This window comes from Streptomyces sp. NPDC043176 (assembly GCF_056436715.1).
Window position 1 is genome coordinate 36,153 of the sequence record NZ_JBWKCA010000001.1, and the last position, 114,258, is coordinate 150,410.

The 114,258-nt window shown below is 72.4% G+C and carries 98 protein-coding genes and 3 pseudogenes (1 of these 101 cut by a window edge); 60 read left to right on the top strand and 41 right to left on the bottom strand.

Going from position 1 to position 114,258, the window contains the following annotated elements; all coding sequences use genetic code 11:
* The 3 genes and pseudogenes from AC067A_RS00180 to AC067A_RS00190 form a co-directional block, all read left to right on the top strand.
* Positions 1–531 (top strand): annotated as a pseudogene (locus AC067A_RS00180) (hypothetical protein); the annotation flags it as partial.
* 174 nt (positions 532–705) lie between these two features.
* A complete protein-coding gene (locus tag AC067A_RS00185) occupies positions 706–1,218 on the top strand; it encodes a hypothetical protein (protein WP_478612331.1) in 513 nt (170 codons plus the stop codon).
* 279 nt (positions 1,219–1,497) lie between these two features.
* The gene (locus AC067A_RS00190; RefSeq protein ID WP_056643544.1) at positions 1,498–1,776 is read left to right on the top strand and encodes a chaplin; all 279 of its coding nucleotides are present in this window, start codon (positions 1,498–1,500) and stop codon (positions 1,774–1,776) included.
* Positions 1,777–1,839: 63 nt separating this feature from the next.
* Here AC067A_RS00190 and AC067A_RS00195 read toward each other — a convergent pair whose 3' ends face one another.
* Both AC067A_RS00195 and AC067A_RS00200 read right to left on the bottom strand, forming a co-directional pair.
* Entirely contained in the window at positions 1,840–2,706 is an 867-nt protein-coding gene (locus AC067A_RS00195; protein WP_478612333.1) for a tyrosinase family protein, read from the bottom strand.
* A complete protein-coding gene (locus tag AC067A_RS00200; protein WP_478612336.1) occupies positions 2,690–3,091 on the bottom strand; it encodes a tyrosinase family oxidase copper chaperone in 402 nt (133 codons plus the stop codon). The genes AC067A_RS00195 and AC067A_RS00200 overlap by 17 nt, the downstream gene beginning before the upstream one ends.
* A 150-nt stretch (positions 3,092–3,241) precedes the next feature.
* On the opposite strand from AC067A_RS00200, the gene AC067A_RS00205 reads away from it, so the two are divergent.
* The 3 genes from AC067A_RS00205 to AC067A_RS00215 are packed head-to-tail and all read left to right on the top strand — an operon-like array spanning position 3,242 to position 5,442.
* Entirely contained in the window at positions 3,242–3,745 is a 504-nt protein-coding gene (locus AC067A_RS00205; protein ID WP_478612338.1) for a DUF5949 family protein, read from the top strand.
* Between the two features lie 19 nt (positions 3,746–3,764).
* Positions 3,765–4,415 carry a vitamin K epoxide reductase family protein gene (locus AC067A_RS00210; RefSeq protein WP_478612339.1) on the top strand — a complete coding sequence of 217 codons (651 nt, stop codon included), beginning with the start codon at positions 3,765–3,767 and terminating at the stop codon, positions 4,413–4,415.
* A 1-nt stretch (position 4,416) separates the two neighbouring features.
* Positions 4,417–5,442 carry a glycoside hydrolase family 26 protein gene (locus AC067A_RS00215; RefSeq protein ID WP_478612342.1) on the top strand — a complete coding sequence of 342 codons (1,026 nt, stop codon included), beginning with the start codon at positions 4,417–4,419 and terminating at the stop codon, positions 5,440–5,442.
* On the opposite strand, the gene AC067A_RS00220 is transcribed toward AC067A_RS00215, so the two are convergent.
* Together AC067A_RS00220 and trhA are read right to left on the bottom strand one after the other, a co-directional pair.
* Positions 5,405–6,022: an acyl-CoA-like ligand-binding transcription factor gene (locus tag AC067A_RS00220; protein WP_478612344.1), complete on the bottom strand. Its 618-nt coding sequence runs from the start codon at positions 6,020–6,022 to the stop codon at positions 5,405–5,407. The genes AC067A_RS00215 and AC067A_RS00220 overlap by 38 nt on opposite strands.
* Positions 6,023–6,063: 41 nt before the next feature.
* Entirely contained in the window at positions 6,064–6,750 is a 687-nt protein-coding gene (trhA, locus tag AC067A_RS00225; RefSeq protein WP_478612347.1) for a PAQR family membrane homeostasis protein TrhA, read from the bottom strand.
* A 197-nt stretch (positions 6,751–6,947) separates the two neighbouring features.
* Between trhA and AC067A_RS00230 the strand changes: the two genes are divergently transcribed.
* Positions 6,948–8,771 carry a phosphoenolpyruvate carboxykinase (GTP) gene (locus tag AC067A_RS00230; protein WP_478612349.1) on the top strand — a complete coding sequence of 608 codons (1,824 nt, stop codon included), beginning with the start codon at positions 6,948–6,950 and terminating at the stop codon, positions 8,769–8,771.
* 125 nt (positions 8,772–8,896) lie between these two features.
* Here AC067A_RS00230 and AC067A_RS00235 read toward each other — a convergent pair whose 3' ends face one another.
* From AC067A_RS00235 to AC067A_RS00265, 7 genes are all read right to left on the bottom strand, one after another.
* Complete coding sequence (locus AC067A_RS00235) at positions 8,897–9,808, bottom strand: poly-gamma-glutamate hydrolase family protein (protein WP_478612352.1); 912 nt, start codon at positions 9,806–9,808, stop codon at positions 8,897–8,899.
* Between the two features lie 33 nt (positions 9,809–9,841).
* Positions 9,842–10,432 (bottom strand): hypothetical protein, encoded by a 591-nt coding sequence (locus AC067A_RS00240; protein WP_478612355.1) that lies wholly within the window; start codon positions 10,430–10,432, stop codon positions 9,842–9,844.
* Positions 10,419–12,266 carry a substrate-binding and vWA domain-containing protein gene (locus AC067A_RS00245; RefSeq protein WP_478612356.1) on the bottom strand — a complete coding sequence of 616 codons (1,848 nt, stop codon included), beginning with the start codon at positions 12,264–12,266 and terminating at the stop codon, positions 10,419–10,421. Before AC067A_RS00245 ends, AC067A_RS00240 begins: the two co-directional genes overlap by 14 nt.
* A complete protein-coding gene (locus tag AC067A_RS00250; protein WP_478612359.1) occupies positions 12,263–13,474 on the bottom strand; it encodes a toxic anion resistance protein in 1,212 nt (403 codons plus the stop codon). Before AC067A_RS00250 ends, AC067A_RS00245 begins: the two co-directional genes overlap by 4 nt.
* Complete coding sequence (locus tag AC067A_RS00255; RefSeq protein WP_478612361.1) at positions 13,471–14,607, bottom strand: hypothetical protein; 1,137 nt, start codon at positions 14,605–14,607, stop codon at positions 13,471–13,473. The genes AC067A_RS00250 and AC067A_RS00255 overlap by 4 nt, the downstream gene beginning before the upstream one ends.
* Positions 14,608–14,803: 196 nt before the next feature.
* Positions 14,804–15,196 carry an SCO4983 family protein gene (locus AC067A_RS00260; protein WP_478612363.1) on the bottom strand — a complete coding sequence of 131 codons (393 nt, stop codon included), beginning with the start codon at positions 15,194–15,196 and terminating at the stop codon, positions 14,804–14,806.
* 78 nt (positions 15,197–15,274) lie between these two features.
* Positions 15,275–16,486, bottom strand: a complete 1,212-nt coding sequence (locus tag AC067A_RS00265; RefSeq protein WP_033207613.1) for a pyridoxal phosphate-dependent aminotransferase — start codon at positions 16,484–16,486, stop codon at positions 15,275–15,277.
* Positions 16,487–16,610: 124 nt separating this feature from the next.
* Between AC067A_RS00265 and AC067A_RS00270 the strand changes: the two genes are divergently transcribed.
* Both AC067A_RS00270 and mptB read left to right on the top strand, forming a co-directional pair.
* Entirely contained in the window at positions 16,611–17,075 is a 465-nt protein-coding gene (locus tag AC067A_RS00270; RefSeq protein ID WP_478612368.1) for a hypothetical protein, read from the top strand.
* Positions 17,076–17,126: 51 nt separating this feature from the next.
* Positions 17,127–18,527 carry a polyprenol phosphomannose-dependent alpha 1,6 mannosyltransferase MptB gene (gene mptB / locus AC067A_RS00275; RefSeq protein WP_478612369.1) on the top strand — a complete coding sequence of 467 codons (1,401 nt, stop codon included), beginning with the start codon at positions 17,127–17,129 and terminating at the stop codon, positions 18,525–18,527.
* 655 nt (positions 18,528–19,182) lie between these two features.
* On the opposite strand, the gene AC067A_RS00280 is transcribed toward mptB, so the two are convergent.
* Positions 19,183–20,781 (bottom strand): N-acyl-D-amino-acid deacylase family protein, encoded by a 1,599-nt coding sequence (locus AC067A_RS00280; RefSeq protein ID WP_478612371.1) that lies wholly within the window; start codon positions 20,779–20,781, stop codon positions 19,183–19,185.
* A gap of 18 nt (positions 20,782–20,799) precedes the next feature.
* Complete coding sequence (locus AC067A_RS00285) at positions 20,800–22,200, bottom strand: alanine racemase (RefSeq protein ID WP_478612374.1); 1,401 nt, start codon at positions 22,198–22,200, stop codon at positions 20,800–20,802.
* A 123-nt stretch (positions 22,201–22,323) separates the two neighbouring features.
* On the opposite strand from AC067A_RS00285, the gene AC067A_RS00290 reads away from it, so the two are divergent.
* The 3 genes from AC067A_RS00290 to AC067A_RS00300 are packed head-to-tail and all read left to right on the top strand — an operon-like array spanning position 22,324 to position 24,670.
* Complete coding sequence (locus AC067A_RS00290) at positions 22,324–23,493, top strand: sugar kinase (RefSeq protein WP_478612375.1); 1,170 nt, start codon at positions 22,324–22,326, stop codon at positions 23,491–23,493.
* The gene (locus AC067A_RS00295; protein ID WP_017239833.1) at positions 23,490–24,263 is read left to right on the top strand and encodes an IclR family transcriptional regulator; all 774 of its coding nucleotides are present in this window, start codon (positions 23,490–23,492) and stop codon (positions 24,261–24,263) included. The genes AC067A_RS00290 and AC067A_RS00295 overlap by 4 nt, the downstream gene beginning before the upstream one ends.
* Positions 24,260–24,670 (top strand): RidA family protein, encoded by a 411-nt coding sequence (locus tag AC067A_RS00300; RefSeq protein WP_478612379.1) that lies wholly within the window; start codon positions 24,260–24,262, stop codon positions 24,668–24,670. Before AC067A_RS00295 ends, AC067A_RS00300 begins: the two co-directional genes overlap by 4 nt.
* 62 nt (positions 24,671–24,732) lie before the next feature.
* Here AC067A_RS00300 and AC067A_RS00305 read toward each other — a convergent pair whose 3' ends face one another.
* Entirely contained in the window at positions 24,733–26,088 is a 1,356-nt protein-coding gene (locus tag AC067A_RS00305; protein WP_478612382.1) for a M14 family metallopeptidase, read from the bottom strand.
* 172 nt (positions 26,089–26,260) lie between these two features.
* Between AC067A_RS00305 and AC067A_RS00310 the strand changes: the two genes are divergently transcribed.
* Positions 26,261–27,796, top strand: coding sequence for a serine/threonine-protein kinase (locus AC067A_RS00310; RefSeq protein WP_478612383.1), 1,536 nt, complete (start codon positions 26,261–26,263; stop codon positions 27,794–27,796).
* 154 nt (positions 27,797–27,950) lie between these two features.
* On the opposite strand, the gene AC067A_RS00315 is transcribed toward AC067A_RS00310, so the two are convergent.
* The gene (locus AC067A_RS00315) at positions 27,951–29,672 is read right to left on the bottom strand and encodes a chitinase (RefSeq protein WP_478612385.1); all 1,722 of its coding nucleotides are present in this window, start codon (positions 29,670–29,672) and stop codon (positions 27,951–27,953) included.
* Positions 29,673–30,107: 435 nt separating this feature from the next.
* Between AC067A_RS00315 and AC067A_RS00320 the strand changes: the two genes are divergently transcribed.
* The 12 genes and pseudogenes from AC067A_RS00320 to AC067A_RS00375 all read left to right on the top strand — a co-directional run bounded on the left by AC067A_RS00320 (position 30,108) and on the right by AC067A_RS00375 (position 39,781).
* Positions 30,108–31,220 (top strand): hypothetical protein, encoded by a 1,113-nt coding sequence (locus tag AC067A_RS00320; protein ID WP_478612387.1) that lies wholly within the window; start codon positions 30,108–30,110, stop codon positions 31,218–31,220.
* A 76-nt stretch (positions 31,221–31,296) separates the two neighbouring features.
* Entirely contained in the window at positions 31,297–32,007 is a 711-nt protein-coding gene (locus tag AC067A_RS00325) for an RcpC/CpaB family pilus assembly protein (RefSeq protein WP_478612389.1), read from the top strand.
* Positions 32,008–32,014: 7 nt separating this feature from the next.
* Complete coding sequence (locus tag AC067A_RS00330; RefSeq protein ID WP_478612391.1) at positions 32,015–33,280, top strand: CpaE/TadZ family protein; 1,266 nt, start codon at positions 32,015–32,017, stop codon at positions 33,278–33,280.
* A gap of 3 nt (positions 33,281–33,283) precedes the next feature.
* Entirely contained in the window at positions 33,284–33,652 is a 369-nt protein-coding gene (locus AC067A_RS00335) for a TadE/TadG family type IV pilus assembly protein (RefSeq protein ID WP_478612394.1), read from the top strand.
* Between the two features lie 80 nt (positions 33,653–33,732).
* Positions 33,733–34,152, top strand: coding sequence for a TadE/TadG family type IV pilus assembly protein (locus AC067A_RS00340; protein WP_478612396.1), 420 nt, complete (start codon positions 33,733–33,735; stop codon positions 34,150–34,152).
* On the top strand, positions 34,149–35,495 hold the full coding sequence (locus tag AC067A_RS00345; RefSeq protein WP_478612399.1) for a CpaF family protein: 1,347 nt from the start codon (positions 34,149–34,151) through the stop codon (positions 35,493–35,495). The genes AC067A_RS00340 and AC067A_RS00345 overlap by 4 nt, the downstream gene beginning before the upstream one ends.
* A gap of 115 nt (positions 35,496–35,610) precedes the next feature.
* Positions 35,611–36,552, top strand: a complete 942-nt coding sequence (locus AC067A_RS00350) for a type II secretion system F family protein (protein ID WP_478612402.1) — start codon at positions 35,611–35,613, stop codon at positions 36,550–36,552.
* An 11-nt stretch (positions 36,553–36,563) separates the two neighbouring features.
* Positions 36,564–37,451 carry a DUF5936 domain-containing protein gene (locus tag AC067A_RS00355; RefSeq protein WP_478612405.1) on the top strand — a complete coding sequence of 296 codons (888 nt, stop codon included), beginning with the start codon at positions 36,564–36,566 and terminating at the stop codon, positions 37,449–37,451.
* A gap of 250 nt (positions 37,452–37,701) precedes the next feature.
* Positions 37,702–37,908, top strand: a complete 207-nt coding sequence (locus tag AC067A_RS00360) for a Flp family type IVb pilin (protein ID WP_478612408.1) — start codon at positions 37,702–37,704, stop codon at positions 37,906–37,908.
* Between the two features lie 41 nt (positions 37,909–37,949).
* A pseudogene (locus tag AC067A_RS00365) lies at positions 37,950–38,567 on the top strand (pilus assembly protein TadG-related protein); the annotation flags it as partial.
* 14 nt (positions 38,568–38,581) lie between these two features.
* Positions 38,582–39,154 (top strand): hypothetical protein, encoded by a 573-nt coding sequence (locus tag AC067A_RS00370; protein ID WP_478612409.1) that lies wholly within the window; start codon positions 38,582–38,584, stop codon positions 39,152–39,154.
* A gap of 9 nt (positions 39,155–39,163) precedes the next feature.
* A complete protein-coding gene (locus tag AC067A_RS00375; protein ID WP_478612411.1) occupies positions 39,164–39,781 on the top strand; it encodes an OmpA family protein in 618 nt (205 codons plus the stop codon).
* A 121-nt stretch (positions 39,782–39,902) separates the two neighbouring features.
* Here AC067A_RS00375 and AC067A_RS00380 read toward each other — a convergent pair whose 3' ends face one another.
* Positions 39,903–40,823: a hypothetical protein gene (locus AC067A_RS00380; protein ID WP_478612414.1), complete on the bottom strand. Its 921-nt coding sequence runs from the start codon at positions 40,821–40,823 to the stop codon at positions 39,903–39,905.
* A gap of 122 nt (positions 40,824–40,945) precedes the next feature.
* On the opposite strand from AC067A_RS00380, the gene AC067A_RS00385 reads away from it, so the two are divergent.
* The 3 genes from AC067A_RS00385 to AC067A_RS00395 all read left to right on the top strand — a co-directional run bounded on the left by AC067A_RS00385 (position 40,946) and on the right by AC067A_RS00395 (position 44,031).
* On the top strand, positions 40,946–41,404 hold the full coding sequence (locus tag AC067A_RS00385) for a hypothetical protein (RefSeq protein ID WP_478612416.1): 459 nt from the start codon (positions 40,946–40,948) through the stop codon (positions 41,402–41,404).
* A gap of 204 nt (positions 41,405–41,608) precedes the next feature.
* Positions 41,609–42,688, top strand: a complete 1,080-nt coding sequence (locus AC067A_RS00390) for a hypothetical protein (protein ID WP_478612418.1) — start codon at positions 41,609–41,611, stop codon at positions 42,686–42,688.
* Between the two features lie 161 nt (positions 42,689–42,849).
* A complete protein-coding gene (locus AC067A_RS00395) occupies positions 42,850–44,031 on the top strand; it encodes a hypothetical protein (RefSeq protein WP_478612421.1) in 1,182 nt (393 codons plus the stop codon).
* A gap of 94 nt (positions 44,032–44,125) precedes the next feature.
* Here the strand turns inward: AC067A_RS00395 and AC067A_RS00400 are convergent, their stop codons facing one another.
* On the bottom strand, positions 44,126–44,485 hold the full coding sequence (locus tag AC067A_RS00400) for a DUF192 domain-containing protein (protein WP_478612423.1): 360 nt from the start codon (positions 44,483–44,485) through the stop codon (positions 44,126–44,128).
* A 40-nt stretch (positions 44,486–44,525) separates the two neighbouring features.
* Here AC067A_RS00400 and AC067A_RS00405 point away from each other — a divergent pair, with 40 nt between their 5' ends.
* Positions 44,526–45,266: a prepilin peptidase gene (locus tag AC067A_RS00405; protein WP_478612425.1), complete on the top strand. Its 741-nt coding sequence runs from the start codon at positions 44,526–44,528 to the stop codon at positions 45,264–45,266.
* 455 nt (positions 45,267–45,721) lie between these two features.
* On the opposite strand, the gene mgrA is transcribed toward AC067A_RS00405, so the two are convergent.
* Complete coding sequence (gene mgrA, locus AC067A_RS00410) at positions 45,722–46,759, bottom strand: L-glyceraldehyde 3-phosphate reductase (RefSeq protein WP_478612426.1); 1,038 nt, start codon at positions 46,757–46,759, stop codon at positions 45,722–45,724.
* Positions 46,760–46,886: 127 nt separating this feature from the next.
* Here mgrA and AC067A_RS00415 point away from each other — a divergent pair, with 127 nt between their 5' ends.
* The 5 genes from AC067A_RS00415 to AC067A_RS00435 all read left to right on the top strand — a co-directional run bounded on the left by AC067A_RS00415 (position 46,887) and on the right by AC067A_RS00435 (position 52,641).
* Entirely contained in the window at positions 46,887–47,648 is a 762-nt protein-coding gene (locus tag AC067A_RS00415) for an isoprenyl transferase (protein WP_367821361.1), read from the top strand.
* Between the two features lie 296 nt (positions 47,649–47,944).
* Positions 47,945–49,270, top strand: a complete 1,326-nt coding sequence (locus tag AC067A_RS00420) for a PhoH family protein (protein ID WP_478612431.1) — start codon at positions 47,945–47,947, stop codon at positions 49,268–49,270.
* Between the two features lie 379 nt (positions 49,271–49,649).
* Entirely contained in the window at positions 49,650–50,354 is a 705-nt protein-coding gene (locus AC067A_RS00425; RefSeq protein ID WP_478612433.1) for an aggregation-promoting factor C-terminal-like domain-containing protein, read from the top strand.
* 146 nt (positions 50,355–50,500) lie between these two features.
* Positions 50,501–51,970: an AI-2E family transporter gene (locus tag AC067A_RS00430; protein WP_478612436.1), complete on the top strand. Its 1,470-nt coding sequence runs from the start codon at positions 50,501–50,503 to the stop codon at positions 51,968–51,970.
* Complete coding sequence (locus tag AC067A_RS00435; protein ID WP_478612439.1) at positions 51,967–52,641, top strand: hypothetical protein; 675 nt, start codon at positions 51,967–51,969, stop codon at positions 52,639–52,641. Before AC067A_RS00430 ends, AC067A_RS00435 begins: the two co-directional genes overlap by 4 nt.
* A 57-nt stretch (positions 52,642–52,698) precedes the next feature.
* Here the strand turns inward: AC067A_RS00435 and AC067A_RS00440 are convergent, their stop codons facing one another.
* Entirely contained in the window at positions 52,699–53,232 is a 534-nt protein-coding gene (locus tag AC067A_RS00440) for an alkyl hydroperoxide reductase (protein ID WP_017239860.1), read from the bottom strand.
* A gap of 16 nt (positions 53,233–53,248) precedes the next feature.
* The gene (locus AC067A_RS00445; RefSeq protein ID WP_478612443.1) at positions 53,249–53,803 is read right to left on the bottom strand and encodes a peroxiredoxin; all 555 of its coding nucleotides are present in this window, start codon (positions 53,801–53,803) and stop codon (positions 53,249–53,251) included.
* Positions 53,804–53,938: 135 nt separating this feature from the next.
* On the opposite strand from AC067A_RS00445, the gene AC067A_RS00450 reads away from it, so the two are divergent.
* Positions 53,939–54,913: a hydrogen peroxide-inducible genes activator gene (locus AC067A_RS00450; protein ID WP_478612446.1), complete on the top strand. Its 975-nt coding sequence runs from the start codon at positions 53,939–53,941 to the stop codon at positions 54,911–54,913.
* A 144-nt stretch (positions 54,914–55,057) separates the two neighbouring features.
* Here the strand turns inward: AC067A_RS00450 and AC067A_RS00455 are convergent, their stop codons facing one another.
* Genes AC067A_RS00455 through AC067A_RS00465 form a run of 3 tightly spaced genes read right to left on the bottom strand, consistent with a single transcriptional unit; the run spans position 55,058 to position 58,631 of the window.
* The gene (locus AC067A_RS00455) at positions 55,058–57,430 is read right to left on the bottom strand and encodes an FtsX-like permease family protein (RefSeq protein WP_478612448.1); all 2,373 of its coding nucleotides are present in this window, start codon (positions 57,428–57,430) and stop codon (positions 55,058–55,060) included.
* On the bottom strand, positions 57,427–58,110 hold the full coding sequence (locus tag AC067A_RS00460) for an ABC transporter ATP-binding protein (RefSeq protein WP_478612451.1): 684 nt from the start codon (positions 58,108–58,110) through the stop codon (positions 57,427–57,429). Before AC067A_RS00460 ends, AC067A_RS00455 begins: the two co-directional genes overlap by 4 nt.
* Positions 58,107–58,631, bottom strand: coding sequence for a PadR family transcriptional regulator (locus AC067A_RS00465; RefSeq protein WP_478612454.1), 525 nt, complete (start codon positions 58,629–58,631; stop codon positions 58,107–58,109). Before AC067A_RS00465 ends, AC067A_RS00460 begins: the two co-directional genes overlap by 4 nt.
* Positions 58,632–58,908: 277 nt before the next feature.
* Between AC067A_RS00465 and AC067A_RS00470 the strand changes: the two genes are divergently transcribed.
* Complete coding sequence (locus AC067A_RS00470; protein WP_478612457.1) at positions 58,909–61,113, top strand: transglycosylase domain-containing protein; 2,205 nt, start codon at positions 58,909–58,911, stop codon at positions 61,111–61,113.
* 69 nt (positions 61,114–61,182) lie between these two features.
* Here AC067A_RS00470 and AC067A_RS00475 read toward each other — a convergent pair whose 3' ends face one another.
* The 3 genes from AC067A_RS00475 to AC067A_RS00485 form a co-directional block, all read right to left on the bottom strand.
* Entirely contained in the window at positions 61,183–63,228 is a 2,046-nt protein-coding gene (locus AC067A_RS00475; protein ID WP_478612460.1) for a SpoIIE family protein phosphatase, read from the bottom strand.
* A 312-nt stretch (positions 63,229–63,540) separates the two neighbouring features.
* Positions 63,541–64,206 carry a cytidylyl-2-hydroxypropylphosphonate hydrolase gene (gene fomD, locus AC067A_RS00480; RefSeq protein WP_478612463.1) on the bottom strand — a complete coding sequence of 222 codons (666 nt, stop codon included), beginning with the start codon at positions 64,204–64,206 and terminating at the stop codon, positions 63,541–63,543.
* A 124-nt stretch (positions 64,207–64,330) separates the two neighbouring features.
* A complete protein-coding gene (locus AC067A_RS00485) occupies positions 64,331–65,731 on the bottom strand; it encodes a class II fumarate hydratase (protein ID WP_478612465.1) in 1,401 nt (466 codons plus the stop codon).
* Positions 65,732–65,870: 139 nt separating this feature from the next.
* Here AC067A_RS00485 and AC067A_RS00490 point away from each other — a divergent pair, with 139 nt between their 5' ends.
* Entirely contained in the window at positions 65,871–67,400 is a 1,530-nt protein-coding gene (locus AC067A_RS00490; RefSeq protein WP_478612468.1) for a ricin-type beta-trefoil lectin domain protein, read from the top strand.
* Positions 67,401–67,521: 121 nt separating this feature from the next.
* Here the strand turns inward: AC067A_RS00490 and AC067A_RS00495 are convergent, their stop codons facing one another.
* Positions 67,522–68,148 carry a lipoprotein gene (locus AC067A_RS00495; RefSeq protein ID WP_478612471.1) on the bottom strand — a complete coding sequence of 209 codons (627 nt, stop codon included), beginning with the start codon at positions 68,146–68,148 and terminating at the stop codon, positions 67,522–67,524.
* A 119-nt stretch (positions 68,149–68,267) separates the two neighbouring features.
* Between AC067A_RS00495 and AC067A_RS00500 the strand changes: the two genes are divergently transcribed.
* A complete protein-coding gene (locus AC067A_RS00500) occupies positions 68,268–68,768 on the top strand; it encodes an allene oxide cyclase barrel-like domain-containing protein (protein WP_478612473.1) in 501 nt (166 codons plus the stop codon).
* A gap of 30 nt (positions 68,769–68,798) precedes the next feature.
* On the opposite strand, the gene AC067A_RS00505 is transcribed toward AC067A_RS00500, so the two are convergent.
* Both AC067A_RS00505 and AC067A_RS00510 read right to left on the bottom strand, forming a co-directional pair.
* The gene (locus tag AC067A_RS00505) at positions 68,799–69,422 is read right to left on the bottom strand and encodes an HAD family acid phosphatase (RefSeq protein WP_478612476.1); all 624 of its coding nucleotides are present in this window, start codon (positions 69,420–69,422) and stop codon (positions 68,799–68,801) included.
* 193 nt (positions 69,423–69,615) lie between these two features.
* Positions 69,616–71,286: a fumarate hydratase gene (locus AC067A_RS00510; protein WP_478612479.1), complete on the bottom strand. Its 1,671-nt coding sequence runs from the start codon at positions 71,284–71,286 to the stop codon at positions 69,616–69,618.
* A gap of 387 nt (positions 71,287–71,673) precedes the next feature.
* On the opposite strand from AC067A_RS00510, the gene AC067A_RS00515 reads away from it, so the two are divergent.
* Both AC067A_RS00515 and AC067A_RS00520 read left to right on the top strand, forming a co-directional pair.
* Positions 71,674–72,393: a DUF1707 SHOCT-like domain-containing protein gene (locus AC067A_RS00515; RefSeq protein WP_478612482.1), complete on the top strand. Its 720-nt coding sequence runs from the start codon at positions 71,674–71,676 to the stop codon at positions 72,391–72,393.
* A gap of 227 nt (positions 72,394–72,620) precedes the next feature.
* Complete coding sequence (locus AC067A_RS00520) at positions 72,621–72,995, top strand: WhiB family transcriptional regulator (RefSeq protein WP_478612485.1); 375 nt, start codon at positions 72,621–72,623, stop codon at positions 72,993–72,995.
* Between the two features lie 92 nt (positions 72,996–73,087).
* Here the strand turns inward: AC067A_RS00520 and glpX are convergent, their stop codons facing one another.
* On the bottom strand, positions 73,088–74,122 hold the full coding sequence (gene glpX, locus AC067A_RS00525; protein WP_478612487.1) for a class II fructose-bisphosphatase: 1,035 nt from the start codon (positions 74,120–74,122) through the stop codon (positions 73,088–73,090).
* Positions 74,123–74,239: 117 nt separating this feature from the next.
* Between glpX and AC067A_RS00530 the strand changes: the two genes are divergently transcribed.
* Positions 74,240–74,773, top strand: a complete 534-nt coding sequence (locus AC067A_RS00530; protein ID WP_478612490.1) for a DUF4245 domain-containing protein — start codon at positions 74,240–74,242, stop codon at positions 74,771–74,773.
* A gap of 104 nt (positions 74,774–74,877) precedes the next feature.
* Here AC067A_RS00530 and AC067A_RS00535 read toward each other — a convergent pair whose 3' ends face one another.
* The 5 genes from AC067A_RS00535 to AC067A_RS00555 all read right to left on the bottom strand — a co-directional run bounded on the left by AC067A_RS00535 (position 74,878) and on the right by AC067A_RS00555 (position 79,108).
* Positions 74,878–75,468, bottom strand: coding sequence for a malonic semialdehyde reductase (locus AC067A_RS00535; RefSeq protein WP_478612493.1), 591 nt, complete (start codon positions 75,466–75,468; stop codon positions 74,878–74,880).
* A 130-nt stretch (positions 75,469–75,598) separates the two neighbouring features.
* Positions 75,599–75,823 (bottom strand): hypothetical protein, encoded by a 225-nt coding sequence (locus AC067A_RS00540; RefSeq protein ID WP_478612496.1) that lies wholly within the window; start codon positions 75,821–75,823, stop codon positions 75,599–75,601.
* Complete coding sequence (locus AC067A_RS00545; protein WP_478612498.1) at positions 75,801–76,058, bottom strand: exodeoxyribonuclease VII small subunit; 258 nt, start codon at positions 76,056–76,058, stop codon at positions 75,801–75,803. The genes AC067A_RS00540 and AC067A_RS00545 overlap by 23 nt, the downstream gene beginning before the upstream one ends.
* A gap of 206 nt (positions 76,059–76,264) precedes the next feature.
* Positions 76,265–77,485: an exodeoxyribonuclease VII large subunit gene (xseA, locus tag AC067A_RS00550; protein ID WP_478612501.1), complete on the bottom strand. Its 1,221-nt coding sequence runs from the start codon at positions 77,483–77,485 to the stop codon at positions 76,265–76,267.
* A gap of 261 nt (positions 77,486–77,746) precedes the next feature.
* Entirely contained in the window at positions 77,747–79,108 is a 1,362-nt protein-coding gene (locus AC067A_RS00555) for an APC family permease (RefSeq protein ID WP_478612503.1), read from the bottom strand.
* A 54-nt stretch (positions 79,109–79,162) separates the two neighbouring features.
* Here AC067A_RS00555 and AC067A_RS00560 point away from each other — a divergent pair, with 54 nt between their 5' ends.
* A complete protein-coding gene (locus tag AC067A_RS00560; RefSeq protein ID WP_478612506.1) occupies positions 79,163–80,182 on the top strand; it encodes a 4-hydroxy-3-methylbut-2-enyl diphosphate reductase in 1,020 nt (339 codons plus the stop codon).
* A gap of 29 nt (positions 80,183–80,211) precedes the next feature.
* The gene (gene ppgK, locus AC067A_RS00565) at positions 80,212–80,955 is read left to right on the top strand and encodes a polyphosphate--glucose phosphotransferase (protein ID WP_478612508.1); all 744 of its coding nucleotides are present in this window, start codon (positions 80,212–80,214) and stop codon (positions 80,953–80,955) included.
* Between the two features lie 194 nt (positions 80,956–81,149).
* Here ppgK and AC067A_RS00570 read toward each other — a convergent pair whose 3' ends face one another.
* Complete coding sequence (locus AC067A_RS00570) at positions 81,150–81,746, bottom strand: DUF6542 domain-containing protein (RefSeq protein WP_478612510.1); 597 nt, start codon at positions 81,744–81,746, stop codon at positions 81,150–81,152.
* Positions 81,747–81,998: 252 nt separating this feature from the next.
* On the opposite strand from AC067A_RS00570, the gene ychF reads away from it, so the two are divergent.
* The 4 genes from ychF (at position 81,999) to AC067A_RS00590 (ending at position 89,268) form a co-directional block, all read left to right on the top strand.
* Entirely contained in the window at positions 81,999–83,087 is a 1,089-nt protein-coding gene (gene ychF / locus AC067A_RS00575) for a redox-regulated ATPase YchF (RefSeq protein ID WP_017239886.1), read from the top strand.
* 161 nt (positions 83,088–83,248) lie between these two features.
* Positions 83,249–85,513: a DEAD/DEAH box helicase gene (locus tag AC067A_RS00580; protein WP_478612513.1), complete on the top strand. Its 2,265-nt coding sequence runs from the start codon at positions 83,249–83,251 to the stop codon at positions 85,511–85,513.
* Positions 85,514–85,783: 270 nt separating this feature from the next.
* On the top strand, positions 85,784–88,429 hold the full coding sequence (locus AC067A_RS00585) for an AfsR/SARP family transcriptional regulator (RefSeq protein WP_478612516.1): 2,646 nt from the start codon (positions 85,784–85,786) through the stop codon (positions 88,427–88,429).
* Positions 88,430–88,530: 101 nt separating this feature from the next.
* Positions 88,531–89,268: a DUF4232 domain-containing protein gene (locus AC067A_RS00590; RefSeq protein WP_478612518.1), complete on the top strand. Its 738-nt coding sequence runs from the start codon at positions 88,531–88,533 to the stop codon at positions 89,266–89,268.
* Positions 89,269–89,302: 34 nt separating this feature from the next.
* On the opposite strand, the gene AC067A_RS00595 is transcribed toward AC067A_RS00590, so the two are convergent.
* The gene (locus AC067A_RS00595; protein ID WP_478612521.1) at positions 89,303–90,427 is read right to left on the bottom strand and encodes a pyridoxal-phosphate dependent enzyme; all 1,125 of its coding nucleotides are present in this window, start codon (positions 90,425–90,427) and stop codon (positions 89,303–89,305) included.
* Between the two features lie 198 nt (positions 90,428–90,625).
* On the opposite strand from AC067A_RS00595, the gene AC067A_RS00600 reads away from it, so the two are divergent.
* Together AC067A_RS00600 and AC067A_RS00605 are read left to right on the top strand one after the other, a co-directional pair.
* A complete protein-coding gene (locus AC067A_RS00600; RefSeq protein WP_478612523.1) occupies positions 90,626–92,200 on the top strand; it encodes a S8 family peptidase in 1,575 nt (524 codons plus the stop codon).
* A 349-nt stretch (positions 92,201–92,549) separates the two neighbouring features.
* The gene (locus tag AC067A_RS00605) at positions 92,550–93,728 is read left to right on the top strand and encodes a DUF4190 domain-containing protein (protein ID WP_478612526.1); all 1,179 of its coding nucleotides are present in this window, start codon (positions 92,550–92,552) and stop codon (positions 93,726–93,728) included.
* Positions 93,729–93,872: 144 nt separating this feature from the next.
* On the opposite strand, the gene AC067A_RS00610 is transcribed toward AC067A_RS00605, so the two are convergent.
* Positions 93,873–95,240 (bottom strand): glycoside hydrolase family 18 protein, encoded by a 1,368-nt coding sequence (locus tag AC067A_RS00610; protein ID WP_478612529.1) that lies wholly within the window; start codon positions 95,238–95,240, stop codon positions 93,873–93,875.
* 240 nt (positions 95,241–95,480) lie between these two features.
* Between AC067A_RS00610 and AC067A_RS00615 the strand changes: the two genes are divergently transcribed.
* The 5 genes from AC067A_RS00615 to AC067A_RS00635 all read left to right on the top strand — a co-directional run bounded on the left by AC067A_RS00615 (position 95,481) and on the right by AC067A_RS00635 (position 100,645).
* Complete coding sequence (locus tag AC067A_RS00615) at positions 95,481–96,233, top strand: GntR family transcriptional regulator (RefSeq protein ID WP_478612532.1); 753 nt, start codon at positions 95,481–95,483, stop codon at positions 96,231–96,233.
* 455 nt (positions 96,234–96,688) lie between these two features.
* A complete protein-coding gene (locus AC067A_RS00620; protein WP_478612535.1) occupies positions 96,689–96,868 on the top strand; it encodes an SPOR domain-containing protein in 180 nt (59 codons plus the stop codon).
* A gap of 40 nt (positions 96,869–96,908) precedes the next feature.
* On the top strand, positions 96,909–97,364 hold the full coding sequence (locus AC067A_RS00625; RefSeq protein WP_478612538.1) for a (deoxy)nucleoside triphosphate pyrophosphohydrolase: 456 nt from the start codon (positions 96,909–96,911) through the stop codon (positions 97,362–97,364).
* Positions 97,365–97,507: 143 nt separating this feature from the next.
* Positions 97,508–97,930, top strand: a complete 423-nt coding sequence (locus AC067A_RS00630; RefSeq protein WP_478612540.1) for an ATP-binding protein — start codon at positions 97,508–97,510, stop codon at positions 97,928–97,930.
* A 144-nt stretch (positions 97,931–98,074) separates the two neighbouring features.
* Complete coding sequence (locus tag AC067A_RS00635; protein ID WP_478612543.1) at positions 98,075–100,645, top strand: SpoIIE family protein phosphatase; 2,571 nt, start codon at positions 98,075–98,077, stop codon at positions 100,643–100,645.
* A gap of 80 nt (positions 100,646–100,725) precedes the next feature.
* Here the strand turns inward: AC067A_RS00635 and AC067A_RS00640 are convergent, their stop codons facing one another.
* On the bottom strand, positions 100,726–101,433 hold the full coding sequence (locus AC067A_RS00640; protein WP_478612544.1) for a PspA/IM30 family protein: 708 nt from the start codon (positions 101,431–101,433) through the stop codon (positions 100,726–100,728).
* Between the two features lie 62 nt (positions 101,434–101,495).
* Positions 101,496–103,595, bottom strand: a complete 2,100-nt coding sequence (locus tag AC067A_RS00645; protein ID WP_478612547.1) for a TPM domain-containing protein — start codon at positions 103,593–103,595, stop codon at positions 101,496–101,498.
* A 12-nt stretch (positions 103,596–103,607) separates the two neighbouring features.
* Here AC067A_RS00645 and AC067A_RS00650 point away from each other — a divergent pair, with 12 nt between their 5' ends.
* Together AC067A_RS00650 and AC067A_RS00655 are read left to right on the top strand one after the other, a co-directional pair.
* Positions 103,608–104,759 carry a glycoside hydrolase family 18 protein gene (locus tag AC067A_RS00650; RefSeq protein ID WP_478612550.1) on the top strand — a complete coding sequence of 384 codons (1,152 nt, stop codon included), beginning with the start codon at positions 103,608–103,610 and terminating at the stop codon, positions 104,757–104,759.
* Positions 104,760–104,837: 78 nt separating this feature from the next.
* Positions 104,838–105,674, top strand: a complete 837-nt coding sequence (locus AC067A_RS00655; protein WP_478612553.1) for a transglutaminase domain-containing protein — start codon at positions 104,838–104,840, stop codon at positions 105,672–105,674.
* 52 nt (positions 105,675–105,726) lie between these two features.
* On the opposite strand, the pseudogene AC067A_RS00660 reads toward AC067A_RS00655, so the two are convergent.
* Positions 105,727–105,897: pseudogene (locus AC067A_RS00660) on the bottom strand (2Fe-2S iron-sulfur cluster-binding protein); the annotation flags it as partial.
* A gap of 382 nt (positions 105,898–106,279) precedes the next feature.
* Here AC067A_RS00660 and AC067A_RS00665 point away from each other — a divergent pair.
* The 4 genes from AC067A_RS00665 to AC067A_RS00680 all read left to right on the top strand — a co-directional run.
* Positions 106,280–108,652 (top strand): ABC transporter family substrate-binding protein, encoded by a 2,373-nt coding sequence (locus AC067A_RS00665; protein WP_478612556.1) that lies wholly within the window; start codon positions 106,280–106,282, stop codon positions 108,650–108,652.
* A 272-nt stretch (positions 108,653–108,924) separates the two neighbouring features.
* Positions 108,925–110,826 carry a translational GTPase TypA gene (gene typA, locus AC067A_RS00670; RefSeq protein WP_478612559.1) on the top strand — a complete coding sequence of 634 codons (1,902 nt, stop codon included), beginning with the start codon at positions 108,925–108,927 and terminating at the stop codon, positions 110,824–110,826.
* A gap of 890 nt (positions 110,827–111,716) precedes the next feature.
* Positions 111,717–113,357 (top strand): peptide ABC transporter substrate-binding protein, encoded by a 1,641-nt coding sequence (locus AC067A_RS00675; protein WP_478612562.1) that lies wholly within the window; start codon positions 111,717–111,719, stop codon positions 113,355–113,357.
* A gap of 173 nt (positions 113,358–113,530) precedes the next feature.
* Positions 113,531–114,258, top strand: partial view of an ABC transporter permease gene (locus tag AC067A_RS00680; protein ID WP_478613465.1) — the 5' portion only. It continues 205 nt past the right edge of the window; only the first 728 of its 933 coding nucleotides appear in the window; its start codon is at positions 113,531–113,533; its stop codon lies off the right edge, out of view.

Below are 114,258 nucleotides of genomic sequence, written 5' to 3' on the forward strand. Positions count from 1 at the left end.
AAGCCGGGGCAGGAGCCGGAGCCCGGTTGTGAGGAGCCGTCGAGCCCGCCGGTCTCCACCCCGCCGGTGTCCTCGCCGCCTCCGACGCATCCGCATGAGCCCGGTGAGTGCGAGGCGCCCAAGCCGGGGCAGGAGCCGGAGCCCGGTTGTGAGGAGCCGTCGAGCCCGCCGGTCTCCACCCCGCCGGTGTCCTCGCCGCCTCCGACGCATCCGCACGAGCCGGGTGACTGTGAGGCGCCCAAGCCCGGTGAGGAGCCGGAGCCGGGTTGTGAGGAGCCGTCGACCCCGCCTGCCTCCTCCACCCCGCCCACCAACCCGGACGAGCCCGGTGAGTGCGAGGAACCCGCACCCGGCGAGGAGCCGGAGCCCGGCTGCGAGCCGTCGAGCCCGTCGACCCCGCCGGGCCAGCCCGAACTCCCGGACACCGGCAGCGACCCGGCGCTCATGGGCGCGGCCGCGATCAGCGCGGCGCTGATCATCGGCGGCAGCGTCGTCTACCTCCGCGGCGGACGGGTCACCCGGCGCCACTGATCCGACGGATCGCCCGGTCGCCAGACGCCGCCGACCCGACGGCCGCCCGGCGCCGGCGACCCGAGCGGCCGGTACGCGTCAACGCGGGCCCTCACCTTCACCGGTGAGGGCCCGCACGTTGCTGCACATGGGTTAGTCCCGCCACGTTTCGGCCAAGGGGCTCGTTCACCTCACATGACTCTGCGCTCTCACGCGGGCATGGGACTCCTCATGACCGCACTCGCCTCCGCCGCCCTGGCCTCTCCCGCCGCCGCCGTCGAGGCGCCGGTGATCGTCCCGCTCCAGGGACTGGAGCCGGTCCTGCCGATGGACGCGCCGACCGTGGCGACCGGCGTTCCCGTACCGATGCCGGGGGCGCCGACCGGGTTCCAGAAGGGGCTCGGCGCGTTGCCGGACCTCGCGCTGCCCAGCGTGCCGCTGACCGGGACCGTGCCGGACACCGTCGTCGACGCGCCGCTGCCGGAGCTCCTCAAGGGCAGCGAGCCCGGCCGGGCGCTGCTCAGCAGCCCGCACTCGGAGATGAGGGCCGCCACCCCGGGCGCCGTCGTCGGCAACCCGCTGGAGGCCCCGCACGGCAACGGGCTCGACGGCCTGCCGGACCTGACGAAGCCCCGGCTCGGTGTTCTCACCCCGGTGCTCAGCGGCGCCCTCGACCCGCAGTTGGGCCTCGCGCCGGCCGCGCACTGACGCAGCCGCCCCCCCCGGGCGGGTGAAGACACGATTCTTCCCCGCCACCCCAGGGGCCGTCGCTCGTTGCAAGGAGAGGCTTGTCGCATGGCCGCGGCCCGCGGACCGAGGCCGTCCCGTCGTATCCGGCGGCGGACGGAATCTCGGCCCGCGGGTCATTCTTTCTCTTTTCCTTCCTCCCGTTCGGCCCAATGGCCGTGACCCGGCCCGGAGACGGGCGTTGAACGGGAATGACGGCCGTGATTCCTGCGGTCGCTTTCCACGTCCAAGGAGTTCTTGATGTCTCGCATCGCGAAGGCTGCCGCTGTTCTCGCCGGCACGGGTGCCGTTGCCCTCAGCGGAGCCGGCCTGGCCGTCGCCGACTCGGGCGCCGAGGCCGTCGCCGCCCACTCGCCCGGTGTCGCCTCCGGCAACGTCGTCCAGGTCCCGGTCCACGTCCCGGTCAACCTGTGCGGCAACACCGTCAACGTGATCGGTCTGCTGAACCCGGCGTTCGGCAACACCTGCATCAACGCCGACGGCGGCCACGACAACGGCGACGGCGGCTACGGCGGCTGATCCCCCTCGCTCCGTCCGTGTCCCCCCGGCCCTCAGGGCCGGGGGGACACGTGCGTGCGGAGCTCAGGCGTAGCGGTAGATCCGGCTGTGGTCGAACATCTCCGCCGGGGTCACGCCCCAGGGCGCCATCGGCTGGTGGCGGGCGGCGACCTTGCGGTACTGCGCGTCGCCCAGCGGAGGAGGCTCCGCCGGCAGGTAGGCCGCGCCGGGGTTGCGCTGCTGCCAGCGCGACCAGACCAGGTCGACGAAGGAGTGGTGCAGCCAGAACACCGGGTCGTTCACGGAGCCGCCGCCGAGCATCAGCCCGCCCACCCAGCGGTGCACCCGGTTGTGGATCCGGAACCGCTCGTTGCCGCGTCCCGGCGCCCAGCCCTCCAGGCGGTTGCGGAAACCGGAGGCACTCGTCGAGTTCCAGGGCGCCACGTCGTACACCCGCTCCCGCATCACCTCGTCCAGCTGGGCCCGCGTCGGCAGCGCGATCGGGTCGCGGGGACGGCCGAAGTCCCTGGTCAGGAACCGGGTTTCGGTCATCGCGTACGTGATGTTCCACCGCCCCGCGGAGTGGGCGAAGGGACCGGTCATCACCTGGAGGTCGGCGCGGCGGCCGTTGCCGCCCATGAAGTCCTCGCCCCAGATCGAGGACGCCGGGCTGTTGTCCTGGGTCCAGTCCCAGTACGGCACCGAGACCGTCGGGTCGACGCGGCGCAGGGCGCGCTCGAACTCGAGCAGGAACCTGCGGTGCCAGGGCAGGAAGCTCGGCGTCATGTGGGCGATCCGCAGCCGGCCCTCCCCGTCCGCCGAGTAGTAGTCGATGTGGGTGCGGACGAACTCGTCGTACGCGCCTGTGCGCTTGAGCTCCAGGACGGCGGCGACGAACTTCCGGCGCTCGGCGCCGGTCAGGTCGCGCTGGTTCTTACGCGTGTACACCACGCGGGCTCCCTCCCGTCGGGTCGGTGGGGACGCCGTGGGCGCCGGCGAACCGGGAGAGCCGGGCCGTGCCCAGCTCGTCCACGGCCGCGCGGGTGGCCTCCAGCGGCGTCGGGCAGGACTCGTAGTGGTCGATCGGGGTGACGTAACCGCCGTCGGCGCAGCGCATCAGGTGCAGCGGTCGGCCGTCGACGAGGGCGACCGGTTCGCCGTCCGGGCCGGTGAAACCGAGCAGGCGGCGGCCCGCGTACATCTCGTCGAAGGCGTGCGGGTCGCGCGGAGCGCCCGACGGCGTGCGGGTCGCGATGCGGCCGAGGGCACCGCCCGTGAAAGCGGTGACGGCCAGAGCGAAGAGGGACCGCAATGCGACGCGGCGCGGGACGATCATGAGTGATCTCCTGGTGGTCGGCTAATGCCCTCAGGGCACAACGATGAAAACCCGCGTTCGTTGCGGCGGAAATGCCGGCAGTGTGAATGTCGGCCGTTCGAGTGAAAACGGCGCGGGAAAAGGACGGTTGGAGCATTAGCATCCGGATCCATGACCACTTCCAACGTCGTTTCCTCGGCGCGCAGCGCCTCTCCGCTGGGAACTCTCACGGTGATCCCGTGGTCCAGCGAGCCCTCCGCCGACGCGGCCGGCACGCCGTTCCTCATGGCGTACTCGCTCGGCGACGGCCGGGACGGGCCGGAGGCCGGTCAGCAGGCGATGCGAGCGGCCCTGGAGTCGATGGGCCTCTCCGTCGGCGACCGGCTCTTCGATCTGGAGAAGGACGCCGGGATCCACGCCTCGCTGCTCGTCGAGGGCGGCTCGGCCGTCCTCAACCTGCCCTTCCTCAAGGTGCAGTGCCCGGTGCCGGACGAGTGGCAGGAGGCCGCCCGCGAGCGCGGACAGGTCTACCTCATCTGCTCGGTGCGGCCCTGGCCCGAGGCGGTTCCGGGGCAGCCGGTCGACGAGGCGCGGCTGCGGGCCTTCGTCTCGGACGAGGAGATGCTCGCGGACAGCGCCCACGTCCTGATGCCGGTCCGCCGCCTCCAGGGCTGAGCGGGAAGGGGGTCGCGCCATGGCGACGGTGAACGTACGGGGCGGGGTGCCGGGGCAGCGGCAGGAGGAGGCCGCGCGGGAGACCGCGGGGGTCACGCACGGCGCGAGCCGGGCCTTCGCCTGGATGCTGGTGATCACCGGGGCGGCGGGCGTGCTCTCCGGCTGGGTGATCACGATCGACAAGTTCAAGCTCCTGGAGGACCCCGGCTTCCAGCCAGGGTGCAGCCTGAACCCGGTCGTCTCCTGCGGCAGCGTCATGAAGAGCGAGCAGGCGGGGGTGTTCGGCTTCCCGAACCCGATGCTCGGACTCGTCACCTACGCCGTCGTCGTCGCCGTCGGTGCGGGGCTGCTCGCGGGCGCCCGCTACCGGGGCCGGCTGTGGCTCGGCCTCAACGCCGGGATGCTGTTCGGGGTGGGCTTCTGCGGCTGGTTGATGTACCAGTCGCTGTACGAGATCAACGCGCTCTGCCTGTGGTGCTGCCTGGCGTGGGTCGCCACCATCGTCATGTTCTGGTACGTCACCGCGCAGAACGTCCGCAACGGCGTCCTGCCCGCCCCGGCCGGGCTGCGGACCTTCTTCGGCGAGTTCGCCTTCGCCCTGCCCGTCCTGCACATCGGGATCATCGGGATGCTGATCCTGACCCGGTGGTGGGACTTCTGGACGAGCTGACGTGACCCCTCGCCTCACCTGGCCGCGGGCCGCACTGACCGTGCTGCTCGCGGCCGTTCTCGTGCTCCTGCTCGCGCCCGGGCGGATCGCGCCCGGCGAGCGCCACACCGGAGGCCGGGCCGTGCCCGAACCGGAGGCCGCGCCGCTGCCGGAGGTGCCGTCGGGGTTCTTCACCGGCTCGGACGAGCTCGGCGTGCGGCGGATCGCCCAGGTGCAGGCCTGGCTCGGCGGCGACTCCCTGACCGTGGGACACACGTACCTGCCGGGCGACCGCTGGTCCAACATCGAGGGGCATCCGGCGCTGTTCGGGCCGTGGGCGCGGTGGAAGGCCGAGCGGCCCGGACGCCTGTTCGTGCTGAACGTGCCGCTGCTCGACCGCAGCGAGGAGGGGCTGACGGACGCCGAGGTGCGGGCGGGGCTCCGCAAGGGCGAGGCGGGCGCCTTCGACGGGCACTTCCGGGTGCTGGGGGAGCGGCTCGTGGAGCACGGCCTCGGGGACGCGGTCCTGGTCCTGGGCTGGGAGATGAACGGGACCACGTACAGCCACCGCTGCGGTCCGGACCCGACGGCCTGGAAGGCGTACTGGCGACGGGTGGTGGGGGTGCTGCGGGAGGTGCCGGGGCAGCGGTTCCGGTTCGACTTCACCCCGAGCCGCGGCCTCGACGCCGTGGCGTGGCCGGACTGCTACCCCGGGGACGACGTCGTCGACGTCATCGGCATGGACGCCTACGACCAGCCGGCCGGGCTCTCCTTCGAGGAGCAGGTGACCGAGGAGTACGGGCTGGAGCACCACGTGCGGTTCGCGGCGGCGCACGGGAAGCCGGTCTCGTACCCGGAGTGGGGGCTCTTCCGGAACGGGGACAATCCCGTGTACGTGCGGGGGATGCTGGACTGGTTCGCGGCGCACCGGCCGGTGTACCAGACGGTCACCGACTACTGCCCGCACGGCGTGTGGGGGTGCGCGGACAATCCGGAGTCGGCACGGATCGTCAGGGGCGCCCTGGGGGCGTCGACAGGCCGCTCCTGAGGGTGTCGACCGTGCGGTTCAGGAGGGCGGGCAGGTCGTCGGCGCGGTCGCGTTCGGCCCAGTAGACGGCGGCCTCGCGGAGGGCGCCGAGCGCCGCCGCCGTGAAGATCCGTACCTCCAGGTCGTCGGCCGCCCGGCCGGTCCGCTCGGCGATCGCGCGGGCGAGACGGCGGCCGGTCGCGGCGGTGGTCTCGGTGAGCCGGGCGCGCACGGACGGGATCTCCACCATCAGCCGGGCGCGCAGCCGGGCGGCCTCGGGCTCCTCGGCGAAGGCGGTGCGGACGGCTTCGAGGACCACGGCGCGGAGCGATTCGAGGGGTTCCTCGCCGACCGGGCGGGCGCGGAGCGCGGCCTCCATGAGGGCGTCGTTCTCGTCGGTGAGGACGATGTCCTCGCGGACCGGGAAGTAGCGCACGACGGTGGAGGGGGAGACCTCGGCCGCCTCGGCGATCCGGTCGAGGGTGGTGGCGTCCCAGCCCTCCTCGGAGGCGATCCGGTAGGTGGCCTTCCGGATCGCGGCTCGGGTCTTCGCCTTCTTGCGCTCGCGCAGGCTGGGGGGAGAGGTGCGTTCGGCCGCCATGGGCGTCATTGTCGCAGGTCAGACCGGTCGGGATGGACCGGTCAGGAGTGCTGGTAGGCGACCAGGGAGATGCCGACGTAGTGCACGACGAAGGCCGCGAGGGTCAGCGAGTGGAAGACCTCGTGGAAGCCGAACCAGCGCGGCGAGGGGTTCGGCCGCTTCATGCCGTAGATGACACCGCCCGCGCTGTAGAGCAGACCGCCGACGACGACGAGGACGAGGACGGCGATGCCGCCCGCGCGCATGAAGTCGGGCAGGAAGAAGACCGCGGCCCAGCCCATCGCGATGTAGCAGGGCGTGTACAGCCAGCGCGGCGCGCCGACCCAGAAGACCCGGAAGGCGATGCCGGCCCCGGCGGCCGCCCAGATCGCCCACATGAGGGGCTTGGCCGTGGAGTCGGGGAGCAGCAGCAGGGTGAGCGGGGTGTAGGTGCCCGCGATGATCAGGAAGATGTTGGCGTGGTCGAGGCGCCGGAGCACGGCCTCGCCGCGCGGGCCCCAGTTCCCCCGGTGGTAGAGCGCGCTGATGCCGAAGAGCAGGCAGGCGGTGAGGACGTAGATCCCGCAGGCGAGGCGGGCGCGGGACGAGTCGGACAGGGCCACCAGGGCGAGGCCGGCGACGATCACGGCGGGGAACATGCCCGCGTGCAGCCAGCCTCTGAGCCGGGGCTTCGTCGGGAGCGACTGCGGTCGCTCGATCGGGGTCACTTCCGGCGTGGCTGCGGTCATGGAAAGGAATCGTACCTACGCCCCCGTAGGTCCCGGATACGAGTGGCGATGCTCACATGTGCACCCCTCTGGACATATGGGCGGATCCATCGGATGATCAAATGAGTGCGGTCGGCACCGGATGAGCAGCTACGAAGCATCCGGGTCGCGGCCCCCACGGGGCATACATCGAAAAAACCCCTCAACAAGGAGCAATCGTGGCGCGCGACAACGCGGCTCCCACCACCGTCCCCACCCAGCACCAGGAGCTCGCCTCCTGGGTGAACGAGATCGCCGAGATCACCCAGCCGGACAACATCGTCTGGTGCGACGGGTCCGAGGCCGAGTACGAGCGCCTCTGCGAGGAGCTCGTCGCCAAGGGGACCTTCACGAAGCTCGACCCGGTCAAGCGCCCGAACTCGTACTACGCCGCCTCCGACCCGACCGACGTCGCGCGCGTCGAGGACCGGACCTTCATCTGCTCCGAGAAGGAGGAGGACGCGGGCCCGACCAACCACTGGAAGGCCCCGGCCGAGATGAAGGAGCTCTTCGCGGGCTCCCAGGGCATCTTCCGCGGCTCCATGCGCGGTCGCACCATGTACGTCGTGCCCTTCTGCATGGGCCCGGTCGGCTCCCCGCTCTCCGCCATCGGCGTCGAGATCACCGACTCCGCGTACGTCGCCGTCTCCATGCGCACCATGACCCGCATGGGCCAGGCCGTCCTCGACGAGCTCGGCACCGACGGCTTCTTCGTCAAGGCCGTCCACACCCTCGGCGCCCCCCTGGAGGAGGGCCAGGAGGACGTGCCGTGGCCCTGCAACTCCACCAAGTACATCTCGCACTTCCCCGAGACCCGCGAGATCTGGTCGTACGGCTCCGGCTACGGCGGCAACGCCCTGCTCGGCAAGAAGTGCTACGCGCTCCGCATCGCCTCCGTCATGGCGCGCGACGAGGGCTGGCTCGCCGAGCACATGCTGATCCTCAAGCTGACCCCGCCGCAGGGCGAGGCCAAGTACGTCGCCGCCGCGTTCCCGTCCGCCTGCGGCAAGACCAACCTGGCCATGCTGGAGCCCACGATCTCCGGCTGGACCGTCGAGACCATCGGCGACGACATCGCCTGGATGCGCTTCGGCGAGGACGGTCGCCTCTACGCGATCAACCCCGAGGCCGGCTTCTTCGGCGTCGCGCCCGGCACCGGCGAGCACACCAACGCCAACGCCATGAAGACCATGTGGGGCAACTCCGTCTTCACCAACGTCGCCCTCACGGACGACGGCGACGTGTGGTGGGAGGGCATGACCGAAGAGCTGCCCAAGCACCTCACGGACTGGAAGGGCAACGACTGGACGCCGGAGTCCGAGACCCCGGCCGCCCACCCGAACGCCCGCTTCACCGTCCCGGCCGGGCAGTGCCCGATCATCGCGCCGGAGTGGGAGGACCCGAAGGGCGTGCCGATCTCGGCGATCCTCTTCGGCGGCCGCCGCGCCTCCGCCGTCCCGCTGGTCACCGAGTCCTTCGACTGGAACCACGGCGTCTTCCTCGGCGCGAACGTCGCCTCCGAGAAGACCGCCGCCGCCGAGGGCAAGGTCGGCGAGCTGCGCCGCGACCCGTTCGCCATGCTGCCGTTCTGCGGCTACAACATGGGCGACTACATGGCCCACTGGGTCAAGGTCGGCGCCGACGCGGACCAGGCGAAGCTGCCGAAGATCTACTACGTGAACTGGTTCCGCAAGAACGACGCGGGCAAGTTCGTGTGGCCCGGCTTCGGCGAGAACAGCCGCGTCCTGAAGTGGATCGTCGAGCGCCTCGACGGCAAGGCCGAGGGCGTCGAGACCCCGATCGGCATCCTGCCGACCCCGGAGTCCCTCGACACCGAGGGCCTGGACCTGCCGGCCGAGGACCTGGCGTTCCTCCTCAAGGTCGACCGTGACGTGTGGCGCGAAGAGGCCGCCCTCGTCCCCGACCACCTCGACACCTTCGGCGACCACACGCCGAAGGAGCTGTGGGACCAGTACAACGCGCTCGTGGAGCGCCTGGGCTAGTCCCCTCCCGAACTCGTGGTGGGTTGCCCCGAAACACCGCCCTGACCAGTGGGGTCACGACGGCCCATCACGACGCAACCGGCCCCCGGAGCCCCCTCAGGCTCCGGGGGCCGGCGCACGTCCGGCTACAGGATCGGCTGGCCGGTCTCGACGGTGGCGATGGCGCGGCGGCAGGCGTCACGGAACGCCTCGAACCGCCCGTTCGACTGGTTCCAGGTCGAAGCGCGCTTCGAGCGGGAGCCGTAGTCGCCGAAGAGGCTCTGGCGCAGCTCCGTCGTCATCTCGATCTGGGCGCCCTTGCGGAGCATCGTGAGGTTGCACGGGTTGGTGACGTGGCTGCCGTTGAAGTCCTCCAGACGGACGGCGTACCTGGGGTCGAAGGCGTCGACCACCGGGAAGCCGGCCCGGTCGATCTCGTACACCAGCGCCGCGCGGAAGTCGGCGTTGAGGCCGCCGACGACGGCGAGCCGGGGGTCGCTGCTCGGCGGCCAGATCATCGGCTCCGGCATGCCCAGCTGGTTGTACTGGCAGCCGTGCAGCGACAGCACGTTGAGGTGGCTCGCGGCGAGCGACAGCGCCACGTGGTCGTCGCAGTTCTTCGAGGTGACGTGCAGGGCCTTGTTGCCCGAGGAGAGCAGGCCCTCGAACAGGAAGTAGTCGTGCGTGGTCGGCAGGATCGGGGCGGAGGTCGGCGTGATGTCACCCGGGTCGTAGCCGGCGATGCCCAGGGCGAGTTCGCTCGTGCCGATCTCGATGCCGCCGCCGTGCAGGGCGAGGACCGCCGTGCGGGGGAACGCGGCCCCGGCACCCAGGTCGGCGTCGATCTTCTCGTGTCTCTTGAAGCGGCGGCCGTACGCGGTGCCCTCGATCAGGGCCGGGTCCTTGTACAGCGCGGTGTTCGAGGGGTACTCCAGGTCCTCGGCGAACGCCGGGGCCGCGGCGGCGAGCTGGCCGAGGACCGGGGCGCCGGCGGTGGCGGCCGCGGCGAGCGCCGTGAGGACGGTGCGGCGGGACGCGGGGCGCTGGGAGAATGTCATGCTCGGAACATAATCGATCTTGTGGCCGCCGGATCAGGCCCCCCGCTCCTCCAGGTAGCGCGTGTGCGCCTGCTGGCGCAGCGCCTCCGCCTCGTGCAACTCGTCGGCGATCACCGACGCCTCGTCGCGCAGCGCCGACAGCTGGCGCTCCAGGTGCCGTTCCGGCGGCTCCCCACCCGGCGCGACGCGGGACCACCACCGGGTCCGCACGAAGGTGTCGACGGCCTCCGGGACGTCCTGGCGGACCGCCCGGGCCAGCACGTGCAGCTGCTCCGGGTCGCTCACCCAGCCCGGCGCGAGCAACGCCTCCAGGAGAGCCTCCAGTTCGGCGACCCGCTCGCGTACGGCCGGCGGCAGCTCCACCTCGACCAGATAGCCGCGCAGGGTCGCGAAGTCCTCCCGCAGGGCGTCCAGCTGCTCGTCCGCGCTGGGGAAGTGCGGGGTGCCGGGGCGTTCGGGCGGGGCGATCAGGGCGCCCGCGGTGTAGAGGGCGGCGACCACGACGGGCCACAGCGGGCCCGCCGCGCCCGTGAGGGCGAGGGCGAGGCCGGCCAGGCCGCAGGCGCAGCCCGTCAGGTTCTTGCGGGACTCGGCGTACCGCAGGAGGCGGTCACTGGTAGCCACGGATCTCCTCGAAGGCGCCGTCCAGCGAGCCCTTGGTGGCGTCGAAGAGCCGCCCGCCGGTCAGGTTCGCGAGGTGGTCGAGTTCGTCGCGGTCGGAGTCGCCGAAGAGGATCGGGAAGACCGGGGTGCGCTGCTGCTCGGCCGGGAGGGAGCGGTAGAAGGTGTCGAACGCGGAGGCCGGGTCGCCGTCGGTGTTCTCGCCGTCCGTCATCAGGACGACGGAGGTGAAGGTGTCCCCGGGCGCCTTGCCGAGGAAGCGGTAGGCCTCCTGGAGGCTGGAGTAGATCGCGGTGCCGCCGGAGGCCGTGAGGCCTCCGGCGTCGGACCTGAGGGCGTCGAGCGCGGCCTTCGGCGAGGCGGGGTCGACCGTGTGCGTACGGACCTCGGCCTGCTTCACGGCGGAGCCGAACGGCATCAGCGTCACCTCCTCCCGGTCCCGGAAGTCGCCGGTCAGCTCGGCGAGCGCGGACTTCAGCCGGTCCAGCCGGTCGCCGCCCATGGACCCCGAGGTGTCGAGCACGTACACCGTCCGGGAGGGCCTGCGGAGGGTGTTGTCGTAGGCGTCGAGCAGACCGTCGGCGACGGCCCGGCTGCCGGGGAACGGCAGCTCGCGCCGCTGGTCCTGCCCGAGCGCCGCCGCCGGCCGGACCCCGGCGACCACCGGGCGGCGCAGCGTGGACCCGGTGATCCGCTCCTGCGCGGCCGGGGTGCGGAGGTAGTCGGTGAGGCGCCGCGCCGCGTCCTTCGCCTCCGGGCGGGCCGAGGCGAGGAGCGTGAACGGGTAGTCCGCGGTGACGACCCCGTCGGCCGGCCGGATCACGGTCAGCCGCTCGGACGGGAACGAGGACAGGAGCACCGACTCGTAGTTGACGAGCGCGTCGACGTCGGAGCGGCGGCCGTACGCGGTGGCCAGCCAGCCGGAGGAGCCCGAGGTCAGCTTCTGCCCGGTGAAGAACTCCTTGAGCTTGGGGGTGGCCCGCCGGACATCCGCCCGGGTGAGCGCGGACTGCGCGCCGGAGAGGCCCGAGGAGACCGAGACGAGCGCGGAGAAACCGGAGTTGGAGCGCTTCGGGTCGGTCATGCCGTACGTCAGCTCGCCGGCGGCGACCGCCTCGTGCAGCTGCGACCAGGTCACCTTCGCCGGGTCCCAGCCGAGCCGGGCGACGGTGGCCGGCCGTACGCCGAGGGCCACCGGGGACGTCATGATCGGCGTCTCGCCGGTGATCCTCTTCGCGGTGTCGGGGCGCAGCCGCAGGTAGTCGTTGGAGGAGAGCCAGACGGCGTCGTACGCCTTGTCGGCCTCGCCGGACGCGATCCGCTCGACGGCGTCGAGCGTGCCCGCGTAGGTGAGGCGGACGGTGACGCCGGTCGACCGGCGGGCCGAGTCCAGGACCGGCTCCATGTCGGCCAGTTCGGACGAGGCGAGGACCCGCAGGGTGCCCGGGACGAACTCCATGCCGTGCTCGTCGGGGCGGTCGGTCCCGCCGGCGCCGGAGCAGGCGGTGGCCAGGAGCGCGAGCGCGAGGGCGGCGGCCACGCCGCGGGCGGCACGCGGGGCGCCGGAGCGGCCCCCGCCGCCCGCGATGCGGGCGACGGTACCGGCGGCGGTGCGGCGCAGGCGCGCGGTGACGCGGCGGGCGGTGTTTCGACGGGGGGTGTCTCGGCGGTCGGTGTCTCGACGGGGTGTGTCTCGGCGGTCGGTGTCTCGACGGGCGGTGTCTCGACGGGCGGTGCGGGGGGCCGCTCCCGGGGCGGTGCGAGCGGTGCCGGCGGCGTCCGCGTGGGTGCGTGGGTCGGGGCCGGGGCCGGGGTGGCGGGGGAAGGCGTGGTTCATCCGAGGCCGCCTTCGAGGGAGCCGGTGCGGCGGCTGCGGTCCAGGTGCGCGCTCGCCTGCCGGAGTTCGGCGGCCAGGGACTCGACGGTCGCCGCCATGGACTCGGTGGCCTGGACCTTGTAGGTGTCGATGGCGTCGAGCGTCCGGTAGATCTGCTGGAAGGCGGTGCGGAGCGTCTCCGCGCCCACCGCGGGGTCGGCGGCGATCCGCTGGATCTCGCCGGCCTGGGTCGCCAGCATCTCGGCGTTGCCGCGGATCAGGTCCTCGGTCGTCGAGCGCAGCACGTTCACCTGCTCGGCGACCTTCCGCTGGCTCTCCAGCGCGGAGGCGAGCATCACCGCGATCCGCAGGGCCGACAGGGTCGTCGTCGCCGCCCGGTCCACACCCTTGATCAGCTCGTCGTTGTTGCGGCGGACCACGTCCATCGCCAGGTATCCCTGCGCGCAGACGGCGAGTTGGGTGAGCAGGTCCTGGTGCTTCTGCCGGACGGGGAAGAGGACGTCGGCGCGGAGCGCGTCCGCCTGGGCCGGCTCCGGGGTGAGCGCGATGCGCTCCTCGACGGCCCCGTCGAGGGCCTCGGTGAGCACCGCGTACTCCTGGAGCTTGCCCATGGTCTCCCACAGCCTGCCCCGCTCGGTCTGCAACGCGGCGTTGTCGCGGCGCAGTTCGTCCTGGCCGCCGCGGAGCGAGCCGACGATCCGGTTCAGAGTGGCCTGCGACGAGGCGTACTTGGCGACGTGGTCGCGGAACCTGTTGCCGCCGGGCAGCTTGGCGAGGAGGCGGCGGGCGCCCCTGCCCGGGGTGTCCCGGGGGTCCAGGTCCTCGACCGTGCGACGGAGTTCGACGAGGGAGCCGCCCACCCGGGCCTGCGCGTCCCCGCCGCCCTGGCCCAGCGAGCGGACCGTGCGGTCGAGCATCCGGTTGGACTGCTGGGCGGCGGAGCGCATCTCGCCCGCGCCGAGCGACGCGATCTCCCCGATGCGGCTCGCGAACTCGGGCGAGCGCGGGTCGAGTCCGGACAGCGAGCCGACGTACTCGACGGCCCGGCGGGACATCTCCGCGCGGACGGAGTCGTCGAGCGGTACGAGGCCGGAGGCCTGCTCGGCGCGGACGACCGGGACGGGCTCGGGCGGTGTGAGGACGAGCGGGGCGTCCTGCTCGGGCGGGGTCAGGGCCATCGTTCTTCTCGGATCGGCGGGCGTGGTCATGCGGCGTCCCCCTGGTCGCGGGCCCGCAGCGCCATCTCGTGCAGCACCGCGCTGGTGGGCACGGGCGCCTGGCGGACTCCGCTCAGTGTCTGATTGAGGTAGGCGGCGTGGCCGTTCGTGGCGGTGGTGAACTCGCTCGCCGCGCCCTGCGGCCGGAAGCCGTGGCGGACCGCGAGCTTGCGCAACGCGGGGTCGGTGGAGAGGAGTTCGCCGAGCGCCCGGCCGTTCTCGGTGAGCGGCACGAGCGTGTGGTCGCTGTTGACCGTGGTGTCCGGGTAGAGGACGACGAGGTCGCCCATGGGGTGGCCGGCGAGCAGCTGGGCGGCGACCTGGGACTCGTACACGAGGACGAGGGGGTTGCCGACGCCGCTGATGAAGTCCCGGAAGGGGGCGTCCGAGCCGGACTGCTGGGCACCCTGCACCCGGACCAGCTTCCGCAGCAGGGGCGCGGTGCGGGTGACGGCGGCCTTGTCGCCGGCGACCCGTCCGCCGTCGGCGACGTAGCTCGCTGCGGCGAGGTAGAGGGCGCCGGAGCTGGAGGCGACCGGGTCGGTCGAGGTGATGAAGAGGGTGCCGCTCAGTTCGGCGTGGCCGGCCGAGCCCCTGAGCTGCTGCCAGGTCCGGTCGGCGCGGGCCGCGGCCAGGTAGGCGTCCATCCTCAGGGAGCCGCTCGTGCCGCGCGGACCGAGGGTCGCCAGGCCGTTGTCGGCGAGGACCCGGGCGGCGGCGCTGTGCGCGACGACGACCAGCGGCGAGTAGAACGGCCGGAGCGGGGCCGTCGCCGCCTTGTCCTTCGCCTTCTTCGCCGCCTTCGCGCGCAGCTCGTCGGCGGGTCCCTTGGAGGAAGGGAAGGCGAAGTCGTAACCCTCGAGCGGCAGTTCCTCCATGTCCCAGGACCCGGAGGTCTCGGTGGCCACGGTGAAGCCCTTGTCGGCCAGGGCCTTCACCACCTGCGGGTCGGCGAAGAACTCCGCCTTCTCCGACCCGATGACTCCTCGCACGGTCTTCGTTGCCGTGCCCTTGTCCTTGTCGCCGCCCGCCACGAGGACGGCGGCCACGCCGCCCAGGAGCAGGACGGCCAGGACGATTCCCAGGATGCGTCTCACGCGGGCAGAGTGCTCGCGGAAACCCACATTCCAGGGGGAGTTGGGTGTACGGGAGGTGAAGTGCCGATCCCGGTACCGAACCGGAGCGGGGGCTGCCGTATCCCGGGGGCGAGGGGCGAGGGGCGAGGGGCGAGGGGCGAGGAGCGAGAGGCGAGGGTGCCGGGTGGCCGGCCGGTTGGGTGGCGCCCGGTCCGCGCGGTTCGTGCCGCGCGGACCGGGGCCGTCAGGGGGCGGCGGCCAGGGTCTCCCCGGTCAGCGCCGCGGTGTGCGCGTCCATGCGCCCGGCGGCGAGGATCGCGGCGGCCGTGTCGGCCCGGGAGGCGGCGACGACCAGCGCGCGGCCCGCGAGGGCGTGCGCCCTGCGGTGCAGGTCCTGCGCGGGCGAGCCGCTCAGTCCCGCGTGCCGCGCGGGCGGTGCGCCGCGCAGCCGTGCCACCTGCCGGGCGATGAGATCGCCGGCCTCCGTGTCGCCGAGCTCGTCGGTGACGGCGAGCAGGGCGGTGAGGTGTCCGGCGAGCTGGATGTCCAGCTCCTCCTCGCGGGAGCGGTGCGGATACGCGGTCCGGTCGTCGTCGGCCATCCGGTGGACCGACTTGGTGCGGATCGGTTCGTACATGGGATGGCCTCCTGATTGCTCGGGATCCATCCTAGCTTAGATTCGGTCTAAAGTTGAGTGCTGTCCGGGTTGTGGTCGCTACGGCTGGCTGTAGCCGTCCAGGAACCGCCCGATCCGGGTCACCGCGTCCGCCAGGTCGGCCGCCGCGGGCAGCGTGACGATCCGGAAGTGGTCCGGCTCGTGCCAGTTGAAGCCCGTCCCGTGGACGACCATGATCTTCTCGGCCCGCAGCAGGTCCAGGACCATCTGCCGGTCGTCCTTGATCTTGTAGACGTTCGGGTCCAGGCGCGGGAACAGGTACAGCGCGCCCTTCGGCTTCACGCACGTCACGCCCGGGATCTGCGTCAGCAGCTCGTACGCCGTGTCCCGCTGCTCCAGGAGCCGCCCGCCCGGCAGCACCAGGTCCTCGATCGACTGCCGGCCCTGGAGCGCGGCGGCCACCGCGTGCTGCGCCGGCATGTTCGCGCAGAGGCGCATGTTGGCGAGGATCGTGAGCCCCTCGATGTACGAGGACGCGTGGTGCTTCGGGCCGCAGACCGCGAGCCAGCCGGAGCGGAAGCCCGCCACCCGGTAGTTCTTGCTCATCCCGTTGAACGTGAGGCACAGGAGGTCGGGGGCGATCGCGGCGGTGGGGGTGTGCGTGGTGCCGTCGTAGAGGATCTTGTCGTAGATCTCGTCCGAGCAGACGACCAGGTCGTGGCGGCGGGCGATCTCCGTCAGACCCCGCAGCATCTCGTCGTCGTAGACGGCGCCCGTCGGGTTGTTCGGGTTGATGATCACGATCGCCTTGGTGCGGTCGGTGATCTTCCGCTCGATGTCCGCCAGGTCCGGCATCCAGTCCGCCTGCTCGTCGCAGCGGTAGTGCACGGCCGTACCGCCCGCCAGCGAGACCGAGGCCGTCCACAGCGGATAGTCCGGGGCCGGGACGAGGACCTCGTCGCCGTCGTCGAGGAGCGCCTGCATCGCCATCTGGATCAGCTCGGAGACGCCGTTGCCGAGGTAGATGTCCTCGACGGAGAGCGGGATGCCCTTGGTCTCGTAGTGGCTCATCACCGCCCGGCGGGCCGAGAGCAGCCCCTTCGCGTCGCCGTAGCCGTGCGCCTCGGAGAGGTTGCGGAGCACGTCCTCGAGGATGGCGGGCGGACACTCGAAGCCGAAGGCGGCCGGGTTGCCCGTGTTGAGCTTGAGGATGCGATGACCCGCGGCCTCAAGCCGCATCGCCTCTTCGAGCACCGGACCCCGGATTTCGTAACAGACGTTGGCGAGCTTCGTGGACTGGATCACCTGCATGACGAGAGCCTACGGCGGGGTCGGCCGGAACGCCTCGTGTTTTGGGACACGTCGGACCCCCCGTCCCGTCCCGTGTGTGACCCGGATCGCATCCACGGTGTCACGCTCCCTACAATTCGGGCCCATGAGCCAGCAGGATCCCGGAGCCACCGCACCCCGACGCGGGCGCCGCCGTCATGCCCCCGCGCGCCGGGGACCCGGGCCCGGCTGGCTGATCGCCGCGGGCGGCGTCGGCCTGCTCGGACTCGGCGCCGCGCTGTTCACCGGCGGCCCCGGCCCCCGCGGCGGCACCCCGGCCGACGGCGGCTCCGGCGGGCCGCCCGCGCTCATCCAGGGCGACGCCTCCTCCCCGGACGCCGGTCCCGGGGGCGACCCGACCCCGCGCCCCGCAGTGCCGGCCGCCGCCACCTCCGCCGCGACCCTGACCCCGGGCCCGACCACTGCTCCGTCCGGGAAGACCTCGGCCTCCGCCGCCCCCGGAGCCACCCCCACCTCCGGCACCGGCGACGAGGCCGGCGACGGCACCTCCGACTCCGGCTCCACCCAGCCCCCGGGGCGCGGGCGGGGACTGGGCAAGCGACCGAGGTAGGGACGGGCCGGGCCGCCGGACCCGCCGCCCGGCGGGATAGGTTGGCGCCTCATGTGGGTCTTCAGCGCCTCCGGATGCCGGTGGCTGGGTGCGGGCGGGTCGCTCGCGATCGCCGTCGGCGGATACACGGCGGGCACCCTTCCGGTCCTGGGCGGCGCGCCGCTGTGGCAGCCGCGCGGCTCCGCGCTCGCCACGGCCGGCGCCGTCCTGGCGTACCTCGGCCTGACCCTGCTGGTCGCCGCCTGGTGGCGGTACGGCGTCCTCCTCGCCCGCGGCGCACGGGACGGGGTCCTCGCCACCCTCCTCCACTGGGCCGCCCCACTGCTGCTCGCCCCGCCCCTGCACAGCGCGGACGTGTACAGCTACATCGCCCAGGGCGGGATGGTCCTCGAAGGGCACGACGTCTACGGCGCGGGTCCCTCGGTCCTCGCCCCCGGCGACCTCGGCGCGGAGGCGGCGGCGAGCGTCGGCGGGAACTGGACCGACACCCCCGCCCCGTACGGCCCCGCCTTCCTCCTCCTCGCCGAGGCCGTCGTCGGCCTGACCGGCGGGGAGATCGTGCCCGCCGTCCTCGGGATGAGGCTGATCGCCCTCGGCGCGCTCGCCCTGATCGTCCTCGCCGTCCGCGGCCTCGGCGGCGGTCCCGGCGGTCCGGCCGGGGCGCTGTGGCTCGCCGCGCTGAACCCGCTGCTCCTCGTCCACGTCGTCGGCGGTCTCCACAACGACGGCCTGATGATCGGACTCATGCTGAGCGGCGTGCTGCTCGCGGTGCGCGGGAGGTGGGTGCTCGGCTGCGTGCTCGTCGGCCTCGCGATGATGGTGAAGTCGCCGGCGGCGGTCGCGCTGCTCTTCGTCGGCGTGCTGGTGGCCCGCCGCGACGGGGGCGTACGGGGTGTCGTGAAGGGCCTGGTCCTGCCGGGGCTCGTCGCGGGCGGCGTCGCCGCCGGGGCGACCCTCGCCGCGGGCACCGGGTTCGGCTGGCTCGGCACCCAGAGCGTCGCCGGGGCCATCCACACCCCGCTCTCCCTCACCAGCGACCTCGGGCTCGCCCTCGGCACGCTCCTCGCCGACGACCCCGACCCGGTCAAGGGCGCCGTGCAGAAGCTCGGCCTCCTCGCCGCCCTCACCGTCGTCGCGGCGCTGGCGTGGCGCGCCTGGCGGGGCCGGATCGATCCCGTGCTCGGCCTCGGCCTCTCGCTGGTCGCCCTCGTCGCGCTCTCGCCGATGGTGCAGCCCTGGTACCTGCTGTGGGGGACGGTCGTCGTCGCCGCGGTCGCCTGGCACAGCCGGGCCGGGCAGCTCCTCGCCGTGCTCTCCGCCGCGCTCGTGTACGAGACGGCCCCCTCCGGCCACACCCCCTGGTACGGCTTCGTGCTGACGGGCTGCGTGCTCGCGCTCGGCCTGCTGTGGGTCCGGCGCGACCCCTGGCCGCGCCTCGCCTCCGGCGTTTAGACCGGCCGACCCCGCGCCTTCGTGGGCCCGCGCCCGTGCCCTTGGGGGCCGCGCCCCTGGCCGTGCGGCCTCGTGCGCTGGAGTGCGGCCCCGGCCGTGGGGCCCCGTGCCCGCCGCGCCCCGTGTGGGCCTTCGCCTGGCTGGGCTGTTGCCCGCCGCGCCCCACCGTCGGGTGGGCCCGCGCCCGCCTGGGCTGTCGCCCACTGGGCCCCCGCCCCGTGTGGGCCTTCGCCCGCCCGCCGTGTGGGCAATCGTCCCGCTGGGCGGGACGGGTGGGCACACGGGACGGCGCGCTTGGCGGCGCGTCCGCCCCTTGTGCCCGGGCCCGCACCTTTACGGCGTCGCACACCGGGTGCGGGTTCAGGCGCGGAAGCCTGGGCCCGGCGAGGGGCGCCGTCCGTTGTGCCCACCCGTTCCGCCCCGGCGGAACGATTGCCCACAACGGGGTGGGCGGAGGCGTGGGGGTGGGTACCGCCCCGGCGGAACGATTGCCCACAACGGGGTGGGCGGAGGCGTGGGGGTGGGCACCGCCCCGGCGGAACGATGGCCCACGACGGGCGCGGGCGCGGTCCACAGCGGGTGGGGGCGCGGCCCCCAGAGGCGTGGGGCGTGGTCCGCGACGCGGGGGCGTGGTCCGCGACGGGAGGGGCGGGGGTCAGCCCGTCGGGGTCCTCCGGATCGCGCGGCCCGCGAGGACGTCCGTGCGCCGGCCGTCCTCGATGACGAAGCGGCCGTCGACGAGGACGTGGGGGATGCCGGTGGGGAGGGCGCGGGGGGCGGCGTAGGTGGAGCCGGCGGCGACGGTGTCGGGGTCGAAGAGGACGAGGTCGGCGACGTGGTGCTCGCGGACGAGGCCGCGGTCGGGGAGGCGGAGGCGGGCGGCGGGGCGGGAGGTGAGGTGGGCGACGCACTCCTCGAGGGAGAGGACGCCGAGTTCGCGTACGTACCGCCCGAGGTAGTGGGGGAAGGTGCCGTAGGCGCGGGGGTGCGGCTTGAGGCCCTGGAGGATGCCGTCGGAGCCGCCGGTGTGGACCCGGTGGCGCATGATCGCGCGGACGTTCTCCTCGTGGCCGACGTGCTGGAGGACCGTGGTGCCGAGCCGGTCGTCGAGGAGGAGGCGGCGGGCGGTGGGCCAGCTGTCGACGCGGCGGCCGACGTGTTCCGCGAGGGCGGGGTCGGAGACGCCGGAGACCTCGACGGTGTGCCATTCGACGGGCACGCCGTGGCAGCCGTCCGAGCCGGTCTCCTCCAGGTCGCGCCGGATCCGTTCCGCCGCCGTGTCGTCGCGGAGGCGCGCGAGGATCGCCTCGGGGCCGCCTTCGCCCGCCCAGCCGGGGAGGAGGGCGACGAGGGTGGTGCAGCCGGGGGTGTACGGGTAGGTGTCGAGGGTGATGTCCGCGCCGGCGTCGAGGGCCTCGTCGAGGAGGGCGAGGAGCTCGGGGGCCCGGCCGCGGTTGACGCCGAAGTTCATGGTGGCGTGGGCGAGGTGGAGCGGGCAGCCCGCCTCGCGGGCGAGGGCGACCATCTCCTCGTAGGCGCGGAGCGCGCCGGCGCCGTACGAGCGGTGGTGCGGGCAGTAGTAGCCGCCGTACCGCGCGACGACCCGGCACAGTTCGGTGAGTTCGGAGTCCGGCGCGTACATGCCGGGGGTGTAGGTCAGGCCGGAGGACATGCCGACCGCGCCCTGTTCGAGGCCTTCCGCGACGAGCCGGCGCATCCGGTCGAGTTCGGCCTCCGTCGCGGGCCGGTCCTCCCAGCCCATCGCGTACATCCGGACGGTCCCCTGGGGGACGAGGTAGGCGGCGTTGACCGCGATGCCCCGGCCCCCGTGGGCGCCGTCGAGGCGGTCCAGGTACGCGCCGACCGTGCGCCAGTCGAGGTCGACGTCGGACCCGTCGCCGTTCCAGCCGGTGACGGCCCGGCGTACCTCGGCGAGCGTACGGTCGTCGACGGGGGCGTACGACAGGCCGTCCTGGCCCAGGACTTCGAGGGTCACGCCCTGTGCGGCCTTGGCGCTGTGGTCCGGGTCGCGGAGCAGCGCGAGGTCGCTGTGGGCGTGCATGTCCACGAAGCCGGGGGAGAGGACCAGGCCCTCGGCGTCCAGGACGCGGCGGCCGGTGGGGCGCTGGCAGCCGGCCTGCGCGCCCTCCTTGACGATCGCGGCGATCCGGCCGCGGTCGATGGCCACGTCGGCCCGGTAGGAGGGGCCGCCGCTGCCGTCGACGACCTCCGCGTCGCGGATGACGAGTTCCATGGGTGGGCTCCCCGGCTCCTAGAAGTAGGTGCGGATGAAGTCGACGACCGTGCCGTCCGCCTCGACCAGCGGGATGAGCTGCCACTTGTCGAAGGAGGTGCAGGGGTGCGAGAGGCCCATGCCCACCCAGTCGCCGACCTCGACGTCCGCGCCGGGCTCGGTGTGGAGCCAGGCGTGCTGGTCGGAGAGCTTGGTGACGGTGATGCCCTCGGCGGCGCGGACCGCGCCTGTGCGGGCGTCGCGGACGACCTGCGCCTCGGGGAGGTGCAGGTCGTGGGCGGCGTCGCGCTTGCCGGCGTTGGTGAAGGCCTGCTCGGCGGTGGGGCGGGACACGACCTGCGACCAGAGCCGGAACGCGGGCTGCAGCGCGCCCTCTTCGGGGACCCGGTTGAACGGGGTCAGGTTGCGGTACTGGCCGTCGTCGTGCGAGACGTACGCCCCCGAGCGCAGCAGCTTGAGTGTGGGCGAGGACAGTTCGGGAAGCTCGGCGAACACCTCGGCGACCGCGTCGAACCAGGCGCTGCCGCCCGCGCTCACGATGATCTCCTCGACGGCGCCGCGCGGTCCGTGGAACCTGCCGGCCTTGTCGAACTCGACGGCCAGGGCGGTCAGCCGGCGTAGCCAGGCGTCGACCCGCTCGGGCGTGGCGTCGGGCACCTCGCCCTCGTACCCGGCGACTCCGACGAGCCGGAGCGTGCCGGTCGCGGCGACCGCGTCGGCGACGGCGGCGCACCCGGCCTCCGTACGGACGCCGGTACGGGCCCCCTCGCCGGCGCCCAGTTCGACGACGACGTCCACGGGGCGTCCGGCGCCTGCGGCGCGCAGGGCCTCGTCCATCAGCTCGACGCCGCGCACGGAGTCCACGTAGCAGACGAAGCGGAGGTCCGGGTCGGCGTCGAGCTCGGCGGCGAGCCAGCGCAGGGCGACGGGGTCGACGAGCTCGTTGGCGAGGAAGATCCGGGAGACGCCGTGGGCGCGGTAGACCCGGGCCTGGTGGGGCACGGCGGCGGTGATGCCCCAGGCGCCGTGCTCCATCTGCCGGTCGAAGAGCTGCGGGGCCATGGACGTCTTGCCGTGCGGTGCGAAGGCGAGGCCGTGCCGCTCCGCGTACACCTCCAGGAGGCGCAGGTTGTGTTCGACCGACTCCGCGGAGAGGGCGAGGACGGGGGTGGTGAAGCCGCCGGTGAAGAGGTCGCGCCGCTGGGCGGCGAGTTCGCCGACGGTCAGGCCCTCGGCGTCCGGGGGCAGGCCCTTGAAGCGGTCGTCGACGCGCTCGTCCGCCGGGTCGGGCTTCGTCCTCGACGAGGCGCGGGTGCCGGTCGCCGGGCCGTGCCCGCCGTTCGCCGCGTCGCGCGGCTCGTCCACCGGACCGCGCGGCTCGTCCACCGCGTCACGCGTCTCGTTCGCCGCGTCGGGCATGAGGCCTCCTCGTCGTGGGCGTTGCGTAGGATGCAACGCTCATTGCGCACCTTGCTCATTGCTGTCTAACATCCGGGCCAAGGCCGGGTCAATGGACCCGTAGGAGTCCCAGGGAGCCCGAGAGTGAGCGGACACGCGCCCCCGGAGGTCGTCTGCCTCGGCGAGTCCATGGTCACCTTTCTGCCCTCCCGGCCGGGCCGCCTCGCCGACGTCCCCTCGTTCACCCGGGCGATCGGCGGCGCCGAGTCCAACGTCGCCTGCACGCTCGCCGCGGCGGGACACCGCACCCGGTGGATCGGCCGGGTCGGCCACGACGGCTTCGGCGACCACCTCGTCGAGACCATCGGCGGCCACGGCGTCGACGTCACCTCCGTCACCCGCGATCCACACCGGCCGACGGGCGTCTACTTCCGCACCGACGACGACAGGGCCACCGACGCCCACGAGGTCGTCTACTACCGCGCCGGCTCGGCCGCCTCGGCCATGTCGCCCGCCACCGTCCCGTACGACTCCGTCGCCGGCGCCCGCGTCCTCCACCTCACCGGCATCACCGCCGCCCTCTCCGCAGACTGCCTCGACCTCGTCCGGGACCTCACCGCCCCGCGCCCCGGCCGGCCGCTCGTCTCCTTCGACGTCAACCACCGTCCCGCCCTGTGGCGCGACGACAGCGCCCCCGAGGTGCTCCTCGAACTCGCCCGCCGCGCCGACCTGGTGTTCGTGGGCGCCGACGAGGCGAGGACGCTGTGGGGCCTGAAGGGCAGCCGGGCCGTCTTCGACCTGCTCGACGGGCCCGAGACCGTCGTCCTCAAGATCGGCAAGGGCGGCGCGCACGTCGCCGACCACCGCCCCGGGTCCTTCGCGGACATCGAGGACGCCGACGGCGTCGGCCACCTCGAACGCCCGCCCCGCGTCGACGTCGTCTCCACCGTCGGCGCCGGCGACGCCTTCGCCGCCGGATTCCTCTCCGCCACCCTCCGCGACCTCGACATGCCGACCCGGCTCCGGCACGGCCACCTCATGGCCGCCGCCGCCCTCACCACCCCCGGCGACTGGGCGCGGCCGCCCCGCCGCGCCCACGCCGACCGGCTGGCCGCGCTCGACACCGCCGCCTGGGAGACACTTCACCTCGGCCCCGGCTGGACGGGCCACGACCACGAGGTCTCCGGCCGGTCGGGGAACGATCACGAGGTCTCCGGCCGGCCGGGGGACGATCACGAGGTCTCCGGCCGGCCGGGGGGCGATCACGAGGGCCCCGCCTGGACGGGGGACGACCAGGAGGTACGTACGCCATGAGCCAGACCGTCGACCGGGCGCTCAGCATCCTGCCGCTGCTCGCCCAGGGCCCCGCGGACCTCGGGCAGGTCGCCGAGCGGCTCGGCGTCCACAAGTCCACGGCCCTGCGCCTCCTGCGCACCCTGCACGAGCACGGCCTCGTCCACCGGCAGCAGGACCAGCGCTACCGCCTCGGCGCCCGCCTCTTCGCCCTCGCCCAGGAAGCCGTCGAGAACCTCGACATCCGCGAGATCGCCCACCCCTACCTCGCCGCCCTCAACGAGCGCATCGGCCACACCGTGCACCTCGCCGTGTACGAGGAGGGCGAGGTCCTCTACATCGACAAGGTCGAGAGCCGCTACCCGGTCCGCATGTACTCGCGCATCGGCAGACCCGTCGCGATCACCGTCGCCGCCGTAGCCAAGCTGCTCCTCGCCGACCTGCCCGAGGCGGAGCGCCGCGCCGTCGCCGCGAAGCTCGACTACCCCCCCTACACCCCCCGTTCGACCCCGAACGCCGCCGCCTTCCTCAAGGAGCTGGCGACCGTACGCGAACAGGGGTGGGCCACCGACCTCGGCGGCCACGAGGAGTCCATCAACTGTGTCGGCGCCCCCATCCGCGGCGCCGACGGCCGGGTCGTCGCCGCCATGTCGGTCTCGGCGCCCAACGTGGTCGTCACGGCCGAGGAGCTCCTCTCCCTGCTCCCGCAGGTGCGCCGCACCGCCGACGCCATCAGCCGCGAGTACTCCGGCACCGCCCCGACCAAGGAAACCGAGGAACCGACCGCATGACCGAGAAGACCGCCCTGACCCCCGCCACCCACACCGCCCCGCCCGCGAGGTTCTCGCACGGCGTGCGCAAGGGCGACATCCTCCAGGTCGCCGGCCAGGTCGGCTTCCTCCCCGCCGTCGAGGGCCGGGCCCCGACCGTCGCCGGCCCCACCCTGCGCGAGCAGACCCTCCAGACCTTCGCCAACGTCAAGGCCATCCTCGAGGAGGGCGGCGCGACCTGGGACGACGTCATGATGATGCGCGTCTACCTCACCGACGTCGACCACTTCGCCGAGATGAACGCGATCTACAACCAGTACTTCGAGGACCAGGACCTCAAGGCGCCCGCCGCCGCCCGCACCACCGTCTACGTCGGCCTCCCCGCCGGCCTCCTGATCGAGATCGACGCCCTCGCCGTCCTCGGCTGAGCCCGTGGACGGCGGGGAGCCCCGGCGGTGGTCCCGCCGGGGCTCCCGTCACGCGGGGTGCGTCAGGCCGTGCAGTACTGGGCCTGCTTGCCGATGGAGCGGTACATGCAGTCGGCGTTCTCCAGGAGTTGGAGGACGGCGTCGCGGTTGCGGGAGGTCTCGCGCTCGATGACCTCGTCGGGCGGGTAGAAGCCGCCGCCCCAGGACGAGGTCGGGTACATCTCGAAGGTGTAGGCGAAGATCCGCTGGGAGCCCCAGAGGTAGTCGTCGATGGAGCCGTCGGTGATGTAGAGGTCGCTGGACTGCTCGGGGGTGTAGCCGTTGCTCGCGGCCATCTTGCCGCCGACGGTGGCGAAGGCGTTCCGGTCGTCCTGGGTCATGCCGGTCGTGGTGTCGGCGTCGGTCCAGCCGAAGGGCCAGAGGACCAGCTCGCTGTAGGTGTGGAAGTCGATGGCCGCGGTGATCTGCTGCTTGCCGCCGACGACGCGGGAGCGGACGAAGTCGGCGACGACCTTGACCTCGGGGGCCGACTCGGGAGCCGCGCCGCGGTAGGTCTCGGAGCTCTTGGAACCGGAGGAGCCGCCGCAGCAGCCCCACTTGTAGTTCCAGTTCCGGTTGGTGTCGGTGCCGATGTAGGAGGAGCCGGAGTTGGGCTGGCGGTTCTTGCGCCAGCTGCGGTAGGAGCCGGAGGCGATGTCGTACTCGCCGCCGTCGGGGTTGAGGTCCGGGACGATCCAGATCTCGCGGCCGTTCACGGCGTTGGTGATCCTGGTGTCCGTGCCGTAGCCCGCGCCGAGTTCGCGCAGCAGGTAGAGCGCCATCTCGACGGTGAGGTGCTCGCGGGCGTGCTGGTGGTGGGTGAAGAGGACCTCGGGCTCGTTCTCGTCGGTGGCGACGTTGTCGCTGATCTTGATGGCGACGATGTCCCGGCCCTGGTACGACTTCCCGATCACCTGCTTGCGCATGATGGAGGGGTGGGCGGCGAGGCGCTGGTCGATCTCCGCGTTGGCCTCCGCGTAGTTGTGGTACTTCGCGTCGGCGGAGGGGAAGTCGAGCGGGCCGGCGGTCTTGTCGCCCCCGGCCGTGCGGTCCGGCGGGCCGGGGAGCGCGACCGGCCGGTAGCCGAGCGCCTTCAGGGTCGCCAGCTGCGCGGTGTTGGCGCTGACGACGACCGAGCGGGCGTCGACCTCGTCGATCGAGACGCCGGTGGCGGCGAGCGCCGTACGGGCGGCCGGGGTGGCCGGTCCGGCGACCTCGTACTGCCGGATCACCTCCTCGGCGCCCGAGGCGATACGGGCGGCGGTCGGTGCCGGGTCGGCCCCGGCGGGCGTCGAGAGGGCGGAGAGGGGCGCCGCGAGGGCGAGCGCCACGAGGGCCGCGAGGGTGGCGGACCTTCTGCCGCGGGTGGGACGTCGCATGGTGTCTCCTGGGTGGGGAGTGTGGGGGAGTGCGACAAACTCGTGCGGGTGTCCGGGGCACATGGTGGGGCTATGTCATGGACCGGTCAAGGTGTCGAGTTCGGCCATACTGTCCCGCGTGGGGACCCTCATCGGTAGATACGTCATCGAACACAAGCTAGGCGAAGGCGGCATGGGCACCGTCTATCTGGCGCGATCGCGCGGCGGGCGCGCCGTCGCCGTCAAAGTCGCGCGGCCGGAACTCGCCTCCGATCCTTCCTTCCGCGCCCGCTTCCGCGCCGAGGTCGCGGCCGCCCGGCAGGTCGGCGGCTTCCACACCGCGCAGGTCGTCGACGCCGACCCCGACGCCGAGGCACCCTGGCTCGCCACCGCCTACGTACCCGGCCCCACCCTCGCCGGACTCCTCACCGCCGAGGGCCCGATGGGGGAGGACCGGCTGCGCTCGCTCGGGGCCGCGCTCGCCGAGGCCCTGGAGGCCATCCACGCCTGCGGACTCGTGCACCGCGACCTCAAGCCCGGCAACATCGTGATGGCCCCCGACGGCCCCCGCGTCCTCGACTTCGGCATCGCCCGCGCCCTGGAGTCCACCCGGCTCACCGCCACCGGCACCGCCTTCGGCACCCCCGGCTACCTCGCCCCCGAGCAGGCGCTCGGCGAGGAGGTCACGGGCGCCGCCGACGTCTTCGCCCTCGGCGCCGTCCTGGTCGCCGCGACCGGCGGACGCCCCTTCGGCGAGGGCACGCCGATGGGCCTCATGTACCGCTCCGTCCACGAGGCCCCCGACCTCTCCACCGTCCCCGACGCGCTCCGCGACCTCGTGGCCCGCTGCCTCGCGAAGAACCCCGCCGAACGCCCCACCCCGGACGACATCCTGGACGCGCTCGGCGAGGGCGGCCGCGGCCCGGCGCCCGTGCCCCCGGCCTGGCCCGCCACCACGGCCGACACACCGGCGACGCCCGTACCGTCGTCGATTGCCGCAGGGCATCCGGCGCCCGCTCCGTCGCCGATCACCGAGGGGTATGCGGCGCCTGTCCCGTCACCGGTCATCGAGGGGTATCCGGCGCCCGTCCCGTCGCCGATTCCCGAGGAGCATCCGGCGCCTGTCCCGTCGCCGATTCCCGAGGGGTATGCGGCGCCCGTCCCGTCGTCCACGCCCGTGCCGCCGCACGCGTCCGTTCCGCCGCAGGGCTTCGGCCCCGCGCAGCCGCCGGGGCCCGGCTTCGGCCCCGTACGGGATCCGGGTCCCGGCTTCGGTCCCGTGCCGCCGACGGGTCCCGTCCCGGGCGCTGCTCCGCTGCCGGGCGCCGGCCTCGGTGGCGTACCGCAGGCGGGTCCCGGCCAGGTGGCCCCGACCGCTTCCGGGCCCTTCCAGGGGCAGTCGGCGCCCGGATACGTCGTGCCGCCCCCGCCGGCCGGGCCGCCGCAGCCGGGGCCGGAGTTCGTGGCGGCGGACCGGGTGTCGGGGATCGTCGTGGACGGCCTGGGGGTGCACCTCCAGCTCTTCGGGGAGGAGGCGGCGTTCACCTGGGCGGAGATCGCGGGGGTGGAGTACTGGCCGATCCGGCGCGGGCGGGGGCTGCGCATCTCCGTGTCGCTCCGGGTCGGCGGCGTGTACGCCTGCGAGCTCGACGGGCGCCGCACCGTGCGGGTCGACGAGTGGGCCGCCCGGCTCGGCTCGGTGCTGGCCCACTACCTGCCGCCCCGCTGACCTCGTACGGCAACCCGCTGGTCGCTGGTCGCTGGTCGCGTACGGGAACCTGCTGGTCGCTGGTCGCTGGTCGCGTACGGGAACGGGAACGGGAACGGGAACGGCGCAGCGCCGCCGGGGGAGCGGCGGCGCTGCGCGTGCGGGTTCCCTGTCGTTACGGCAGGTTGTGGACGTGCGGGCCGACCGCGTTCGACCAGGCGTTGCCGGCCGTCGCGTCCCAGTTGGTCGACCAGGTCATGGCGCCCCGGAGGGTCGGCCAGGCCTGGGCCGGCTTGAAGGTGCCGCAACCGGTGAGCTTGGTGAGGCAGTCCAGCGCGTTCTTCACGATCTGCGGGTCGACGTAGCCGCTGCCCGCGCCGCGCGTGGAGGCGGGGACGCCCAGGCCGACCTGCGACGGGGCGAGGCCGCCCTGGACCTGGATGCAGGCGAGCGCGGTGAGGAAGTCCACCGAACCCTGGCTGTAGACCTTGCCGTCGCAGCCGAGCATCGAACCGCTGTTGTAGTACTGGGTGTTGACGACCGTGAGGATGTCCTTCACGGCGAGCGCGGTCTTGAAGTACTCGGTGCCCGTGGACTGCATGTCGATGGTCTGCGGGGCCATCGTGATGACCAGGCCCGACCCCGCCTTGGCGGAGAGCTGGCGCAGCGCCTTGGAGAGGTACGTGGAGTTGATGCCGTGCTCGAGGTCGATGTCGACGCCGTTGAAGCCGTACTCCCGCATCAGGGCGTACGCGCTGTCGGCGAAGGCGGTGGCGCTCGCGTCGCTGTTGATCGTGACGTTGCCCTTCTCTCCGCCGACGGAGATGATCACGGACTTGCCGGCGGCCTTCTTGGCCGCGACGTCGGCCTTGAAGTCGGCGACCGAGGCGTAGCCGACGGCCGGGTCGAGGTTGAAGGTGATCTGGCCGGGCGTGGTGGTCGAGTCGGCGAACGAGACGGCGATGATGTCGTACGCCGCCTGGACGTCGCGCAGCTTCTGCTTGGCGGCGCCGTTGTCGAAGTTCTGCCAGTAGCCGGTGACGGCGTGCTTCGGGACGGCGGGGCCGGGGCCCGGGTCCGTGGGCTTGAGGGTGCGGGCGGTGACTGCGGTGGACTTCGCGGACTCGCCCGCCGCGTTGGCCGCGGAGACCTGGAACTGGTACGCGGTGTCGGCGGTGAGGCCGGTGACGGTGGTCGAAGTTCCGCTCACGGTCTGCGGGTTGGCGCCGTCCCGGTAGACCTTGTAGCTGGTCGCGCCGGAGACCGCGCCCCAGCTCAGGGCGACGGAGGAGGTGGTGGCCGTGCCGGCGGCGAGGCCGGCGGGGGTGGCCGGAACGACCGGGTCGGGGTCCTGACCGCCGCCGCCGTCGGGGCCGTAGACGCTCACGTCGTCCACGAGGTAGGGGGAGGTGCCGTACCAGCCGTGGGTGTAGACCTCGACCGAGGTGGTGCTCGGCCCGGTGGTGAAGGTGGTGGTCAGCTGCTTCCAGGAGGGGCTGTCGGGCGTCCAGGTGGAGACGCTCCCGCCGCCGGTCCCGGTGTTGTTCGCGCCGAGGTACGCGTAGCCGCCCTGGACCCAGGCGCTCAGCGTGTACGTCGAGTTGGGCTTCACGGCCACGGTCTGCACGCACTTGGCGTTGTCGAGGCCGGCCGGGGTGGCCCTGAGGGCGCCGGCGCCGGTGCGGACCGGGGAGGAGACGGCGGCGCCGCTTCCGGCGGAACAGGTCCAGTTGGCCAGGCCGTTCTCGAACCCGGCGTTCTTGGCGACGTTGACGTCGGCCGCCTGCGCGGTGCCGGCTCCGCCGACGAGGACGAGCCCGGAGCCGACGGCGAGCGCGAGCGCTCCGCCGAGCCAGCGGCGTCCGTACGGGCGGGTGGTGGTGCGGTCCACGTGCATCCTCCGGTGGGGGAGTTGGGGATGTGGAGGTGCCGTACGTCGTCGTACGGAGGATCCGTCAGCGATTCGTACGGGGGTACGAGGCTGTGCGGGAGGTTCGACGGTGGCCACCGCTGTCGCAACAAGCTGGTCCAGACCAATCGCGTTGTCAAGACCTCTGGCAGAGGACGGTGTTCGCGACCGCCGCCGGCCCGCCGTCCCTCCACCGCCCGCCCCGGCACCCGCACGACGGCAAACGCCGGGGTGGGAAGGGTCGACAGGGCCCGGACCCCGGCCCCAAATTGAAGGGAGCAGCTTGGCGGATTGTGTGTTCACCACCCCGGGGGACGTGGATAGGGTGCAGAGACGGTCGCACCCTGGGGTGACGCCGTGAACGCGGTAAGTGATCCGCGGCCCCCGGTGCTCCGGAGGCCGGAGGGGACGGGGGAGCCAGACGTGCCGACAGCGATCGCGGTCACCGGCGCCGACCTGGTGCTGCCGCCGACCGATCCCGGAACCCCGAACGCCGCCGTCCTCCCCCCGCCCGGCGGCCGCCCGCTCGACGCCTCCGTCGCCGACATGCAGCAACTCCTCGCCCGCTACGGCCACGTCGTCGTCGTCTGCCCCGCCGCCGCGCCCCCCGCCGTCGAGCAACGGCTCCGCGCCGTCCGCGGCCTGCTCGAAAGCGACCGGATCGCCCTGGTCAGGACCGACCTGCCGCCCCTCGGCACGGCCGTACTGGTCCGCCAGCTCCGCCAGCTGGCCGGCTGCGACTTCGGCCCCGGCGTCCTCGCCTCCGCCGCCCGGCTCCTCGCCCACTACATCTACGCCGGCGCCGTCCTCGGCTCCGTCTCCCGGCTCGACCGCGTCCCCGTCAGCCTCGGCTCCCACCTCAAGGGCTGGCTCCCCGGCGCCCACTTCGCCGTCCTCGCCGGACCCACCCCCCAGATCGTGCGCCTCGGCAGCGGCGAAACCCCCCTCGCGGGACCCGAGTTCACCACCGAACTCCTCCTCGCCCGCGGCCAGCTCCAGACCGACTGGCCCATCACCACCCTCGTCCCCCAGTGGCGCATCGGCGGCCCCGTCCACGAGGCTCCCCTGCCCGAGAGCTCACCCGGCTGGTGGGGCACCCCCAAACTCGTCGAATTCGCCGCCTACCTCCCCGACCTCCCCGTCCTCTACCAACTCGTCTCCTCCGTCCGGCGCGAGACCTGCCACTGGTGCGGCATGGACCTCATCGGCGACCGCTGCGGCTTCTGCGCCGCCCCCCTGGCCCCACCCGACGCGACCCCCCGCCCCGCCGGCCCCGCAGCCAGCGGCCCCGGGGCGCTCACCGGCGTCCGCCCCGCCCACGCGCTGGAGCCGGGCGGTCAGGCACCGGGCGTCCACGCGGTGGGACCGGGAGGCCAGGCACCGGGTACCCATGTGGTCGCTCCGGGTGGTCAGCCGCCGGGTACCCATGTGGTCGGCCCGGGTGGTCAGCCGCCGGGCACCCATGTGGTCGGACCGGGCGGTCACCCCGCCAGAGCCCTGGGCACCGGCACGCCCCCCACCCGCGCCCTGCCGTGAACCACGAGCCGCAAGGCACGCCCACCCGTCAGCCCCGTCCGTCCGGACCCACGTCTCCGATCGAGGTAGTACGGCCATGAACTCCCGCCAGCGCCGCGGCGTCATCCTGCTGCTGCTGTCCGTCCTGTGCGCGCTCGGCGCCTTCGCCGGCGTGCTCGCCGTCATCAGCGACGTGAACTCGAAGGTCGGGCCCGAGGTCACCGCGTACCGCATCGCGAAGAACGTGAAGCCCTACGCCAACCTCGACGCGAGCCAGTTCGAGAAGATCTCGATGCCGAAGCGCTGGCTGCCGGAGACCGCCGTCACGGACCTGCGCCGGATCCAGGGCAAGATCGCCGTCACCGAACTGCGGGAGGGCTCCCTCCTCCAGGAGGACATGATCGTCGACCGGCCCGCGCTCCAGGCCGGCCAGCAGGAGATCGCCATCATGATCGACGCGGCCACCGGCGTGGCCGGCAAGATCACCGCCGGCGCCACCGTCAACATCTACGCCACCTTCGCCGGCGAGAAGAAGGGCGACCCCGCCCAGTCCCGCATGATCGTCGCCGGCGCCCGCGTCCTCGACGTCGGCAAGCTCACCCCCATCCGCGACCAGTCCGGCAGCACCGGCCGCACCGGCGCCGAAGCCGTCCCCATCAGCTTCGCCCTCTCCACCCTCGACACCCAGCGCGTCGCGTACGCCGAGTCGTTCGCCGAGCACGTACGGCTCGCCCTCGTCGCGCCCGCCACCGGCGGCGCCCCCGCCGACCAGCGCGACCGCACCTACACGCTCGAAAAGGACAAGTGAGGCCGGTATGACCACCAGGATCCTGCCGGCCGTCGGCGACCCCGACGCGGCCCGGTCCGTCATGACCCTGCTCAGCCAGCTGCCCGACGCCGAACCCGCCCCGCCGGTCACCGACTCCACCCAGCTCGTCGACGCCCTCGCCCGCCTCGCCGCCGTCTCCGTCGACGAACTCCCCGAGGTCGTCCTCGTCCACGAGCGCATCGGCCCCGTCCCCGCCCTCGAACTCGTCCGCGAGGTCGCCCTCCGCTTCCCCGCCGTCGGCACCGTCCTCATCAGCGCCGACGCCAGCCCCGTCCTCTTCTCCGCCGCCATGGACTCCGGCGCCCGCGGCCTCGTCACCCTCCCCCTCGGCTACGAGGAACTCGCCAGCCGCGTCCACGCCGCCGCCCAGTGGTCCACCGGAGTCCGCCGCCACCTCGGCGCCGGCGCCGACCACCCCACCGGCCCCGGCGGCACCGTCGTCACCGTCAGCGGAGCCAAGGGCGGCGTCGGCACCACCGTCACCGCCGTCCACCTCGCCCTCGCCGCCCGCGCCTCCGGCCGCACCGTCGCCCTCGTCGACATGGACCTCCAGAGCGGCGACATCGCCTCCTACCTCGACGTCCAGTTCCGCCGCTCCGTCGCCGACCTCGCCACCATCGCCGACATCTCCCCCCGCGTCCTCCAGGACGCCGTCTACGTCCACGAGACCGGCCTCTCCCTCCTCCTCGCCCCCGCCGAGGGAGAACGCGGCGAAGAGGTCACCGACCGCGCCGCCCGCCAGGTCGTCAGCGCCCTCCGCGGCCGCCACGACGTCGTCGTCGTCGACTGCGGCTCCCGCCTCGACAGCGCCAACGCCGCCGCCGTCGAGATGGCCGACACCGCGCTCCTCGTCACCACCCCCGACGTCGTCGCCGTCCGGGCCGCCAAACGGACCGTACGCATGTGGGAACGGCTCCAGGTCCGCAAGGCCGAGGAGACCGTCACCGTCGTCAACCGCCACCACCGCTCCACCGAGATCCAGCCGCCCCTCGTCCAGAAGATCACCGGCACCCGGATCTCCGGCATCGCCGTCCCCGCCAACTTCAAGGAACTCTCCGCCGTCGTCGACGCCGGCCGCCTCCACGAACTCGACGCCAGATCCACCGTCAAGCAGGCCCTGTGGGCCCTCGCGGGCGAACTCGGCCTGGTCGGCGCCCCGGCCGCCGACACCTCCGCCAAACCCGGAAGGCAGCTCGCCCGCACCGGCGACCGCGGCTCCCTCGGCCTGCGCCGCCGCACCGGAGGACGCTGAACCATGGCCGCGATCCCGGACGACGACAGGGGGCAGGTGGCGGTCGAGTTCGTCGGCATGGTGCCGCTCATCCTGCTCACCCTCGCCCTGCTCTGGCAGGTCGTCCTGGTCGGCTACACGTACACCCTCGCCGGGAACGCGGCGGACGAGGCCGTCCGCGCCGCGGCCGTCGGCGACGACTGCTCCGAGGCCGCCCTGCGCCACCTCGACGGCGCCTGGAGGAGCGGCGCGAAGCCGGCTTGCTCCAGCGGCGGAGGCATGGTCACCGTGGTCGTCACGATCGACGTTCCCGTGCTCTTCCCCGGCGTGGGCGGACTCTTCCCGGTGAAGGCGACGGCCGCCGCGGTCGACGAGAAGGGCATGCGGCCATGAACGGCGATCGACGCTCGACGAGACGCGACCGACGAGGAACACAGCGGGCCCGACGCGGAACGCGACACGACCGGGCCCGCATGCGGCACGACCGGCCCGGACACGACCGACGCGGAAAGCGGCACGACCGGCCCGGAGCGCGACGCGACCGGGGTCAGGCGGCCGTCGAGTACCTCGGCTTCCTTCCCATCCTCCTGCTCGTCGGCCTCGCCGGGCTCCAGCTCGGCGTCGCCGCGTACGCCGCCCAGCAGGCGGGCACGGCCGCCCGCGCGGCGGCGAGGGCCGCGAGCAGCGACGCCGAGGACGGGCCCGACCCGGAGACCGTGGGCCGCGCGGCAGCCGGCTGGGCCACCTCCGTCTCGGTCAGCGAGGGCGGCGGCGAGGCCGTCGCCACCGTCACCGTCCGCATCCCCTCCGTCGTGCCCTTCTGGGACTTCGACGACGTGACCAAGACCGCCACCATGCCCATGCCCGAGACGTCTCAGGAGGACCGGCCATGAGCCTGCGCGCCCGGATCAACGCGCCCGAGGAGAAGGGCGGTGGCGCGGCCGCCAGGGAGGACGGACACCTGGTCGCCGCCTTCCGCGCCAAGCTCCTGGAGGAGATCGACCTCACCGAGATGTCGGCGCTCGCCGCCGCCGAGCGGCGCGCCCGCCTGGAACGCGTCCTCGGACACATCATCAGCCGCGAGGGCCCCGTCCTCTCCACCGCCGAACGCGCCCAGCTGATCCGCCGCGTCGTGGACGAGGCGCTCGGACTCGGCGTACTCGAACCGCTCCTCGAAGACGCCTCCATCACCGAGATCATGGTCAACGGCCCCGACCAGATCTTCATCGAGCGCGGCGGACGCGTCGAACTCCTCCCGCTCCGCTTCGCCTCCCACGACCAGCTGATGCAGACCATCGAGCGGATCGTCTCCACCGTCAACCGGCGCGTCGACGAGTCCAACCCGATGGTCGACGCCCGGCTCCCGTCCGGCGAACGCGTCAACGTCATCATCCCGCCGCTCTCCCTGACCGGCGCGACCCTCACCATCCGCCGCTTCCCCCGGGCGTACACGCTCCACGAGATGCTCGGCCTCGGCTCGCTCGACGAGCAGATGCTGCTGCTCCTCTCCGGGCTCGTCCAGGCCAAGTTCAACCTGATCGTCTCCGGTGCCACCGGCACCGGGAAGACCACCCTGCTCAACGCCCTCTCCGGACTCGTCCCGGACGGCGAGCGGATCATCACGATCGAGGACTCGGCCGAACTCCAGCTCCAGCAGTCCCACGTCATCCGCCTGGAGGCCCGCCCGCCGAACATCGAGGGCCGCGGCGCCATCACCATCCGCGACCTCGTCCGCAACTCCCTCCGGATGCGCCCCGACCGGATCATCGTCGGAGAGGTCCGCGGCGGCGAGACCCTCGACATGCTCCAGGCGATGTCCACCGGCCACGACGGCTCCCTCGCCACCGTCCACGCCAACTCCGCCGAGGACGCCCTCATGCGGCTCCAGACCCTGGCGTCGATGTCCGAGGTCAAGGTGCCCTTCGAGGCGCTCCGCGACCAGATCAACAGCGCCGTCGACGTCCTCGTCCAGCTCACCCGCCACCCCGACGGCACCCGCCGCATCACCGAGATCTCCGTCCTCGCCTCCCACGGGCGCGAACGCTTCCTCCTCGCCACGATCTGCCGCTTCCAGGCCCAGCCGCTCGCCGCCGACGGGCGGGTCCACGGACGGTTCACCTACCACCCGCTGCCCCGCCGCGTCGCCGAACGCCTCTACATGGCCGGACAGCCCATCCCCCAGGCGTTCGGCGTCGCCGCCACCGACGCCCACCTGGCCACCCGGGAGGCCGAATGACGACCGCCACGCACCTGCTCATGGGGGAGGCGGAGCGAGCGACCCTCACGTACTCGTCCACCAGGGAGGCGGGGCGAGCGACCCTCACGTACTCGTCCACCAGGGAGGCGGGGCGATGACCGACCCCTTCTGGCTGACCACGGGCGTCACCCTGCTCGCCTGTGTCCTCGGCATCACCGGCGTCCAGCTGTACGCGAGCGGGGCCCGCCGCCACGCCGCCCTCGTCGCCCGGCTCGACGAGACGAACGAACCCGAGGCGACGGGCCGCCGCAGGCGCCGCTTCCGGGGCATCGACCGGCGGGTCCGGCGGACCGCGCTCGGACGGAAGCTGGAACTGCGGATCGCGGCCACCGGACTGGACGTCACACCAGGCGAGTTCACCGTCGCGCTCGCGGCGACCGTGACCGTCCTGTGGATCGTGGGACAGGCCGCGCTCTCCCCGTTCTTCGGCCCGATCTGCGGACTCCTCGGCATCTGGGTCGCCCTCGGATTCCTCAACTGGCAGCGCCAGAAGCGCATCGAGAAGTTCATCAACCAACTCCCCGAGCTCTCCCGCATCCTGGCCAACGCCACCCAGGCCGGCCTGGCCCTGCGCATGGCCCTCAGCCTCGCCGCCGACGAACTGGAAGCCCCGGCCGGCGACGAACTGGAGAAGGTGGCACAGCAGCTGGCCGTCGGCACCTCCCTCGACGACGCCCTCGGCGAACTCGCCGAACGCCTCCCCTCCCGCGAGCTCGTCGTCCTCGTCACCACCCTCGTCCTCGCCAACCGGGCCGGCGGCACCGTCGTCTCCTCCCTGCGCAACCTCACCGAGACGCTGGAGGAACGCAAGGAGACCCGGCGCGAGGTCCGCACCCAGCTCTCCCAGGTGAGCATGACCGCGTACGCCGTCCCCGTCATCGGCGTCGGCTCCCTGCTCCTCATCGACAACATGCAGCCCGGCGCACTCGACCGCATGACCGGCTCGGGCATCGGACAGGCCGCCGTCGTCGCCGCCTTCGCCCTGTACGTGGTCGGCTTCGCCGTCATCCGCCGCTTCTCGAAGATCGACGTATAGGGACGGCCGCCGTGGACCTCCTCCTCGCCCTCCTCGCCGGCCTCGCCGTCGTCGGCGCCGCCTACGGCCTGCGGCTCTACCGCGCCGACGCCCGACTCCCCGACGACCTCGCCCTCGCCCTCGAAGTCGGTGCCACCCGCACCGGCGCCGTCGACTCCGCCGTCGACCGCCTCGGCATGCGCTGGTCGCCCGCCGTCCTCCGCCTCATGGGCCCCAAACGCGTCAACGCCGTCCGCCGCCGCATCGACCTCGCCGGCAACCCCGGCGGCCTCACCATCGACCGGTACGGCGCCCGCCGCGCCGTCTACGGCTTCCTCGGCGCCCTCGGCGGCCTGCTCATGCTCAGCAAGGGCTCCTACCTCGTGGCCCTGCTCCTCTTCGCCTTCGGCGCCTTCTGGACGGAGGTCGGCATCTGGTCCGCCGTCCGCATCCGCAAGGACCAGATCGAACGCACCCTCCCCGACTTCCTCGACGTCCTCGCCGTCGTCGTCTCCGCCGGCCTCGGCTTCCGCCAGGCCCTCGAACGCGTCGCCGAGAAGTACGAAGGCCCCTGGTCCGACGAACTCCGCATCACCCTCCGTCAGATGGACATGGGCGTCAGCCGCCGCCAGGCCTTCGACGAACTCCGCCGCCGCAACGACTCGGAGCAAGTCGCCCAGTTCGTCACCGCCCTCCAGCAAGGCGAGGAACTCGGCGCCCCCATCGTCGACACCCTCATCCAGATCGCCAACGACATGCGCCGCACCGACGCCCAGAACGCCCGCCGCAAAGCCGCCAAAGCCGTCCCCAAGGCCACCATGGTCATCACCACCCTCATGGTCCCCGCCACCATGATCCTCCTCGGCGCCGGCCTCTTCCTCGGCACCGGCACCGACTTCGGCTCGGTCACCGGCAAATGACCACCCCCGGTCCCCGCACGAGGCCCCCGCCCCCGCTCCCGTCCCGCCCAGTGACATATTCCGCCGAAACCCCTTCGCCCCCGCAACACGATGTGCCACAGTGCGAACCGAGTGTGAGGGAGGTGCCACGTGACGGATCCGATCGCCCCAGACCCCGACAACCGCCCCACCCCGCACCCAAGCCCCCTGCCTGCGCCCCAGGCCCACCCCATGACCTCAACCCAAGCGTCTCAACGCGGAGGGGACCACGATGAACGACGCTCTGCTCAAAACCCTCACCAAGACCAAACTCGCCCTCACCTCCCGCCTCCCACGCGGCGACCGCGGCCAGACCGCGGTGGAGTACCTGGGGATCATCGTCGTGGTGGTGGCGATCGTGGTGGCGATCACCGGCACGGACATCGGTACCACGATCATGACGGCGATCACGAACAAGATCGCCGAGCTGGCCGACTAGTTACGTTTGGTGCTCGACGCCCCGACTCTGGTCAAGCGTTTCCTGTCTACGTGGCGGTCATTGCTGGCTTGCTGTTCCTCGCATTCGTGTACTTTGCGGTCGGGCAGGCCGTTTCTACTCGCAACGGCGCTCAAACCGCAGCTGATGCCGCAGCCTTGGCGGCGGCTCAGGATGCACGCGAACAGCTGCGTACCGGGTGGATAGAGGTGCTCGCTGATCCCGCGCAGTGGAGCAACTTCCTTGAAGGGAAGGCGTATAAAGAATTCTCTGCATGTCAGGCTGCTGCCGCCTTCGCCGGTAAGAATGGTGCGGAACTCTCGGGTGACCGTTGTGTGCGTCTCCCCCTGGGGAATGAGGGTTTTGCTGTCACAGTGACCACGAAAGCAGCCATCGGGCGTTCCATCGTCCCTATCACGGAAACGCAGCGTGTCACGGCGTCGGCGCGAGCTGTGATCGAGTCTAAATGCCGCTACATCCCACCGCAGGAGCCCACTCCGGATCCCACTCCTACAGAGGCGGAAGAGGGCGATGGTCAGGATGACGAGCCAATTCTGGGGCTTACGTGCGGTGGTGAGCCATGGGATATCGATCCTGTAGATCCGACACTGCCTCATGCCGTTGACCTCTTCACCGTCCGCCTGATCGGCGGCAACGAGTAAAGGAATCGCTCTTCATGAATGTTCGGTACGCACGAAAGGGGCTAGCTTCCCTCGTAGTCGTGTCGGTCGCCCTTCTTGCGGTCGGCTGTGGAGCAGAGGAGAAGCCGAAAGCCGAAAAGACGGCAGCGACGACGCCTGTACCCGAGCAGAGTAAGAGCACCCTGGATTCGAAGCCGGTCGAAGAGGAAGTTGTGGCACTAGCTGCACTTAAAGGGGAGGACGGTTTTGAGCTCACGCTCACCTCTATCGAGCGAGATGCTGGCGGCTTCCTCACCATTAAGGGATTGCTGAAGAACACTTCCGATCGGAGCCGAGCAGTCCCTCCTCGCATCAGGGGAGATGAGACTGAAGTGCTAGCACATGGCAACTCGCTCGGCGGCGCGACGCTGCTCGACTCGATTGGGAAGAAGCGCTATTACGTTCTTCGAGACACGGACGGGCGGCCGCTGACGACGACCGGTCTTGGGATCCTGAGCGGGGGCAAGTCCGTTCCCGTTTTCATGCAGTTCCCCGCGCCCCCCGCCAACACCACCGAGGTGAGTTTTCAGCTCCCCACCTTCGAACCCGCCACCCTCAAACTCTCCTGAGGCGACGCCATGACGACGACGAAACGACGGTTCGTGGCGCTGGCCATGGGGTGCGTGGCGCTGTGGACGATCGCCGTGCCGACGGCGGAGGCGGATGATCCGCCGGGGGCGGCGGGGAGTGCGTCACCGGTGCCGGTGATCGATGCGAACGCGCCGGGGTTGATGCTGCCGGATGGGGCGACGCTCGCGCCGGCGAAGGTGTTGGACATCAAGCAGATCGTGGAGGAGGAGGGTGGGGAGCAGCGGCGGCAGGACACGAACGTGGACGTGACGTTCGCGCTGCAGGCGGAGGTGCTGTTCCCGAAGAACAGCGCGAAGTTGTCGGCGTCGGCGACGGCGCGGATCGGGGCGATCGCCGCCGAGATCAACAAGATGGGGTCGGGGCGGGTCCGGGTGTTCGGGTTCACGGACAACCTGGGGACGTACGAGCACGGGTTGAAGCTCTCGAAGGAGCGGGCGGTCGCGGTGCAGCAGGTGTTGGCGCGGGCGCTTGATCCGGGGACGACGTTCGACATCCGGGGGTACAGCGAGGACTATCCGATCGCGGACAACGGCACGGAGGAGGGGCGGAAGAAGAACCGCCGTGTCGAGGTCTCGTTCCCGAGGACCACGGGCACGACCCCGTAGGGGGCGCCGCCCCGCGCACTCGCCCACCCGCTACCGCCGGCCCGCGTCCGATCGCCCGCCCCCGCAGGCGCGAACCCGCCCATCCGCCCGCCCCCGCCACCCCACCCCGCCTCCACCCCCGTCAAAGGGCCAGCGCCGCCAGGATCGTCGTGGTCATGTGGTGGGGGCGGGTGAAGACGTCGGTGGCTGTGAAGCGGAGGACGCGGCGGATCGGGGGGCAGGTCTGGAGGGCGTTGAAGCGGGCGATGTCGCGTTCGTGGGCGCGGCGGGTGCCGTGGAAGGCGTAGCCCTCGATCTCGACCGCGAGGCCGGCGGCGCGGAAGAGGAAGTCGGGGCGGAGGGGGAGGCCGGCGGGGGTGAGGAGGGTGGGCTGGGATTCGGGGAGGAGGCCGGCGTCGTGTATGCGGAGGCGGGCCACGGTCTCGGCGGGGGAGCCTGAGGCCGGTTCGGCCCAGGGCAGCCAGGCGAGGGCGCGGGCGGATCCCCGGCGGGGGGTGGAGAGTTCGGCGGCGAGGTCCTCGTAGCGGACGAGGGGAGCGCGGTGGATGCCGTCGACGGCGCGGCGGGCGAGGGCGGAGTCGGCGGCGACGACGGCTTCCTCGCGGCTGCGGGAGCCTCGTATGAGGTCGCCGACGGTGCGGGTGGGGGTGGTCGTGCGGAGTCCTCGACGGGTGGCGTGGTCGTGGTCCGTGAGGTGGGTGGTGGTGTGGATCCGCAGGTGGGGGTGGCGTGCGGAACGCGCCGGGGGACGGGCGGTGAAGTGGAGGAGCTCGGCCGGGACGTCGGGGTCCAGTTGTTCGATGCGGTGGAGGCGGGCGGCCGTTCCGTGGCTGCACACGAGGTCCGGGCGCAGGAGTTGGAGGGCCGTGGCGCGGAGGCGCCAGTCCACGTCTTTGCCGGGGGCCGCCCAGGCGCCCCGGCAGATCCGCTGCCAGCCGTCTTGGCGCAGGCGGCGGGAGAGTCGGCCCGGGGGCCAGCCCGCCGCGGCCGCCCAGGCCGTGAGGAGTACCCCGCCCCTGGCGAGGATCGCCAACTCGTACATACGCGCAACGATCCACGGAAGGGGGACAGTTCGCACCCCCTGTGGAAAACCCGTCGAAAGACGTCGTCAGGAAAGCGCAAAAGTGACGGGACGTACCCGCCGGGCAGGAGCATTCTGGACAGATGACGACGACTCCGAGCGAGATGCCGACGACGACTCCGAGCGAGATGCCGACGACGACTCCGAGCGAGATGCCGAGGGCGATGCCGGGCGAGACGCCCGGCGCGACTCCGAGCGTGCAGTTGGTCAGTGACCTGGTGACCCGGATCCCCGAGTTCCGGGATGTGTACGAGACCCATGTCTTCCATCAGGGCCGTGTGCTGCCGCACGTCTTCTTCTGGGACGTCGTGCAGGACACCGTCCGCTCCTTCCTCGGCGAGACCCCGACCGCGGCCGACTGGCGGCGCACGCTCGACTTCCTGGAGGAGCAGAGCCGCCGTGGGGTCGTCGGCATCGACGACGTCATCGTGACGTCGTTCCTCGGCGACCTGCCCTCGCCGCAGGAGCCGGGGCACGCCATCGTCGAGCAGCTCGGTCCCGTCATGGCCGCGAGGTTCGTGCGGATAAGGCCGCTCGGCTGATCCCGACTCGGCGATCGGCGCGCTCTCCGAGACCGAGGTGACGACTCGCCAGGTGATGCATCCGAAGCCCGCCCGACGACCTGTCCGCGGGAGTCGCCGGGCCCGTCGAACAGCGTCTAGTCCCCAGGGCCGTTGGGTATCGATGGTCGGGTAGGCGGGTCGGGGGTGGTGGCGCGCTCGCGCGCGGGGTGGAGGGATCGGAACGTGCTGACCGACGAGGACGTCCTGGCGGCCGTGCGGCGCAGCGTCGAGGAGCGTGGTGGGGGCGTCCGGGTGAGTCCCGAGGAGGCGGTGATCACCCGGCACCTGCTGATGGACGGGGAGATCCTGCGGTGCGTGGAGACCCGTACGGAGGAGGAGCGGTTCCACCAGGGGGCCGTCGACCTGTCGGAGTGGCCCGAGTACGACGCCGACCTCGGGGGGCACCGGATACCGGCTCCCAGGGATCCCGCGGCCGAGTCGACGCTGAAGCTGGTGCGCCGCGGTTCGAAGGACGACCGGTCCTGTGACTGCGGCAACGGCAAGGTGGCCTGTCAGCGGTGCAAGGGTGACGGTGACCTGCGGTGTGATCCGCGTACGACGTGCGGCGAGTGCCGTGGGATGGACTGCTGCCTGCGGTGCGACGGTTCCGGGAGGCGTACGCGCAAGGCCCGTGCCGGGGCGAAGGGGGACGGGGAGCGGACGGCGGGGCGCGTCGAGTGCGGGCAGTGCGGCGCGAAGGAGGCGGCGTGTGCCGGGTGCCTGGGGCGGGGCGAGGTGTCGTGCGCGCGGTGCGAGGGGACGGGAGCCCGTGCCTGTCCCGACTGCGATCGGGCGGGGACGGTGACGCACCGGCGGTGCGGGGGGAAGGCGCGGATCGTGACGTGGACCGAGGGGGTCGTCAGGAGGCGGCCGCGGGTCGAGGAGGTCAAGGTCTCGCCTTCCGGTCTGCCGTACTGGGCGCGGCAGCAGGCGCGTGAGCACGGGGACTGGCACCGCATCGACCTGGTCGGCGAGGGGGTGGGGCCGGCCGACGACGTCGACGAGGCGGTGGTGAAGAGCGTGGCGCCCCGGCTCCAGGCGCACGAGGGAGAGATAGCCCGACGGATCTCGCTGCGTCATCTGTCCCTCGCCCGGGTCACCCTGGCCGCTCATCCCCACCGGGTCTACTTCGTCATCCCCACGCGCGGGGAGCCGCGCGTCCTGGTCTGGCCCTCCCGGCGCCGGACCTGGCTGATCGCGGCCGTCGCGCTGGCCGTGCTGGCGGTCCTCGTCGTCGTCTCGCGGCTCGTCGGCGTCGTCTGAGGAGGGCACGGGGCCGCGCTTCCGGGCGGGGCCGGTCGAGGTCCCGCCTTTCCGGGTGGGGGCCGGTCGAGGTCCCGCGTTTCCGGGTGGGAGCCGGTCGGAGGTCCCGCGCTTCCGGGCGGGGGCCGGTCGAGAGGACGGCGGCCGGGATAATCGGACGCATGTCCCGGCCCGTCCTCCCTCGCACCCCGCTGCCCTCCGGCGCCCCCGCCCCCGCCCCCGCCCCCACGCGCACGCGTACGGGTCTCCGGGACCGCGTGCGTACCCCGCTCGCCGCCGCCCTCGCCGGTTACGTGGCGACCCGCCTGATCGGGCTCGGGGTCCTGGCGATCGTGGCCGCCGCGACCGGCAAGGACGGGCTGCACCGGCTCAAGGGGCGGTGGGACTCCGTCTGGTACGTGCGGATCGCCGAGCACGGGTACGGGTACGAGGTGCGGCTGCCGAACGGTGACGTCCACTCCGACCTGGCGTTCTTCCCGCTGTTCCCGGGGCTGGAGCGGGGGCTGTCGGAGGTGCTGCCGCTGGACGCGGGGAGCGCGGGGCTGGTCGTCGCGTGGAGTGCGGGGATCGCGGCGGCGTGGGGCGTCTACCGGTGCGGCGCCCATGTCGGCGGGGAGCGGGTGGGGGTGCTCCTCGCGGTGCTGTGGGGGGTGTATCCGACGGCGTTCGTGCAGTCGATGGCGTACACGGAGACGCTGTTCACCGCGCTGGCCGCGTGGTCGCTGTACGCGGTGCTGCGGGGGCGGTGGATCGTGGCCGGGGCGCTGTGCGCGGCGGCGGGGTTGACGCGGCCGACGGCGGCGGCGCTGATCGCCGCCGTCGGGATCACGGCGGTGGTGACGGTCGTCCGGGAGCGGAGGGTGTCGCCCCGGATGGCGGTCGGTGTGCTGGTCGCGCCGCTGGGGTGGCTGGGGTACATCGTGTATGTCGGGGTGCGGGAGGGGAGCGCGACCGCCTACTTCGACGTACAGGCCGCCTGGGGGAACTCGATCGACGGCGGTGTCGCCCTCGCCCGGTTCGTCGTGGGGCTGCCGTGGCCGGCGTCGCTGGGGCTGTGCGCGGCGCTGGCGCTGCTCGGCCGGCTGGTCGTGCTGTGCGTGCGGCAGGGGCAGCCGTTGCCGCTGCTCGTGTACACGGTAGGCGTCGTGTTCGTCTCGCTGGTCGGGGCGGCGTACTTCGGTTCCCGGCCGCGGCTGATGATGCCGGCCTTCGGGCTGCTCCTGCCGCCGGCCGCCGCCCTCGCGCGCGTGCGCCCCCGTACCGCCGTGCCCGTCCTCACGGCGCTCGCCCTCGGCTCCGCCGTGTACGGCGCCTTCACGCTCCTCGGTTCGGGCCCACCGTGACGCCCGCCGCACGGCCTGCCCGAGGCCGCACGGTCTGCCGAGGCCGGTCGGGCCGGTCCCGGTGCGGCGACCCGGGCCGTCCACCGGACGCCGGCTAGCTCCCGTCCGTCTCCACGCGCACGCGTACCCCGCGGCGCAGTCCCCATCCGGCCATGGCGCCCGCCTCGGCCTCCAGGACGTGGCGTCCGCGGAATCGGAGCATGCCGAGGCGGCCGGGGCGCATGGTGACGACGGAGAGGACCGTGAAGGAGCGGTCCAGGTAGGCGACGTCGATCGGGAACCGCATGCCGAAGGTGTGCACGCTGTTGGTCCGGACGATGAGGAGCGCACCCGGGACGCCCTCGCGGCCCAGGAGGCCCCGGCGCCTGGCGCGGTACGAGGCCGCGATCTCCAGTGGTACGCCGATCGAGTCGGGCGCCGTCAGCGTTCCCGTTCCGTCCTGCCATTTCCCCATGCGCCAGACCGTAGCGGCAGCGGGCCCTAGGGTCGGGTCCGTGTACGCCACGCTGATCGCCGTCGCCGCCCTGTGGGGAGCCGCCGCCGGGCTGTTCGTGCCCCGTGCGGCGTATCGCCTCGCCGTGGAGCCGGAGGAGCCGTGGCGGGACAGGTGCCCGGCGGGGCACGTGCTCGTCGGGCCGGCGCGGGGGTGGCTGGGCGGGCCGGGGCGGCGGGAGTGCGCGACGACCGGGGGGCCGTTCGTCGTGCCGGTGCTCACCGCGGGGGTCTGCGCGGCGCTGGCCGCCGCGACCGGCGGGCAGCCGCGGCCGGAGCTCGCGGTCTGGCTGCTCGGGGCGCCGTTCGCCGTCCTCCTCGCCTGTGTGGACGCGCGGGTGCACCGGCTGCCGGACGGGGTCACGCTGCCGCTCGCCGCCGCGGTGCCGCTGCTGCTCGGAGGGGCCGAGCTCCTGCCGTACGAGGCCGGGTCCTGGGTCCACGCGCTGCTCGGCGCGGCGGCGCTGGGCGGGGCCTATCTGCTGCTGTTCCTGATCAATCCGAGCGGTCTCGGCTTCGGTGACGTGAAGCTGGCGGTCCCGCTGGGGGCCGCGCTCGGCTGGTACGGCTGGGGAGTCCTGTTCAGCGGGGCCTTCGCGGGCTTCCTGTTGGGCGCGGTGTACGGCCTCGGTCTCGTCGCCCTCCGCCGTGCCGGGCGCTCGGCGGCGATTCCGTTCGGCCCGTTCATGCTGGCGGGCGCGCTCCTCGGACTGCTCCTCGGCGGATTCACCGCGCTGCCCTGACCCGCACGTCCGTGAGCCGCTCACCCCGCGCGCAGCGCCCGACGGGCCCGGCTGCTCTGCCCCGGACGCCCGCGCGTGGCAGGCCGCCGCCCCTGACTCGCCGCGTCCGTCCGGCTGCGTCGCGTCAACGCCGTACCTCTCGGGGGCGGTCCCCCTTGGGAGGGACGGAAGTCCGCCGCCACGCCGGGGCGCAAACCCGCCACGGGGCCTCGGAGGCCTTGTCCCGCTTGGGGTCCGGGGAATCCGGGGCGGTTCGTTCGCCGCACCTGGCGCGCAGGACGACTAACGAAGGGTTATGGTGGAAACCCCCCCTCGGGCCGGTCCGTATCCCCCCCACGGACCGGCCCGTTTTCTTTTCCCCGGCCGTCGGGGGAGGCGACCCGGGGTCCCGCGCGGGCCCGGAGGCTCGCGGAGGCCCGGGCGTCCCGCGGAGGCCCGGGCGTCCCGCGGAGGCGTCAGCCCCGGCCGGCCCAGATGTTGGTGCCCGCGGTGTCGACCGCGAAGGTGTCGATCTCCTTGAGCTCCTCGGCGGTGAGCGGCGCGGCGGTGAGCGCGGCGACGTTCTCCTCCAGCTGGGCGACGCTGGACGCGCCGATCAGGGCCGAGGTCATCCGCTCGTCGCGCAGCACCCAGGACAGCGCCAGCTGGGCCAGGGACTGCCCGCGCCGCTCGGCGATGGCCGCGAGGCCGTGGAGGCGCCGGAGGACCTCGTCGGAGAGCAGGTTCGGGTCGAGGGACTTGCCCTGGGTGGCCCGGGAGCCCTCGGGGATGCCCTTCAGGTACTTGCCGGTGAGCAGGCCCTGGGCGAGCGGCACGAAGGAGATGCAGCCCATGCCGGCCTCCTCCAGGGTGTCGAGGAGGCCGTCCTCCTCGGTCCAGCGGTTGATCATCGAGTACGACGGCTGGTGGATGAGGGGCCGGACGCCCATGTCCTGGAGGATCCGGGCGGCCTCGGCGGTCTGCTCGCTGCTGTACGAGGAGACGCCGACGTACAGCGCCTTGCCCTGCTGCACGGCGGAGGCCAGGGCCCCCATCGTCTCCTCCAGCGGGGTGTGCGGGTCGAAGCGGTGCGAGTAGAAGATGTCGACGTAGTCGAGGCCCATCCGCTTCAGGGAGGCGTCGAGGGAGGACATCAGGTACTTGCGGGAGCCCCACTCGCCGTAGGGGCCCGGGTGCATCTCGTAGCCGGCCTTGGTCGAGACGATCAGCTCGTCGCGGTAGGGCGCGAAGTCCTGGGCGAAGATCTTGCCGAAGTTCAGCTCGGCGGAGCCGGGCGGCGGCCCGTAGTTGTTGGCGAGGTCGAAGTGGGTCACGCCGAGGTCGAAGGCGCGGCGCAGGATCGCCCGCTGGGTGTCGAGCGCCTTGTCGTCGCCGAAGTTGTGCCAGAGGCCGAGCGAGACGGCCGGGAGCTTGAGGCCGCTGCGGCCCGAGCGGCGGTACTCCATGGCGTCGTAGCGGTCCGCGGAGGCGCGATACAGGGGGGAATCAGTCACGTATCTCTGCTTATCACGGACTTGTGACAGTCCCGGGCTGGGAGCCTGTAGCCCGTCCGCAGTAGTGTGGCCGCTTGCGGACCGCCGCCGCCTGGCGGACCGCCGGTGCATGGAGGGGTAAAGAACAGTGAACCTGCGCGACCTGGTGTACGGGCTCTACGCACGCCGGGTGGAAGGCCGCCTCGACCACGCCCAGGTGCCCAAGCACATCGGAGTCATCCTCGACGGGAACCGGCGCTGGGCCAAGGCGTCCGGCGGGACCCCCGAGCAGGGCCACAAGGCCGGCGCGGACAAGATCCAGGAGCTGCTGGGCTGGTGCGCCGAGACGGACGTCGAGGTCGTCACGCTCTGGATGCTCTCCACGGACAACCTGAACCGGCCCGAGGAGCAGCTCGTCCCGCTGCTCGGCATCATCGAGAACGCGGTGCGTTCGCTGGCCGCCGACGGCCGCTGGCGGGTCAACCACGTCGGCACGATGGACCTGCTGCCCGCGCGTACCCAGTCCGTGCTGAAGGAGGCCGAGCAGGCCACCCACGCCAACACGGGGATACTCGTCAACGTGGCGGTGGGCTACGGCGGCCGGCAGGAGATCGCGGACGCGGTCCGCTCGCTGCTCCTGGAGCACGCGGAGCGCGGGACGAGCTTCGAGGAGCTCGCCGAGATCGTGGACGTCGAGCACATCTCGGAGCACCTGTACACGCGCGGACAGCCCGACCCGGACCTGGTGATCCGGACGAGCGGCGAGCAGCGGCTGTCCGGGTTCATGCTGTGGCAGAGCGCGCACTCCGAGTACTACTTCTGCGAGGTCCACTGGCCGGCCTTCCGCAAGGTCGACTTCCTGCGGGCGCTCCGGGACTACGCGGCCCGGCACCGGCGCTACGGCACCTGATCCCTTCGCGGACATTCCTGGTCGGAACCGATCATCTCGTGTTCACGAACACGTCGTCATATGCCGTGGCATGGCAGGCCCTGTTCGAGGGCATATCCCAGGTGAAGTGAGCGGCACGGAGACCGCCACCCGGGAGGCCCCTTGCACCAGGACGACCGTGCGGGACAAGCACGGGAGAAGCGGAGGGCCGTGGTTCGGCCCGCGCATCGCGGCCTGAGCCCGGTCCCATTCCGCAGCGACACCGGTTCCGTCGCACCCCGACCTCACAGGGGTCTTCCGAGGGGGTCTGTCCTTCCGTGGTGACCAGCACGAAGCGCCGCCTTTCCGACCGGCGCACCTATGTTCTCGACACCAGCGTCCTGCTGGCCGACCCCAACGCCTTCTCGCGCTTCGAGGAGCACGAGGTGGTGCTCCCGATCGTCGTCGTGACGGAGCTGGAGGCCAAGCGGCACCATCCCGAACTCGGCTACTTCGCCCGGCAGGCCCTGCGTCTGCTCGACGACTTCCGGGTCCGGTACGGACGCCTCGACGCCCCCCTCCCCGTCGGGGAGCTGAGCGGCACCCTGCGTGTCGAACTCAACCATTCCGACCCCGGCGTCCTGCCCGCCGGCTACAGGTTGGGGGACAACGACTCACGGATCCTCGCGGTCGCGCGCAACCTCCAGGCCGAGGGGTACGACGTCACGGTCGTCTCCAAGGACCTGCCGCTGCGCATCAAGGCCTCGTCGGTGGGCCTCCTCGCCGAGGAGTACCGCGCCGAGCTCGCCATCACGGACGCCAACGGCTGGACCGGGATGTCGGAGCTCGCGCTCTCCGGCGAGCAGGTGGACCTGCTCTTCGAGCAGCACACGCTGTACGTGCCGGAGGCCGCCGAGCTTCCGGTGCACACGGGCCTGGTGCTCCAGTCGGAGCGCGGCAAGGCGCTCGGCCGGGTCACCGCCGAGGGGAACGTACGACTGGTCCGGGGCGACCGGGAGGCCTTCGGGCTGCACGGCCGCAGCGCCGAGCAGCGGATCGCGCTCGATCTGCTCCTCGACCCGGACGTCGGCATCATCTCCATGGGCGGCCGGGCCGGCACCGGCAAGTCCGCGCTGGCCCTCTGCGCGGGCCTGGAGGCGGTCCTGGAGCGCCGGCAGCACCAGAAGGTGATGGTCTTCCGTCCGCTGTACGCGGTCGGCGGCCAGGAGCTCGGGTACCTGCCGGGCAGCGAGTCCGAGAAGATGAGCCCGTGGGCCCAGGCGGTGTTCGACACGCTGTCCTCGGTCGCGAGCCGCGAGGTCATCGAGGAGGTGCTCGGGCGCGGGATGCTGGAGGTCCTGCCGCTCACGCACATCCGGGGCCGGTCCCTCCACGACGCGTTCGTCATCGTCGACGAGGCCCAGTCCCTGGAGAGGAACGTCCTGCTGACCGTTCTGTCCCGTATCGGGGCGAATTCGCGGGTCGTGCTGACCCATGACGTCGCCCAGCGGGACAACCTCAGGGTCGGCCGGTACGACGGAGTCGTCGCCGTGGTCGAGAAACTGAAGGGGCATCCGCTCTTCGCCCACGTCACCCTCACCCGTTCCGAGCGTTCCCAGATCGCCGCGCTCGTGACGGAGATGCTGGAGGACGGTCAGATCTGACCCGATTCGTACGCCTCTGTACGCGTACGGCAGTTGGCGCCGCCCGGCAAAGCGCAGGAGCTTAGCCGGGCGGCGCCGCGCTGTCCTGCGTAACGTCGAAAACTCGTGCCTCTGCAGAGGTGTGAGCTTTCACACGCAACACGGAATTGCCTTGCGGTGTCGCCGTCCGGCAGAGTCTTGCTTCCGTCAGGCCCCGCATACGGCACACGTGCACCCTCAGGGGTGCGCACAGCACCGCACAACTCAACAGCCGTCCGCCGTATGCCGCCCACAGCACCACGGGCCCGTGTCTTCTGTGACCCCGTACGTCGGAGACCAGCGCCAGGGGCACGATTTCGCCCGCGTGGTCACCTGTGCGGGCGTGCTGGAAGGAAACCGTGTGAGCCGGATCTCGGTCCGGGGATTCGCGGTGGCTTCGGCCACTGCGGTCACCACCGTCGGCGCCGTTGTCGGCGTCGCCTCGGGCAACGCCGCCCAGGCCACCTCCGACGACAACTTCGAGGCCACCGCGGCCGATGCCACCCTGCTCGCGGACATCCCCGCGGGCTCGCAGGCACAGGTGCAGGTCTCGTCCCTGTCGGAGCAGGCCGACGTCCAGGCCGCCGCCGCCGACTCGGCCGCGAAGAAGTCCGCGGAGGAATCGGCCCGTCTCCGCGCCGCCAAGGACGCCGAGGCGAAGAAGGAGGCGGCCGACAAGGCCGCCAAGGCCGAACAGGAGCGCAAGGAAGCCGAGGAGCGCGCCAGCCGCGACTCCGTCCGCGACGCCTCCACCTTCTCCGCGCAGGGCTCGTACACCATCGCCGAGGTCAAGGCGATCGCCCGCCAGATGATCCCGGCCTCGCAGTTCCAGTGCTTCAGCAACATCGTGGACCACGAGTCCGGCTGGAACTACCGCGCGACCAACCCGTCTTCGGGTGCCTACGGTCTCGTGCAGGCCCTGCCGGGCTACAAGATGCAGTCCGCCGGCGCCGACTGGCAGACCAACCCGGCCACCCAGATCAAGTGGGGCCTCAACTACATGGACAGCCGCTACGGCAGCCCGTGCGGTGCCTGGCAGTTCTGGCAGGCCAACCGCTGGTACTAGTACCGGCCTGCTCAACCTGGGGGAGCCCCTCACCGTCCTACGGTGGGGGGCTTCTTCCGTGTAGGTTTCGAAGCCCCGTGCCCCGCGGGGGAGACGAGCGGGGCACCGACCACGGGGGAAGAGCCGGCGGGGGGAAGAGGGAAGAGATGTCGAGAGTGCCAGGGTGGCTGGGCCGACTGGGCGAGAGCCTGAGCCGCATGAGTGAACGCCTCGACGAGCGCAGAGCCGAGGCCGAACGCGAGGACCCGATCGGTCCGCCGTACGAGGAGCAGCGGCGGGCCCCGTACGGCACGCCCGGCGAGGGCCGCGACGGCGCGACCGCCCCCGCGGCGGGCGGCGCGGAGAGCGGCCCGGACACCGCCCCGACCCTTCCGGACGCCGGGGACACCGCGGCCGAGGGCGCCGCCGAGCCGGGCCGCTCCGTACCCGCGCCCCCTTCGTACGCGCCGGCCGTGGCCGCCCCTCCCGACCCCGTCGCCGCCATCCCGTGGGGCATGCGCGTCGCCGCCGAGGCGGGCTGGCGACTGCTCGTCCTCGCCGGCACGGTCTGGGTCCTGATGAAGGTGATCAGCTCCGTCCAGCTGGTCGTCCTCGCCTTCGTCGCCGCGCTGCTCGTCACCGCCCTGCTCCAGCCCACCGTGGCCATGCTGCGCAGGAAGGGCCTGCCCCGCGGGCTCGCCACCGCGGTCACGGCCGTCTCCGGCTTCGTCGTGATGGGCCTGGTCGGCTGGTTCGTGGTCTGGCAGGTCATGGACAACATCGACAACCTGTCCGACCAGGTCAAGGACGGCATCGAGGAGCTCAAGCGAGGACTCCTCAACAGCCCCTTCCACGTCACCGAGCAGCAGATCAACGGCATCGCGAAGAACCTCAGCGACTCCGTCGGCACCAACGCCGAACAGATCACCCAGGTCGGACTGCAGGGCGTCACCGTCGTCGTCGAGGCGCTCACCGGCATCCTGCTCGCCATGTTCTCGACGCTCTTCCTGCTCTACGACGGGAAGAAGGTCTGGGAGTGGACGCTCAAGCTGGTCCCCGCCCAGGCGCGGCCGGGCGTCGCCGGCGCCGGCCCGCGCGCCTGGCGCACCCTCACCGCCTACGTCCGCGGCACGGTCCTCGTCGCCCTCATCGACGCCGTCTTCATCGGCCTCGGACTCTGGTTCCTCGACGTGCCCATGGCCGTGCCGCTCGCCGTCTTCATCTTCCTCTTCGCCTTCATCCCGCTGGTCGGCGCGGTCGTCTCCGGCGCCCTCGCGGTCGTCGTCGCCCTCGTCACCAACGGGCTCTTCACCGCCCTGATGGTGCTCGTGGTCGTCCTCGCCGTCCAGCAGATCGAGGGCCACGTCCTCCAGCCCTTCATCCTCGGCCGCGCCGTACGGGTCCACCCGCTCGCCGTCGTCCTCGCGGTCGCGGCCGGCGGTCTGACCGCCGGCATCGGCGGCGCGGTCGTCGCCGTCCCGCTCGTCGCCGTCACCAACACGGTCGTCGGCTACCTCCGCGCGTACAACCACGAACAGGCCCTGCGCAGCACGCCGGAGCCGCGCGGGGCGACCGCGTTCGAGGTGGCGCCGACACCGGCGCCCGGCACGCGCGCCGCGAAGGGGGACGGCAAGTGATATCGGAACCCGAGTTCACGGGCGGGGTGGAGTTCGACGAGCCCGAGGTGCTCACCGCGTCCCCGCCGCCCGGTCCGCCGCGCGCCCGCCGGCCGTGGCTCTGGGCGCTCGGCGGCGCGGTCCTGGCGTCCGCGGTGTGGGGCGGCGGACTCTACGCGTACGCGCGGCAGAAGGATCCGGGGCCGGACCTGGGCGGGTACAAGCCGGCGGAGGACCTCTGCGAGGTCGCGGAGCTCAAGGCGCTCGGCGTGGTCCTCGGCAAGCGGTTCCAGGACGGTGCCAGTCCCGTCATGGACGATCCCGCGGTCAGCGAGTCGTCGTGCTACACCACGTTCGGGCGGGTGGACACCGGACCGAGCGCCTCCGTCACGTACACCCTGCACAAGGTGAGCGACCCCGGGCCGGAGTTCGCGGCGCGGGCGCAGCAGTTCGGCATCCTGCAGAAGATCGACGGAGTCGGCGAGCAGGCCTTCTTCGACGACGAGAGCGGGCAGGGCGGCAGGCTCCGGATCCTCGACGGCCAGGTGGAGATCGAGTTGGCGATCTCCACCCGGGACGGGATGGAAGTGAACGGCAAGCCGGTCGACACCGGGCCGCCGGTGGACCTCTCCGGGATCGACGTGCCGATGATGCAGGACGCGCTGGCCCTCATGAAGGCCCTCAAGAAATGACGGAAGGGCCCCGGGGGACGAACCCCGGGGCCCTTCTCGTACGACGACGGTCACGCCCTACTCGGCGAGCACCGCTTCCGCGTCGAGGGTGACGCCGACCGCCTGGATCACTGCGGCGATCTTCACGGCCTCCTGGATGGTGGCGCGGTCGACACCGGCCTGGCGCAGGACCTGCTCGTGCGAGTCGAGGCACTGGCCGCAGCCGTTGATCGCGGAGACGGCCAGCGACCACAGCTCGAAGTCGACCTTCTCGACGCCCGGGTTGCCGATGACGTTCATCCGCAGGCCGGCGCGCAGCGTCCCGTACTCGGGGTCCGACAGCAGGTGCCGGGTCCGGTAGAAGACGTTGTTCATCGCCATGATCGCGGCGGCGGACTTGGCCGCCTGGTACGCCTCGGGCTTCAGGTTGGCCTGGGCCTCGGGCTCCAGCTCCTTGAGGACCTTCGGCGAGCGCGAGGCGATCGCGCAGGCCAGGACGGTGCCCCACAGCTGCTGCTGGGGAAGGTCGCTGTTGCCGATGACCGAGCCGAGGTTCAGCTTCAGGTCCTTGGCGAAGTCCGGTATGGCGGACTTCAGTTCGTCGAGAGCCATCTCAGATCATCCGCCCTTACTCGCCGGAGAGGAGGGCGGCGGCGTCGAGGGTGTTCTCGCCCTTGTTCCAGTTGCACGGGCACAGCTCGTCGGTCTGCAGGGCGTCGAGGACCCGCAGGACCTCCTTGGGGTTACGGCCGACGGAGCCGGCGGTCACCATGACGAACTGGATCTCGTTGTTCGGGTCGACGATGAAGACGGCACGCTGGGCGAAGCCGTCCGCGCCCTGGACGCCGCACTCGCTCATGAGCTCGTGCTTGGAGTCGGCCAGCATCGGGAAGGGCAGGTCACGCAGGTCGGCGTGGTCCTTGCGCCAGGCGTGGTGGACGAACTCGGAGTCGCCGGAGACGCCGAGGATCTGGGCGTCGCGGTCGGCGAACTCGTCGTTCAGCTTGCCGAACGCGGCGATCTCCGTCGGGCACACGAAGGTGAAGTCCTTCGGCCAGAAGAACACCACGCGCCACTTGCCCTCGTAGGCCTTGTGGTCGATCTGCTCGAACTCCTTGCCGCTCTCCAGCGACACGCAGGCGGTCAGGTCGTAGGTGGGGAACTTGTCACCGACAGTGAGCACGCGCTCTCCTTGCACAGCAGGAAGGGTCCCTTTTGAGGTCTTCCGTGGGGGTTGGACGACTCGCACAGCATGGCACGGAGTGCATTGATCAGTGAAATAGCTAGAGTGGTTCGTGTTGATCGAAGGTGGTTATCAGTGGCGTCCCCGTACAACCCCCCACACGGCCCGCACCGCGGCAAGCAGCCCAGCCTTTCGCAGCTCAGGGCGTTCGTGGCGGTCGCCGAGCATCTGCACTTCCGCGATGCGGCGGCGGCCATCGGCATGAGCCAGCCCGCGCTCTCGGGCGCGGTTTCGGCTCTCGAAGAGGCACTCGGTGTCCAGCTCCTCGAGCGTACGACGAGAAAGGTGCTGCTCTCGCCCGCGGGGGAGCGGCTCGCGGTGCGCGCGCGGGCCGTCCTCGACGCCGTGGCGGAGCTCATGGAGGAGGCCGAGGCGGCCCAGGCCCCCTTCACCGGAGTGCTGCGGCTCGGCGTGATCCCCACCGTCGCGCCCTACCTGCTGCCGACCGTCCTGCGGCTCGTCCACCGGCGCTACCCGGAGCTCGACCTCCAGGTCCACGAGGAGCAGACCGCCACCCTCCTGGAGGGGCTCGCGGCCGGCCGGCTCGACCTGCTGCTGCTCGCCGTCCCGCTCGGCGTGCCCGGCGTCACCGAACTCCCGCTCTTCGACGAGGACTTCGTGCTCGTCACCCCGCAGGGGCATCCGCTGGCCGGACGGGAGGACATCCCGCGCGACGCGCTCAAGGAGCTCAGGCTGCTCCTCCTCGACGAGGGCCACTGCCTGCGCGACCAGGCACTCGACATCTGCCGGGAGGCCGGCCGCACGGACGGCGCCGAGGTCACCACCACCGCGGCCGGGCTCTCCACCCTGGTCCAGCTGGTGGCCGGCGGCCTCGGGGTGACCCTGCTGCCGCGCACCGCCGTCACGGTCGAGACCGCCCGCAACACCGCCCTGTGCACCGGCCTCTTCGCCGAACCCGCCCCCACCCGCCGGATCGCCCTCGCCATGCGCACGGGCGCGGCCCGCCACGCCGAGTTCGGGGAACTGGCCGAGGCCCTCCGCGAGGACATGGCCGCGCTGCCGGTACGCGTGGCGGGCGGGGGTTCCTGAGGTCGCCGCGCCGCGCCGCGCCGGGACCGCCGGGGCACGTGGACGGGCGGCGGGGGTGCGGGCGGCACACGGCACGGGCGGCGGCTCCTGAGACCCCCCGGTGTCAGGAACCGCCGCCCGCCGCCCGTACATCCGCCCGGAGGGTTACTCCGTGCGCAGGCCGTCCGCCCGCATCAGCCGCCACAGGACGGGCATGCTCAGCAGCGTCACCGCGGCGATGAGCGCGAGCCCGATCCCGACGACGGGCAGGAAGACCCACCAGTCCTGGACCGTCTGCCCGCCCATCCGCAGCAGGACGAATCCGAGACCGAGCCCGCCCGCCACGGCGAGGGCGAGTCCGAGCGCGATCGGCACCGCCGTCTGCCAGAGCACCGACCAGCTCAGGGTGGAGCGCCGGGTGCCGAAGGCGATCAGCGAGGAGAGCAGCCGCTTGCGGTCCCTGAGCTGCTCCAGGGTCGTGACCAGGAGCGAGGCCGCCACCAGGAGCATCGTCAGGGTGGAGCCGACGAGGATGCCGGTGCGGACGCTGGAGAACGCCGCGTCCCGCTGGGTGTCCTGGAGCGTGTGGACCCAGGAGGTCGGGTCGATGGCGGCCGCCGTGTTCCGCACGTGGTCAGCGGCGTCGGGCACCGCCGGGTCGAGCCGGACCATGGTCTGCGCGTCGGGCTCGTCGAGCAGGGCGGCGTCGATCGCCTTCGGGGTGGCGAGGACCCCGTACTGGTACGTGCCCGTCGGGTCCGGGCGGGAGTCGACGACCCTGGCGTCGGCGGGGACGCGCCACTGCGGCACCGGGCCGTCCGCCGGGCGCTTCGGGGCGCTCGGGTGCGGATACGGGTCGCGCAGGGCGACCGTGGCGCCGGGCCGGGCGGCCCGGGTGACGAAGGAGTCGGGCGGGGTGCCCTGCGCTCCGTGCCCGAGGAAGACGAAGACGTCGCCGTCCGCGCAGGAGGGCAGGGTGGCGAACTCCTCGAGGGAGGCGCAGTCGCCGACCCTGATCGACGCCGTGGGGGCGAACTCCTCGCCGTCCTTCAGGGGGCCGGCCCGCCAGACGTGCGACTCGACGACGCCGATCACGCCGGTGACGCCCTCGGTCCCGGCGAAGCGGGCGATCATGCCCCGCGCGTCGGCGGCGTCCTTCGCGTCGGCGCCGATCGAGATCTGGGCGCGGGTGGTGTCCTCGCCGGTGCTCAGCGTGAAGTCGTTCTCCATCGACTGGAAGAGCATCTGGAGCGCGATCGCCCCGGTCGCCGCGACGACGATGCCGCTGACCGCGCGGGCGGCGGTGCCGCTGCTCAGCTGGAGCCTGCGGACGGCGAGTTGCCAGGCCACCGGCCCGGCGTGCAGTCGCTTCACGCCGGCCTCGACGAGCCACGGCAGGAGCGTGGTGAGGCCGATCAGGGCGAGCGTGGTGCCGGTCACCACGCCCACGGTGTCGATGCTCGTCTCGGTCACCTGAACGTCGCCGACGAGGGGCACGAGCACGGCCGCGCCGGCCGCGAGCAGCAGCAGCCGCCACCACAGCCGGCGGCGGCGCGGCGTGGCGGTCCGGACGACGCCGAGCGGCTCGATCGCCACCCCGCGCAGCGCGAAGAGGGCGACCACGACGGAGGCGACCGGCACCGACGCGAGGACGAGGGCCGCGAGCGCGGGCATCGGCACGACGTCGGAGGGGTAGGCGTTGACGTCCCAGATGGTGAAGGCCCCGGCGAACTGCCGGGCCGCCGCGAAGAGTCCGAGGCCCACGAGGAGGCCGAGGAGCGCGCCCGCGACGGACTCGCCGGCCGCGATCCGCCGGGTCATGGCGGTGTCGGCGCCGACCAGGCGGAGCGCCGCGAGCCGCCGGTCGCGCTGTTCGCCGCCGAAGCGGACGGCGGTCGCGACGAAGACCAGCACCGGAAGGAGCAGTACGACGCAGGCGACGACGACGAGGAGGATCAGGAAGGCGTTCAGCGGCTCCTCGGGCACGGACCACCCGTAGCGGACGCCGCGCCCGTCGAAGTTGTCGGTGTCGAGGAAGCCGACGTGGGCGACGTACCGCAGCTCGGCCGGGCCGATGAGTCCGGCCGGCCCGATCGTCCCGGCCACCCTGTAGGGGAGCCGTTCCCTGAGCAGGGCGCCGTCGGGGGAGTCGAGCAGGTCGCGGAGGGCGGGGGAGACCAGCATCTCGCCGCGCGCGGGGAACGCGTCCGCGCCCGGGGGGACCGGGGGCGCGTCGCCCTCGGGGCGCAGCAGCAGTCCGCTGATGGCGTCGTCCCGGTGGACGGTGGTCCGGCCGAGGTGGAGAAAGCTGTCCGGCCGCGGGGCGTCGACCTGCTCGCTGCCGTCGACGGCGCGGACCGACTCCCGCACCTCCCGCTGGAAGAGCATGTTCGGGAAGGAGGAGGCGAGCAGCAGCAGGGCCACGCCGAAGCCGACGCCGGTCGCGGTCAGCAGGGTGCGGAGCAGGCCGGAGCGGCCGCCGGTGACCGCGAACCGGGCGCCGAGCGCCAGGTCGCGGGCCCAGGTCCGGAGTGTCATGCCGCCCACTCCGCGTCCCGGACGGACCCGTCCCGTACGACGATCTCGCGGTCGGAGTAGGCGGCGACCCGGGCCTCGTGGGTGACGAGGACGACGGCGGCGCCGGTGTCGCGGGAGGCGTCGGTGAGCAGCCGCATGACCCGCTCGCCGTTGAGGGAGTCGAGGGCGCCGGTCGGTTCGTCGGCGAAGATCACGCGCGGGGCGGTGACGAGGGCGCGGGCGACGGCGACGCGCTGGCCCTGACCGCCGGATATCTCGCCGGGGCGCTTGGCCGCGGTGTCGTCGACCTCCAGGCGGGCCATCCACTCGACGGCCCTGGCCTCGGCCGCCTTCCGCTTCGCGCCGCCCAGCCGGAGCGGCAGGGCGACGTTCTCGACGCAGGTCAGCTCGGGGACGAGCCGGCCGAACTGGAAGACGAACCCGAAGTCGGTACGGCGCAGGGAGCTGCGCGCGCCGTCGGAGAGGGCGGTGAGCTCGCGTCCGTCGTAGACGATGGTGCCCGCGTCGGGGCGCACGATGCCGGCCAGGCAGTGCAGGAGCGTGGACTTGCCGGAGCCGGAGGGGCCCATGACGGCGACGACCTCGCCGGCCCGGAGGGAGAAGTCGGCGCCCGAGAGCGCGGGGGTCGGCCCGTAGGCCTTGTCGAGGCCGGTGGCCCTGAGCAGCGGGGTGGCGGTCATCGGCGGATCTCCTCGGCGAGCCGGTCGAGACGGGCGGCGGTCAGTTCCAGCCAGCGCAGGTCCGCTTCCAGGTGGAAGAGGGCGTGGTCGCAGATCAGCTGGTCGGCGAGGTCGCCGTCCTTCTTGCGGCGGGTGAGCTCGCGCATCAGGCGCAGGTGCTCGGCGCGCTGGGTGTCGAGGAGCCCGGCGGCCCCGCGGCCCGTGAGGAGGGCGAGGACGACCTTGGTGTAGAGCGTCGACTGGAGGTACGGCTCCGGCTTCTCCGGGGTGGTGAGCCACTGGGCGACATCGGTGATGCCGGCCTCGGTGATCGCGTACCGCTTCCGCTCGGGGCCGCCGCCGGCCTCGATGCCGTCGACGACGACCAGGCCGTTCTTCAGGAGCCTGGACATGGTCGAGTAGACCTGGCCGTAGTGGAGCGGCCGGTCGTGGCCGAACTTCTCGTCGAAGGCGCGCTTGAGGTCGTAGCCGTGGCGCGGGCCGGACTCCAGGAGTCCCAGGAGGGTGTGACCGATGGACATGCCGCTCACTGTACACGCGGTGTATACGCACGATGTATAGCGGCAGGGCGCTGTTCCGGAGGCAGTTCCTCCGCTTTTTGGTGTGTACGGCAGGGGCAACCATCCGGCTCCGGAGAGCGTCGGTTCCCCTGGGGACAGGTGCTGATTGTCACGTCATGAAAAGGCGTGATCGGTTGTCCTTTGTCCGCCTCGCCGGTGTTAGCTTGCTGAGCTGATCCGGCGTGGGCGAACAGAGGCCGGGGCGCCGAGACACACGACGAGCGGAGCGACAGGACCCATGGGCCGACCCGACAAGAGCACGGCGAAGAAGCGCGGCATACGCCGCCTCTTCACCTGGAGGAAGCTGCTGGGCACCTTCTTCGTCTGCTGCCTGCTCGCCATGGGCGCCCTGTACGTCGTCTACCTCCTGGTCCCCGTGCCCTCGGCCAACGCCGAGGCGACCATGCAGAGCAACATCTACAAGTACTCCAACGGAAAGATCCTCGCCCGCACCGGCGAGATCAACCGCGAGATCGTCGGCCTGGAGAAGATCCCCGAGAAGGTCCAGAAGGCGTTCGTCGCCGCCGAGAACAAGTCCTTCTACCGGGACAACGGCGTCGACATCAAGGGCACCACCCGCGCCGCCTGGTCCACCATCACGGGCAAGGGCAAGCAGGGCGGCTCGACCATCACCCAGCAGTACGTCAAGAACTTCTACCTGAGCCAGGACCAGACGGCGACCCGCAAGCTCAAGGAAATGGTCATCGCCATCAAGGTCGACGACGAGATGAGCAAGAGCGACATCCTCGCCGGCTACGTGAACACCAGCTACTACGGGCGCAGCGCCTACGGCATCCAGGCCGCCGCCCGCTCGTACTACGGCGTCGACGCCACCCAGCTCACCACCGCCCAGGGCGCCTACCTCGCCTCGCTGCTCCAGGCGCCCAACCAGTACGACTGGAACTCCGCGAGCACCACCGGCCGCAAGCTCGTCGAGGAGCGCTGGAACTACGTCCTCGACAACATGGTCGGCGAGGGCTGGCTCTCCGCCTCCGAGCGCGCCGGGATGAAGTTCCCCGTGCCGCAGAAGCCCAAGCCCGCCCCCGGCATGGAGGGCCAGACCGGCTACATCGTCGAGGCCGCCAACCAGGAGCTGATGCGCCAGGGCGTCAGCGAGGAGGACATCAAGGCCGGCGGCTGGACCATCACCCTCAACATCGACGAGAAGCGGCAGAAGGACCTCGTCAAGGCGGTCGACAAGGAGCTGGAGTCCAAGATCGACCGCAAGGGCGACAAGAAGCAGGCCACCATCCAGGCCGGCGCCACCTCCGTCGACCCGAAGACCGGCGCGGTCGTCGCGATGTATGGCGGCGTCGGCGCCACCGAGCACTGGATGTCCAACGCGACCCGCCGCGACTACCAGCCCGCCTCCACCTTCAAGCCCCTCGTCCTCGCCTCCGCCATCGACAACCACTCGGTCACCCAGGACGGGCGCAAGATCGGCCTCGGCACCATCTACGACGGCAACAGCCGCCGCCCGGTCGTCGGCAGCGACATCCCGTTCGCGCCGGAGAACGAGGACGACGACGACTACGGTCCCGTCACCGTCCAGAAGGCCACCAACAGCTCGATCAACTCGGTCTACGCCCAGATGATCGTCGACGTCACCCCGGCCAAGGTGAAGAAGACCGCCCTCGCCCTCGGCATGAAGGACGGCGTCGACTTCCCCGAGTCCCCCGCCATCTCCCTCGGCACCATGGGCGCCTCGACCCTGGACATGGCCGGTGTCTACGCCACGCTCGACAACCACGGCCGTAAGGTCACCCCGACCCTGGTGAAGTCGGCCACCCACCGGGACCGCACCGTCGAACCGGTGAAGGCCATCGGCGACCAGGTCATCACCCGCACCGCCGCCGACACCGCCACCAAGGCGATGACGGGCGTCGTGACGAGCGGCTCCGGCTTCCGCGCCGCCGGCGACTACGAGGCCGCCGGCAAGACCGGCACCTCCGAGAACAACCGCTCCGCGTGGTTCGTCGGCTACACCCCCGAACTCGTCACCGCCGTCGGCCTCTTCGGCGAGGACGCCAAGGGCAACCAGGTCACCCTCACCGACACCATCAACCAGGGCCGCGCCAACGGTGGCCGTACGCCCGCCCAGATCTGGGGCGACTACACCGAGCGCGCGCTGAACGGCGGCTCGGACGCCTCCTTCGACCTGGAGACCGAAGGCGCCGACACCGAGCTGCCGGACCCGGGCGCCACCACCGAGGCCCCTGAGGACGAGCCCACCGACGCGCCGACCACCGCGTCCCCGGACCCGACCACGACGCCGAGCAGGACGACCGTCCCGCCCACGGAGCCGACGCGTACGCCCGTCACGCCTCCGACGGAGCCCACGCAGGAGCCCACGACCGAGGAGCCGTCCCCGCCGCCGTCGATCGAACCGCCGGACGCGGGCACCGACCCCGTCCAGGGCGGCGACAACCGTCCCCCGCAGTAGCCGGCGACCACACGGCGAAGGCCGGACCCCCGAGGGGTCCGGCCTTCGCCGTCGTCCAGGCCCGCCGGGTCAGTTCCGGGTGGCCAGCTCGAACCAGACGACCTTGCCGCCCGAGAGGCGGGTCGCCCCCCACCGGCGGGCCAGCCGGTTCACCAGGAAGAGACCGCGACCGCCCTCGTCCGTGTCCCGCGCCCGCCGCTGCCGGGGCAGCTGAGGAGAGTCGTCGCCGACCTCGCAGCGCAGCACGTCCGTACGGAGCAGCCGCAGGGTCACCGGCCGCTCCGCGTACCGCACGGCGTTCGTCACGACCTCGCTGATCAGCAGCTCGACCGAGTCCGTCAGCTCCTCCAGGTCCCAGCGGGCGAGCGCCCGCCGGGCCAGCCGGCGGGCCCGCCCCGGGGCCGCGTCCTCCGGCTCCAGGAACCAGTACGCCACGTCGCTCGGCGCGATCCCGTCGAAACGGGCCGCGAGCAGCGCGATGTCGTCGTCCCGGTCGCCCGGACCCAGCATGTCGAGGACGTCGTCGCAGAGCGCCTCCAGGGGCGGCGAGTGGTCGGGGCCGGTCAGCTGCGCGGTCGCCGCCAGGCGCTCCCGCAGCTGCTCGATCCCGGTCCACACGTCCCGCAGCCGGGACTCGACCAGACCGTCGGTGTAGAGGAGCAGCGTGGCGCCCGCCGGGGCGTCCAGCTCCACCGCCTCGAAGTCGACCCCGCCCACCCCGATCGGGGCGCCGGGCGGCACCCGCAGCACCTCCGCGCGCCCGCCCAGGTGGAGCAGTATCGGCGGCGGATGACCCGCGTTGGCGACCGTGATCCGGTGCGAGACCGGGTCGTACACCGCGTACATGCAGGTCGCCATCCGGTCCTGGCCGAGCCGCTGCGCCTGCTCGTCCAGGTGGTGCAGGACCTCCTGCGGCGGCAGGTCGAGGCCGGCCAGGGTCTGCGCGGTGGTGCGCAGCTGGCCCATGATCGCCGCCGACGTCATGGAGTGGCCCATGACGTCGCCGACGACCAGGGCGACCCTGCTGCCGGGCAGCGGGATCGCGTCGTACCAGTCGCCGCCGACCCGGGCCGTCTCGGCGGCCGGCAGATAGCGGGAGGCCAGCTTCACGCCGGTCGGCTGCGGCAGCGAGTCCGGCAGCATCGTCCGCTGGAGCTCGTCCGCGATGTACGCCTCGCGGCCGTACAGCACGGCCTTGTCGATGCCGAGCGCGGTGTGCGTGGCCAACTGCGCCGCGACGAGCAGGTCGTTCGGCTCGAAGCCGGCCCGCTCGGGGCGGCGCAGGAACACGGCCGCGCCGATCACCCGGCGCCGGCCGCGCAGCGGCGCGAGGACCGCCCGCAGGCCGCCGGGCAGCGGGTGGTCGGGGCCGAGCAGCTCGCCCAGCGCCGTCTTCGCGGCCGCGGAGTCGCCGAAGACCGGCCGCACCCCGCGCAGCACCTCGGCCAGCGCGCCACCGGACCGCACCTCGCAGAGTTCGGCCGCGGGGGTCGGATCCGGATCGGGTACGAGCATCAGCTCCTCGCCGTCCAGTTCGCTTAACCGGAGCCGGTCCGTGCGGCGCAGCCGCAACACGAACGGCGCCACCGGCCGCTCGTCGCCCACCGGCAGCGGATCGCGGAGGTAGACGAGGATCTCGTCCGAGAAGGTCGGCACGCTGGCCCGGCACAGACCGAGCACGATCTCGTCCAGGTCGATGCCGCGCGCGATGCGCCGGGTCGCGGCGCCGACGAACCGCAGCCGGTCGCCCTCGCGCCGTCCCGCGGTGTCCCCGCCCCCGGCGCCGCCGGGCGGCTGCGGGGCCACGGCGACCGCCACGGCTCCGGGGCCGCCCGGCGGATGGGGCGAACCCGGGGACGGCGGCACGCCGGGGGAGTGCGGGGAGCCCGGTGCGCCGGTGCCCGCCGGGCCGCCGTTGCCGGCGGGCACCGTCCGCCCGGGTGCCGCGGGCGTGTCCGTGCCGGGGGCGGGGGCCGACCGGCCCGCCGGTCCGCCCGGCTGGGCGGGCACGTCGGAGGGCAGGCCGGCCGCCGCCTCCTGGCGAGGGCGCGCGCGTTCCTGCGGCCGGGCAGCCAGGGGCTGTCGGCCTTCGTGGGAGGTGGGATGCTCCGTCACGCGTGGGGTTCCGTCCGTCCGGGCCGGTGGTGCGATGCACTCGCTCTTCTCGCCGATGCCGCGCCTTCGCCGGGGGTAAACCCCTCGTGTGCAGCGGATGTGGACGTTCCGCGAGATGCGGCAACGGCAGGGGTCGGAACACCCGGGCGCACGTCCGGCACTGTTCTTCCCCTTCGTGGATGACTTGTGGTCAGGTCCTGCGCCGTACTGAGTCCTTGACGTGTCGTTCGGTCGGTCCGACGGGCCGTTCGATCCGCTTCTGCCGTGCGGAGGACGATCCTACGTTTGAACCCCGGGGGCGCATCAAGGGTCTCACGGCGCCGTGTGCGCCGGAGTGCGGTCCCAGTCGGCCGGCAGCTCCGGAACCTTCCATGCCGGATCGGGCCGCCAGTCCTCCCAGCCGTCCGCGAACGGCGCGCCCCACTCCCGGATCCGCCGCACCGCCCGCTGCCCGGCGGCCTGGACCAGGGCCGCCTGTTCCGGGGCCATCAGACCGGACCGCTGGGCCTGCGCGAACTCGTCCTCGTCCCGCCACAGCCAGCTGCGGTCGGGGTAGACGGAGATGTCGAGGAAGTGGTCCTCGGAGTCGAAGCCGCCGGACCACCGGACCCGCGGCTCCTCCAGGTTCACGTACCAACTGCGGAAGCGCCAGCCGCGCTCCCAGAACAGCCAGACCGACCACGGCTCGTCGGGCCGTGCCAGCTTCAGCACCCCGCTGCCCGACCAGCGCGCGCGCTCGGTGGTGCGCGGCGCCGTGTAGCGGGTGGCGAGCGGCTCGTCGTGCACCGGGGTGCCGTCGGCGAGCACGGGGCGGACGCACTCGGTGCCGGGCGCCATCCAGACCGCGAGCAGTTCGGGCGTGTCCTGGACGACCGTCACCGGTCGGCAGATGTGCACCTCGCCGGTGCCGTTGCCGCGGTAGCGCCAGAGGATGTGATCCCCCGGCACCCAGTGCTGAGAGCCGCCCGATCCTGTCATGCGCAGATCTTAGGGGCGCGCTCCCACGGCCGCTGCGGTACAGGTCACGGATGAGTCAGCCACCCGCCGGACGGGGCGGGGCCCGTCCGGCGGGTGCCGCCCGGCCCGCGGCGCCGGACAGGCCCTACGGCCGGGTCATCCGCAGGACGTCGAGCGCCTCGTCCAGCTGCTCGACCGTGAGGTCGCCGCGCTCGACGTACCCGGACTCGAGGACGACCTCGCGGATGGTCCTCCGCTCGGCGAGGGACCTCTTGGCGACCTTGGCGGCCTCCTCGTACCCGATGTACTTGTTCAGCGGGGTGACCACGGACGGCGAGGACTCGGCGTACTCGCGGGCGCGTTCGGCGTTGGCGGTGATGCCGTCGACCGTGCGGTCCGCGAGCAGCCGGGAGGCGTTGGCGAGCAGCCGTACGGACTCCAGGAGGTTCTTGGCCATCACCGGCAGCATCACGTTGAGCTCGAAGTTCCCGGCGGCGCCGGCCACGGCGACCGTGGTGTCGTTTCCGGTCACCTGTGCGGCGACCATGAGGACCGCCTCGGGGATCACCGGGTTGACCTTGCCGGGCATGATCGAGGAGCCGGGCTGGAGGTCGGGCAGGTTGATCTCGGCGAGGCCGGTGCGCGGGCCGCTGGCCATCCAGCGCAGATCGTTGGCGATCTTGGTGAGGGAGACGGCGACGGTACGGAGCTGCCCGGACGTCTCCACCAGGCCGTCCCGGGCGCCCTGGGCCTCGAAGTGGTCGCGGGCCTCGGTCAGGGGCAGTCCGGTCGCGCGGGCGACCTCCGCGATGACGGCGGCGGAGAATCCGGCCGGGGTGTTGATGCCGGTGCCCACCGCCGTGCCGCCGAGGGGGAGTTCGGCGAGCCGGGGGAGGGCGGTGCGCAGGCGCTCGACGCCGTACCTGACCTGGGCCGCGTAGCCGCCGAACTCCTGGCCGAGGGTGACCGGGGTGGCGTCCATCAGGTGCGTGCGGCCGGACTTCACGACCGTCGCGAATTCGGCTGATTTTCGCTCCAGGGCGGCGGCCAGATGGTCGAGGGCGGGGATCAGGTCGTGGGTGACGGCGCCGGTGGCCGCGATGTGGATGGAGGACGGGAACACGTCGTTGGAGGACTGCGAGGCGTTCACGTGGTCGTTGGGGTGGACCTCGCGGCCCTCGGGGAGCCGTTCGGTGGCGAGCGTGGCGATGACCTCGTTGGTGTTCATGTTCGACGAGGTGCCCGAGCCGGTCTGGAAGACGTCCACGGGGAAGTGCTCGTCCCAGCGGCCCCCGGCGACCTCCTCGGCGGCCGACGCGATGGCCTCCGCGCGGTCCTCGTCGATGACGCCCAGTTCGGCGTTGACCTTGGCCGCGGCGGCCTTGATGCGGGCCAGGGCCTCGATGTGGGCGCGCTCCAGGCGCTGGCCCGAGATCGGGAAGTTCTCCACCGCCCGCTGGGTCTGGGCCCGCCATTTGGCGTGGGCGGGGACCCGCACCTCGCCCATGGAGTCGTGCTCGATCCGGTAGTCCTCGGCGTCGTTCATGTTCCCAACCTCCTGGCTGTGCTCGCGGGGGGCGACCCCCAATCCCCCGAAAAAGATGAGCACTTGTCTTGTTCGATGTATTCCCAAGGTGCGTACCGGCCAGTAAAAACCGTGGGTAACCCCACTTCCAGGAGGCGCAATGAAGCGCACCGGGTACAGACTCCGCTGGCCCGTCGCAGCCGTCGCCGCAGCCGCGGCGGCCCTCGGCAGCATGACCGCCGCCGCCCCCGCGGGCGCGGCCGACACGAGCACCACGGCCGGAATCACCTCCACACCCCTCTCCCCGGAGCTGGAGGCGATCCGCGCCGCCGAGGCCACCCGGATCTACGGCAGCCCGCAGGAGCGCCCGCTCGCCGAACGCAGGACCGGCCTGATCTCCCTCGGCGACAGCGAGATCTCCGGAGAGGGCGTCGGCACCTACGAGTCGCCCACCAACGGGCCCACCAACTGGTGTCACCGCTCGCCCGACGCCGCCATCCACCGCACCGGGATCCCCGCGGACCTCACCTTCAACGTGGCCTGCTCCGGCGCGTACACGGGCAACATCCGCATCGGCGGCTCCCGGCAGTACGCCGACGAGCTGGTCCAGAGCGACAACCTCGCCGTCAAGGCCCGCAACACCCGGATCAAGATGGTCCTGCTCGTCGCCGGAGCCAACGACGACCTGCAGTTCGGGCCCGTCATGACCGACTGCGTCCAGCGCTACGTGCTCAGCCAGGGCACCTGCGAGCCCAAGTACGCCCCCGGCTGGCAGGCCCGCGTCGACGCGCTCGTCCCCAAGGTCGAGCAGACCGTGCGCGACCTGAGGACCGTCATGCGCGACGCCGGCTACGCCGACGGCGACTACAAGCTCGTCGTCATGGGCTACCCGAGCCCGATCGGCCCCGACTTCCGCGACAACCCGAACTTCCCCGGCAAGCTCGCCTGCGGCGGCATGGGGTACGACTCCGACACCAAGTGGGGCCGCAACACCGCCGTCCCCGCCTTCGAGCGCGGCATGCGCCGGGCGGCCGCCTCCACCGGAGCCGTCTACCTCGACAACTCGCGGCTCTTCCACGGCCACGAGGTCTGCATGGAGGACACCTGGGCCCGGGGCCTGTACATCGACCTCTCCAAGCCCGGCGGCATCGACGAGAACTCCGTCCGGCAGTCCTTCCACCCCAACAAGAGCGGCCACGCCGCCTTCGCGTCCTGCCTGACGCAGATCTACGCCTCGGACCGGCGCGAGGCGAGCTGCGCCGACATCGACTCCAGCGGCACGCCGACGCTCTTCCCGCTCGCCTGGGACGACGCGTACCGCCCGCTCAGGAACCAGGCGACCGGCAACTGCCTGGACGTCGACGCGGCCGAGTCCGCCAACGGGACGGGCGTGCTCGGCTGGGACTGCCACGGCGGCCGCAACCAGGGCTGGTGGTACGACTCCGCCCGGCGGACCCTGCACACCCAGCTCACCCAGGACCGCTGCGTGGACGTGCCCGGCGCCGTCTACCAGGCCGGGAAGGCGCTCGTCGTCTGGAACTGCAGCGGCGCCGCCAACCAGAGGTTCGTCCGCGACGGCGCCACCATCCGCCCCGCCGCCGCGACCGGCCTCTGCCTCACCCAGGGCGCGGCGAAGGAGCCGATCAGGCTCCAGAGCTGCAACGGCTCCGCGAACCAGCAGTTCGTGTAGGGAGGCCTCGGTCCGGCCCGAGCGGCGGGACACCCCCGGGGCCCCGGAGACGCCGTGGCCCCCGTCCGGTGCGGGACGGGGGCCACGGTTCCGTTCGGAGACCCTGGGATCCCCGAGCGGATCAGAGCGCCCTCAGCGTCGACTTCGCCAGCTCGTACGCCGGGATCATCGCCCGGTGCTCGTCGGAGTCGAGCCCGCCGAGGTGGACGATCACCACGCCCTTGGGCGTGGAGACGGCGAACGCCCGCTCCTCCTTCGACTCCTCCGTCAGCTCGACGGAGACGGTGTACGTCACCTCGACGGCCGGCAGCGCGCCCGCGGCGGTCTCCTCGTAGGCGACCTTCGAGGTGCTCCGCGCGCCCTTCACGAAGCCTTCGAGCGCGGCCCGCGCGGGACCCTTGTCCGCCGTCCAGATCCGCAGGTAGCCGATGTGCCCGGCCGGCTTGGCGTCCACCTCGCAGCGGATCACCGCGGGACCCTGACGCGTCAGCGCCGCGAACTCCGGGTTCTCCGGGTCGTCGATCGCCTCCGGCTCCCACTTCTCCGCCAGCCCGAACGACACGGGCAGCGCGCAGGCCGACCCCGGCCCACCCAGGGTGGCGGCGGCCTTCGGGCCCTCCGCCTCCGGCGCGGCGGTGCCCGCCGGGGCCACGGGCGCCGGAGTCGTACCGCAGCCGGTCAGCAGCAGCCCGGCCGTGGCCAGGGCGACGGAGGCCGCCGCGCGTATCGGAAGTGCTCTCTCTCGCATGACGCCCATGATCGCCGACCCGGGGAGCGGGCATACGCCCGGACGGGCGAACGCGCGGTGACCGTCGCACAATGTGAAGCATGCCGAGGGGGACCCCCCATCCCACCGGGAGGCAGGACATGACCCGCACCCTCAGGAGGATCGGCACGCTCGGTGCCTGCACGGTCGCGGCCGTCGCCTTCGGCGCCGTGGCCCCGGTCCAGGCCGACAACGGCGACGGGTTCGAGCTCACGCTCTACGCCAAGGAGGTCCCGGCCGAGGGGGCCGACGAGAGCGGGCCGCCGCCCAAGGTCGGCGACGTCTTCACCGTCGCCGACGACCTGTACAAGACCAAGGGCGGCGACAAGGTCGGCCGCGACGGCGTCACCTGCGCCGTGGTGCGCGTCTCCGGCACCCAGGCGGACGTGAACTGCGTCGGCACCTTCGTCCTGAACGGCGGACCGGGCGGACAGCTCACCGCCCAGGCCCTCGTCACCTTCGACACCTCGGCCGAGGCGCCCGCCGCGTACGACGTGGCCATCACCGGCGGAACCGGTGACTTCAAGGACGCCCGTGGCTACGTGCGCACCACCCCCGACGGGGACTACGAGCGGATGGAGTTCCACATCAACGTCCGCTAGGGGGTGTCCCGCACCCCTGGTGGACCGACGTCAGGACAGCTTGCCGCCGTAGTCCGGCAGCTTGAAGGCGCGCTCGGCGTGGCCGCCGACGAGGTCGGTGGTGTTGTTGCCGATGTTCGCGATGATCGTGTAGCCCTTGGCCTCGATCTCCGCGCGCTTCGCGGTCTTGTACGCGCCGACCTCGGCGAACAGGTCGGGCAGGTTCCGCACGTACAGACCGTCGACCGGATACCCGGACTTCCTCAGGTTCCAGTCCGTCAGGGAGTGGATGATCCCCGGCCGCGCGGTCACGAAGAAGACCGCCACCCCGCGCGCGTGGGCGTCGCGGACGAGGTCCCGCACGTCCGCGATGGCCGGGGTCGGCAGCTCCCAGAAGGGGTGGAAGTCCGTCTCCAGGGAGCTGTTGTCGATGTCGAGGACGATCGCCTGCTTCTCCCGGCCGGCGTCCTCGGCGCGCTCCTCGATGTACGGGCGGGCCTCGGCGACGACGGCCGCCACGTCGCGGCGCCAGGTCCCGTAGTCGACGTCGGCGAGGGCCGCGGCCGAGGTCACGTGGGTGTCGGGGTCGGCGGCCGAGGCGGCGGGCGCGGGCCCGACGACGAGGACGGCGGCCAGGCCGAGGGTGGCGGCGGCGGTGCGCTTGGCGGAGGGCATGGGGGGCTCCCGAGGGGTCGACCGGCTCAGTGGTTGACATGCTCGCGACCCATACTGACCAGTAGGCGACGGGAGGGCTACCGGTCGGTAGCGACTTTCTGAGCGGACGGCGGCGCACTTCCGAGCGGCCGCGAACGGGAAGCCCCGTTCCCTGCGGGAACGGGGGCTTCACGGAAGCGCCAGGGGGGAGGGATCAGCCGAGACCCGGACCCCGCACCGGGATGTGCGTGAACGTCGGCTCCGGCGCCGGGTTCTGGAAGAAGTCGTTGCCCTTGTCGTCCACGACGATGAACGCCGGGAAGTCCTCGACCTCGATCTTCCAGACCGCCTCCATGCCGAGCTCCTCGTACTCGACGACCTCGACCTTCTTGATGCAGTCCTGCGCGAGGCGGGCCGCCGGGCCGCCGATCGAGCCGAGGTAGAAGCCGCCGTGCGCGCCGCACGCGGCCGTGACCTGCCCGGACCGGTTGCCCTTCGCCAGCATCACCTTCGAGCCGCCCGCGGCCTGGAACTGCTCCACGTACGAGTCCATGCGGCCGGCCGTCGTGGGACCGAAGGAACCGGAGGCGTAACCCTCGGGGGTCTTCGCCGGGCCCGCGTAGTAGACCGGGTGGTCCTTCAGGTACTGCGGCATCTCCTCGCCCGCGTCCAGGCGCTCCTTGATCTTGGCGTGCGCGATGTCGCGCGCCACGACCAGCGGGCCGTTCAGCGAAAGCCGGGTCTTGACCGGGTACTTGGTCAGCTCGGCGAGGATGTCGTCCATCGGCTGGTTCAGGTCGATCGTGACGACGTCGGAGGCCTCGTTCAGGTGCTCGTCGGTCGTGTCCGGCAGGAAGCGCGCCGGGTCGGTCTCCAGCTGCTCCAGGAAGACGCCCTCGGCGGTGATCTTCGCGACGGCCTGGCGGTCGGCCGAGCAGGAGACGGCGATGGCGACGGGCAGCGAGGCGCCGTGGCGGGGGAGGCGGACGACGCGGACGTCGTGGCAGAAGTACTTGCCGCCGAACTGCGCGCCGATGCCGATCTTCTGCGTCAGCTCGAAGACCTTCTCCTCCAGCTCCTTGTCGCGGAAGCCGTGGCCGGTCTCGGCCGAGCCCTCGGTGGGCAGCTCGTCCAGGTAGTGCGCGGAGGCGTACTTCGCGGTCTTGAGCGCGAACTCGGCCGACGTGCCGCCGACGACGATCGCCAGGTGGTACGGCGGGCAGGCCGCCGTGCCGAGCGAACGGATCTTCTCCTCCAGGAACTTCATCATGCTCGCCTCGTTGAGGACGGCCTTCGTCTCCTGGTAGAGGAAGGACTTGTTGGCGGAGCCGCCGCCCTTGGCCATGAAGAGGAACTTGTACGCGCCGCCGTCGGTCGCGTACAGCTCGATCTGCGCGGGCAGGTTCGAGCCGGTGTTCTTCTCCTCCCACATGGTCACCGGGGCCATCTGCGAGTACCGCAGGTTGAGCCTGGTGTACGCGTCGTAGATGCCCTTGGACAGGGCCTCCTCGTCGCGGCCCGGGGTCAGCACGTTCTGGCCGCGCTTGCCCATCACGATCGCGGTGCCCGTGTCCTGGCACATCGGCAGGACGCCGGCGGCGGCGATGTTCGCGTTCTTGAGCAGGTCGAGCGCCACGAACTTGTCGTTCGACGAGGCCTCGGGGTCGTCGATGATCCGGCGCAGCTGGGCCAGGTGGGCCGGGCGCAGGAAGTGCTGGATGTCGTGGATCGCCTCGGCGGCCAGCTGCCGCAGGGCCTCGGGCTCGACCTTGAGGAACGTACGGCCGTCGGCCTCGAAGGTGGAGACACCTTCGGAGGTCACCAGGCGGTAGGGCGTGGTGTCCTCTCCCAGCGGGAGCAGATCGGAGTACGCAAACTCTGGCATGACGGCAGCCATTCCTCACTCGGCAGACAGCGACGCCGCCTCCGTTGGCCGCGCGCACTCCAGCGTAGAACGCGGGCGCGCCGCCGATCCTGTGAGGTAAGGCTCACTTGCCGCCCGCCCGGGTGTCCGGGGCCCGGGCGGAGGTGCGTCCGGCGCGGATCCGGCGACGGAGGAAGGTGCGGCCGGCCCGGCCGCGGCGGGGGACCGGCCGCGGGAAGCCGACCGTGGGGGTCGGCCCTGGGGGTCCGGCCGTCGGGGTCCGACGGCGGGCGACTGGCTGCGGGCAGCCGGCCGCGGGGGGCCGCCGCCCGCCTCCGAGCGCCTTTCGTCCACAGCCCCGGCCCTGCCCCCTGGTCGCGATCTATCGCGTTTCGCTAGGCTGGCTCCGTGGACCTCGAAAAGCAGCCCGAACCCGAGAAGCAGCCCCAGCCGCAGCGGTCGGCCGCGCCCGCCGAGACCGCGCCCGCGGAGCCCGCCTTCGCCGACCCGCGGGGCTCGCTGCGGGCCTCGGACGCGGACCGGGACCGGATCGCGGACATTCTCGGGGACGCCCTGGCCGAGGGGCGGCTCGACCCGGAGGAGCACTCGGACCGGATCGACGCGGTCTACCGGGCCAAGACGGTCGGGGAGCTGGAGCCGATCGTCCGCGACCTGCCCTCCGCCCGCACCCGCCAGGAGTCCGAGCCGGCCCACGTGTGGGCCGCCGACGACCCCGAGGGCCCCGCGGAGAACCTCGTCGCGATCTTCTCCAGCACCACCCGCAAGGGCCGCTGGCGGGTGAGCCGCCGGACGAACGCCTTCGCGCTCTTCGGGAACATCGAGGTCGACCTCACCGAGGCGATCTTCGCCCAGCGGCTCACCACCATCAACGCCACCTCGATCTTCGGGAACGTCGAGGTGCGCGTCCCGGAGAACATCAGCCTGCGCGGCAACGGCAGCGGGGTCTTCGGGAACTTCGAGGTCGTCACCCTGGAGGGCGTCGACCCGCAGGCCCCGGTCGTCGTCATCAACGGCTACTCGGTCTTCGGGAACGTCGAGGCCAGGCCCAAGCGCGGCAAGTGGATCACCGACCTCCAGGGCAGGCTGCGCAAACACCTCGGCCACTGACGTCCGGCGGGGCGGGAGGCGCGACCGAGGGAGTCCCCGTCCCGGCGGCGACCGGCGACCGGCGCCCCGTCCCGGCCGTGACCGGCGTCCCGTCCCGGTCGTGACCGGAATCCGCCCACGGCTATCCGCAGTGCGGAACGGCGCGGCACGCAGTGCATAGGCGCGCGCACAGCGGGTAGGGCTGGGGCATCGCCGCTCGCTCGCGAAGCCGTCGTCAGGAGTAGACCGTGCTGCAACTGCCGCATCAGCCCCTCCAGGTCGCCGCCGTCCCCCCTCAGCGCATCACGCCCACCCGGGACGACGAGGCAGGCCCTTGGCACGCGGAGGCGGTGTGCCGCCGGGACGAAGCCGGGCTGTTCTTCGCCCCGTCCAAGGAACCGACCGCCGCGCGGCTGGCCCGCGAGGAGGCGGCCAAGCGGGTCTGCGCGCGCTGTCCCGTCATGGTCGAGTGCCGCGAGCACGCGCTGCTCCAGCCGGAGCCGTACGGAGTGTGGGGCGGGCTGACGGCGGCGGAGCGCCGTGTCGTCCTCGCCCGGCGCCGGCGGCGCGAGGTGGAGCTGCGGAAGGCCTCGGCGACCGAGCGGATCGCCCAGGCGGGCTGACGGGAACCGCGGACGCGTCTCCGCGGGCCCGTACGGGAAGGGGCGCCCCCACCGCACATGGGGGCGCCCCTCTTCGTACCGTCGTCGCGCGGTCAGTTCGCGCGGTCGAAGTCGATCTTGCTGTACGCGCGCAGCTTCGAGAGCCGGTGCGTGGAGTCGATCTGGCGGATCGTGCCGGACTTCGAGCGCATGACCAGCGACTGGGTGGTCGCGGTCTCGGCGCGGTAGCGCACGCCGCGCAGCAGCTCGCCGTCGGTGATGCCGGTCGCGACGAAGAAGACGTTGTCGCCGGCGACCAGGTCGTTCGTGGAGAGCACCCGGTCCAGGTCGTGGCCCGCGTCCAGGGCCTTCTGGCGCTCGGCGTCGTCCTTCGGCCACAGCTTGCCCTGGATGACACCGCCGAGGCACTTGATGGCGCACGCGGAGATGATGCCCTCGGGGGTGCCGCCGATGCCCATCAGCATGTCGACGCCCGTGCCCTCGCGGACGGCCATGATCGAGCCGGCGACGTCGCCGTCCGAGATGAACTTGATCCGGGCGCCGGTCTCGCGGATCTCCTTGACGATGCCCTCGTGGCGGGGGCGGTCCAGGATGACGACCGTGATGTCCTCGGGCGAGGAGTTCTTCGCCTTGGCCACCCGGCGGATGTTGACCGAGACGGGGGCGTTGATGTCGACGAAGTCGGCGGCCTCGGGGCCGGTGACGAGCTTGTCCATGTAGAAGACCGCGGACGGGTCGAACATGGCGCCGCGGTCGGCGGCGGCCAGGACGGCGATCGCGTTCGGCATGCCCTTGGCGTTGAGCGTGGTGCCGTCGATCGGGTCCACGGCGATGTCGACCTCGGCGCCGGTGCCGTCGCCGACCCGCTCGCCGTTGAAGAGCATGGGGGCTTCGTCCTTCTCGCCCTCGCCGATGACGACGACGCCGTTCATCGAGACGGTGGAGATCAGGGTCCGCATGGCGTTGACCGCTGCGCCGTCCGCGCCGATCTTGTCGCCCCGGCCGACCCAGCGGCCGGCGGCCATGGCGGCGGCCTCGGTGACGCGGACCAGCTCGAGAGCCAGGTTGCGGTCGGGGGCCTCGGGAGAGACGACAAGCTCGGGCGGCAGATGATGCTGCTCGGTCATCGGAACGCACCTTTCTGTACGGCGACGGCCGGAAATAAGAGGGTGCTGCGACTCTATCGGTACGTCGACAAAATGAGCAGTGGGGCCCACGTATGAGCACGGAACCGTGATGCGACCATGGTGGGCGTGGCAGGTATGCGAGGCAGGCAGACGGTACGCGGGATGTTCCAGTCCCTCGGGGTGATCTTGGTCGCCGCGGGCGTGATGTATCTCTTCATTCCGCATGACGAGGAAGCCGACCCGGTCAAGGCGAAGGACTACCGGGTCGAGCTCCTCACGGCCCAGCGGGCGGCGCCGTATCCGGTGCTGGCCCCCCAGGGGCTCGGTGACGGCTGGAAGGCGACGGTCGTCTCGTACAAGCGCGAGAACGCCGACGCCTGGCAGCTCGGCTTCCTCTCCCCGGACACCCAGTACGTGGCGATCCACCAGTCGACGGCGGCGCCGGGCACCTATGTGCCGGACGTCACCCAGCGCGCCAGGAACACCGGGCGCACCGAGACGGTGGCCGGCCAGGTCTGGCAGCGCTGGGAGGGTCCCAAGTACGACGCCCTCGTCCGCACGGACGGCGGGGCGACCACCGTGGTGACCGGCACCGCCTCCTTCGAGCGGCTGAGCGAGATGGCGGGCGCGCTCCGCTCGAACAAGGTCTGACCCTCCGACCACCCGCCCCACCCGGGCGTACGGGAAGGGCCCCGCACTCGTCGAGTGCGGGGCCCTTCCCGTCGTGCCCGTTCGGCCTGCCGGTGCGGCGCGGCTCAGACGGTGGTGATGACCTCGTCGAAGGAGAGGCGCGGGGAGCGCGGGAACCAGGCGTCCTCGCCCGGCTTGCCGATGTTGACGACCATCAGCGGGGTGTGGTCGTCGTCCAGGAACTCCTTCTGGACGCCGGCGAAGTCCAGGCCGGTCATCGGGCCGGCGGCCAGGCCGGCGGCGCGGACGCCCACGATGAAGTACGCGGCCTGCAGGGCGGCGTTCAGCGCGGCCGAGCCCTCACGGACCGGGCGCTCGGCGAAGAACATGTCCTTGGCCTGCGGGAAGTGCGGGAGCAGGGCCGGGAGCTCCTCGTGGAACTCGTTGTCGGCGGAGAGGATCGCGACCAGCGGGGCGGAGGCGGTCTTGGCCTGGTTGCCCTCGGCCATGTGCTTGACCAGGCGCTCGCGGGCCTCGGGGGAGCGGACCAGCGTGATGCGCAGCGGGGACTGGTTGAAGGCGGTCGGGCCGAACTTCACCAGGTCGTAGATCGCCTGGACCTGCTCGTCGGTCACCGGCTCGTCGGTGAACGTGTTGGCGGTGCGGGCCTCACGGAAGAGGAGGTCCTGGGCGGCGGGGTCAAGGGCGAGAGACATGCTGCGTACCTTCCGGACTGCAAGGGGGTCGCTCGTACGGAGTTCAAGCGATGCCCCGACAGTACGCCCGGGATTGGTGAAGGTTCAACTAATCCATCCGGATAGTGATCCGTTTCACTCGGCGCCGAGTCTACGCCAGGCGCGCCACCGGGCGGGACCGGGCGGGACCGAACGCCGGAACGGGGCGCTGCCCCTCCCTGCCGGGAGCCGCGAGGGCACGCTCCTCCTCCCCGGAAGCCGCGAGGGGGTCCCGCTCCTCTCCGGAAGCCGCGTGCTGCTCCTCCCCGGGAGCCGCGAGGGCGTGCTGCTCCTCCCCGGGAGCCGCGAGGGCGCTAGTCCTCGTCCTCGTCCTCATCGCCCGTCTCCTCGGCCGTCTCCGCCGCGCGCTCCGTCGCCAGGGAGGCGTCGAGCCGGGCCCGGGCCCCGTCGAGACGGCGCCGGCAGACCTGGGCCAGCTCCTCGCCGCGCTCCCAGAGCGCCAGGGACTCCTCCAGGGTCGTGCCGCCCGCCTCCAGGCGACGCACGACCTCGATCAGCTCGTCCCGCGCCTCCTCGTACCCGAGCGCCGCCTCTTCCGTACCGACTGCCATGTGCTCCACCCTCCGTCGTACCTGTCCTGCTTCTCTGTCCGTGTCCCGCGCCGTACGTCCCGGCGGGGTGGGGTCCCGTGCCCCGCGGGCCCGCGGTCGTCAGTCCTGCGGCCCTCGGCCCCGCGGTCCTCGATCCTGCGGTCCCGCGCCGGCGGCTCCCGCCGCGCGGCGCGTGCCGGGCGGTCCGCGCCGCGGGCGGTTCCGGTTCAGGACGGGTCGGCGGCGACGCGGCGGACCGCGAACTCGCCTTCCGCCACCCGGGCCCGCAGCTCCTCGCCGTCCGTGACCTCCTTGGGGGAGCGGACGACCGCGCCGTCCGCCCGCTGCAGCACCGCGTACCCCCGCTCCATCGTCGCGGCGGGCGACAGCGCCCGGACCCGGGCCCGCGTGTGCGACAGCTCGGAGTCCGCCCGGTCCAGAAGGTGCCCGAGCACCCGGCGGCTGCGGGCGAGCAGTGCGGCGACCTCGTCCTCGCGGACCTCGACCATCCGCTGCGGATGCTCCATGACGGGCCGCGCCAGCGCGTGCGCCAGACCGCGCTCCTCGCGGTCGAGGAGGCCCCGGACGGTCCGCAGGGCGCGGTCCCGCAGCCCGCGCACCCGGTCGAGCTCCTCCCCGACGTCCGGCACGACCTTCTTGGCCGCGTCCGTGGGCGTCGAGGCGCGCAGGTCCGCCACCAGGTCGAGCAGCGGCGAGTCCGGCTCGTGCCCGATCGCGGAGACCACCGGCGTACGGCAGTCGGCCACCGCCCGGACGAGCTGCTCGTCCGAGAACGGCAGCAGGTCCTCGACGCTGCCGCCGCCCCGGGCGACGATGATCACGTCGACGTCCTCGTCCCCGTCGAGCTCCCGCACCGCCTGGATGACCTGCGGGACCGCCTTCACGCCCTGCACCGCGACGTTCCGCACCTCGAAGCTGACGGCCGGCCACCGGCGCCGCGCGTTCTCCAGGACGTCCCGCTCGGCCGCCGAGGCTCGGCCGCAGACCAGGCCGACGCGGTGCGGCAGGAACGGCAGCGGCTTCTTCCGGTCGAGCGCGAACAGTCCCTCGGACGCCAGGCTCCGCTTCAGCTGCTCCAGGCGGGCGAGCAGCTCGCCGATCCCCACCGGCTTGATCTCCACCGCCCGCAGCGACAGCTGCCCGCGCGGCGCGTACCACTCGGGCTTCGCGTGCAGGACGACCCGTGCGCCCTCCGACACGACGTCCGCCACCGCGTCGAAGACCTTGCGGTAGCAGGTGACGCCGATCGAGATGTCGTGCGAGGGATCCCGCAGCGTCAGGAACACGACCCCGGCGCCCGGCCGCCGCGACAGCTGCGTGATCTGCCCCTCGACCCAGATCGCCCCGAGCCGGTCGATCCAGCCCCCGATCAGCCGGGAGACCTCACCGACGGGAAGCGGCGCTTCTGCGGACGTAGTCAGACCCATGGACCGAGCGTAACCGCGCGGTACGACAACGTCAGGACCGCGCGGAGGTCCGCGCCGAAGTGCGCGCGAGCCGGGACCCCGCCCGCGCGGCCTCGCCACGCGCGCGTGACCCGAGCCGGGACCCCCGCCCGCGCGGCCCCGACCACGTGCGAGGGACCCGAGCCGGGACCCCGCCGACGCGGCCTCGCTACGCGCGCGTGGCGAGCGTCAAGGCTTCACGCTCCTGTTCACGCGCGCGTGGCGACCGTTCCCGCTTCCCGTTCACGCGCGCGGGGCGGTCCGGGTCGTGCCCTGGACGGCGAGGACGACGAGGCCGACGCCCAGCCACACCACGCCCACCACCTGGGCGACGGGGGAGGCCTCGACGATCACCGCGACGAGGATCGCGGCGCCGATCGTGGGCGCGACGACGTGCGCGAGCCAGTTCGGGGGCCCTTCCGCCCGCCGTACGGCGAACCAGCCGACCACGCTCGCGTGCAGCAGCACGAACGCCGTCAGCGCGCCGACGTCGACCACCGACACCAGGTGGTCGAGGCCGTCGTCCCGCCGGGCCGCCCACAGCGCCGCGACCATCGTGACCGTGGCCGCGACGAGCAGCGCCACGCGCGGCACGCCCCCGTCCGTACGGGCGAGCAGGTGCGGCAGCCGCCGGTCGCGGCCCATCGCGAAGAGCAGCCGCCCGCCGGCGGCCTGGCCCGCGAGGGCCGCGAAGGCCGCGCCGATCGCCTTCGAGACGGCCACCAGGTCGTGCAGCCAGCCGCCGACGGACGCGTCCACGGCGTCGTAGAACGCGGAGCCCTGCTTCCCCGGGTCGGCCGCGAGCTCGGCCGACGACACCGGTTCGAGCAGCGCCACCAGCCAGGACTGCGCCACGAACAGCACGCCCGCGAGCGCCAGGCAGAACAGCACGGCCCGCGCCACCTTCGCCGAACCGCCCGTGACCTCCTCCGCGAAGGAGGCGATCGCGTCGAAGCCCAGGTAGGACAGGACGGCCACCGACACCGCGCCCAGGACGGCCGCCAGGGAGAAGCCGCTGTCCCCGGTGAGCGGCGACCACCAGTCGCGCCGCGCCCCGTCCCGTACGAGCACCACCACCGCCGACACGACGAAGACCAGCAGGACCGCGATCTCCATGGCGAGCACCACGAAGCCGACCCGGGCGGCCGCCCGCACCCCCCACAGGTTGAGCAGGGTGGTGACGACCACGGCGATCCCGGTCCACACCCACCGGTCCACCGCCGGGACCAGCGCCTCCATCGCGATCCCCGAGAAGAGGTAGGCGACGGCCGGGATCAGCAGGTAGTCGAGCATCGCCATCCAGCCGGCGACGAAGCCCGGTCCGTCTCCGAGGCCCTTGCGGGCGTACGTGAAGACCGAGCCGGCCTGCGGGGCGACCCGCACCATCTGCGCGTAGCTGAACGCCGTGAACGCCATGGCGACGGTCGCCACGAGGTACACCAGTGCGACGGCTCCGTCCGACTTGGCGTCGAGGGTGCCGAAGACGCCCACGGGGGCCATCGGGGCGATGAACAGCAACCCGTAGACGACCAGGTCGCGGAACCCGAGGTTCCGTCGAAGGCCGGTGTGCTCCGCGTCCGCCGTCACCTGCGTTTCCTCGGGCATGGCGACAGTTTCGGCCACCACGCCGATCAAACCGCTCACCGACGCGGCCTTACGATGGGACGCATGACTGCAACGCCCGCGACGAACCGCCCGAAGCGTGTCCTGCTCGCCGCACCCCGTGGCTACTGCGCGGGCGTCGACCGTGCCGTGATCGCCGTGGAGAAGGCCCTGGAGCAGTACGGGGCGCCGATCTACGTACGCCACGAGATCGTCCACAACAAGTACGTCGTCCAGACCCTGGAGCGGAAGGGCGCCATCTTCGTCGACCAGGCGACCGAGGTCCCGCCGGGCAACATCGTGATGTTCTCCGCGCACGGCGTCGCCCCGACCGTCCACGAGGAGGCCCGCCAGGGCCGCCTCGCGACCATCGACGCGACCTGCCCGCTGGTCACCAAGGTCCACAAGGAAGCCGTCCGCTTCGCCAAGGAGGACTTCGACATCCTCCTCATCGGCCACGAGGGCCACGAGGAGGTCATCGGCACCTCCGGCGAGGCCCCCGACCACATCCAGCTGGTCGACGGCCCCGGCGACGTCGCCAAGATCGAGGTCCGCGACCCCTCCCGCGTCGTCTGGCTCTCGCAGACCACGCTCTCCGTCGACGAGACGATGGAGACGGTCGACGCGCTGAAGGAGAAGTTCCCGCAGCTGATCTCCCCGCCGTCGGACGACATCTGCTACGCCACGCAGAACCGCCAGACCGCCATCAAGGAGCTCGCCGGCCAGGCCGAGCTGGTGATCGTCGTCGGCTCGAAGAACTCCTCGAACTCGATCCGCATGGTCGAGGTCGCCAAGCAGGCCGGCGTCCCCGCCGCGTACCTCGTCGACTTCGCACGCGAGATCGACGAGGCCTGGCTGGAGGGCGTCACCAGCGTCGGCCTCTCCTCCGGCGCCTCCGTCCCGGACGTCCTCGTCCAGGAGGTCCTGGAGTGGCTGTCCGAGCGCGGCTACGCGGACGTCGAGATCGTCAAGACCGCCGACGAGTCCCTGACCTTCTCGCTGCCCAAGGAGCTCCGCAACAAGGACCTGCGCGCCGAGGCGGAGAAGCTCGCCGCGACCGTGCCCGTCAAGGAGTAACCCGGCGTCCGAGCCCTTACCGTGGGTCCATGAACGTCTTCGGAGTGGACATCGGCGGCTCGGGCATCAAAGGCGCCCCCGTGGACCTGGAGCGCGGTGCGCTCGCCGAGGAGCGCCACAAGGTACTGACCCCGCAGCCCGCCACACCCGACGGTGTGGCGGGCTGCGTCGCGGAGGTCGTGGCGCACTTCGGCTGGACCGGCCCGGTGGGCGTCACCTTCCCCGGTGTCGTCACCGGCTCCACCATCCGTACGGCCGCCAACGTCGACAAGTCCTGGATCGGCGTCGACGCCGGCAGCCTCATCGGCGACCGCCTCGGCGGCCTCCCGGTGACCGTCCTCAACGACGCCGACGCCGCCGGCGTCGCCGAGATGACCTTCGGCGCCGGCCGCGGCCGCAAGGGCACGGTGATCCTCCTGACCCTGGGCACCGGCATCGGCTCCGCCCTCTTCACCGACGGCCGCCTCGTCCACAACACCGAACTGGGCCACCTCGAACTCAAGGGCCACGACGCCGAGACCCGGGCCTCCACCAAGGCCAAGGAGGACGAGGACCTCACCTGGGAGCACTGGGCCACCCGGCGCCTGCGCAAGTACCTCGCCCACGTCGAGATGCTCTTCTCCCCCGAGCTCTTCATCATCGGCGGCGGCGTCAGCCGCAAGGCCGACAAGTTCCTCCCCCTCCTCACCGGCATCCGCGCCGAGATCGTCCCCGCCGAACTCCGGAACAACGCCGGCATCGTCGGCGCGGCGATGGCCACGCGCACGACCTGACACCACCGGACCCTGACCGGCCGGACCCCACGGGCCTCCGGCGGCCCGGCCGCCGTTCCCCCGCGGGCCGTACGCGGGGCGTTTTCCGCGGGCCGTTTTTCCGCGGGCCGTACGCGGGGCGGTGGCGGCCCGGCCGCGGATGCCGGTCGCCCGGCCCGCCGCCGCCCCGCGCCCAGCCCGCCCGGCCCGCCCGGCTACACGACCGGGCGGCGGCGGGGGGCGCGGGGCGGGTCGGCGGGGCCCGGCGAGGAGGCCGCCAGCCGGGCGGCGGCGGTGCGCTGCTGGCGCCGGGCCATCTCCCGCACCTTGCGGAAGCTCGCGATGAGACCGGCGACCAGGGTGCCGCCGTACAGCCAGCCGGCGTGCACGGCGAGGGCGGTGACGACGGCCATCGCCTGACCGCCGAGCCCTCCCGTACCGCCCGCGACGGGGACGACGCCGACGGCGAAGGCGATGGGGACGGCGATCGGGGCCGTGACGAGGTCGGCGCTGCGCACCCACAGCGCGGTGAGGGCGCTGACGGGCAGGAACAGCACCCCGTAGACGACGGGGGAGCCGCCGAAAAGCAGCAGGTCGAGGAAGCCGAGCGTCAGCATGACGGCCGAGGCGAACAGCCCGGCGCCCAACCCGGTCAGCCGGGGCGAGGGCAGCCGGCGCAGGGCGAGGACGACGGGCGGCACGGGCCGGGCCCCGGCCCGGCCGGAACCGCGGCCGGGCACGGCGGCGCCCGCGGCCCGCTCCACCCGGGCGTCGCCGGGGGCCCGCCCGGGCCGGCCGGTCACGCGGTACACGGCCGCGCCCTCCACGAGCGCGGGCGGCGGCGTGACGGGGGTTTGCGGCCGTCGGCGGCCTTGCGGCTGACTTGTCCTGTGCTGCTCCACACGACCAACGTAGGTCGGAAGGGGCCGGGAACCGGGTCCGGGACACGCCCTTTGGGTGACGTTGCGACCGAGATAGACCGAAGGTCGGCGTCACTGGCCGGTTCCCCCCGCCCGTAAACTGGGGGATCGGCCCCCCGTCCACACCTTCAGGAAGTCGCCACCGTGTCGCTCACGATCGGAATCGTCGGTCTGCCGAATGTCGGCAAGTCGACCCTGTTCAACGCCCTGACCAAGAACGACGTGCTGGCGGCCAACTACCCGTTCGCCACGATCGAGCCCAACGTCGGCGTCGTCGGTGTCCCCGACGCCCGCCTGACCAAGCTCGCGGAGATCTTCTCCTCCCAGCGCATCCTCCCGGCGACCGTCGACTTCGTCGACATCGCGGGCATCGTGCGCGGCGCGAGCGAGGGCGAGGGCCTCGGCAACAAGTTCCTCGCGAACATCCGCGAGTCGGACGCGATCTGCCAGGTCATCCGCGCCTTCAAGGACGAGAACGTCGTCCACGTCGACGGCAAGGTCTCGCCGAAGGACGACATCGAGACGATCAACACCGAGCTGATCCTCGCGGACCTCCAGACGATCGAGAAGGTCCTGCCGCGCCTCCAGAAGGAGATGCGGATCAAGAAGGACACGGCGCCCAAGGTCGCCGCCGTCGAGGCCGCCCAGGCGATCCTGGAGAAGGGCGACACCCTCTTCTCCCAGGGCATCGTCCAGGGCTCGGAGAAGGCGGAGCTCCTCCACGACCTCCACCTCCTCACCACCAAGCCGTTCCTCTACGTCTTCAACGTCGACGAGGACGAGCTGACCGACGACGCCTTCAAGGCCGAGCAGAGCGCCCTGGTCGCCCCGGCCGAGGCCATCTTCCTCAACGCCAAGCTGGAGCAGGACCTCGCCGAGCTCGACGAGGAGGACGCCATGGAGCTCCTCCAGTCCGTCGGCGCCGAGGAGCCCGGCCTCGCCACCCTCGCCCGCGTCGGCTTCGCCACCCTCGGCCTCCAGACCTACCTGACGGCCGGCCCCAAGGAATCCCGCGCCTGGACGATCAAGCAGGGCGCCACCGCCCCCGAGGCCGCCGGTGTCATCCACACCGACTTCCAGAAGGGCTTCATCAAGGCCGAGGTCATCTCCTTCGCCGACCTCGTCGCCACCGGCTCCGTCGCCGAAGCCCGCGCCGCCGGCAAGGCCCGCATGGAGGGCAAGGAATACGTCATGCAGGACGGCGACGTGGTGGAGTTCCGCTTCAACGTCTGATCGCGCCCGCACCCGGGAAGGGGCCGGACTCCGTGGAGTCCGGCCCCCTTCCTGTTCCGGCGCGGGGGTGGGGGTGGAGGGGTGTAGTACTGCTTCATCGGGGAGACGTGGAGGCGCTCTTCGGTCGGTGGGCCGGGTACGGGAGAACGAGGGGCGGGCGCGTGGGGCGGGATGTGCGGGAGGCGGTGGCCAGGGGGGCGCGGCTGTACGAGGCGGCGCAGGCGGTGTGCGGGGACCACGGCAGGGCCGTGGAGGCGGTGCAGGAGGCGCTGGGGCCGCTCCAGGACGAGGCGGTGGCGCGGGACCTCGGCGCCACGCCCGTCGGCCGGCTGAAGGAGCTCACCCAGGGGCGGCTCCAGTGGGAGAGCATCGAGCGGAACGGGCTGACGACGGTCGGGCGGGTGCTCGAAGCGGGGCCCTACCGCCTGCGGCAGGTGCCCGGGGTCGGCCGGCAGACCGCCGACCAGATCCTCGCGGCCGCCCAGCGGCTGGCGGAGGCCGCGCACGAGACCGTCGCCGTGCACATCGACGCGGACCGGCAGGAGCCCCGGACCACCGCGCTCGTCGTCGCGCTGAACCTGCTGGTGGAGGCGGGGCCGGACGGGCGGCGGGCGGTCGACGCGGCCGAGGGCCTGGTGCGACGGCTCGGTCCGCTGCTCGCCGACGCCAGACCGGCCGGCGGACGGGTGCGGATGCTCCTGGCCGGGCAGGAGAAGCGGTCCCGGGCGCTCGCCGCCGTCGACGGCATCCGGTCGGTGGTGGCGGACGCGGACCGGGCGGGGCTGCTCGAACTCCTCACGCAGGCGTCGGTGGACCTGCTGCGCGGGCCCGCGACCGACCTCGCGGCCTGGGTGGACTTCGAGCTGCGCTCCGCCGAGTACTACGGCGTCCTCGCCGGGATCCCCGGACGGGCACCGGAGGTGGGCGCCGCCCAGGGGTTCCTGCCCGACAGGCTCGCCCAGCGCGTACGGCGCCAGCGCCTCGACGACACCCGTCTGCGGGTCTCCCTGCGCGGGTACCAGGAGTTCGGCGCGCGGTTCGTCCTCGCCCAGCGCAAGGTGGTGCTCGGCGACGAGATGGGGCTCGGCAAGACCATCCAGGCGATCGCCGTGCTGACCCACCTGGCCGCCGAGGGGCGGAGCCACTTCCTGGTCGTCTGCCCGCCGAGCGTCCTGGTGAACTGGGTGCGCGAGATCGAGGCCCGCAGCACGCTGCGCCCGGTGCTCCTGCACGGACCCGACCGGCACGAGGCGTTCGCCGAATGGCGGAGCACCGGCGGGGCCGCGGTGACCACCTTCGACGCGCTGCGCGGGTTCCCCGGCCCGGACGGCGGCGGCGAGGTCGCGGTGCTCGTGGTGGACGAGGCGCACCTGGTGAAGAACCCGAAGACGCTGCGGTCCCAGGCGGTCGCCCGGTGGGTGGAGCGCTCCGAGCACGCCCTCTTCATGACCGGCACTCCGATGGAGAACAGGGTCGGGGAGTTCCGCAACCTCGTCGGGATGCTCAGGCCCGACCTCGTCAACTCCCTCACCAGGGGAGGCGCCCTCACCGGCTCGGTCGACTTCCGCAAGGCCGTCGCACCGGTCTATCTGCGGCGCAACCAGAAGGACGTCCTCGCGGAGCTGCCCGCCCTCCAGCACACCGACGAATGGGAGGAGCTGAGCATCTCCGACGAGGAGGCCTACCGGGAAGCGGTGCGCGCCGGCAACTTCATGGCGATGCGCAAGGCCGCGTACGCGCGCCCCGAGAAGTCGGCCAAGCTGGAGCGGCTCCGCGAGATCGTCCGGGAGGCCGGCGAGAACGGCCGGAAGACGGTGGTCTTCTCCTACTTCAAGGACGTGCTCGGCGTGGTGGGGGAGGCCCTCGACGCCGGTGTCCCCGTGCACGGTCCGATCACCGGCGACGTCGCGGCCGCGCGGCGGCAGCAGGTCGTCGACGACTTCGCGGCGGTGCCCGGGCCCGCGGTGCTGCTGGCGCAGATCCAGGCCGCGGGCATCGGCCTCAACATGCAGGCCGCGTCCGTCGTCGTCATCTGCGAACCCCAGATCAAGCCGACCGTCGAGCAGCAGGCGGTGGCCCGAGCCCACCGCATGGGGCAGGTCAGGCGGGTGCGCGTCCACCGGCTGCTCGCCACCGGCGGTGTGGACGAGCGCCTGGTCCGGCTCCTGGAGCGCAAGACCCGCCTCTTCGACACGTACGCCCGCCGCAGCGCCGTGGCCGAGGCCACCCCCGACGCGATCGACGTGTCGGACACCGGGATCGCCCACAGGATCCTGGAGGAGGAGCAGGCGAGGCTGGGCCTGGTGGGGGAGGAGCGGGTGCGAGCGAGCCCGGCGGGCCTCACGGAGGACGAGCCGGACGGGGAGCGGCAGCCCGGCCTCGCCGGTGAGGAGCCCGCGGGGGACGTTCCGGCGGAATCGGCCTGACCAGGTCCGTGGCCGCGGCCCGGTCCGTCTCCCGGACCCGGTGCCCCGGTCCGTGGCCGCGGCCCGGTCCGTCTCCCGGACCTGGTGACCCGGTGACCTGGTCCGCACCCCCGCCCCTGTCCTTCGCCTCCGCGCGCTCGGTCGCCGTGTCCGGATAGCGACGGCGGGGGTGGGGGCGGGGAACGGCGGGGGGCGGGCGGGCCTCTACTCACAAGTATCCTCGAAGGCCGGGGATGGGGGGCTTGAGGGACAGGATCGCGGAGGTATCAGGTGGAGTTCAGGCTGCTCGGCTCCGTTGCGCTGGTGGCGGAGGACAGGGACGTAGCCTTGGGGCCCGCCAAGCGGACGAGTCTGCTCGCGATGCTGCTGCTGCGCCCCAACAGTGCGGTGAACGTGGGGCAGTTGATCGACGCGCTGTGGGAGGACGAGCCGCCCACGCACGCCAAGACGGTGCTGCAGGGGCACGTGTCGCGCCTGCGGGCGCTGCTCGCGGAGCACGGTGCGGCGGCGTACGGCGTGGAGCTGGCGACGCACGGCTCGGCGTACGTCCTGCGGATGCCGGAGTCCTTGGTGGACGCCCACCGGTTCGAGGAGCTCGTCGGTCTGGCGGGCGTGCAGCGACAGCCGGCCGACGCGGTGCGGATGCTGCGCGAGGCCCTGTCGTACTGGCAGGGGCCCGCGCTCACCGGGACCGTGCACAGCAGGCCGCTGGAGGCGGCTGCCGGCGGTCTCGAGGAGCTGCGGCTGGCGTCGGTGGAGGCGCTGGCGGAGGCGTACGGGAAGCTCGGCGAGCACGCCAGGGCCGCCGCCGTGCTCCGGACCGAGGCCGTCGCGCATCCGCTGCGCGAGTCGCTGGCGGCCGCGCTGATGCTGGCGCTCGGTCGTTCGGGGCGCCAGTCGGACGCGATCGACTGGTACCACAGGACCCGGCGGCTGCTCGCCGAGGAGCTGGGCGTCGACCCGGGCGAGACGCTCGCCGAGGCGTACGCGACCCTCCTCCGCTCCGCCGAACCGGTCAGCGCCCCGCGCCCCGCGGCCCCCGCCGAGGTCGCGGTGCCGGAGGGGCTGCCGCGGGCGCCGCGCGGCTTCACCGGCCGGGGCGCCGAACTGGCCGCGCTCGACCGGGCGGTGTCCTGCGAGGAGGCGCCCGTGTGCCTCGTCACCGGGCCCGCCGGCGTCGGCAAGACCGCGTTCGCCCTGCACTGGGCGTACAAGCGGCGCGCCGACTTCCCCGACGGGCGGCTCTTCGCCGACCTGCGCGGCTTCAGCGAGACCCAGGCGCCCGAGACGGCCGCCGTGCTGCGGGAGTTCCTGCTCGCGCTCGGCGTCCCGCCGCAGCGCATACCGGAGGCGGTCGAGGCGCGGGGCGCGCTGTTCCGCACGCTCACCGGCGGACGGCGGCTGCTGGTCGTCCTCGACAACGCGCGTTCCTCCGAGCAGGTCAGGCCGCTGCTGCCGGGCGGCGACCACTGCACGACCGTGATCACCAGCCGTGACCGGCTCGGCGGCCTCGTCGCCTCCGACGCCGCCCGGCCGGTGCCGCTCCGGCTCCTCCCGGCGGCCGACTCGACGGCCCTGCTCACCACCGTGCTCGGCGCGGACCGGGTCGCCTCCGAGCCCGAGGCCGCCGCGCGGCTCGCCGGGCTCTGCGACGGGCTGCCGCTGGCGCTGCGCGTGACGGCGGCCCGCCTGGTCGAACGGCCGCAGTGGACGCTGGACGCGATGGTGGGCGAACTCGCCGACGAGCAGAGCCGGTTGACACTGCTCGACGTGGAGGACCGGGGGGTGTCGGCGGCGCTGCGCCTCACCGTCCAGCAGCTGCCGGAGTCCGCCGCCCGGCTGTTCCGTGCCATCGGCCTGCACACCGGCTCCGACCTGGACCGTTTCGCGGCGGGAGCGCTCGCCGGCACGTCCCCCGCGCAGGCCTCCGTCGACCTGGACCGGCTCGCCGCGGCGCACCTGCTCACCGAGTCCGTCCCGGGCCGGTGGACCCCGCACGACCTGGTGCGCCTGTACGCCCGCCACCTCGCCCCGCAGGCCGATCCCGAGGGACTGCTCCGGCTCGTGGACCACTACCTGTACACGGGGCTCGCGGCCGACGCCGCCGCCGAACCGGGCTCCCAGCCGTGCTACTCGCTGCCCCCCGACGTGCGACGGCCCGCCGCCACGCGGGAGTTCGAGGACCGGACGGCGGCCCTCGACTGGTACGTGGCCGAACGCCCGGCGCTGGAGGGCGCGGTGGCCGCCGCCGCGGCCCTCGGCCTGCACGACCGTGCCTGGCGGCTCGCCCTCGTGCAGTGGCCGCTCATGCTCATGCGGATCGGGGACGGGTGGACGCCGCTCCTGGAGGCGGGCCTCGCCTCGGCCGAGCACATCGGCGACCTCGACGCCCAGTCGCGGTCCCGGGCCCTGCTGGGCTGGATCCTGCACGAGGAGGGCCGGGACGCCGAGGCGCTCGTCCACCTGGAGAAGGCGCCCGGTCTCGCGGCCCGCGCGGGCGACGCGATCAGCGAGGCGATCGCGTACGTCAACTACGCCGCCGTCCTCGACGCGACGGGGGAGCACGAGCGGGCCGGGCTGCTGATGATGCACGCGGTGTCGCTCGCCGACCGCACCGGGCACCCGTCCACGCAGGTCCTGACGCTCCAGCATCTGGCCGGGCACTGCCTGAAGGCGGAGGACTACGCGGCGGCGCTCGCCCACACCGTTCGCGCCGGGGAACTGGTCGCGCCCGACGCGGTGGTCGTCCGGGCGCAGCTGCAGATCGTGCGGGGCGAGGCGCTGGCCGGCATCGGTCGTCTGGACGAGGCTGCCGACCAGCTGGAAAGGGCGATCGCGGCGTCGGAGAAGGCCGGTTTCACGGAGGGTTCGGTGCGGGCGACGGAGCGGCTGTCGCGGCTGTCAGCGGATCGTTAGCGGTACGCAAGCGGGACGGCAGCGCGTGGCCCGAAGCTGGATACAGCACCGGGCACGGAGTCACGTGCGCCGACCGACCGCGTCAACGGGGGAACACCACCATGCGCAACCACCGCAAGAACACCGTCCTGGCCGCCGCCGCCATCGCCGCCCTCTCGCTGGGCCTGACCGCCTGCGGCGGCGGTGACGAGGCCACCGGCGCGAAGGACGCGGGCAACGCCGCGGCCTCGCAGCCGGCCGGCGGTTCGGCCGCCGGCGGCACGGCGGACCAGACGGCCACCAAGGGCGGCTCGGGCTCGGCCGGCGGCTCCGCCGCCGCGTCCTCCTCGTCCGGCGGATCCTCCTCCGGTTCCACGGGCTCCACCGGCTCCACGGGTTCCACGGGCGGTTCGAAGACCTCCGCCGCGGCTCCGGCCTGCGCCTACGGCGACGTCAAGATCACGGCGAAGAAGGCCGACGAGGTCCCGACCGAGCACATCGTCCTCACCGCGACCAACACCTCGGGCCGCTCCTGCACCCTTCTCCAGTACCCGCTGATCGCCTTCGGCCCGATCCAGACGGCCAAGGACGTCCCGGCCGTGGCCAAGAGCAAGCCGGCCGCCCCGATCGTCCTCAAGGCCGGCGAGCCCGCCTACGCGAACGTCCGTGTCGCCCTCGGCGGCGTCCACGAGGACAACAAGGTCGTCCAGGAGTTCAACGTCAACCTCTTCTCCGCCGACGGCCCGGCCGAGGGCAGCATCGTCGTCAAGGCCCCCGCCGGCGGGCTCGCCGTCGACGAGGCCGCCGCCAAGACGGGCTACTGGACCCACGAACTCCGCAACGGCGCCGACGAGTTCTGATCCATCCCGCGCACCCGCCGTCCCCGGTGCGGCTTCAGGGCGCCAGGCCCGTCTTGGCGCCCGCGCCGCACAGGGGGACGACCGTGAGGCCCGGGCGGGGCGGGGCGTCGTGGACCGCGGCCCAGCAGGCGGCCGCGGTGGGTTCGACGAAGAGGCCGCGGGCGGCGAGGTCGCGCTGGGCGGCCCGGATCCGTTCGTCGGTCACGGTGAGGAAGGTGCCGCCGGTGTCCCGTACCGCGCGGAGGATCGGGCGGGCCCGGGGCGGGGCCGTGATCGCGATGCCCTCGGCGAGGGTGGGGGCGGCGACGGCGGGGGCGGCGAGGTCGTCCGCGCCGGCGTGGAAGGCGTCGGCCAGGGGAGAGACGGCCGCCGCCTGGACGGCCACGAGGGCGGGCCGGGTGTCGGTCAGGCCGTGGCGGTGGAGCTCGTCGAGGGCGAGGGCGGCGCCGAGGAGGAGGGTGCCGTTGCCGACGGGGACGACGATCGTGTCGGGGAGGCGGCCGCCGAGCTCCTCCCACAGCTCGTAGACGTAGGTCTTGGTGCCGTGGGTGAAGTACGGGTTGTGGACGTGCGAGGCGTAGAAGGTGCCGGGTTCGTCGGCGGCCGCCCGGGCGGCCCTGGCCGTGGCCTCGCGGTCGCCCGGCACCTCGACGACGCGTGCCCCGTGCGCCCGGATCTGGTCCAGCTTCTTCGGCGAGGTGCCGGCGGGGACGTACACGAGGCAGTCGAGCCCGGCGCGCGCGCCGTACGCGGCGACCGCCGTGCCGGCGTTGCCGCTGCTGTCGGCCACGACCCGTTCGAGGGCTCCGGAGCGGGCGAGCCGCAGCGCGTGCGCGGCGAGCATCACGGCGCCGCGGTCCTTGAACGACAGGGTCGGCATGAGGAAGTCGAGTTTGGCCGAAACCGATGGGCCGAGGGGGACGAGGGGCGTGCGGCCCTCGCCGAGGGTCACCTCGGGCGCGCACGGCATCGGAGGCAGCGCTTCCGCGTAACGCCACAATGAATTCACACGTGACGCGAGGGACGGGAGGGGAACCGGCCCGCCCTCGAAGTCGAGGTCCCAGGGGCCGCGGCACTTCGGACAACACCAGGTGAGCGCGGACGTGGGCGTGCGGACGCCGCAGCGGGGACACACGTAGACGGTCATGGAGTTCAGCATGGCAGCCGTGTGGCGCGGGTGTTGCGGGCCGCCGGGGGCTCTTGTGGGATTCCTATGGATCCGCCAATCTTTCGCTCGGCAGCCGGACGTTCGAAACGGCGTGGACACCTTCTGTCACCTTGTCATGTCCTCGTCATGTTCGTCGTTCCTGTCGCATCCCCACGGCAGTGCACACCCCCCACGAGGAGGACCCTCCCCATGTCAGTGACGCGCGACGCACGTCGTCGAACCGCCACCGCCGCGGCCATAACCGTCGCCGCCCTCGCCCTCGGCTCGCTCTCCGCCCTCCCGGCCGCCGCCTCGCCGGCCGCACCGGAAGGCGTCATCGCGAACGCCGGGGCCGAAGGCACCATCGCGGGCAGCTACATCGTCACCCTCGACGAGTCGGCGCAGGCGGAGACCGCCGAGGGCCGTGCCGTCGCCGCCCGGTTCGGCGCGAAGATCAAGCGCACGTACACCTCCGCGATCAACGGCTACTCCGTCGAGCTCTCCGAGGCGCAGGCGAGGAAGCTCGCGGCCGACCCCGCCGTCCGGTCCGTCGTCCAGAACCGCGTCTTCCACGTCGACGGCACCCAGCCCTCCCCGCCGTCCTGGGGCCTGGACCGGATCGACCAGAAGGCCCTCCCGCTGAACCAGAGTTACACCTACCCGGACAGCGCGGGCCAGGGCGTCACGGCGTACATCATCGACACCGGCGTGCGGATCAGCCACAGCGACTTCGGCGGCCGCGCCTCCAACGGCTACGACGCCATCGACAACGACAACACCGCCCAGGACGGCCACGGCCACGGCACCCACGTCGCCGGCACCGTCGCGGGCTCGTCGTACGGCGTCGCCAAGAAGGCGAAGATCGTCGGCGTCCGCGTCCTGGACAACTCCGGCTCCGGCACGACCGAGCAGGTCGTCGCGGGCATCGACTGGGTGACGCGCAACGCCGTCAAGCCGGCCGTCGCCAACATGAGCCTCGGCGGCGACGTCGACACCGTCCTCGACCAGGCCGTCCGCAACTCGATCGCCTCCGGCGTCACCTACGCGGTCGCCGCCGGCAACGAGACCGACAACGCCGCCAACCACTCGCCCGCGCGCGTCGCCGAGGCCATCACCGTCGGCGCCACGACGTCGGGCGACGCCAAGGCGAGCTACTCCAACTACGGCAGCGGCCTGGACCTCTTCGCCCCCGGCTCCTCCATCAAGTCGTCCTGGAACACCGGCGACACCGCCACCAACACCATCTCCGGTACGTCGATGGCGTCCCCGCACGTCGCCGGCGCCGCCGCCCTCTACCTGGCGGACAACCCCACGGCGACCCCCGCGCAGGTCTCCACGGCCCTCGTGAACGCCGCCACCCCCAACGTCGTCACCAGCCCCGGCACCGGCTCCCCGAACCGGCTGCTCTACGTGGGCGGCGGCTCCACCCCGCCGCCCACCGGCCCGAAGTTCGAGAACACCGCGGACTACGCGATCAACGACAACGCGACCGTCGAGTCCCCGGTCACCGTCAGCGGCGTCTCCGGCAACGCGCCCTCCGGCCTCCAGGTGCCGGTGAACATCGTCCACACCTACATCGGTGACCTCCAGGTCCAGCTGATCGCCCCGGACGGCACGGCGTACACCCTGAAGGCCTTCGGCACCGGCGGCAGCGCGGACAACATCAACACCACGTACACCGTGAACGCCTCCTCGGAGGTCGCCAACGGCACGTGGAAGCTGCGGGTCACGGACAACGCGTCCATCGACACCGGGAAGATCGACTCCTGGGCCCTGCAGTTCTGACACACGGCTGCACCACGAACGGTGAGGGGCGGTCGCCTGCGGGCGGCCGCCCCTCGGCGTCCCCGCGCGCCCCGGTCCGCCCGTACGCCCCGGGTCCGCGACCGCCTCTCCGCGCTTATGCCCCGGGTCCGCGGCCGCCTCTCCGCGCGTATGCCCCGGGTCCGCGGCCGCCTCTCCGTCCGTACGCCCCGGGTCCGCGGCCGCCTCTCCGCGCGTCCGCGCCGGATGCCTCCGCGATCCCGTCCTCCGCGCGGCCTCCCCGCCTTCCCGTCCGTTCCACCCGGCCACGTACGATGCGCGCCCGATCGTTTGTTCGCGCAGCCCGCCCCGAAACAGGAGCACCGTACCCGTGGAGCCGACCCAGCCGACCCCGCCGTCCCCGTCGCCGGAGGGAGTGCCGCAGCAGGGAGCACCGCAGCCGGGGGGATGGCCCGCGCCGGGCCCGTACACCTCGCCGGGAATGCCGTACGCGTACGGTCGGCCCGGGGTGCCCGGCGCCGCTCCCTACGGGCAGCCGCGGCGGAGCACCAGCGGCCTCGCCGTCGGCTCCCTCGTCTCCGGCATCGTCTGCTGCCTCCCGCCGCTCGGCCTGGTCCTCGGGCTCATGGCCCTTCCGCGCATCAGGAAGAAGGGCCAGGCGGGCAAGGGGTTCGCGATCGCGGGCATCGTCCTGTCCGCGGTGAGCTGCCTGCTGCTCGTCGTCGGCCTCGTGACCGGCGGTTTCCGCTCGGTCTGGGACGGCTTCAAGGAGGGCTTCGACGAGGCGTCCCGCTCGAAGTCCCCGGCGTCGCTGCGGACGGGGCAGTGCTTCAAGGACGACGACAAGCTGGAGGAATTCGCGACGGACGTGGAGGTCGTCGACTGCGACCTGCCGCACGACGGCGAGACGACCGGCCGCTTCAAGATCACCGGCTTCGGCAAGTGGCCCGGCGACGACGCGCTCGACGAGGTGGCGGAGAAGCGCTGCGACACGATCAACACGGCGTACGCGCTGGACACCTGGGCCGTCCCCGGTGACGTCTGGACGTACTACTACCTGCCCAGCAGCCAGACGTGGCGCGGCGGCGACCGGACCGTGATCTGCGCGTTCGCCACCGAGGGCGACCCCTACGAGGGCTCCGTACGCTCCGACGCGTCCACCCTGGACGCGGACCAGACGTCCTTCCTGACGGCCGTGAACCCGATCGAGACGACCGTGTACGCGGAGCCGGAGGACGACCCGGACGAGGACTTCGCCGCCAACAAGGCGTGGGCCGGGGAGATGCTGGAGGCCATCGACGCGGCGCGCGCGGGGCTCAAGGGGCGCACCTGGCCCGCCGCCGCCAACGGCCCGGTCGCGGAGCTCGGCACGACCCTCGACGCGGCCTCGAAGCACTGGGGCAGGCTGGCGACGGCGGCCGACGCGGAGGCCTACTGGACGGACTACGAGAAGGCCTGGGAAGCCCTTCCAGAGGACCTCGGCGCGTCCGTCCGGACCTCCCTCGGACTCACGGACACGCCGCCGGCCGAGGAGGGAACCTCGGCCTGAGCGTCCGTCTGAGCCGTCGGTGGTGTCTGAGCCGCCGGTGATGTCTGGGCCGCCTGAGCCGCCGGCGGTGTCTGGGCCGCCTGGGCCGCCTGAGCCTGGGCCCGAGCCGCCGGCGGTGCCGCGCCGGCGGCTCGGGCCGCCACGTCAGCGGCGGGTCAGGCCGCGGTCGATCGCGGTGATCAGCTCACCGTTCGGGGTGTCGCCGTCGAGGGACCAGACCATGGCGCCGCCGAGGCCGTGCTGCCGGACGTAGGACGCCTTGGTGCGCAGGACGGTGGGGTCGTCGTAGGTCCACAGGGTGGTGCCGTCGAAGAGCCAGGCGTGGCCGCCGCGCGGACCCCGGTAGAGCTTGTACGTCCCGGAGTCGGCCAGCTTCCTCAGGTGCTTGTAGTCCTCGGAGCCGGCGACCCAGGTCGCGGGGGCGGGGCCGGCCGCGGGCTGTCCGAGGCCGTCGCCGCCGCCGGTGACGCCGGTCCAGCCCTGGCCGTAGAAGGGCATGCCCACCACGAGCTTGTGGGCGGGGGCGCCGCGGCGCAGCCAGGCCCTGACGGTCTGGTCGACGCTGAAGTCGTTCTTGGCGAAGAGGGCGGACTGCTGGGCGGTGGTCTTCTCGCCGGAGACGTGGAAGTCGTAGCCCTGGAGGTTGACGAAGTCGAAGTCCCGGATGATCTTGGCGACTTCGAAGCCCGCGTCGATCTTGGCGGGTGCGGTGGGCACGTACGCGCTGAGGTCGTAGTGCCTGCGCTGCGGCAGCGAGCGCCCGTAGGCGTCGAGCTGGGTGCGGAACTCCCTGACCAGCTTCGTGAAGTTGGGCTTGTCCTCGGGCCGGATCACGTTGCCGGGGGCGCCGTCCGATCCGGGCCACTCCCAGTCGAGGTCGATCCCGTCGAAGACCCCGGCCGCGGCTCCGGCGCCGCCGCGCGCGCCGTCGGCGGGCAGGTTTCCCTTGATGTAGGTGTCGATGCAGGAGGCGACGAGGGCCTTGCGGCCGGCGTCGGTGCGCACGGCGTCGGAGAAGTGGGCCGAGCCGCTCCAGCCGCCCAGCGAGATCATGACCTTGAGGCCGGGGTGCTTCGCCTTGAGCTCGCGCAGTTCGTTGAAGTTGCCGGCCAGGCGCTGGTCGGCCGTGTCGGCCACGCCGTCCACGGAGTTGGCGGCGTCCACCGGGCGGACGTAGTCGGCCCAGGGGTCGGAGCCGGGGGCGTTGCCCATGAGGCACCTGCCGTCCGGACCGATCACGCCGAAGGCGTAGTTGACGTGGCTGAGCTTGGCGGCGGTGCCGCTCGTCTCCAGGTCCTTGACCTGGAAGTTCCTTCCGTAGATGCCCCATTGGGTGAAGTAGCCGATGCGCTTCAGGGCGGGTGTGTGCGCGGTGGGCCGGGGCGTGTCGGAAGGCCGGTGCGTGTCGGAGGACTGGTGCGCGGCGGCGGTCGGGGCCAGGGCGGCGAGGAGGCCGAGGGTGGCGGCGGCGGCCGCGCCGAAGGTCAGCTTGGTCATGGCTGTGGGACGCATGGGCTCGTTCCTGTGCGAGGCGGGATGGAGCGTGCGGTGGTTGCGGGGGGTTCAGGCAGGAACGTATTGGTCTGGACCAATGGGGTCAAGGGGTTCGGCGGGGCCTATCCGGGGCGACCCTCCGCGGCAAGCCCTCTCGTCAAGGTGTCATCACTTCGGGTGAAACCTTGGCCCATGCTTGCGGATCGCCACCGTCGGTTGTCACCCTGTAGCTGTCAGTCAACCTGAGGGGAGTGTCCAGTGACGTTCGGTGAGCAGCCCGCCTATCTGCGCGTGGCGAGCGATCTGCGGGAGAAGATCGCCAACGGCTCGCTTCCCCCGCATACCCGCCTCCCCTCGCAGGCGCGCATCCGCGAGGAGTACGGGGTGTCGGACACCGTCGCGCTGGAGGCCCGCAAGGTGCTCATGGCCGAAGGGCTCGTGGAGGGACGCTCGGGTTCCGGGACGTACGTGCGGGAGCGCCCCGTGCCGCGGCGCATCGCCCGCTCCGGCTACCGCCCCGAGGCCGGCGCCACCCCCTTCCGCCAGGAGCAGGCGGCCGAAGGGGCCCGCGGCACCTGGGAGTCGAGCAGCGAGCAGGAGCCGGCGAGCGTCGAGGTCGCCGAGCGGCTGGGCATCGAGCCGGGGGAGCGGGTGATGCGCACGCGGTACGTGTACCGGGACGGGGGCGAGCCCATGATGGTCTCCACCTCCTGGGAGCCGCTCGCCGTCACCGGGCGGACGCCGGTCATGCTGCCCGAGGAGGGGCCGCTGGGCGGCTGCGGCGTCGTCGAGCGCATGGCCGCGATCGACGTCGTCGTGGACAACGTGGTGGAGGAGGTCGGGGCCCGGCCCGGCCTCGCCGAGGAACTCCTCGCGCTCGGCGGGGTCCCCGGGCACGTGGTGATGGTCGTCGAGCGGACCTACTACGCCTCAGGGCGGGCCGTCGAGACGGCCGACGTCGTCGTCCCCGCCGACCGCTACCGCATCGCCTACCACCTGCCGGTGCGCTGACACCTTTTCGCGCCGTCGCCTTCCCGCGCCGTAGGCGGCCCGCATCGACCCCTTTCCGTGCCGCAGGCCGTCCGTGCTGACGGCTGCCCCGCGGCGACGGCCGTCCGCGCTGTCCCGCGCCGTCACCTGTCCGCGCTGCCCCGCGGCGTCGGCCGTCCGCGCTGCCCCGTGCCGTCGACTGCCCGTGCCGACGTCTGCCCGCCGCCTGTCGGCGCGTTGACGCGCTCCCCCCGCGTGCCACGGCCGTTCGCGGGGGCTGACGCATGCTCCGATACGGCCGGGGTGTGAGGCGATGCGTGGGGTTCGGCCTCGTTCCGTCGGTTCCCGGCCGATCCGTATCTCTTTGTGAAAACGCATATCCGCTGTGTGAAGGTCAGGCGTAAGCTCCGGCATATGCGGATTGAGGTTTCCCGGAGATCCTCGACGGCGTCCGGACCGGTGGAAGGAACAGCCCGATGACCGAGGGTGGAGCCCTCCTGCCTTGGCTCGTCATACGGCAGGACGACAACGGCAATCGCTACCGGGTGGGGCGGTACGCGACCCGGGACGAGGCCCAGAAGATCGCGGACAGTCTCGACGACCGCGGCCACAAGCAGCTCTACTGGGTCGAGCGCATCGGCACCCCCGCTCTCTGAGCCCGGCGGTCGCCGAGCGGGCCGGGCTACGCTCGCGCCCATGACGGAACGCACCACCGACCCCGCCCCGGCCCGCGAGCCCGACGCCGTGGTCGTCGTCGCGGGAGCCCTGTACGACGGGGGGCGGCTGCTCGCCGCCCGCCGCAGCGCCCCCGCCGAGCTCGCCGGCCGGTGGGAACTGCCCGGCGGCAAGCTCGAACCGGGCGAGACCGGAGAAGAGGCGCTGGTCCGCGAGCTCCGCGAGGAGCTCGGCGTGGAGGTCGAGCCGGGCGAGCGCATCCCCGGCGAGTGGCCGCTGAAGCCCGGTTACGTCCTGCGGGTGTGGACCGCCCGGCTGCTCTCCGGCACGCCGCGCCCGCTGGAGGACCACGACGCGCTGCGCTGGCTCGCCCGGCACGAGCTGGACTCGGTCGACTGGCTCGACCAGGACCGCCCCGCCGTCGCCGAGGCCGCGCTGAGACTGCCGCCGGCGCCCGCCGACGGAGCGCGGGACTGAGTCTCTACGCCGTTCGTGCCACCGTGCGCCCGTTGCTGCGACCCGTACGATATCCCGCCCCGAATATCGGGTATGTCCAGATTGACCCCTGGAAACGGGACGTGGCCCTTCCTGCTGACACACGGCTGGGGAAGTGATCGGGTGTGATCGACACCGACGGCGACCGCGCCGAATGGAACTTCCCCGCGGAGGCGAACGCCGTGCGTACGGCCCGCCATGCGGTGCGCGAGACCCTCCGCGCGTGGGAGCTCGACGCGGCCCTCGGTGATGTGACCGTCCTGCTGGTCAGCGAGTTGGTGACCAACTCCCTGCGGTACGCCTCCGGCCCGATCGGGGTCCGGCTCGTCCGGATCCACCCCGGCGGCGCCGACCCGGCCCGCCCGCCCGCGCTGCTCGTGGAGGTTTCCGATCCGCTTCCGGATCCGCCGACCGCACGGGCCCCGGGACCCGAGGACGAGGGGGGCCGCGGCCTCGGCCTCGTGGCCTGTTCCGCCCGCCGCTGGGGAACCCGTAAAGGAAGGACGGGCAAAACCGTATGGTTCGAGCTGGCTCTCCCTGGTGAGTAAACAGGGAGGGACAACGATCACCGGTACTCGGCACGGGACGACCGAGACCACCCTGTGATCGGGAACGTCGTGCCGTCGGGGCCTGCCGTATTGAATACTGCGGGCATGGCCGATCCGGTGCGGTGAGCTGGAGGGGACGGTCGCGTGAGCGAGATATCCGAGACGGCGAGCGGCGGCGTCGTGTGGCAGAGCAGCCCGCCCGGATCCATCTATGACTACATCCGGGTCGCCTCCTTCTCGATCGGGCCCGACGGCCTCGTCGAGCAGTGGAGCCGACGGGCCGTGGACCTCTTCGGGGTGACCGCCGAGGAGGCCAGGGGCAAGGACCCCGTCGAGGCCTTCATGCCCGCCGACCTGCGCGAGCGCGGTCACCGGCGGGTCAGGGAGATCCTCGACGGCAAGGAGTGGACGGGACTCGTCCCCTTCCGTCTGCCCGGCGAGGACCAGCCCCACGGGATCGCCGAGATGTACGTGATGCCGAGTGAGACCGAGACCGGGGAACGGGCCGCGCTCTGCATCGTCGTGGATGTGCGCGCCCTCCGGCGCATCGAGACGGACCTTGCCGCTTCCCAGGCGATATTCGGCCAATCTCCCTTCGGCTTTCTCCTCTTCGGCACGGACCTCACGGTCAAGCGGGCCAACCGGCGCTTCGCCACCGTCTTCGGCGGCTCGGCCGACGACCACCGGGGCCGCACCGTCCACGACTACCTCACCCGTGCCGAGGCCGACCGGATGACCACCGCCCTCCAGCGGGTCCTGGACACGGGGGAGTCCGTCACCGACTTCAGGATCGTCGGCGCCGCACCCGGCGCCCGCGACCGCCGCCACTGGTCCATCAACCTCTACCGGGTCCACAGCGGCTCCGGCCGCCCGGTCGGCGTCGCCGGCCTCGGCATCGACGTCACCCGCCGCCACAACGCGGCCAGGGAAGCCGCCAGCGCCCGCCGCAACCTCGCCCTCCTCAACGAGGCGGGGGCCCGCATCGGCAACTCCCTCGATCTGGAGGCCACCGCCCGCGAGCTGCTCGACGTCGCCGTCCCCGGCTTCTGCGACCTCGCCTCCGTCGACCTCTACCAGGGCCTGCTGACCGGCGACGAGGCACCGCCCGGCCGCTGGGGCAGCTCCCACGACGTCGGCTACGGGGCGGGCAGCGCCGAACTCCGCAGGGTCGCCTTCGCCAGCGCCGTCTCCGACACCCCCCTCAGAACAGACGAGGGCCACGCCCCGGACAGCGGCTGTTGCGGGCCCGTGCCCATCGAGGTCGGAGCCGTCCACCGCTACCCGTTCAACTCGCCGTGCGCCGGGGCCCTGCGCACCGGCCGCATCCGGACGGTGCCCGGCGCCGACGGCGAACTCGTCCAGTCCACCCTGGTCGTGCCGATGGTCGCCCACGACATCGTCGTCGGCCTCGTCCAGTTCTCCCGCGCCAAGGGCAGCGAACCCTTCGGGGAGCGCGACCGCGCCCTCGCCGTCGAACTCGCCGCCCGCGCCGCCGTCTGCATCGACAACGCGCGCCTCTACCGCCGCGAGCACGAACGGGCCCTCATCCTCCAGCGCAGCCTGCTGCCGCCCGGCGACCCCGAGGCCGCCGGCCTCGACATCGCCTGCCGCTACCTGCCCGGCACCACCGCCACCGAGGTCGGCGGCGACTGGTTCGACGTCATCGAACTGCCCGGCCACCGCACCGCCCTCGTCATCGGCGACGTCATGGGCCGCGGCCTGCGCGCGGCCGTCGCCATGGGCGAGCTGCGCACCGCCGTCCGCACCCTCGCCCAGCTCGACCTGGAGCCCGCCGAGGTCCTGTCGCACCTCGACGAGATCGCCCGCGGCCTCGGTGCCCCCATCGGCGCGCAGCAGTCCCGCAGCCAGAAGTCCCGGGGCCCCGAACTCTCCGAGGTCTACCTCGCCACCTGCGTCTACGCCGTCTACGACGCCGTCACCCGCCGCTGCACCTTCGCCAACGCCGGGCACCTCCCGCCGGTGCTCGTCGTACCGGGCGAGGAGGCCACGCTGCTCGACGTGCCCCCGGGGATGCCGCTGGGGGTCGGTGGCGAGCCGTTCGAGGAGGTCGAGGTCGAGCTGCCGGAGGGCGCCCTGCTCGCCCTCTACACCGACGGGCTCGTCGAGTCCCGCGACCATCCCCTGGACGAGGGCCTCAACGCCTTCCGGCGGGCCCTCACCGACCCGGGCCGGCCGCTGGAGGACGTCTGCGACCGTGTCCTCAACAGCCTGAACACCGGACACGGCGAGGACGACATCGCCCTCCTCATGGCCAGGATCCAGGGCCTGCCCAGCGAGGCCGTCGGCGACTGGCAGCTGCCCAGGGAACCCCGCTCGGTCGGCCGGGCCCGCGAACTCGCCCGCGCCCAGCTCGCGGCCTGGGACCTCGAACCGCTCGTCGACACCGTCGAACTCCTCGTCAGCGAACTCGTCACCAACGCCCTGCGGTACGGCGAGGGCGAGATCAGGCTGCGGCTGCTGCGCGACCGCACGCTCGTCTGCGAGGTCTGGGACTCGGGCCTGGTCCAGCCGAGGCGCCGACGGGCCCGGGACACCGACGAGGGCGGCCGCGGCCTCCAGCTCGTCGGCCTGCTCTCCGCCTCCTGGGGCTCGCGCCGCACCCCGCGCGGCAAGACCGTCTGGTTCGAACTGGACCTGCCGGGCGCCGAAGGGGCCGCGGAGCCCACGGTGGAACAGCTCCTCAGCATGTTCTGACGCGGGTCCCGAAGACCGCTCCGGCGCACGGCCCGGCGTGCGGTCCGGTGCACCCCACAGGAAGGTGAGGAGCCGCCGGATCAGCCCTTGAGCGCGGCCAGCCGGGCCTCGATCTCGGCGCTGTCGCCGAGCGCGTCCAACTGCTCGAACTGGGCGTCCAGGGAGGAGGCGGCGAGCTCCTGCTTGCCCATCGCCCGCGCCTCCTCCCGGCGCACCTTGTCCTCGAAGCGGTTCAGTTCGCTCGTCGGGTCGAGCACGTCGATGCTCTTCACCGCGTCCATCATGCGGTTCTGTGCCCGTGCCGACGTGGCACGGGCGACCAGCTCGTCGCGCTTCGCCTGCAGTTCGCCGAGCTTGGCCTTCATCTGGTCGAGGCCGGCCCTGAGCTTCGACACCACCTCGGTCTGCGCGGCGATCGTCGGCTCCGCCGTCCGCGCCTCCTTCTCGGACTGGAGCTGGCGGCCCAGCGCCACCTTCGCCAGGTTGTCGAACCGGTCCGCCTCCGCCGTCTGCCCGCCGCTCCGCAACTCGTCCGCCTTCCGGCTCGCGGCGAGCGCCTTGCCGCCCCACTCCGTCCCGGCCTCCACGTCCTCCTGGTGGTCCTGCTCCATCAACCGGAGGTTGCCGATGGTCGAGGCCACCGCCTCCTCCGCCTCCGCGATGTTGTTCGAGTAGTCCCGGATCAGCTGGTCCAGCATCTTCTGCGGATCCTCCGCCTGGTCCAGGAGCGCGTTGATGTTGGCCTTCGCCAGCTGGGTGACACGGCCGAGAACGGTCTGCTTGCTCATGACTCTTCTCCTCGAACTCCTTGAGAGGGACTGCGAAGGGGAGGGCGCGGATCGGCCCGCCCTCAGAAACGGCCGCCGCCGCCCAGCCGGCCGCGCGTGCCGCTGCCGCCGAAGCTGCCGGGCCCGCGGCCGAAGCCGCCACCCCCGGGACCCCCGCCCGAACCTCCACCGAACCCCCCATGTCCGCCTCCCCCTCCGAACAGTCCGCCGAGGATGATGCCGCCGAGCACCGCTCCGCCGAGCCCGCCGCCGCTCCCGCCCACTCCTGTTACACCGCCCAGGCCGTTCGGGTTCCCGTACCTCCGGACGTCCTGCTCGGCGAGGTCCTGGGCGCGCCGGGCGAGCGCGTCCGCCTGCCGGGCCTCCTCCAGCGCGGCCTGCGGCTCGTCGGCGGCCGCGAGCGACTGGGCCTCGTCCCAGCGCCGCCGGGCCTCGGCGAGGCGCGTACGGGCCTCGCTGCCCACCGCGCCCCGGTGCGTGGTGACGTAGTCCGAGGCCGCTCCGATCGCCGAGCGGGCCGTCAGCATCGCCTGGTCGAGGAGCGCGCGGGCCCGCCGGGTGCCCGACTCGCGCTCCCGCGCGCCCTCCAGGGCCTCGTCGAGCGCGGTGTCGGCCTCCTCCACCCGGCGCAGGGCGTCGATCGGGTCGTACCGCCCGGCCTCCGTCCCGCGCCGCACCTCGGCGGCGACCGACTCGGCCCGGGCGATCCGGCCCTGGAGGTCGGCGGTGGACACCCCTTCGGCGGTCCCGCCGAGCAGGCCGCGGGCGTCCGCGAGGTCCGCGTCCGTCTCCGACAGCGCGCCCGGCAGTCTGCCCACCGCCTCGGCCAGTTCCTGCGCCCGCCGGTCCACGGCCTCGATCAGGCGGGCCGCCTGGTCGACGGCGCCCTCGGCCGCCCGGATGTGCACGGCGGCGCCGCCGTTGTCCCCGGCGTCGATCTGCTGGCGGGCCTGGTTGACGTGGGTCGTCGCGAACACGAGCCGGTCCTTCGCCTGCTCGACGTCGCCGGCGACGGGGGACGCGGCCGTCTCGGCGTACCGCTCGCGCATGGCGGTCAGCGCCGCCTCGGCCATGCCGACCCGCCCGGTCTGCTCGCGGAAGGCGGCCTCGACCGTGGCCAGCGCCTCGGGGGCGGTCCGCTCCAGGGCCCGGAGCCGGTCGAAGTCCTCGGTCTCGGCGTCGAGCCGGGCGTCCGCCTCCGCGCAGCGGCGGAGGATCTCCTCCAGCATGGCGCGGCGGGTCGGGTCGTCCTCGGGGAAGGCGTCGTCGAGCTTCTGCCGCAGCCGGAAGGAGGCCGTCAGCTGCTCCTCGGCGAAGGCGACGGCCTCGGTGAAGGGGCGTACCGCGTCCTCGCCGAACTGGGCCGACGCGAAGCCGAGTTCCTCCTGGCTGGTGCGGACGGCGTCGTCGGTGGCCACCAGGACGTGGCGGGCCTGCCCGTCGAGTTCGTCCAGCGACGGCGGTGCGGGCTCCCGCGGCGGGCCCCAGCCCTGCCCGCCCCGCGGGGTGGTGCGGGTCTCGGTCCGCCGGCGCCGCTTGGTGTACGCGTAGGCCGCCACGGCTCCGGCACCGCCGACGAGGACCACCGGCAGGACCAGATCGGACGCCGAGGGGCCGTCGTCGGCCGCGCCGCCGGGGTCGGCGGGTCCGGGGGTGAGGGTGGGGACGGGGACGGGCTGCCCGGCGAGGACGGCGCCGTATCCGTTCGCGGCGCCGATGGCGGCGCCCGCCCAGTCGTTCCGGCGCAGCGCGGGCTCGATCGCGGTGCGGGCCACGTCGTCCAGCTGGGCCTGGGTGAAGCGGGAGTCCGGGTCCGCGGAGTAGCCGTACAGCCGGTCGTGGGTGGCGACGGCGAGGAGGAGGTCGTCGGCGCCGAGGCCGTTGCGCTCCGCGGTGGCGTCGGCCCAGCCCTGTCCCGTGCGCCCGGAGAAGTCCCGGACGTAGACGACGAAGAGCTGGATCCGCCCGTCCTCGTAGAGCCGGTCGAGGGCCTGGACCACCGCGTCGCGGCGGTCGCCCAGGGCGTCCACCCGGTCGGTGATCTGCCCGTCGCGGGACAGGACGACGGGGTCGTCGGCGTGGGCACCGTGAACGGCGGGCACCAGGAGCCACCACGCCGCCACCAGTGCTGCGAGAAGGGCTCGGGCGGCTGTTCGCGTCACAAGGGGGAGGTTATGTCCGGGTATGAGGTGCCGCGACCGGACGGAAACCGTTTCCGGCCGCCCGGCGTCACTGTCAGTGGCCGCCTCTACGGTGGTTCCAGTGGCGTGACGACCTTCGGGGGGCTCGGGTTGAACGGACGGCTGCGGCGGTGGTGGCGGCTGGGGCGCTGGTGGGTCCTCGGCCTCGTGCTCGTCCTCGTCGTGCCCCCGCTCTTCGGGGCCCTCGCCCTGCGCGTCAGCTACGCGGGCGACCTCAGGGACGACGCCCGGACGCGCGGCAAGGACGCCTTCTGGATCGGCCACGCCTGGGTCGACGGGCGCAAGAAGGACGCCGACCTCACGGCGCTCGCGGCCCGGCTCAAGGGCACGGGGATACGCGACCTGTACGTCCACGCGGGGCCCCTGGAGCACGACGGCACCCTGCCGGCGTCCCGGTACCCCCGGGCGAAGTGGCTGGTCGACGGGGTGCACCGGACCATGCCCGGGATACGGGTCCAGGCCTGGCTGGGCGACATCCTGGCCACCGAGGGCCCCGTGGGCCTGCGCCTGGAGGACGCCGGGTCCCGGCGGGCCGTGGTGGGCTCCGCCCGGCAGGTCCTCGACGCCGGCTTCGACGGCGTCCACTTCGACCTGGAGCCGCTGCACTCCGACGACCGGGACTACCTCTCCCTCCTCGACGACCTCGGCAAGCTGACCCGGGCCCGTGAGGTCCCGCTCTCGGTCGCCGCCCACCAGATCGACCCGCTGCCGGGCGCGCACACGGCCCTCGGCGCGGTCAGCGGCAACGGCAGCGAGAAGTGGTGGTCGCAGGAGTTCTTCGGCGAGGTCGCCCGGCGCGTCGACCAGATCGCCGTCATGTCGTACGACACGTGGATGCCCCTGGAGAGCCTCTACGGCGGTTACGTGGCCCAGCAGACCAGCCTCGCCCTCGAAGTCACCCCCGAGTCCACCGACCTGCTGATGGGACTCCCCTTCTTCCACGAGGACGACCTGGGCCACCACGAGAACGCGGAGACCGTCGCCGCGGCCGTCAGGGGCGCGAGACTCGGCCTCGGTCGCACGGACCCGGGCCGCGAGCGGTTCGGCCTCGCCCTGTACGTCGACTTCGCCGCGCGTGAGGGGGACTGGGACGCCTACCGCGCCGGCTGGCACCGACCGGCGTGACCCCGGCCGCCGGGGTGCGGCGGGGCGGAGGATGGGGCCGAGCGGCCCATCCGGGCCGTCGCCGAGGGGGAGTACGCCATGACCAGCCGTCTGCTGATGCCTGTCAGACCCGTCAGGCCCGTCCGCGGCCGGGCCGGGGAAGCGCCCGCACCGGAGGTCGCCGGGTCCACCCGGCCCACCCCGATCCTGGACCGGGAGCATCCGCTCGTGACCGCCCTCGTGGCGCGGGTGCTGCGTGAGTCCGAGGCGCGCGGAGCGGTCACGGACCGGTCCCGGCTCCAGGTGGCGCACGGCATCCTCGTCTCCGCCGTACGCCCGGTGTACTCCGTCGAGGACCGGCGCCGGGTCTCGCGCACGCTGCGGCTCGGCCGCGGTTCGTGCAGCCAGCGGATGGCCGTCCTGGAGGCGGTGGCGCGGTCCCTCGGGGTGGAGACGCGGGTCCGCGGCCTGCTCGTCGACGGCTCCTTCTGGTACCCGAGGTTCCCGAGGCTCCGCGCGTTCGTGCCGGAGGAGGTCCTCCTGGCCTGGCCGGAGTTCCGCCTCGACGCGACCGACGCGACCGGCGGCGACGCGGCCTGGGTGCCGATCGCCGAGCTGTTCACCGGCCTCGCACCGACCGGGCACGGCGGCGGGTTCACCAACTCCGGCGCGGAGACGCTCTTCGAGGCCGTCGCCCGGACCACCGTCGACTGGGACGCGCCGGCCGCCTGCGCCGGCTCCGCCCCCTGCGACCTGTCCGCCCACCTCCGCACGGACCTGGGCCGCTTCGGCTCCCGCGACGAGCTCTTCGCCCGGCACGGCCAGACCATGTGCCGCACCGCCCGCACCCTGGCCGAGCCCGTCCTCGGCCGCTGGAGCGCGGGCGCGGGGACGCGTACGGACGCGGGCGGCGCGCCTGGGAGCTCCGCCGCCTGATCGTCTTCCCGAGCCGGACGAGCGGGTCGTACCTGTGGTCCACGACCCGCTCCTCGAGGGGGACGAACGCGGGGATCTCACGGGCCTTCGCGTAGTGGAAGGAGACGTCCGTGACGAGGTCGCGGATCACCGGGAAGGCCCGCAGCGGGGTCACGGTGACCACCTCGTCCCGGCCGAAGACCGACATCCGGATCATGCACATCAGCCGCGGCCGCCCGTTGAGACGAAGGCGAGCAGTCCGGCCGCGGTGGCGGCGGGGGCGAGCCCTCCGCCGCGAGGGAGCGCTCCGGCTGTCCGACGGTGCGGACCAGGTCGTCGAGGCAGCGCTTGACGGCCACCGGATCGTGCTGGACGGACATGGGTCGCCCCCACTTCCGCGAGCGGATTCGGCAGGAGTGTCGCGCGTCACATCGTGCTTGGGAAGCCGTGTGCGCGGGGTTCCGCTCGCCCTGAGCGCTCGGTCGGGGGCGCTGAGCCGCACGAGTGGCGTTTTCCGGCTGTGCCGCCGTGTCGCCGTGGCCGAAACCGATCCGTCCTTTTCAGTGTATGAGCAATAGGTCTGATCATCTCCAAATGGAATAAATCTGGACGAAGGGGTACAAGTCATGTCCCAGATCGGCGCCCCTCGCGGGAGGACATGCTCCAGGAGCCCCCGCTCCCGCACGCTCCGCTCCGTCGCCACCCTCACCAGTGCGGTCCTCGCCGTCACCGTGCTCGCCGGCTGCAGCTCCGACGACGAGGCCGACGGATCCCCGGTCGCGGCCCAGGACAACGCACCCGCCGCGCGCGACGAGGTCGCCGACGGCGGCACCGTCCGCTGGGCGATCGACGCGCTGCCCACCACCCTCAACACCTTCCAGGCCGACGCCGACGGCGCCACCTCCCGCATCGCCGCGGCGGTGCTCCCCTCCCTCTACACGCTCGACGCGCGGGGCCGGCCGCAGCGGAACCCCGACTACCTGGAGTCGGCGCAGGTCGTGGAGACCGAGCCCAAGCAGGTCGTCCTCTACAAGCTCAACCAGCAGGCGGTGTGGAGCGACGGACGCGAGATCGGGGCGCCCGACTTCGTCGCCCAGTGGCGGGCCCTGAGCGGCCGCGACACCGCGTACTGGACCGCCCGCAACTCCGGGTACGAGCGGATCGAGAAGATCGAGCGGGGCAAGAACGACCTGGAGGTCCGGGTCACCTTCGGAAAGCCGTACGCCGACTGGCAGTCCCTCTTCACCCCCCTGTACCCGAAGCAGGTGATGGGGTCCCCGAACTCCTTCAACGACGGGGCGCGCACCACCCTCAAGGCCACCGCAGGACCGTTCCTGCTGAAGGCGATCGACCGCAAGGCCGGCGGCGTCGTCCTCACCCGCAACCCCCGCTGGTGGGGTCAGACCGCCAAGCTCGACAGCATCTTCCTCGCCGCCGTCCCCCGCGCCGGCCGGGCCGCCGCCCTCGCCGCCGGAAAGCTCGACCTGGCCGAGATCGACCGGTCCACGGCCGAACGGATCTCCCTCGCCCTGCGCGACGCCCGCGCCGGCAGGAACGGGGCGCAGGCCGCCCTCGCCCACGGCCCCGGCTCCGGGATCACGCCCTCCAAGGCCCTGAAGTCCTGGGCGCTCGCGCACGGCTCCGACGACGAGAAGGCCGGGGAGCTCCGGGCGGCCCGCACCAAGAACCAGCAGGCCATCGCCGCGTACGCCACCGCCCAGGACACCCTGGCCGGATACCGGGTCCGCAAGTCCCTCGAACCCGCCTACACCCAGCTCTCGCTCAACGGCGAGTCCGGACCGCTCGCCGACGAGCGGGTACGGCGCGCGGTGGCCCGCGCCATCGACCGCCAGGAACTGGCCGAAACCGTCCTCAAGCCGCTCGGCCTCCCGGCACGGCCCCCCGGCAGCCATCTGGCCCTCGCCGGCCAGGCGGCGTACGCGGACAGCAGCGACGCGCTCGGCGACCAGGACACCAAGGAGGCGCGGGCCCTCCTCGCCGACGCGGGCTGGGTCCCGGGCGGCGCGGTCAAGAAGCCCACCGGCACCAAGGCGGGCAGCGAGGCCGAGAAGAAGGCCAAGGCCGAGAAGGCCGAGAAGGCCGAGGGCGGCTCCACCGACGCCAAGAAGAAGGGGAGCGACACCGCCTCCGACGAGGGCCTCTACATCGTCGGCGACGACAAGCCCGGCGACCGCCGCGCCGCCGCCGTCGGCGCGAACGGCCCCGAGAGCGGCAGCGACATCCTCGCCCCGGCCCCCGCCGCCGCACGCCAGAGCGCCGCCCTCCTCGCCCGCGCCGAGGCCCTCGACACCGGTACGGGCTCCGGAGCCCGCGCAGGCGTCCACTCGGCCGTCAAGCCCGACCGGGGCGTGGCCGGGGCCTACGCCCCGCGCGGCACCGCCGCCCCCGTCACCGCCCCCGACGCGGCGAAGGCCCTCGGCAAGGACGGCAAGGCCCTCAGTCTCCGCTTCGTCCTGCCCTCGGGGCCCGGCTCCGAGGCGCTGCGGGCGGTCGGCGACCGGATCGTCCGGATGCTCGACGCCGTGGGCATCCGCACCGAGGTGACCAAGGTCTCGGACGACAGCTTCTTCAAGGACCACATCGCGTCCGGCGACTACGACCTCGCCCTCTACTCCTGGCCCGCCACCGCCTTCCCCGCGACCGACGCCCGTCCGATCTTCGCCAAGCCCGAGCCCGCCTCGGACGGATCGCTCCTGGTCGAGCAGAACTACTCGCGGGTCGGCACCGACCGCATCGACCAGCTCTTCGACCAGGCCGCGGGCACCCTCGACGAGGAGGAGGCGCGGGATCTCGTCCGCCAGGCGGACGCCCGGATCTGGGCCGCCGCCGGCTCCATCCCCCTCTACCAGCGCCCCCAGCTCGTCGCCGCCAAGGCCGAACTGGTGAACGCCGGGGCCTGGGGTCTGGCCGGCCCCCGCTTCCAGGACATCGGCTTCAGGAAGCCCGAAACCTCCAAGGGTGACGAACGAAACCGCTGAAACCTCCGAAACCGCAGGTCACAACCTCAGAAGCAGCTCAATTTCCTTGCCCGCCGGCGAACCCGGCGGGCAGGATCGCGTCGGCCCTTTGACCCGGTCGCACGACCCTCCCCACACCCTTGAAAACTCCCAGTAGACCCTCTCGGAACCCGGGCGGGGAAGCCCCTTGCGCGGCAGCCCCGTACCATAGGACATAGCCGTGGCGCGTCCGCCCGGCGGGCGTACGAGGAACTGACGCCGCATCCCACGATCCGAGAGAAGCGCAAGCACCCATGCCCACGCGCCACGACATCCGTAACGTCGCCATCGTCGCCCACGTCGACCACGGCAAGACGACCATCGTCGACGCCATGCTCAAGCAGGCCGGTGCCTTCGCCGCCCACCAGCAGCTCGACGACCGCATGATGGACTCGAACGACCTGGAGCGTGAGAAGGGCATCACGATCCTCGCCAAGAACACGGCGGTGAAGTATCACCCCAAGGACGGCGGGGCCCCGATCACGATCAACATCATCGACACCCCCGGCCACGCCGACTTCGGTGGCGAGGTCGAGCGCGGTCTGTCGATGGTGGACGCGGTCGTCCTCCTCGTGGACGCCTCCGAGGGTCCGCTCCCGCAGACCCGCTTCGTGCTGCGCAAGGCGCTCCAGCAGCGCAAGCCCGTCATCCTCTGCATCAACAAGACGGACCGCCCGGACTCCCGGATCGACGAGGTCGTCAACGAGACCTACGACCTCTTCCTCGACCTGGACGCGGACGAGGACCAGATCGAGTTCCCGATCGTCTACGCCTGCGGCCGTGACGGCGTCGCCTCGCTGACCAAGCCGGAGAACGGCACCGTTCCCGCGGACAGCGACAACCTGGAGCCGTTCTTCAGCGCCATCCTGGAGCACGTCCCGGCCCCGGTGTACGACGAGGAGGCCCCGCTCCAGGCCCACGTCACCAACCTGGACGCCGACAACTTCCTCGGCCGCATCGCGCTGCTCCGCGTCGAGCAGGGCGAGCTGCGCAAGGGCCAGACGGTCGCGTGGATCAAGCGTGACGGCACGATCTCCAACGTCCGCATCACCGAGCTGATGATGACCGAGGCGCTCACCCGCAAGCCCGCCGAGGTCGCCGGCCCCGGTGACATCTGCGCCGTCGCCGGTATCCCCGACATCATGATCGGCGAGACCCTGGCCGACCCGGAGAACCCGATCGCGCTTCCGCTGATCACGGTCGACCAGCCGGCCATCTCCATGACCATCGGCACCAACACCTCGCCGCTCGTCGGCCGCGGTGGCACCGGCAAGGGCGCGGACGCCAAGTCCGCGGTCAAGCAGCGCAAGGTCACCGCCCGCCAGGTCAAGGACCGCCTGGACCGCGAGCTGATCGGTAACGTCTCGCTCCGCGTCCTCGACACCGAGCGTCCCGACGCCTGGGAGGTCCAGGGCCGCGGTGAGCTCGCGCTCGCCATCCTGGTCGAGCAGATGCGCCGCGAGGGCTTCGAGCTCACCATCGGCAAGCCGCAGGTCGTCACCAAGCTCGTCGACGGCAAGGTCCACGAGCCGGTCGAGCGCCTCACCGTCGACGTGCCCGAGGAGCACATGGGCGCGGTCACGCAGCTCATGGGCGTCCGCAAGGGCCGCATGGACAACATGTCGAACCACGGCTCCGGCTGGGTCCGCATGGAGTTCGTCGTTCCGTCCCGTGGCCTCATCGGCTTCCGTACGGAGTTCCTCACCAACACCCGCGGCACGGGCATCGCCCACTCGATCCACGAGGGCCACGAGCCGTGGTTCGGCACGCTGACGACCCGCAACAACGGTTCGCTGGTCGCCGACCGCGCCGGTGCGGTCACCGCCTTCGCGATGACCAACCTCCAGGAGCGCGGCGTCCTGTTCACCGACCCCGGCACCGAGGTGTACGAGGGCATGATCGTCGGCGAGAACTCCCGCTCCGACGACATGGACGTGAACATCACCAAGGAGAAGAAGCTCACCAACATGCGCTCCTCCTCGGCCGACTCCTTCGAGGCGATCGTCCCGCCGCGGAAGCTGTCCCTGGAGCAGTCCCTGGAGTTCTGCCGCGACGACGAGTGCGTCGAGGTGACCCCGGAGGCCGTGCGCATCCGCAAGGTCATCCTGGACCAGAACGCGCGTGGCCGTGCGACCTCCCGCGCCAAGAACAGCTGACGGCGTTCGCACCAAGGGCAGTTGAGGTCCACCGGCCTCAGGTCTCCCTCAAGTGACGCCACGGCGAGCGCGAGCGCTCGCTCGTGTGACTGGGCCCCGGCGGTTGCGCCGGGGCCCAGTCGTACGGGGGCGGCTGTCGCCGTTCCGCGTACCGAACACGGGGATCGATCCTTTTGACCAGAAGGATGCAGGAACTCGCGGCGACGCCGTCCAGGGCGGGGGCCATGGTCGTGGCCCTTCCGGGGGCGGGCGCGAGCGCCGCGGGCGACCCGATGTGCAGCCCGAACACGACCAAACTGGTGTGGTCGAACGTGAAGAAGGAACGGGTCGTCACCCACAAGAGGACCATACCGAGCTCAGCGAGGGCGGGCTGCGGTGCACCGTCCGGCCTCCGGCAGGCACCCTTGCGGCGGTGGCGGAGGCCAGGTATTGCTGAACCCCGCACGATGATCGACGATCGGAAGCCCGACACTCCTGACGGAGTGTCGGGCTTCCGGCGGATGTGACGTCCGACACCACGTCAGGAGGGCGTCGTCGCGAGGTCCGCCGTCAAGTCCAATACCCCACCCGGCTGTCCGGATACCGGGCGTCGCTCTCCGGAACGTGTATTAACAGTCCGTTTCGGGGGTGTCTGTCTGAACTCACTTTGTCCGGATTTCGGTATCCGAGGCCCGAGTGATGTTGTCAAAACGAGACCGCTTAAGTGTGGTTTACGGCCCGGACGTACTTAATAGTTGGCTCCATTGAGCTCGGGTCAATGGGTCACGCACTGTGGGGAGTGCCGACTCACGAGCACACTTGGGGCACATGAGTGCAACGCCGTCAGGGGTGTCGGCAGCACTCGAAGTGCCCCCCATGTAGCGACATAGTGGACTCATGAGGAGGAACCCATGCGCGGTGCCAAGAGCGCCAAGTGGGTAACGGGCGCGATCATCGTCGCCCTGGCTGCTACCGCCTGTGGCGGGGGCAAGAGTGACGGCGGCTCGGACGCCAAGGGCGCTGTGGACCCGAACGGGATCTTCACCACCGACCTTGGTGAGCCCGAGAAGCTGCTGTACACCGGCGACACGATGGAGTCGAACGGCGCCGGCGTGATGAAGGCGATCTACTCGAACCTCGTCGCCTACAAGGCCGACGGTTCGCTGGAGATGGTCAACGCCGAGTCGCTCACCACGACCGACTCGAAGACGTGGACCGTCAAGCTCAAGCCGGGCTGGACCTTCCACGACGGCACCCCGGTCACCGCGAAGTCCTACGTGGACGCGTGGAACTGGAACGCGCACATCGACAACGCCATGGGCCTCTCCTCGTGGTTCTCCGACATCGTCGGTTACGACAAGGTGCACCCGGACGCGGAGGGCGCCAAGGCGACCGCCAAGACCCTGGCCGGCCTGAAGGTGCAGGACGACAACACCTTCACCATCGAGCTGACCGCGGCCGTCCCGTACTTCGGTCACAAGCTCGCGTACACCCCGTTCGCGCCGCTCGCCGCGTCCTTCTACGCGAACCCGAAGGCCGCCGCCGAGAAGCCGGTCGGCAACGGTCCCTACAAGTTCAAGAGCTGGGACCACAAGAAGCAGATCGAGATCGTCCGCTTCGACGGCTACAAGGGCCCGAACAAGGCGAAGAACGGTGGTGTGATCTTCAAGAACTACACCACCCTCGAGACCGCCTACGAGGACCTGAAGTCGGGCAACCTCGACGTCATCCGCCAGATCGGTCCGAAGGACCTCCCGGTCTACCACCAGGACCTGGGCAACCGCGCGATCGACGCCGACCACGCGGCGATCCAGTCCATCGCGGTCGCGTTCTACGCCGACCAGTGGAAGAAGCCGAAGCCGGTCGACGTCCGCGTCATCCAGGGCCTCTCGATGGCGATCGACCGCGCCACCATCACCAAGACCGTGCTCCAGGGCACCCGCGAGCCGGCGACCGGCTGGGTCCCGAAGGGCATCCTGGGCTACCAGGAGAACGCGGCGGGCGAGGTCACCAAGTTCGACCCGGCCAAGGCCAAGGAGCTCATCAAGGCCGGCGGCGGCGTTCCGGGCAACAAGATCTTCATCCAGTTCAACGCGGATGGCGGTCACAAGGAGTGGGTCGACGCTGTCTGCAACAGCATCACCCAGTCCACCAGCGTCGCGTGCGTCGGCGACAGCAAGACCGACTTCCAGGCCGACCTGACTGCCCGCAAGCAGAAGCAGGTCAAGTCCCTGTACCGGTCCGCCTGGTCGCTCGACTACCCGGTGAACTCGAACTTCATCAAGGACCTGTTCCTGACCACCGCGGCGGGCAACCAGGGCGGCTTCTCCGTCAAGGAGCTGGACGCCAAGATCCTCGCGGCGGACTCCGCTCCCACCCTCGAGCAGTCGGTCAAGCAGTACCAGGCTGTCGAGAAGGAGCTGGTCAAGTACATGCCGTCGATCCCGCTCTGGTACTACAAGGTCAACGCGGGCCACTCGGAGAAGGTCTCCGGTGTGACGTACGGCCAGGACGGTGACCCGATCCTGGACACCGTCGAGGTCAAGAAGTAATCACCCAAGCGTAGTCCGCACGCCGCCACGGGGCTGACAGGGCGTCAGCCCCGTGACGGTGCCTTACGCAGCGGCCGGGGGGCCCTTCCCAGACAACCCATGCCTGATATCCGGGCGTGCCGTGTCGGGGGAGGGCCCGTTGGTTGCCGCTGTCACATCTCAACGGAGGCATGATGGGGCGTTATGTCGCACGACGACTGCTCCAGATGATCCCGGTATTCCTCGGGACGACCCTGCTGATCTTCCTCATGGTGCACAGCCTGCCCGGTGACCCCGTGCTGGCGATGTTCGGCGACAAGGGCGCCGACCCGGCGACGCTCGCCGCCAAGCGCCACGAGCTGGGTCTCGACAAGCCGACATGGCAGCAGTACCTGTTCTACATGCGGGACATGCTCCTGCACCTGGACTTCGGCACCCAGATCCGCAACGGTCTGCCGGTCACCGATGTGCTGGGCGACGCGTTCCCCATCACCCTCCAGCTGGCCACCCTGGCGTTCGCCATCGAGCTGATCTTCGGCATCGGCCTGGGTGTCATCGGCGGCCTGCGTGCCGGCCGTCTCGCGGACAACCTGATCCTGATCTTCACCCTGCTGATCATCTCGATCCCGGTCTTCGTCCTCGGCTTCATCATCAAGATGGTCTTCGCCTTCAACCTGGGCTGGATCGACCCGAACGTCAGCACCGAGCCGCAGTGGGGCGAGCTGATCGCGCCGGCCATCGTGCTCGGCTTCCTCTCCCTCGCGTACGTGGCGCGCCTGACCCGTACGTCCATGGCGGAGAACCTGCGCGCCGACTACATGCGCACGGCCGTCGCCAAGGGCCTGCCGCGCCGCCGCGTCATCGGCGTCCACCTGATGCGCAACTCGATGATCCCCGTGATCACCTTCCTCGGCACCGACAT

Excerpts from the sequence above, each read along its gene's own strand:
- trhA (WP_478612347.1), bottom strand. The coding sequence starts at position 6,750 with ATGACCGCAGCCACGCCGGAAGTGACCCCGATCGAGCGACCGCAGTCG.
- AC067A_RS00370 (WP_478612409.1), top strand. The coding sequence starts at position 38,582 with ATGAATGTTCGGTACGCACGAAAGGGGCTAGCTTCCCTCGTAGTCGTG.
- AC067A_RS00375 (WP_478612411.1), top strand. The coding sequence starts at position 39,164 with ATGACGACGACGAAACGACGGTTCGTGGCGCTGGCCATGGGGTGCGTG.
- AC067A_RS00210 (WP_478612339.1), top strand. The coding sequence starts at position 3,765 with ATGGCGACGGTGAACGTACGGGGCGGGGTGCCGGGGCAGCGGCAGGAG.
- AC067A_RS00495 (WP_478612471.1), bottom strand. The coding sequence starts at position 68,148 with ATGCGAGAGAGAGCACTTCCGATACGCGCGGCGGCCTCCGTCGCCCTG.
- AC067A_RS00260 (WP_478612363.1), bottom strand. The coding sequence starts at position 15,196 with ATGTACGAACCGATCCGCACCAAGTCGGTCCACCGGATGGCCGACGAC.
- AC067A_RS00300 (WP_478612379.1), top strand. The coding sequence starts at position 24,260 with ATGACCGAGAAGACCGCCCTGACCCCCGCCACCCACACCGCCCCGCCC.
- AC067A_RS00665 (WP_478612556.1), top strand. The coding sequence starts at position 106,280 with ATGTCCCAGATCGGCGCCCCTCGCGGGAGGACATGCTCCAGGAGCCCC.
- AC067A_RS00380 (WP_478612414.1), bottom strand. The coding sequence starts at position 40,823 with ATGTACGAGTTGGCGATCCTCGCCAGGGGCGGGGTACTCCTCACGGCC.
- AC067A_RS00555 (WP_478612503.1), bottom strand. The coding sequence starts at position 79,108 with ATGCCCGAGGAAACGCAGGTGACGGCGGACGCGGAGCACACCGGCCTT.
- AC067A_RS00545 (WP_478612498.1), bottom strand. The coding sequence starts at position 76,058 with ATGGCAGTCGGTACGGAAGAGGCGGCGCTCGGGTACGAGGAGGCGCGG.
- AC067A_RS00430 (WP_478612436.1), top strand. The coding sequence starts at position 50,501 with ATGTCGAGAGTGCCAGGGTGGCTGGGCCGACTGGGCGAGAGCCTGAGC.
- AC067A_RS00500 (WP_478612473.1), top strand. The coding sequence starts at position 68,268 with ATGACCCGCACCCTCAGGAGGATCGGCACGCTCGGTGCCTGCACGGTC.
- AC067A_RS00360 (WP_478612408.1), top strand. The coding sequence starts at position 37,702 with ATGAACGACGCTCTGCTCAAAACCCTCACCAAGACCAAACTCGCCCTC.
- AC067A_RS00295 (WP_017239833.1), top strand. The coding sequence starts at position 23,490 with ATGAGCCAGACCGTCGACCGGGCGCTCAGCATCCTGCCGCTGCTCGCC.
- AC067A_RS00440 (WP_017239860.1), bottom strand. The coding sequence starts at position 53,232 with ATGGCTCTCGACGAACTGAAGTCCGCCATACCGGACTTCGCCAAGGAC.
- AC067A_RS00185 (WP_478612331.1), top strand. The coding sequence starts at position 706 with ATGACTCTGCGCTCTCACGCGGGCATGGGACTCCTCATGACCGCACTC.
- AC067A_RS00510 (WP_478612479.1), bottom strand. The coding sequence starts at position 71,286 with ATGCCAGAGTTTGCGTACTCCGATCTGCTCCCGCTGGGAGAGGACACC.
- AC067A_RS00530 (WP_478612490.1), top strand. The coding sequence starts at position 74,240 with ATGGTGGGCGTGGCAGGTATGCGAGGCAGGCAGACGGTACGCGGGATG.
- AC067A_RS00205 (WP_478612338.1), top strand. The coding sequence starts at position 3,242 with ATGACCACTTCCAACGTCGTTTCCTCGGCGCGCAGCGCCTCTCCGCTG.
- AC067A_RS00535 (WP_478612493.1), bottom strand. The coding sequence starts at position 75,468 with ATGTCTCTCGCCCTTGACCCCGCCGCCCAGGACCTCCTCTTCCGTGAG.
- AC067A_RS00560 (WP_478612506.1), top strand. The coding sequence starts at position 79,163 with ATGGGACGCATGACTGCAACGCCCGCGACGAACCGCCCGAAGCGTGTC.
- AC067A_RS00650 (WP_478612550.1), top strand. The coding sequence starts at position 103,608 with ATGTCCGGGTATGAGGTGCCGCGACCGGACGGAAACCGTTTCCGGCCG.
- AC067A_RS00625 (WP_478612538.1), top strand. The coding sequence starts at position 96,909 with ATGACGGAACGCACCACCGACCCCGCCCCGGCCCGCGAGCCCGACGCC.
- AC067A_RS00505 (WP_478612476.1), bottom strand. The coding sequence starts at position 69,422 with ATGCCCTCCGCCAAGCGCACCGCCGCCGCCACCCTCGGCCTGGCCGCC.
- AC067A_RS00595 (WP_478612521.1), bottom strand. The coding sequence starts at position 90,427 with ATGCTGAACTCCATGACCGTCTACGTGTGTCCCCGCTGCGGCGTCCGC.
- AC067A_RS00265 (WP_033207613.1), bottom strand. The coding sequence starts at position 16,486 with ATGCAGGTGATCCAGTCCACGAAGCTCGCCAACGTCTGTTACGAAATC.
- AC067A_RS00620 (WP_478612535.1), top strand. The coding sequence starts at position 96,689 with ATGACCGAGGGTGGAGCCCTCCTGCCTTGGCTCGTCATACGGCAGGAC.
- AC067A_RS00305 (WP_478612382.1), bottom strand. The coding sequence starts at position 26,088 with ATGCGACGTCCCACCCGCGGCAGAAGGTCCGCCACCCTCGCGGCCCTC.
- AC067A_RS00540 (WP_478612496.1), bottom strand. The coding sequence starts at position 75,823 with ATGAGGACGAGGACGAGGACTAGCGCCCTCGCGGCTCCCGGGGAGGAG.
- AC067A_RS00485 (WP_478612465.1), bottom strand. The coding sequence starts at position 65,731 with ATGAACGACGCCGAGGACTACCGGATCGAGCACGACTCCATGGGCGAG.
- AC067A_RS00235 (WP_478612352.1), bottom strand. The coding sequence starts at position 9,808 with ATGACATTCTCCCAGCGCCCCGCGTCCCGCCGCACCGTCCTCACGGCG.
- AC067A_RS00400 (WP_478612423.1), bottom strand. The coding sequence starts at position 44,485 with ATGGGGAAATGGCAGGACGGAACGGGAACGCTGACGGCGCCCGACTCG.
- AC067A_RS00345 (WP_478612399.1), top strand. The coding sequence starts at position 34,149 with ATGAGCCTGCGCGCCCGGATCAACGCGCCCGAGGAGAAGGGCGGTGGC.
- mptB (WP_478612369.1), top strand. The coding sequence starts at position 17,127 with ATGTGGGTCTTCAGCGCCTCCGGATGCCGGTGGCTGGGTGCGGGCGGG.
- AC067A_RS00590 (WP_478612518.1), top strand. The coding sequence starts at position 88,531 with ATGCGCAACCACCGCAAGAACACCGTCCTGGCCGCCGCCGCCATCGCC.
- AC067A_RS00270 (WP_478612368.1), top strand. The coding sequence starts at position 16,611 with ATGAGCCAGCAGGATCCCGGAGCCACCGCACCCCGACGCGGGCGCCGC.
- AC067A_RS00600 (WP_478612523.1), top strand. The coding sequence starts at position 90,626 with ATGTCAGTGACGCGCGACGCACGTCGTCGAACCGCCACCGCCGCGGCC.
- ppgK (WP_478612508.1), top strand. The coding sequence starts at position 80,212 with ATGAACGTCTTCGGAGTGGACATCGGCGGCTCGGGCATCAAAGGCGCC.
- glpX (WP_478612487.1), bottom strand. The coding sequence starts at position 74,122 with ATGACCGAGCAGCATCATCTGCCGCCCGAGCTTGTCGTCTCTCCCGAG.
- AC067A_RS00200 (WP_478612336.1), bottom strand. The coding sequence starts at position 3,091 with ATGATCGTCCCGCGCCGCGTCGCATTGCGGTCCCTCTTCGCTCTGGCC.
- AC067A_RS00245 (WP_478612356.1), bottom strand. The coding sequence starts at position 12,266 with ATGAACCACGCCTTCCCCCGCCACCCCGGCCCCGGCCCCGACCCACGC.
- AC067A_RS00340 (WP_478612396.1), top strand. The coding sequence starts at position 33,733 with ATGCGGCACGACCGGCCCGGACACGACCGACGCGGAAAGCGGCACGAC.
- AC067A_RS00470 (WP_478612457.1), top strand. The coding sequence starts at position 58,909 with ATGGGCCGACCCGACAAGAGCACGGCGAAGAAGCGCGGCATACGCCGC.
- AC067A_RS00675 (WP_478612562.1), top strand. The coding sequence starts at position 111,717 with ATGCGCGGTGCCAAGAGCGCCAAGTGGGTAACGGGCGCGATCATCGTC.
- AC067A_RS00455 (WP_478612448.1), bottom strand. The coding sequence starts at position 57,430 with ATGACACTCCGGACCTGGGCCCGCGACCTGGCGCTCGGCGCCCGGTTC.
- fomD (WP_478612463.1), bottom strand. The coding sequence starts at position 64,206 with ATGACAGGATCGGGCGGCTCTCAGCACTGGGTGCCGGGGGATCACATC.
- AC067A_RS00250 (WP_478612359.1), bottom strand. The coding sequence starts at position 13,474 with ATGACCACGCCCGCCGATCCGAGAAGAACGATGGCCCTGACCCCGCCC.
- typA (WP_478612559.1), top strand. The coding sequence starts at position 108,925 with ATGCCCACGCGCCACGACATCCGTAACGTCGCCATCGTCGCCCACGTC.
- AC067A_RS00325 (WP_478612389.1), top strand. The coding sequence starts at position 31,297 with ATGAACTCCCGCCAGCGCCGCGGCGTCATCCTGCTGCTGCTGTCCGTC.
- AC067A_RS00395 (WP_478612421.1), top strand. The coding sequence starts at position 42,850 with ATGTCCCGGCCCGTCCTCCCTCGCACCCCGCTGCCCTCCGGCGCCCCC.
- AC067A_RS00190 (WP_056643544.1), top strand. The coding sequence starts at position 1,498 with ATGTCTCGCATCGCGAAGGCTGCCGCTGTTCTCGCCGGCACGGGTGCC.
- AC067A_RS00385 (WP_478612416.1), top strand. The coding sequence starts at position 40,946 with ATGACGACGACTCCGAGCGAGATGCCGACGACGACTCCGAGCGAGATG.
- AC067A_RS00465 (WP_478612454.1), bottom strand. The coding sequence starts at position 58,631 with ATGTCCATCGGTCACACCCTCCTGGGACTCCTGGAGTCCGGCCCGCGC.
- AC067A_RS00315 (WP_478612385.1), bottom strand. The coding sequence starts at position 29,672 with ATGCACGTGGACCGCACCACCACCCGCCCGTACGGACGCCGCTGGCTC.
- AC067A_RS00335 (WP_478612394.1), top strand. The coding sequence starts at position 33,284 with ATGGCCGCGATCCCGGACGACGACAGGGGGCAGGTGGCGGTCGAGTTC.
- AC067A_RS00285 (WP_478612374.1), bottom strand. The coding sequence starts at position 22,200 with ATGCCCGACGCGGCGAACGAGACGCGTGACGCGGTGGACGAGCCGCGC.
- AC067A_RS00330 (WP_478612391.1), top strand. The coding sequence starts at position 32,015 with ATGACCACCAGGATCCTGCCGGCCGTCGGCGACCCCGACGCGGCCCGG.
- AC067A_RS00640 (WP_478612544.1), bottom strand. The coding sequence starts at position 101,433 with ATGAGCAAGCAGACCGTTCTCGGCCGTGTCACCCAGCTGGCGAAGGCC.
- xseA (WP_478612501.1), bottom strand. The coding sequence starts at position 77,485 with ATGGGTCTGACTACGTCCGCAGAAGCGCCGCTTCCCGTCGGTGAGGTC.
- AC067A_RS00655 (WP_478612553.1), top strand. The coding sequence starts at position 104,838 with ATGACCAGCCGTCTGCTGATGCCTGTCAGACCCGTCAGGCCCGTCCGC.
- AC067A_RS00220 (WP_478612344.1), bottom strand. The coding sequence starts at position 6,022 with ATGGCGGCCGAACGCACCTCTCCCCCCAGCCTGCGCGAGCGCAAGAAG.
- AC067A_RS00460 (WP_478612451.1), bottom strand. The coding sequence starts at position 58,110 with ATGACCGCCACCCCGCTGCTCAGGGCCACCGGCCTCGACAAGGCCTAC.
- AC067A_RS00310 (WP_478612383.1), top strand. The coding sequence starts at position 26,261 with ATGGGCACCGTCTATCTGGCGCGATCGCGCGGCGGGCGCGCCGTCGCC.
- AC067A_RS00490 (WP_478612468.1), top strand. The coding sequence starts at position 65,871 with ATGAAGCGCACCGGGTACAGACTCCGCTGGCCCGTCGCAGCCGTCGCC.
- AC067A_RS00280 (WP_478612371.1), bottom strand. The coding sequence starts at position 20,781 with ATGGAACTCGTCATCCGCGACGCGGAGGTCGTCGACGGCAGCGGCGGC.
- AC067A_RS00350 (WP_478612402.1), top strand. The coding sequence starts at position 35,611 with ATGACCGACCCCTTCTGGCTGACCACGGGCGTCACCCTGCTCGCCTGT.
- AC067A_RS00610 (WP_478612529.1), bottom strand. The coding sequence starts at position 95,240 with ATGCGTCCCACAGCCATGACCAAGCTGACCTTCGGCGCGGCCGCCGCC.